Genomic DNA, 113166 nt, shown 5'->3' with positions numbered 1-113166 from the left:
CTGAGCATTCCACTGGGCCAGACCCGCCGGGCACGCACCTGGGTACGTAACGCTGGCGGCGAATACCGCAGCGGCGTGGGCTTGAGTGAACAGGTCAATGATCAACTGGCTTACCGGGTCGGTGTCGAGCACGACACGCAAGACCGCAAGGTGCAATCGAACGCGGGGGTTTCCTTGCTGCCGCGCTACACCCAGCTGGACCTGAACTACACCCGCACCGATGCCGAGCGCGACAGTTATCAGGCCAGCGCCCGGGGCGGAGCCGTGCTGCATGGTGGGGGCCTGACGCTGTCGCCCTATCAAGTGAGCGACACCTTTGCGCTGCTTTCGGTGGGCGACATGGGCGCGATCAAAGTGACGACGCCCAGCGGTCCGGTGTGGACCGACTGGCAAGGTCAGGCGGTCGTGTCGCAAGTGGCGCCTTATGGCCGCAGCCGGGTGGAAGTCGACACCAAGACCCTGCCGCGCAACGCCGATATCCACAACGGGCTGGCGGTGATTTCCGCCGGGCGCGGTGCCGTCGACACCCTAGATTTCGGCGTCACCCTGACCCGTCGGGCCTTGCTCAAAGTCACCACCGTCAACGGCGCCCCCCTGCCGCGCGGCGCCGCCGTGAACACCGAAGATGGCGAGTTCGTCACGCTGGTGCAGGACGGCGGCCTGGTGTTCCTGCCCAACGTCCTCGATACCCGTGCGCTGTGGATCAGCGCGCCGGGAATGGAACGCTGTGACTTGCGTTTCGAACTGCCGGAGGACGCCGATCCCAGTGCCTATTACGAAACCGCGCCCGCCCGGTGCGGCCCCCTTTGAGGATGTCGTCATGAACCTGTCGCGCTATTGGTTGCTGGCCCTCGTCTTTCTGCTACTGAGCGGGTTCATGCCGGTCGCCTGGGCATCCGCTGATGACTGTCAGCTCAACCTGAGCCAACCGGTGCTTGATTACGGGCTGATGAATCGGGCGATACGCCCCGATGCGGTGCCTGAGCGGACGTTGGGCGAGCGTCAGTCGAGCCTGAGCCTGAACTGTTCGCAACCGGTCGACATGAGCGTGTTTTACCGGGCCATGGCAGCGACGGCTGAACGCTTTCATTTTGCCGAACGCGGCAGCTATCAGATCCGGGTTCGCGATGCAGTGCTCGATGGCCGGTCGGTAGAGATCGGGTTGATTGCCGGTGTCGGCCAGGCCCCCTTGATGACAGCGTCGAACCTGATCTGGCGACCGGCGCACGGGATCGTTGCGGTACAGGCGGGAGTGCCGATGCAGGGCCGCAATTTTACGGCGCAGCTCGAGCTGACGGCGTGGGTTCAGGAGCAAGGTCAGCAGGTGCGTGATGCGGTCACCTGGGAAACCACCGGGCTGTTCGACGCGGTTACCACCGGACGTAGCCAACAGGCGACCTTGCGCGCCCGTTTCGCGCCGGCGGCCTGCGAACCGGCGCTGTCCAACGGTGGTGTAGTCGACTTCGGCACGCTGTCCGGAAACGAGCTGAACACCGCCAGAAGCACCCGCTTGCCACCGCGTTCCCTGACGTTAAGCGTGCGCTGCGATGCGCCCACTTCGTTCGCCCTGATCATGCATGACAACCGCTCGGGCACGGCGATGGCCGGCAGTGAAACCGACTACGGCCTGGGGACGGATAGCCGCAACGGCAAGATCGGTTTGTTCTCCCTGAATATCGACCCGGCCGACGCCAGCGCCGACCATTTCGCGCGCCTTTTTCTGACCGCTTCCACCAACGGCGGCACGGCATGGAACACGGCCGGCCCGACCTCGATGGCCATCGGCAAAAACAGCTACCTGGGTTTTACCGACAACCCTGCAAATTCCGGCCCGGCGCTGATTCAGAACCTCAGCACCCGGGTCACCGTCAACGTCGTTATCGCCCCCACCGACAGCCTGGACTTGAGCAGCGCCATCGACCTCGATGGCTCGGGGACGATCGAGATTATTTACCTGTAGCCCCCCACCCTGGTACGCGCCCCGAATGCAATCGAGCATCGCGGCCAGCCGGGAAACATCCGTAGAAGTGAGTGAACCCTGATGAAAAAGTACTTTGCAGCACTCTCAGCCACAGCACTAATCGGCGTCGCGCCTTATGCGCTTGCAGTCTCCAGCACCGATTTGACCGTCACCGGCACCATCACCCCCAATGCGTGCACGCCTACCTTGTCTGACGGCGGGGTCGTCGATCACAAGACGATTTCGTCCAAAGACTTGAACCAGGACAAAGTCACGGATCTGCCTGACAAAACGTTGCAATTACTCGTCAATTGCGAATCGGCAATAGCGTTCAGGTTGAATCCGATCGATAACCGAATGGGTTCGGGCACAGGTGGCAATCTGTTCGGCCTGGGTTTTATCAATGGCAATCAGAAACTCGGCAGTGTCGATGTGAGAATCATGTCTCCACTGGCCGATGGTGTTGCGGTGCAGCCTCTGGAGTCTCAAAACAATGGCGATACTTGGTACAAAAGCAGCTACCTGGCACCTAACGCCCTCACGGCATTTGCGTCTACCGGGGGGCCGAACACGCCGATAGCCATCAAGGACCTGGTCACCGATCTTCGGATATACACCCAAATTGCCCGCGCCGACTCACTGGACTTGAGCAACGACGTCGCCCTCGACGGCTCGATCACCCTCGAAGTCTTGTACCCATGACACCGTAGCCCATCTTGCCCGGGGTCATACCACGGGCAAGAACTCATGCCGTCCTCTCGTCCTGCCCTGGGAAAGTATTCAGACTTTTTCGCTGACCACCTGAACATACAACGAACGCCCGGCACCGAGGCCGGCGACGATGGCGCCAAGACCGATCACGCCGAAGATCCAGCCCAGGGCCGTCCAGCCGCCGGTCCAGTCATGCACCACACCAACCGCGAACGGCCCCATGGACGCCAGCGTGTAGCCGAAACCCTGGGCCATGCTCGACAGGTTGGCGGCGACATGGGCATCCCTCGAGCGCAGCACGATCAGGGTCAATGCCAGGCTGAACGTAGCACCCTGCCCCAACCCCAGCAGGATCGCCCAGCCCCACAGGCCATCGATCGGTGCATAAAGACAGCCGAACAGACCGCCGAGGGTCATCACCATGACGATCACGATGGCCAGCCGCTGGTCCTTGCCACGGGTCGCCAGCCAGGGTGCCGCCAGCGAGCTGATCAATTGGACAATCACCGAACCCGACAACACCAGACCGGCCTGGGTTGGCGTCAGACCGCGACCGATCAGAATCGATGGCAGCCAACCGAAGACGATGTAGGCCAGAGACGATTGCAGGCCCATGTACAAGGTCACTTGCCAGGCCAGCCGATCGCGCAGCAGACCTCGGACCCGGTAGGCAGCATGGTGCGCCCCCTGTTTCTGACCGACTTGCGGCAACCAGAACATCGCCGCGATCACTGCTGGAAGCCCCCAGAAGCCGAGGCCAAGGGGCCAGCTTTTATCGAAGTGTTCGCTCAACGGCACGGTTGCGCCAGCCGCCATGGCCGCGCCCAGACACAACGCCATGGTATAGACGCCGGTCATGGTGCCGGCCTGTTTCGGGAAGTCGCGCTTGACGATACCGGGCAGCAGCACGCCGATCACCCCAATGCTGGCGCCGGCCAGCACGCTACCGGCGAACAGGCCGACCTCGCCGAACGAACTGCGCAAAATGATCCCGCCGGCCAGCATCAGGAGAATTCCCAGTACCACGCGCTCGGCGCCGAAACGTCGCGCCAGAATCGGCGCCAGCGGTGCGAACAAACCGAGGCACAGTACCGGCAATGTCGTCAGCAACCCCGCTTGCGCCGCCGACAAACCGAGGGTTTTCGAAACCTCGCTGAGCATCGGCGCCATGCTCGACAGCGCCGGACGCAGGTTCAGCGCTACCAGAATCAGGCCGAGCAACAACAGCCACGGCCGCCGCAGGATCGGATGATGTTGCTGAACCTCTTCGTCATCGGCCTCGGCATCGATCAACAGCTCATCGAGTTCCGCCGTGCGCTTGAGTTCAGTGATGCTGCGGGTGCTGGCCTGCTGGCTGGACATCGGGCGCTCGGTTTCAAGGTTCATTGATCAACTGCCGCGTCAGGGCTTTGGCCCGTTCCGGATCGCGTTGTTCGACGGCATCGAGCAATTCGATATGCAGGTCGAACACTGCTTGGCGGCGGGGGGTAATGTTCAGGGTCTGACGCAATTGCGCCCCCACGATGCTGGAGAAGTAGCGATACAGCTCGCTGAGGGCCGGGTTGTGCGCCGCGTCCACCAGACGACGGTGAAACACCAGATCACAGGCGATGTAGGTGTCGAGATCGCCGTGGTAGTGACTGCCGCTGACACCCAGCGCTTCACGCAGTGCTATCAGGTCTTCATCGGTACGGCGTAACGCCGCCAGACCAATGGCTTCGACTTCCAGAATGTGCCGGGTTTCCCGGGCCTGCTCCTGAGAACAACGGGACAACGCCTTCAGGGTATCGAGCGGATCGACCACCGCCCGCAGGTAGCTGCCGTCGCCCTGGCGGATCTCGATCAACCCGGAAAACGCCAACACGCGCATGGCTTCGCGCACGGTGTTGCGGCTGATGCCCAGCTCGGCGGCCAATTCCGGCTCGGTGGGCAAGCGCTGGCCGACCGTCCAGACACCTTGATTGATGCGCAGGCGCAGCTGGTCCAGGGCCTGATCGACCAAGGATCGTTTAATTAGTGGAGAAATGTCTGACATAGAATTCGCCCTTTCATCCAATCATAGGATGAATTTTCTGACATGTTAGTCAGCTTCGTCCGACAAGGCAACGGGCTCACGCAAACCCTGTAGATACTCTGTTCACGGTCAGCAGGTGGAGCGTTTCATTGGGCAAAAAAAACCCGGAACAGAGTCCGGGTTTATTTCAATGCCTGAATAGAATCAATGCAGGATCTGGCTCAGGAACAACTTCGTCCGCTCGTTCTGCGGATTATCGAAGAAGTCGTTCGGCGCGGCCTGTTCGACGATTTCACCCTTGTCCATGAAGATCACGCGGTTGGCCACGGTACGGGCGAAGCCCATTTCGTGGGTCACGCAGAGCATGGTCATGCCGTCTTCGGCCAGGCCGATCATGGTGTCCAGAACCTCTTTCACCATCTCCGGGTCGAGCGCCGACGTCGGCTCGTCGAACAGCATGATTTTCGGTTTCATGCACAGGGCACGGGCAATCGCCACACGCTGTTGCTGGCCGCCGGACAGTTGCCCCGGGAATTTATGCGCCTGCTCCGGAATGCGTACGCGCTCCAGGTAGTGCATGGCGATTTCCTCGGCCTTGCGCTTGGGCATCTTGCGCACCCACATCGGTGCCAGGGTGCAGTTCTGCAGAATGGTCAGGTGCGGGAACAGGTTGAAGTGCTGGAACACCATGCCGACTTCACGGCGGATCGCTTCGATCTGCTTGAGGTCGTTGGTCAGTTCCACGCCATCGACCACGATGCGGCCCTGCTGGTGTTCTTCCAGGCGATTGAGGCAACGGATGGTGGTGGACTTACCGGAACCCGACGGGCCGCACAGTACGATACGTTCGCCCTGTTTGACGTTCAGGTTGATGTCTTTCAAGACGTGGAACTGGCCGTACCACTTGTTCACGCCCTGCATCTGAATAATGCCTTCAGGGCTCACAGACTTTTTGATCGCTTCACTCATGGAGATACTCCTAACGCTTGTGGCCAGTGTCCAGCTTGCGTTCCAAATGCATGGAATAGCGGGACATACCAAAACAGAAAATCCAGAACACCAGGGCCGCAAACACATAGCCTTCAGTGGCCATGCCCAGCCATTTCGGGTCGGCGGCGGCTTGCTTGACGCTGTTGAGCAGGTCGAACAGGCCGATGATGATCACCAGGCTCGTGTCCTTGAACAGTGCAATGAAGGTGTTGACGATGCCCGGGATCACCAGCTTCAGGGCTTGCGGCAGAATCACCAGGCCCATGCTGCGCCAGTAACCGAGGCCCATCGCCGCGGCTGCTTCGTACTGACCTTTGGGGATCGCTTGCAGACCGCCACGCACCACTTCGGCGATGTAGGCCGACTGGAACAGGATCACGCCGATCAGCGCCCGCAGCAGTTTGTCGAAGTTCATGCCTTCGGGCAGGAACAACGGCAACATCACCGACGACATGAACAGCACCGTGATCAACGGCACGCCGCGCCAGAATTCGATGAAGGTCACGCAGACCACTCGAATCGCCGGCATGTTCGAACGACGGCCCAGAGCCAGCACTATACCCAGCGGCAATGCGCCGACGATACCGACGGTAGCGATCACCAGGGTCAGCATCAGGCCGCCCCACTGACTGGTCGCCACGTTGGTCAGGCCGAATATGCCGCCGTGCAGCAGGAAGTAGGCAATGATCGGATAGAGCACCAGAAAGCTCAGGCCGTAGATTGCCTTGTGAGGGACCCGCGCGACGAATAACGGCGCCACGCCAATCACCGCCAGCCACACGGTCAGGTCCACGCGCCAGCGCAAGTCCATCGGGTAGTAGCCATACATGAACTGGCCGAAGCGCTGCTCAATGAATACCCAGCAGGCGCCGGCCTTGGTGCAGTCGGCGCGGGTGGTTCCAACCCAATTGGCGTCGAGAATCGCCCAGCTCACGAGGGGCGGAACTATCAGGTAAATCAGGTAGAACGCGAACAGCGTCAGCAGGGTGTTGATCCAACTGGAAAACATGTGCGCCCGCATCCACGCCACGATACCGATGCTGCTGCTCGGTGGTGGCATGTCGGGTTTGAAAGTATGAGTCGTCATGCGCTCTTCCTTACCGCTCGATCAGCGCAATGCGCTTGTTGTACCAGTTCATCAGCAGGGAAATGCTGATACTGATCGCCAGGTACACGCTCATGGTGATGGCAATGACTTCGATCGCCTGTCCGGTCTGGTTCAGCACCGTACCGGCAAACAACGACACCATCTCCGGGTAACCGATACCGGCGGCCAGCGAGGAGTTTTTCGCCAGGTTCAGGTATTGGCTGGTCAGCGGTGGAATGATCACGCGCAGGGCTTGCGGAATGATCACCTTGCGCAGCGTCGGACCGTTACGCAGACCCAGCGAGTGGGCCGCTTCGGTCTGGCCGTGGCTGACCGACTTGATGCCCGAACGCACGATTTCGGCGATGAATGCCGCGGTGTACACCGTCAGGGCCAGGGTCAGCGCCAGCAGTTCCGGGATCAGCACCCAGCCACCGACGAAGTTGAAACCTTGCAGCTTGGGGACTTCCCAGTGCAGCGGCGCACCGAAGATCAATGCGCACAGTGCCGGGATCACCAGGAACATCGCCAGGCCTACCCAGAATTTGTGGAACGGTACGCCGGTCTCTTCGAAACGCTTGTTGGCCCAGCGGCACATCAGCACGATCGCGACGATGGCCACGACGATGCTCGCCACAAACGGCCAGAAGCCGTCCGCTACCAACGCCGCCGGCATGTTCAGGCCGCGGCTGCTGACGAAAAAGGTGTCGCCGAAGTTATGACTGTTGCGCGGCCCTGGCATGGTCAGGAACACCGCGAAGTACCAGAACAGGATTTGCAGCAGCGGCGGAATGTTACGGAAGACCTCGACATAAACCGTCGCCATCTTGGCAATGATCCAGTTCTTCGACAGTCGTGCCACACCGACGATGAACCCGAGGATCGTCGCCAGGATCACGCCGATGAAGGTCACCAGCAACGTGTTGAGCAAGCCGATGACAAACACCCGGGCATAGCTGTCCGATTCGGTGTAGTCGATCAGGTGCTGAGCGATGCCGAACCCGGCGCTGCGCTCCAGAAAGCTGAAGCCGGAGGTAATGCCCCGGTGTTGCAGGTTGGTTTGAGTGTTGTCGAACAGGTACCAACCCATCCCGACCACGGCGATAACCGTAATGATCTGAAACAGCCACGCACGCACTCGCGGATCGCTGAGGCTGAACCTCTGCTTTGGTGCGCCGATTGAATTTTGCATGAAGTGCCCCGGAAATAATGGAACAGAACATCACCCGGTGGTTGGCCCACCGGGTGATAGAACCATCAGCGCACTGGTGGTGCGTATTGAATGCCGCCGTTGGTCCACAGGGCGTTCAAGCCACGGTCGATTTCCAGCGGAGTGCCCTTGCCGAGGTTTTTCTCGAAGACTTCGCCGTAGTTACCGACTTGCTTGACGATTTTCACCACCCAGTCTTTCGGCAGTTTCAGATCCTTGCCGTACTCACCGTCGGCGCCCAGCAGACGAGCAACGTCCGGGTTCTTGGTCGACTTGGCTTCCGCCTCGACGTTCTTCGAAGAGATACCGGCCTCTTCAGAGTTGAGCATCGCGTAGCCGACCCAACGAACGATTGCCAGCCACTCATCGTCGCCGTTACGCACGACCGGCCCCAAAGGCTCTTTGGAGATGGTTTCAGGCAGAACGATGTAATCTTTCGGCGAGGCCAGTTTGCTGCGCTGTGCATACAGCTGGGACTTGTCGGAGGTCAGCACGTCGCAACGACCGGATTCCAGCGACTTGGCGCTTTCATCGGAGGTGTCGAAGGTGATCGGGGTGTACTTCAGGCCATTGGCGCGGAAGTAGTCGGACACGTTCAGCTCGGTGGTGGTACCGGCTTGAATACAGATGGTCGCGCCATCCAGTTCCTTGGCACTTTTCACACCCAGCTTGCTGTTGGCCAGGAAGCCTACGCCGTCGTAATAGGTGATGAAGCCAGGAAACTTCAGACCCATGCCCGCGTCACGGGAACTGGTCATGGTGGAGTTGCGCGACAGCACGTCGATTTCGCCGGATTGCAGAGCAGTGAAACGCTCCTTGGCATTCAACTGGCTGAATTTGACCTTGGTCGCGTCACCGAATACTGCAGCAGCCACAGCGCGGCAGAAGTCAGCATCGATACCAACGATCTTGCCTGTAGAGTCCGGAACCGAGAAACCCGGCAGACCGTCGCTCACGCCACACTGAACGAAACCTTTCTTCTGCACTGCATCCAGGGTTGCACCCGCCTGAGCGAACCCACTGACACCGAGCACTGCGGCTGCAGTCACGACGGCCAGGGTGGATTTCAACATCTTCATTCAAACCTCCAGTTTTGCTCTTGTTGTGTCGGAGCTTGAGCCCTGTCGCACCCTTTTGAGGCGTTGCTGACCCTTATTGGCTTTTTTTAGGGTCAACCGACGTAAGGACCGTCGCTATGAGTCTAGTAGGAGAAAATCCACATCATGGATAACTCACTTCTCACCAATCGGCCGAACGGGCTGTAGCCCTTTCACGTTCGCGAAGCCCGTAGCGGCCACTGGCGAACATCCATCACCGGATTCTTTGCTATCCCATGACCAGCCATACACTGATAGTGTTACCGCCAGGCATGAGATTAGTTGCACAAGTTTTCCCATAGCAAAGCCCGTACCAGACCGCTCGCTAAATCGATTCAGGGACAGGTCAATAGAAAAACTTTCAACCTTGCGACATTTACTTAACTGATCAACCAGGCGCGCACTCAGATCTTGCACTTCATGAGCGCGCACGCACAGATATGGAGCACCCATGACCGAGCCCTTGATTCTTCAACCCATCAAGCCCGCAGATGCCTGCGTCATCTGGCTGCATGGGCTGGGCGCCGACCGCTACGACTTTTTGCCGGTGGCCGAAGCGCTGCAGGAAAGCCTGCTCACTACCCGTTTCGTTTTACCCCAGGCTCCGACTCGCGCGGTCACCATCAATGGTGGCTATGAGATGCCAAGCTGGTACGACATATTGGCCATGAGCCCGGCACGCGCGATCAACCGCGAGCAGCTGAAGCAGTCCGCGCAACGGGTTGTTGATTTGATTGAAGAGCAGAAGGCCAGCGGAATAGACGCTTCGCGGATTTTTCTCGCCGGGTTTTCCCAGGGTGGCGCCGTGGTGTTGCACACCGCCTTCCTGAAATGGCAGGGGCCGCTGGGCGGCGTGCTTGCGCTCTCGACTTATGCCCCGACTTTCAGCGATGAACTGGAGCTTTCCGCCAGCCAGCAGCGCATTCCCGTGTTGTCGTTGCATGGTCAGTATGATGACGTCGTGCAAAACTCCATGGGCCGGACCGCCTATGAGTATTTGAAGCACCATGGTGTCACCGTGACATGGCAGGAATACCCAATGGGTCACGAAGTGTTACCCGAAGAAATCCGCGACATCGGCGTCTGGCTCGCCGAGCGCTTACGCTAAAAGTTACCCTTTGATCCATCGCACTACGCCGCGCCCGATTCTTGCATTACACTGGCCGGCGTACATTCCTTAACCAATTGATGAGATGACCGTGCTCAAAGCACTCAAGAAAATGTTCGGTAAAAGCGAGGCTGAGCAGCTCGCGCCAGGCTCCAGCGCTCCTTCTCATACCCCCAGCCACCGCACCGACGGTAATCAGCCTGGCCGGACCGCCACCGTAGCGGCACCGAAACACGAGCCGGTGACCACCCCAACCGCCTCCTCTGCCCCGGCCATTGCCTCTGAACCGCGTAGCGAAGCGCCGAAACCTGCGAAACCACGCCGCGAACCGAAGCCAAAGGCGCCGGTCATCCCCTGGAAACTCGAAGACTTCGTCGTCGAACCCCAGGAAGGCAAAACCCGCTTCCACGACTTCAAGCTCGCCCCCGAGCTGATGCACGCCATTCAGGACCTGGGCTTCCCTTATTGCACGCCGATCCAGGCGCAGGTGCTTGGCTTCACCCTCGCCGGCAAAGACGCCATCGGTCGCGCCCAGACCGGTACCGGCAAAACCGCCGCGTTCCTGATTTCGATCATCACTCAGCTGCTGCAAACCCCGCCGCCCAAGGAACGCTACATGGGTGAACCGCGGGCACTGATCATCGCCCCGACCCGGGAACTGGTGGTGCAGATTGCCAAGGACGCAGCCGACCTGACCAAGTACACCGGCCTCAACGTCATGACATTTGTCGGCGGCATGGACTTCGACAAGCAGCTCAAGCACCTCGAAGCTCGTCACTGCGACATCCTCGTGGCCACTCCCGGCCGCTTGCTCGACTTCAACCAGCGCGGCGACGTGCATCTGGACATGGTCGAAGTCATGGTGCTGGACGAAGCCGACCGGATGCTCGACATGGGTTTCATCCCGCAAGTGCGTCAGATCATTCGCCAGACCCCGCCGAAGAGCGAGCGTCAGACGCTGCTGTTCTCCGCGACCTTCACCGAAGACGTGATGAACCTGGCCAAGCAATGGACCACCGACCCGTCGATCGTCGAGATCGAAGCGCAGAACGTAGCCAGCGAAAACGTCGAGCAACACATCTACGCGGTGGCCGGCGCCGACAAATACAAACTGCTCTATAACCTGGTCAACGATAACGGCTGGGAACGGGTGATGGTCTTCGCCAACCGCAAGGACGAAGTGCGGCGCATCGAAGAACGCCTGGTGCGCGATGGTGTCAACGCGGCGCAACTGTCTGGCGATGTGCCGCAGCACAAGCGCATCAAGACCCTGGAAGGTTTCCGCGAAGGCAAGATCCGCGTGCTGGTGGCCACCGATGTCGCCGGTCGCGGCATTCACATCGACGGCATCAGCCATGTGATCAACTTCACCCTGCCGGAAGTCCCGGACGACTACGTGCACCGCATCGGTCGTACTGGCCGTGCCGGTGCCGATGGCGTGTCCATCAGCTTTGCCGGTGAAGACGACTCCTACCAGCTACCGTCCATCGAGGCGCTGCTGGGTCGCAAGATCAGCTGTGAAACGCCACCCACGCATCTGCTGCGGGCGGTTGAGCGCAAGCGCCCGTAACGCGGGTCGCAGAATAAGAGGCGCAGCCGGAAACGGACTGCGCTTTTTTTTTCGTCCGGATTTTTCAACAGAAGCTTGCTAGAGACAACTAAAAGTCCATAATGGACAAATTAGTTTACTTTCAGCGCCCGGAGCCGACCATGCCCAGCACGCCTTACGTGATCACCCAACCCCAGGCCCGCGAACTGCTGGCGCAAATCGACGTCCCGCAGATCCTGCGCAAGCTGTTCCGCGACCTGGCCGTCGGGCAAGCCGTGCAACCGGCCCAGCAGTTGGTGGAATTTCCGAAAGGTGCCGGGGACTTCATCAACTACCTGGGGGTGCTGGCCGAAGACGGGGTGTACGGGGTCAAGACGTCGCCGTACATCGTGCGCGAGCAAGGCCCGCTGGTGACCGCCTGGACACTGCTGATGTCGATGCAGACCGGCCAGCCATTGCTGCTCTGCGATGCCGGTGAACTGACCACGGCCCGCACCGCTGCGACGACCGCAGTGGCGGTCAATGCCCTCGCCCCGCTCAAGGCCCGGCGCCTGGCGATCATCGGCAGCGGCAAGGTCGCCCAGGCGCACCTGCACTACGTCAGGAACCTGCGAGACTGGCAAAGCATCAGCCTCTATTCGCCGAGCCTGAACGGCAAGAACGCCGAAGCACTGGCGCAACTCAAGAGCCTCGACCCACGGCTGACCCTCGCCGACAGTTGCGAAGCCGCGATTCAAGACGCCGACGTGATCATGCTTTGCACTTCGTCTGCCGGCCCGGTGATCGACCCGTCGAACTTGAGCAAACCGGCATTGATCACCTCTATCAGCACCAACGCCCCGCGCGCCCATGAAGTGCCGCCGCAGAGCCTCAATGATATGCACGTGTTCTGCGACTATCGTCAGACCACCCCAGGCTCGGCCGGCGAAATGCTGATCGCAGGTGAACGACACGGCTGGGACAGCCGCGCGATAGTCGGCGACCTGCCCGACTTGCTCAGCGAAAAAGTACGGCGCCCGGACTACGATCGGCATGTGTTCTTCCGCTCCATCGGCTTGGGCCTGGAAGACATTGCACTGGCCAATGCCCTTTACCAACTACAGCGCTAACACCACAAACCCTGTGGGAGCGGGCTTGCTCGCGAAAGCGGTGTGTCAGTCGACATCCTTGATGAATGTCAGACCGCATTCGCGAGCAAGCCCGCTCCCACAGGGGGTCTCTAACAATTTCGGCATTTACGCCCCATCAGGAGACGTTCATGAGCCAGGCAGATTTCATCATCATCGGCGGCGGGATTGCCGGCGCTTCCACCGGTTTCTGGCTGTCGCAGCACGGGCGGGTGATTGTGCTCGAACGCGAATCCCATCCGGCCTATCACTCCACCGGACGCTCGGCGGCGCTGTACACCGCCGCCTACGGCACGCCACAAGTTCGGGCATTGACCCAGGCCAGCCGCGATTTCTTCGATGCACCGCCACCCGGTTTCTGCGAACACCCGTTGCTGACCCCGCGCGGTGAGATGACCGTCGACTTCACGGGCGATCCGGCCGAGCTGAACAATCAGTACCTGAGCGCCAAAGCCACCGTGCCGCAGATGCAACTGCTCAGCGCCGACGAAGCCTGTGCGCGTCTGCCGATCCTGCGTCGGGAAAAAGTCCATGGCGCGATCTACGACCCGACGGCCAGCGACATCGATACCGATGCCCTGCACCAAGGCTATCTGCGCGGTATCCGGCGCAATAAGGGCGAGGTGCATACCGATAGTGAAGTGCTGAGCCTGACCCGGGATGCCGAAGGGCGGTGGCAGGTTCAAACCGCCACTCAGACCTTCAGCGCCCCGATCATCATCAATGCCGCTGGCGCCTGGGCCGACAAGGTTGGCGAGCTGGCTGGCGCCCGGCCTCTGGGCCTGCAACCCAAGCGCCGGGCAGCCTTTATCTTCGCCGGCCCCGAGGGCCTGGATAGCCATGACTGGCCCATGCTGGTCAGCCTCGATGAATCGTTCTACATGAAACCCGACGCCGGCATGTTCCTCGGCTCACCGGCCAACGCCGACCCGGTGGAGCCACACGACGTGCAGCCCGAAGAACTGGACATCGCCATGGGCATCTACCAGATCGAAGAGGCCACCACCCTGACCATCCGCCGCCCGACCCGCACCTGGGCCGGCTTGCGCAGTTTCGTGCACGACGGGGATTTGCTGTCCGGTTTCGATCCGCACGTACCGGGCCTGTTCTGGGTGGCGGGACAAGGCGGTTATGGCATCCAGACCTCACCGGCCATGGGCCAGGCCAGCGCTGCACTGGTGCGCGGCGAACCCTTGCCCGAACAGCTCGGCCGTTTCGGCCTGGACGCCGCGATGCTCTCCCCCGCCCGCCTGGGTTGATCCTGATCCTCAGGTGACGTGTCCACACGATTGCGGCAAACTTCCAGTGCCCCTTTTTAAAGGGGCGCTGACGCTGCCTGGAGTTCCACTGTATGAACGCACCTGAAAAACACTCGGCCCTGGACAATGCGTCCATGGACAACTTCCGCGCGATTGCCGACGCCATCGCCACGTTGTTCTTCCCTCACGCCGAGGTGGTGCTGCACGACCTGCGCACGCAAAAGGTCGATTACATCGCCAACAACCTGTCCAAACGGGAAATCGGTGACGACTCGGCACTGGAGGACATGCTCAGCGAGGAGGTCAGCGAACGAAACATCGGGCCGTACGAAAAACTCAACTGGGACGGCCAGAAGATTCGCAGCCTCAGCAGCGTGCTGCGCGACAGCGAAGGGCAGCCGTTGGCTGTGCTGTGCATCAACTTGAATATTTCGTTGTTCGAGAATGCGAAAGCGGCGCTGGATTTGTTCCTGTCGCCAACCAAACTGATTCCGCAGCCGGATTCACTGTTTCGCGATGACTGGCAGGAGCGGATCAACACCTTTTTGCATGCCTGGCTGCGCGAGCGTCAGTTGAGCCTGAATGTGCTGACCCGCGACCACAAACGTGAACTGGTGCTGGCGCTGCACGCCGAAGGCGCCTTCAAAGGCAAAAGCGCCTCCAACTATGTGGCCAATGTGCTGAACATGGGCCGGGCGACGGTGTACAAGCATTTGAAGGAACTGAAGGGCTAAAGATTTGCGGTGACTGTTCCGACCTCATCGTCGGAACGCCGCCCGGGCAAGCCCGCTCCCATAGTGTCCGTGTCGTGTACAAAACATGAGTACACCACTGAACCTGTGGGAGCGGGCTTGCCCGCGATGGCGGTTAATCAATCGCCATAGATGTCGGACTTGAAGTACTTCTCCGAAATCTTCTGGTATTCGCCACTGGCGCGAATGCCGTCGATGGCCGCGTTCAGTTCGCTGACCAACTCGGTGTTGCCCTTGCGCACAGCGATGCCGGCGCCTTCTCCCACGTATTTCGGATCTTTGAGCTCCGGCCCGACGAAGGCATAGCCCTTGCCACGAGGCATCGACAGGAAGTCATTCAGAGGAATGGTGTCGGCAAAAATGGCATCGAGGCGACCGGCTGCCAGATCCATGTAGATTTCTTCGTTGTTGCCATAGCGCTTGACGTTGATGCCCTTGGGTTCGAAAACCTCGGTGGCGTAACGGTCCGTGGTGGTTGCGCGCTGCACGCCGATAGTCTTGCCCTTGAGGCTGGCGTACTGGTCATCGACGACCGCGCCCTCTTTCATCACCAGTCGCGACGAGGTGAAGTAGTACTTGTGGGTGAAATCCACCGACTTCTTGCGGTCTTCGTTGATGGTCATGGACGACAGCGCCATGTCGATTTTCTTCACTTTGAGGGAAGGAATCAGACCGTCGAATTCGCCTTCGACCCACACGCACTTGACCTTCATCTGTGCGCATAGGGCATTGCCGATATCGTAGTCGAAACCGACAATCTCGCCTTTATCGGTTTTGGACGCGAACGGTGGGTAGGCCGCTTCGATACCGATACGCAGGCTTTTCTCGGCTGCGAACACACTACTGCACGCCAACAGGCTCAGGGCCAGACCGGTAATGAGGGGGAATTTCTTCATGTTCGTTCTCTCGCGGGTTGTTGTTGGTTTGGCAAGACAGAAGAAAAAACTGAAACAGGGAGTAAGTTTTTTGTACTTGGAATTCCATACTGGACTTTTATGTATTGATCGTCAATCGAGCACCCGCAGATCTGCCGCGCCTCTGGTCGGGAGGTGAATCAGTGGGGTTTTGTTGATGCAGATGGCCCCTTCGCGGGCAGGCCCGCTCCCACAGGGTTGCGTGTGACCTTGCAGCAGCGAGCGGTGCGGCGGTCCGACTTGCCCGCGAAGGCGTATTCGAAAGCACTAGAGGAATTACTGCTTCCAGCGATCCGCCGCCGCATGATCGCTATCGCGCCCTTCAACCCAGCGCGGGCCATCGCGGGTGTTTTCTTTCTTCCAGAACGGCGCACGGGTTTTCAGGTAATCCATGACAAAGGCACAGGCATCGAACGCTGCCTGACGGTGGGCGCTGGCGGCACCGACGAAAACGATAGGTTCGCCCGGCTCCAGCGCGCCGATGCGGTGCAGCACTTCCAGCTTCAACAGCGGCCAGCGCTGCTCAGCCTCCGCAGCAATCTTGCCCAGGGCTTTTTCGGTCATGCCCGGATAGTGCTCCAGAAACATCCCGGCGACATCGAGACCGTCATTGAAGTCGCGTACATAGCCGACAAAACTCACCACCGCACCGACGCCCACATTGGCCGCGTGCATGGCATTGACTTCGGTGCCGGGGTCGAACGCTGTGGATTGCACGCGAATCGCCATGGCTCAGCCTCCGGTCACAGTCGGAAAAAACGCCACTTCATCGCCATCGCCCACCGGTTCGTCGAGCTGGCAGAGGTCTTCGTTGCGAGCGCACATCAGGTTTTGCTCGCTCAGCACCTCGGCCCCATCACGCTGGGCCAACAGCGCACGCACATCGTCGACCGTGGCGAAATCACCCTCAACTTTCACCGAGTCAACGCCGAGCGCTTCACGGTAACGGGCAAAAAACTTCACAGTAACCTTCATGGCTGATCCGCCTGGTAATGACCGCTCTTGCCGCCGAGTTTCTCCAGCAGGCGCACGCTCTCGATGGTCATGCCACGATCCACGGCCTTGCACATGTCATAAATCGTCAGCGCCGCGACGCTGGCGGCGGTCAGTGCTTCCATTTCGACGCCGGTCTGCCCGGACAACTTGCAGCGTGCCACGATACGCACGGTGTCATCGCCTTCGGCACTGAGTTCGACCTTGACGCCGGTGAGCATCAACGGGTGGCACAGAGGAATCAGATCGCTGGTTTTCTTCGCCGCCTGGATGCCGGCGATCCGCGCCACGGCGAACACGTCGCCTTTGGGATGACCGCCGCTGACGATCATCTGCAGGGTTTCGGGCAGCATGCGTACCAGCGCTTGGGCTGTTGCTTCGCGGAACGTCACGGTTTTTTCGGTGACGTCGACCATATTGGCGTGACCTTGGGAATCGAGATGAGTCAGCACAGCGTTACTCCTGATCAGGAGCGTCGATTGTAAACCTGTGGGTCAATTTTCCGCACGCACGATTATCCGATCACCGTGAACTCATTGTGGGAGCGGGCTTGCCCGCGAAAGCGGTGGGTCAGTCACTGTATTTTTTAACGGACACACCGCATTCGCGAGCAAGCCCGCTCCCACAAGGGATTTGTGTCAGGTGCAAAAAAACCGGGCGGCTTTGGGCCGCCCGGTTTTGCTGAGGGTTACAGATGCGATTCGGCGTATTCGGCCAGAATCGAACGTGGCACCCCTTGCAGGGTGATATGCACGCCGTTGGGGAAGTCTTTGAAACGTTCGGTCAGGTACGTCAGCCCGGAGCTGGTCGCGGACAGGTAGGGGGTGTCGATCTGCGCCAGGTTGCCCAGGCACACCACTTTGGAACCGGCGCCGGCACGGGTGATGATGGTTTTCATCTGGTGCGGCGTAAGGTTCTGGCATTCATCGATCAGAATCAGACTCTGCTGGAAGCTGCGGCCCCGAATGTAGTTGAGGGATTTGAACTGCAACGGCACTTTGCTGAGAATGTAGTCGACGCTGCCATGGGTGTTTTCGTCATCCATGTGCAAGGCTTCGAGGTTGTCGGTGATGGCGCCGAGCCAAGGCTCCATTTTTTCCGCTTCGGTGCCGGGCAGGAAGCCGATTTCCTGGTCCAGCCCCTGCACGCTGCGGGTGGCGATGATGCGCCGGTAGCGTTTGCTGACCATGGTCTGCTCGATGGCCGCCGCCAGGGCCAGGATGGTTTTACCGGAACCGGCCGCGCCGGACAGGTTCACCAGGTGAATATCCGGATCGAGCAAGGCGTACAGCGCCAGGCTTTGATAGATGTCACGCGGCTTCAGGCCCCAGGCTTCCTGGTGCAACAGGGGCTCCTGATGCAGATCGAGGATCAGCAACTTGTCGACCTGGATTTCCTTGATCCAGCCGACAAAGCCCTGTTCGTCGATGATGAACTCGTTGACGTGCACGGCAGGCAGGTTGTCGATCAACTGCACCTGATGCCAGGTGCGGCCATGATCCTGCCGGGTTTCGACTTTGCTCACCCGGTCCCAGAAGGAGCCAGTCATGTTGTGGTAGCCGTTGGGCAGCAGGGACACGTCGTCGACCAGTTGGTCGGTGCTGTAGTCCTCGGCCGCGATCCCGCAGGCCCGCGCCTTGAGGCGCATGTTGATGTCTTTGGTGACCAGCACCACGGGCAATTTCGGATCCCGCGCGTGCAGGTCGATCAGCTGGTTGATGATGATGTTGTCGTTCAGGTGCTCGGGCAGAATGATATTCGGCTCGGCACGCTTGCTCATCAGAATTGACAGCAAGCCTTTCGGCCCGCTCTTGCCACGCTGGATCGGCACCCCTTGTTCAACGTCTTCGGGAGAGGCATCGCCCAGGGTCTTGTCGATCAGCCGAATGGCCTGACGGCATTCGGCGGCCACGCTGTGATGCCCGCCCTTGAGCTTGTCCAGCTCTTCAAGCACGGTCATCGGGATCGCGACGTGGTGTTCTTCGAAATTAAGCAGGGCGTTTGGATCGTGAATCAATACGTTGGTATCGAGTACATAAAGGATTGGCTGGTTGGAAGAAGGGCTACGTCCGTGATCATCCATACTCGGTCACCTTAGTGGGAGCCAGTCGACGCAATACCATGACAGTGCTGCGCCTCGAAGTGGCCACCGAAATCACCTGCTCAGACTCAAGTGATTGCAACCCAAACGGAGTCTTGGAAGACGCCACCTGTGTTGCAGGTTTCGGCGGTCTGTCTTCGTAATACTCCAAAACACATGACAGAAAAAAGCACTTTGACGTTTTTTTGAAATTTATTTTTCAGAATGACCAATAGCACTTGGCGGACTGCCAGCACCCCGCTAAAGTCGGAAGTCCGCCCGCATCAAAATTCCTGCAAAAAACGCCCCAAGACCAATGTTTACGGGCTTTCCCCGTTTCAGCGAAACCCGTCCTGACAGTTTTCCCAACCGATCCCGCTCGGCGCCGTTTGCGTCATCAGCCAGGGTATCGCGGTTTTCAGCGCATCCTGCTTCACGTTGAAGTTGATCACCCCGTGCCGCCACAGCAGCATCAGGGTCAATACCCTTTGCCCGCTCTGGCTGCCCTTGAGCTTGCCGGCGCCGTCCTGGGCATCGATATCCCACAACGCCACCTGCACGCCCTGAGACTTGAAGAAGCCCTCAGCATCGGACCGACGCTGGCCATCGGGCGGGCGAAACAGTGGTACGTAGTTCTCCGGCAGCTTGCCTTTGACCAGTTCGACACTGCGTCGTACCGAGTCCTGCCAGTCTTGCCAGTGGCTGTGGGAGCGGAACTCCCAGCCTTGCACGCCAACGCATTGCTGCGAATAAGTCCCTTGCAGGCTGGTCACCGAACGTTCGGCCAGACGCGCCTGAATGTCCTTGCCAAGGACGAAGAACGTAGCGCTCATGTTCGATTTGCGCAGGTACTCCGTGACCCAGGCGGTGTTATCCGGCGCGGCATTGGCGGCGCTGTCGAAGGTCAGCAGGAACAGGCGATCATGCATGGCGTCGCCATTGCGCTCATAGTCGCCAAAACGATCGACTTCGCTGCTGGTCTGCGGAAACAGCGCAGCCTTGCGCAATTGCTCATCGAGGTACTGGGCGTGGAACAACCGGCTCGGCTCGGCCCACTTGATGTAGTAGCTGTCGTCGCTGATCTGAAACTTGGCCGCTTGCTCACGCAGGGTGTCCATGTCCTCGACCAGGAAACAGAACGAGGCATCCTGATCGCAACTCTGCTGGGCGAAATTGTAGTTGCTCAGCAACCGCTGCCACATGCGCCGGCGCAGTTGGTTGACCGACTCCAGATTGACGGTACGCAGCCCCAGGCGTTGAGCCAGGCTCGCTTCATCGAGCGATTCGCTGGCCAGCAGGACGCGGGCGAACATGAGGATTTCGGCCCGGGAGGCGACGTCGAACAGGGTCGGGTTGCTGAGTTGCTCAGGCCAGGTGCTGCGATCCAGCGTCGCCACATCGCCCGGTGCCGCCTGGGCGCCGAAGCTCAACAGCAAGGCAAAGAATAGAAAAACGATACGCAATGGGATGTCTCCATAACAAAACCCGCGCGGCACTATAGCCGATCCCGCTCACATTCCCGCAGCGGCTCCTACAGCGCATAGCCATCGATCACCTATGGACTTGATAGCTGGAGTCAACAAGGACAACCCCCTAGAATCGCCCCCACGATTAAAGGAGACGACTTCATGCTGATGGTGATTTCCCCCGCCAAGACCCTCGATTACGAAACACCGCCGGCGACCCAGCGCTTCACTCAGCCGCAATACCTCGACCATTCCCAGGAACTGATCCTGCAACTGCGCGACCTGACACCGGCGCAGATCAGCGAGCTGATGCACGTCTCTGACAAGATTGGCGGCCTCAATGCCGCGCGTTTCGGCAGCTGGACCCCGGCCTTCACCCCGGAGAATGCCAAGCAGGCGTTGCTGGCATTCAAGGGCGACGTGTACACCGGCCTGAATGCACAAACCTTCAGCGAAGCCGACTTCGATTACGCCCAGCAGCACTTGCGCATGCTCTCCGGCCTATACGGCTTGCTGCGTCCCCTGGACCTGATGCAGCCCTATCGACTGGAGATGGGCACCAGGTTGGCGAATGCCCGCGGCAAGGACCTGTACGCCTTCTGGGGTACGCGGATCAGCGAATGGCTGAACGAAGCGCTGGCCGATCAAGGCGACGATGTGCTGTTGAATCTGGCCTCCAATGAATACTTCTCGGCGGTCAAACGCAGTGCCTTGAACGCGCGCATCATCAATACCGAATTCAAGGACCTGAAGAACGGCCAGTACAAAATCATCAGCTTCTACGCGAAAAAAGCCCGCGGGATGATGAGTCGCTTCGTCATCGAAGAGCGCATCAATGACCCGGCCGCTCTCAAGCAGTTCGACGTCCAGGGTTATCGCTACAGTAGCGAGCAGTCTAAACCGGACAATCTGGTATTCCTGCGCGATCACGCACCGGAGTAACAAACACCGCACTAAGTCGGCGCACGACATCAATAACTTCGTCGTGCGCCTCCCCTTCGATCCTCGAACAATTCCCCACCTTTTCGTCGACTTATTGGCGCCAAAAAACAATCACCCCATTTCCTAACTTTTGTTTCACTCGACTTTGCTGATTTTTTTCAGTAGTGGCACTGAAAATTTTTATCTGTAGTGGCAAAGAACTACTAAAGACAACAATCACCCTATATATAAAGGGCCAAACGCCAAGTGCTATCAATATGAAAGCAGTGCCATCTTTTTCAATATTTCAAGAAATTTCAGAAATCGCGATGGATGGACAGGAACTATGTCCAAATGCGTCGCTCATACCACCGGTAACGATTCTCTTGGCGAACGTACGAGATAACTTACACAGACAAGCGGTCCCGATAGCGAAGTTGTCACATTAACTTGAACTTATGGATCACTTATTTGGGCAACACATGAAGGACAGGAGATAACGCACCATCAATATCCCCTACAAGGCCACGGCTGCGCCCCTATAAACGTGCTCACCCGAGCACCCAACCGCTTGATTTACGGGCTTCTGGCCTGGCATTGAGCGCGCAAGACCTTTGCACGAATGTCTTCTGAAAAAGAGGATCGGCTGCATAACAGGGCAAGTCATAACAATAAGGCCTGGTTGCGCACACCTTGAGTGCACATATTTAGACACTCAGAACTTAGTATGCCTGCACCCGGCATTGTGACGCCTTTAAGGCCGCACTTGCGAGTGCACTATGACCGCTGAAAACCATTAACTCCGGCCATGTAATGGCTTGTTGAACACAGTCTTGATTAACTGAGAGGTAAATGCGATGCGCATCAGCATATTTGGTTTGGGTTACGTCGGCGCAGTCTGTGCCGGTTGCCTGTCTGCACGGGGCCATGACGTGGTTGGCGTCGATGTTGCCAAAGACAAGATCGATATGATCAACGCCGGTCGCTCGCCGATCGTTGAACCCGGTCTGGGCGAACTTCTGAAACAGGGTATCGAGACTGGCCGTCTGCGCGGTACAACCAACTTCGCCGAGGCGATTCGCGATACCGATCTGTCGATGATCTGCGTCGGCACGCCGAGCAAAAAGAACGGCGACCTGGAACTGAACTACATCGAGGCCGTGTGCCGCGAAATCGGTTTTGTCCTGCGTGACAAGACCACCCGCCACACCATCGTGGTACGCAGCACCGTGCTGCCGGGCACCGTGGCAAACGTGGTGATCCCGATTCTCGAAGACTGCTCCGGCAAGAAAGCAGGCGTCGACTTCGGCGTTGCAGTGAACCCTGAGTTCCTGCGTGAAAGCACCGCGATCGCCGACTACGACCAGCCGCCAATGACCGTTATCGGCGAGTTCGACAAGGCCTCGGGCGACGTTCTGCAATCGCTGTACGAAGAGCTCGACGCACCGATCATCCGCAAGGACATCGCTGTCGCCGAGATGATCAAGTACACCTGCAACGTGTGGCACGCCACCAAGGTGACCTTCGCCAACGAGATCGGCAACATCGCCAAGGCTGTCGGCGTCGATGGTCGTGAAGTGATGGAAGTGGTCTGCCAGGACAAGACGCTGAACCTGTCCCAGTACTACATGCGCCCAGGCTTCGCATTCGGCGGCTCCTGCCTGCCGAAAGACGTCCGCGCCCTGACCTACCGCGCCGGCTCCCTGGACGTGGAAGCACCGCTGCTCAACTCGCTGATGCGCAGTAACGAGTCCCAGGTGCAGAACGCGTTCGACATCGTCTCCAGCCACGACAAACGCAAAGTCGCCCTGCTGGGTCTGAGCTTCAAGGCCGGCACCGACGACCTGCGCGAAAGCCCGCTGGTTGATCTGGCGGAAATGCTGATCGGCAAGGGTTATGACCTGAGCATCTACGACAGCAACGTCGAGTACGCCCGTGTCCACGGTGCGAACAAGGATTACATCGAGTCGAAGATCCCTCACGTCTCGTCCTTGCTCAACTCCAACTTCGACGACGTGATCAACAACTCCGACGTGATCATCCTCGGTAACCGTGACGAGAAATTCCGCGCCCTGGCACTGGAAGCACCGCACGGCAAGCAAGTGGTCGACCTGGTCGGCTTCATGTCTCAAGCCACCAGCGTCAGCAAGCGCACCGAAGGTATCTGCTGGTAACACGCCTGTAGGAGCTGTCGAGTGAAACGAGGCTGCGACCTTTCCCGGGTCACTTGAGTCCTGAGTGAATCCAAAGACAAAGATCAAAAGATCGCAGCCTTCGGCAGCTCCTACATGACCCTCGCCAGTTTTGTAAGCCTGCCTTAACCCCATCGGGCCACCCCACAGGCTCGCCCGAGATCGAGACGGATGCAGATTATGCACAGGCTAAAGCACGGCCTACTTCAGGCCGCCGGTTGGCTGTTTTACCTAAGTTTATTAATGGGCATCGCCCTGGCGTTGCCTCCGTCCACGTTCGACTCCGAGTCGAAGGACTTCATCTTCCTGATCGGTATCGTCGGTATCTGGCGCTACTCGATGGGTGCCACGCACTTTTTGCGCGGCATGCTGTTTCTGTACGTGGTCTACCCGCACCTGCGGCGCAAAGTGCGCAAGCTGGGCAAAGAGGCAGACCCGTCCCACGTGTTCCTGATGGTCACCAGCTTCCGCATCGATGCGCTGACCACCGCGCAGGTCTACAGCTCGGTGATCCGCGAGGCCATCGACTGCGGCCTGCCGACTACCGTGGTGTGCTCCATCGTTGAAATGTCCGATGAGCTGCTGGTCAAGAGCCTCTGGAAGCGCATGAACCCACCGACACGGGTCAAGCTCGACTTCGTGCGCATTCCCGGCACCGGCAAGCGCGATGGCCTGGCTTATGGTTTCCGCGCCATCTCCCGCCACCTGCCGGACGACCGTGCCGTGGTTGCCGTGATCGATGGCGACACCGTGCTGGCCGAAGGCGTCGTGCTCAAGACCGTGCCGTGGTTCCAGCTGTTCGGCAATGTCGGCGGCCTGACCACCAACGAGTTCTGCGAAGTGCGCGGCGGCTACATCATGAGCGAATGGCACAAACTGCGATTCGCCCAGCGCCACATCAACATGTGCTCCATGGCCCTGTCCAAGCGTGTATTGACCATGACCGGCCGGATGTCGGTGTTCCGCGCCACCGTGGTCACCAACCCGGACTTCATCGCCGACGTGGAAAGCGACTCGCTGCAACACTGGCGTCTGGGCCGCTTCAAGTTCCTGACCGGTGACGACAAATCGAGCTGGTTCAGCCTGATGCGCCTGGGTTACGACACGTTCTACGTGCCCGACGCCGCGATCCATACCGTGGAACACCCGCCGGAAAAGAGCTTCATCAAGGCCAGTCGCAAACTGATGTTCCGCTGGTACGGCAACAACCTGCGGCAGAACTCCCGCGCCCTGGGCCTGGGGATGAAACGCCTCGGCCTGTTCACGTCAGTGGTGCTGTTCGATCAGCGCGTGTCGATGTGGACGTCCCTGCTGGGCCTGACCGTGGCGCTCATCGCCACCTTCAAGTACGGCACCGCGTTCATCCTGGTTTACTTGCTGTGGATCGGCATCACCCGCCTGATCCTGACCCTGTTGCTGTCCTGTTCCGGTCACCGGATCGGCCCGGCGTACCCAGTCATTCTCTATTACAACCAGATCGTCGGCGCGCTGGTGAAGATCTACGTGTTCTTCCGCCTCGATCAACAATCCTGGACTCGCCAGCCCACTTCTCTGACCCGTGATCTCGCCAGCTTTCAACGTTGGTTCAACACCTGGTCGTCTCGGACCATGACCTTCTCCGCCGGCAGCATCTTTGTCGCCGTGCTGCTGATGATGGTCTGACCGAACTCGCCTGAATTAACTAGGAAATCGCCCATATGAATACCGCCGTCAACAGCAACGTAGTGCACGAATCCGAAGCCCAGCGCCAACACGCCCGGGTAAAAATCCCGGCCAAGCTGCGTTTCTTCGGCCCTGACCGGACCCCGGTCGAAGCCCGGGTCATCGACCTTTCCGCAGGCGGCCTGGCGTTCAACGCCGGTCAGCTGCCACTGAAGGTCGGCGATGTGCACAAGGCCCGCCTGCAATTCGTCATCGATAACCTTGGCCTGGCCATGGACGTGGAATTGCAGATCCGCTCCGTCGACCGCCAGACAGGCCGCGTCGGTTGCCAGTTCCAGAACCTGGAACCCCGGGACATTTCCACCCTGCGCCACCTGATCACCTCGCACCTGGCCGGTGACATCGTCAGCGTGGGTGAAATGCTCGCAACCCTGCAACGCGACAACTTCACCAAGGCGCGCAAGGTCAAGGACGGCGGTCATGGCATGACCGCGCTCGGCCGACTGAAAGCGGTGACCTTCAGCGCCGGTATCTTCGTGGTCGGGCTGGTGGCGTTCGGTTTCATTTTCAAATCGGTGTACGGCATGTACTTCGTCAGCCACGCCCAGGCTGGCCTGGTCAGCGTGCAAGGCATGAACATCACCATGCCGCGCGACGGCACCGTACAGAGCCTGATCAAGGCTGACGGCGTTGCCGCCAAAGGCGCACCGCTGGCAACCTTCAGCACCAGCATGCTCGACGTGCTCAAGGGCCATCTGGACGAAAACCAACTGCAACCGTCCAAGGTTGAAGAGCTCTTCGGCAAGCAAATGACCGGCACCCTGACCTCCCCGTGCGATTGCACCGTGGCCCAGCAACTGGTGGCTAACGGTCAATACGCCAACAAAGGTGACGTGATCTTCCAACTGGTGCCGCGCAATACCGAAGCCAACGTTGAAGCCCGCTTCTCCTATCGTCAGTTCGGCGATGTGCGCCCGGGCACCACGGTCAGCTTCCAGATCGCCGGCGAAGACCAGACCCGTACCGGCAAGATCGTCAGCAGCACCAGCCTGAAAAGCGAAGACCTGTCATCCGACATCCGTGTGCAGATCAAGCCTGACGAGCCGCTGGACAGCTCCCTCGCCGGCCGCCCTGCAGAAGTGAACAGCACCCGAGGCCCGAACCTGAACTGGCTGATCAACAAAGCCATGGCCGCCGGTCTTTAAGTCGAGGACATGCCTGTGACTATCACAAAAATCCTGAACACACCGCATACCTTGTGGGAGCGGGCTTGCTCGCGAAGGGATCAACACGGTTTGCCTGATGCACCGCATCGCCTGCTTCGCGAGCAAGCCCGCTCCCACATGGGATCACTGTGTGCCGTTGCATTGGCCGTAAGCCTGGCCGGTTGCGCCGGTCTGCCCGACCAGCGTCTGGCCAATGAAGCGCTCAAGCGCGGTGATACGACGCTGGCGGCGCAGAACTATCAGCAACTGGCGGACCTGGGTTACAGCGAAGCACAGGTTGGGCTGGCCGACATACAGGTCGACAGCCGCGACCCGGCGCAGATCAAAAAGGCCGAGGCGACTTACCGCGCCGCGGCCAGCGTCTCGCCGCGGGCTCAGGCTCGCCTGGGTCGCCTGCTGGTGGCCAAACCCGGCGCCACCGAAGCCGAACACCACGAAGCCGAAGCACTGCTGAAGAAAGCCGCGGCCAATGGCGAAGGCAACACCCTGATTCCGCTGGCGATGCTGTACCTGCAATTCCCGCACAGTTTCCCCAACGTCAACGCGCAGCAGCAGATCAGCCAATGGCGCGCCGAAGGCAAACCGGAAGCAGGTCTGGCCCAGGTGCTGCTCTATCGCACCCAGGGCACTTACGACCAGCACCTGGATGACGTGGAAAAAATCTGCAAAGCGGCGCTGAACACCACCGACATCTGCTACGTCGAACTGGCCACGGTCTATCAGAAACGTGGCCAGCCCGAACAACAGGCTGAACTGATCAAGCAGATGCAGGCCGCTCACAGCCGTGGCACCGTCTCTGCGCAACGGGTCGACAGCGTGGCCCGCGTGCTGGGCGATGCGAGCCTGGGCAAGACCGACGAAAAAACCGCGCAGTCGCTGCTCGAAGGCATCGCCCCTGGCTACCCGGCGTCCTGGGTCAGCCTGGCGCAATTGCTTTACGACTTCCCTGAGCTGGGCGACGTCGACACGATGATGAAATACCTGGACAACGGCCGCGCCGCCGACCAGCCGCGCGCCGAATTGTTGCTGGGCAAGCTCTACTACGAAGGCAAGATGGTGCCGGCCGACGCCAAGGTCGCCGAAGAGCACTTCAAGAAAGCCGTCGGCCGGGAAGTCGCCGCCGATTACTACCTCGGCCAGATTTACCGTCGCGGTTACCTGGGCAAGGTCTATCCGCAGAAAGCCCTGGATCACTTGCTGACCGCTGCGCGCAACGGCCAGAACAGCGCCGATTTCGCCATCGCCCAACTGTTTTCCCAAGGCAAGGGCACCCGGCCCGACCCGGTCAACGCTTACGTCTTCAGCCAATTGGCCAAGGCTCAAGACACCCCGCAAGCCACTGAGCTTGCACAAACACTCGAAGCGCAACTGCCGCCTGACCGGCTGGCCGAGGCCCAACGCCTGCTCAAACAAGAGCAAGCCATTCGTAGCACCGTGAGTCCGGACACGCTGGAACTGCACGCCCTGCAAGAAGAAGACGGCGAGGAATCCCTATGAAACTCAATCCATTCGTGCAGGCCGGTATTGGCCTGACATTCGCCCTGCTGTGGTCGTGCCCGACCCTGGCGGCCCTGACCGAAGACAAGAACTTCGGCCTCGAAGTCAAAGTTACCGGCCAGTCCGAAAACGACAGTGACCTGGGCACCGCCGGCGGCGGCGACGTTAACGGCGTCGGCCTCGACCTGCGCCCATGGGTATATGGCGAAAGCGGCGCGTGGAGCGCCTACGCCATGGGCCAGGCCGTGACGTCCACCGACATCATCGAAACCGACACCCTGCAGCAGTCCGACAACAGCGGTACCCAGACCACCGACAGCGGTGATCGCAAGACCAAGAAAAACTACCTGGCGATGCGCGAGTTCTGGGTCGGTTACCAGGGCCTCACGCCTTACCCTGGCGAGATCCTCAAGTTCGGTCGCCAACGCCTGCGAAACGACGACGGCCAATGGCGCGACACCAACATCGAAGCCCTGAACTGGACCTTCGACACCACCCTGTTGCGCGCCAACGTCGGTATCGCCGAACGCTTCAGCGAATACCGTACCGACCTGAAAGAACTGGCGCCCAAAGACAAGGATCGCCTGCACGCTTACGCCGATGCGGCGTATCAGTGGACGCCGGGTAACTGGGTCGGCATTCGCGGTCATCACACCCACGATAACGGCAAGCTCGACTATCCGGAGCCGGGCGTGGCCGCCGATACCCTGGACAAGAAACAGAACGGCGACATCAGCTGGCTCGGCCTCACCGCCGACAGCGACGCCTACAACTGGCGCAACACCAACGCCGTCAACTACTGGGGCAGCATCACCGGCATGAGCGGCGACCGTGACACGGTCAACCCGCTGAATGCCGACGGTACCCGCCCGGCAGAAGCCAAGCGTGGTGAAGACCTGAACGGCTGGGCCACCGACGTCGGCGTACGTCTGCGCCTCGATCCGCAGTGGCAAGTCGGCGCTGCCTATGCCCGCGCCAGCGCCGATTACCAACAGACCGGCCTGGAAAGCAACCGCTCGAACTACACCGGTACCCGCTCGCGGGTTCACCGTTTCGGCGAAGCCTTCCGTGGCGAAATGAACAACATGCAAACCGCCACGCTGTTCGGCTCCTGGATGCTCAACGACGAATACGACGCCAGCGTGATCTACCACAAATTCTGGCGTGTGGACGGCAACAAACCAGTGGGCAGCAACGGCATCAACGCCGTCGAAAACAACACCGACGACGTGACTGGCGCGATCCTCTCCAGCACTTCCCTGCCGCTGGAAGATGGCAACAAGGACCTCGGTCAGGAAATGGACGTGGTCGTCACCAAGTACTTCAAGCAAGGCCTGCTGCCGGCGGCGTTGAGCCAGTCGATCGATGAGCCTTCTGCCCTGGTGCGATTGCGCGGCGGCGTGTTCAAGCCAGGCGATGCCTATGGCAAAGAAGTTGATTCGTACATGCACCGTGCGTTTATCGACGTTATCTGGCGCTTCTGATGCAAACCGCGAAGGGAGTGCCCGACATGAACAGCGCCAAGAAAGGCTCGATCAGCCTGCTGGCCGGCGCGCTGCTGCTGGCCAGCACAGCAGCCTTCGCCACCGTCGAACCGGCCAAGTCTGTGCACCAACCTGAACAGCAGAGCAAATCGACGACCATAGCCAAGGGACTGCAACAGGCCAAGACCTACACCGTCAGCAGCGCGCCAACCGCGCCGCTGGACCTGGCCAAGCCGAAACTGCCGGACACCTCTGGCTATACCGCCCAAGCTATTGCCGCAAAAATCGTGCGCACCAAACCCGGCAAGATCAGCGTGCGCCGGATGATGCAGGAAGACGCCCTGAAGGACTTCATCGGTGGCGACAACAAGATGGCCGAGTGGGTAGTGCGTCAGCATGGCATCCCGCAGGCGATCTTCGTCGACGACGGCTACATGAACCTCAAGGATCTGACCAAGAAGCTGCCCAAGCAGTACTTGAGCGAAACCTCGCCGGGCGTGTTCCTGGCGAAGTTGCCGATTGTGGTGGGTAAACACGGCATTCTGGAAATCGACAAACAGACCCAGGAACTGCGCCTGTCCCAGGAGGCCGGCTCGTTCCTGGTCAACGACGGCCAGCTGTTTGTGCGCGATACCAAAATCACTGGCTGGAGCGAGAAGGCCAACGGTCCGGCGGCCTTCCAGTCGCCCAAGGAGTTCCGTCCGTTCCTGTTGTCCTGGGGTGGCACCGAGACCTACATCGCCAACAGCAAGATCGCCAGTTTCGGTTACGCCAACAGTAAGTCCTACGGCGTGAGTATTTCCCAGTACACGCCAAACATGGCCAAGGTGCTCAAGCGCCCTGAACCGACCGGCTGGATTGTCGACTCCGAGTTCTCGGACATGTGGTACGGCTTCTACTGCTATGAGACCCGCGACTTCGTGGTCAAGGGCAATACCTACAAAGACAACATCGTCTACGGCATCGACCCCCATGACCGTTCCCACGGTCTGATCATCGCCGACAACACGGTGTTCGGGACCAAGAAGAAGCACGGGATCATTATTTCCCGTGAGGTCAACGACAGCTTCATCTTCAACAACCGCAGCTACGACAACCACCTCTCGGGGCTGGTGATCGACCGTAACAGCGTGAACAACCTGATCGCCTACAACGAGATCTACAAGAACCACACCGACGGCATCACCCTCTACGAGAGTGCCGACAACCTGTTGTGGGGCAACAAGGTGATCAGCAATAAGCGTCACGGCATCCGGATTCGTAACAGCGTGAACATTCGCCTCTACGAAAACATCTCAATGGCCAACGGCCTGACCGGTGTCTACGGGCACATCAAAGACCTGAGCGACACCGACCGGGACATCAAGCTCGACCCGTTCGATGCCGAAGTGTCGCTGATCGTGGTCGGTGGTGAACTGGCCGCCAACGGCAGCGGACCGCTGTCGATCGACTCGCCGCTGAGCGTGGAGTTGTATCGCGTGTCGATGCTCGCACCGACCAAAACCAGCGGCATCAGCTTCTCGGGGATTCTCGGCGAGCGCCAGGATGAAATTCTCGACCTGCTGGTGCGCCAGCAGAAAGCCGTGCTGATCGACCCTGTCGAACGCCAGACCGAAATGCGGGACTGAGGATAATTTTATGCACCCACACTTGATCAAATTACTCAGCCTGTCGGCCCTGACCGCGGGTATTCTCGCGGCCAGCACTGGCGCGCGTGCCGAAGACGCCAAAGCACCGAGCTTCAACGCCGAGCCGTGCTGCAACCTGTGCCCGGCAGCCCACGACCCGAAGAACTACACCACGCGCTATCAGCAGAACTTCACCACGCTGGTGCAGGCGCAGGGCGACTGGCTGTTCCGTACGCAAGAAGACTTGCGCACCGAGTTCGACACCACACCCGCCGGCTACAAACGCCTGAAACAACTGCACGATGCGTTCAAGAGCAAAGGCGTGGAGCTGGTCATCGTTTACCAGCCGACCCGTGGCCTGGTGAACCGCAACAAGCTGAACCCGGAAGAAAAAGCCAAATACGATTTCGACAAGGCCCTGACCAACTACAAAACCATGCTCGGGCGTTTCGCGCAGATGGGCTACGTGGTCCCCGACCTCTCGCCGCTGACCAACGAATCGCTGCCCGACACCCTGCCCGCCCACGATTTCTACTTCCGTGGTGACCAGCACTGGACCCCGTATGGCGCCCAGCGCACAGCGAAAATCGTCGCCGAGAAGGTCAAGCAGTTGCCGGTGTTCGCCGACATTCCCAAGCGTGAATTCGAGACCCATAAGTCGGGTCGCATGGGCAAGACCGGAACGTTACACAACATGGCGGGTCAACTCTGTGGCACCAGCTATGCGATCCAGTACATGGATCAGTTCACCACCGAGCCCAAGGGTGAAGCGGCGGATGGCGATCTGTTCAGTGAATCCGGCAACCCGGAGATTACCCTGGTCGGCACCAGCCACAGTGGCAAGAACTACAACTTCGCCGGTTTCCTCGAAGAGGCCATCGGCGCCGACATCCTCAACGTGGCATTCCCCGGCGGTGGCCTGGAAGGTTCGATGCTGCAGTACCTGGGCAGCGAAGAGTTCCAGACCAAGCCGCCGAAAATTCTCATCTGGGAGTTCTCGCCACTTTATCGCCTCGACCAGGAAACCATCTACCGCCAGATGATGGCGCTGCTGGACAACGGTTGCGAAGGCAAGGATGCACAGATGAGCGGCAGCGCCACACTGAAGCCGGGCAAAAACGAATTGATGGTCAACAGCAAGAACCTGGACCTGCGCAACAGCAGCCACCAGGTCGATATCCGCTTCGCCGATACGTCGGTGAAAACCTTGCAAGCCACCCTCTGGTACATGAATGGGCGCCACGAGGACATCAAGATCGACAAACCGGAAACCTCCGATACCGACGGGCGTTTCGCCTTCGAGTTGCGCACGGACGAAGACTGGGCCTCGCAGAATCTGCTGGCCGTTGAAGTCCAGGGGCCTGAAACACCAGGCGCCGCGCCGCAGAAAGTCGAAGCGAAAATCTGCAAACGCAACGTGTTCTCCGGCGCCGAGCAGCGTACCGCTCAAGCCGGGCAATGAGGCTACCTCTTATGAACTGTATGCAAACCCGAACTTTGAAAAAGTTGCTCGCGCCCTCCCTGCTGACGTTGGCAATGTTCGCTGGCGCCACCCAGGCCGCCGCGCCGCTGCGCCCGCCACAGGGTTACTTCGCGCCGATTGAAAAAGTCAAAGCCGGCGACAAGAGCGAAGGCTGCGACGCGATGCCGACGCCCTACACCGGCGCCCTGCAATTTCGCAGCAAATATGAAGGCTCCGACAAGGCCCGTTCGACCCTGAACGAGCAATCGGAAAAAGCCTTCCGCGAGACCACCGCCGACATCACCAAGATTGAGCGCGCCACCAGCAAGCGGGTGATGCAGTTCATGCGGGACGGTCGCCCGGAACAGCTGGAATGCACCCTCAATTGGTTGACCGCCTGGGCCAAGGCCGATGCATTGATGTCCAAGGACTTCAACCACACCGGCAAGTCCATGCGCAAATGGGCATTGGGCAGCATGGCTTCGTCCTATGTTCGCCTGAAGTTCTCTGACTCGCATCCGCTGGCCACCCACCAGCAAGAGGCGCAAGTGATTGAAGCCTGGTTCAGCAAAATGGCCGATCAGGTGGTCAGCGATTGGGACAACCTCCCGCTCGAACAAACCAACAACCACTCGTACTGGGCCGCCTGGTCGGTGATGGCCACGTCGGTCGCCACTAACCGCCGCGACCTGTTCGACTGGGCCGTGAAGGAATACAAGGTCGGCGCCAATCAGGTCGATGCCCAAGGCTTCCTGCCCAACGAACTCAAGCGCCAACAACGCGCCCTCGCCTATCACAACTATGCCCTGCCGCCGCTGGCGATGATCGCCAGTTTCGCTCAGGTCAACGGTGTGGATTTGCGTCAGGAAAACAACGGTGCCTTGAAACGCCTGGGCGATCGCGTGCTTGCGGGAGTGAAAGACCCTGATGAGTTCGAGAAGAAAAACGGCAAGGATCAGGACATGACCGATCTCAAGATCGACTCGAAATTCGCCTGGCTCGAACCGTTCTGCTCGCTCTACACCTGCCCGCCGGATGTGTTGGAACTCAAGCACAAGATGCAACCGTTCAAGACCTTCCGACTGGGAGGGGATTTGACCAAGGTCTACGACCCGGCCAACGAAAAGGGCAAAGGTTCTTAAGACAAACACAAAACCACTGTGGGAGCGGGCTTGCTCGCGAATGCGGTCTGACATTCACCAATGATGTCGACTGATACGTCGCCTTCGCGAGCAAGCCTGCTCCCACAGGGTCAGTGCCGAGTTTGAGTTTTGTGAGTTAACCCTCCGGTTTTCGGTGGGGGGTTTGGGGGGGCCGTTGGCCCTTGACTGTTGGTTAAACATGGAGAGATCGGGATGGTATTTTCATCCAACGTATTCCTGTTTCTGTTCTTGCCGATCTTTCTCGGCTTGTACTACCTGAGCGGAATACGCTATCGCAACCTGCTGCTGCTGATCGCCAGCTACGTGTTCTACGCCTGGTGGCGTGTGGACTTCCTTGCGCTGTTCGCAGCCGTCACGCTGTGGAACTACTGGATCGGCCTGAAAGTTGGCGCCGCCGGTGTCCGGACCAAACCGGCCCAGCGCTGGCTGCTGCTCGGCGTCGCGGTGGACTTGTGCATCCTCGGCTACTTCAAGTACGCCAACTTCGGCGTGGACAGCATCAACGCGATGATGACCTCGGTCGGTCTGTCGCCGTTCATCCTGACCCACGTGCTGTTGCCGATCGGGATCTCGTTCTACATCTTCGAGTCCATCAGCTACATCATCGACGTCTACCGCGGTGATACCCCGGCCACCCGCAACCTGATCGACTTTGCGGCGTTCGTGGCGATCTTCCCGCACCTGATCGCGGGCCCCGTGTTGCGTTTCCGCGACCTGGCCGACCAGTTCAACAACCGTACCCACACCCTCGACAAGTTCTCCGAAGGTGCCACGCGGTTCATGCAGGGTTTCATCAAGAAAGTCTTCATCGCCGACACCCTGGCGGTCGTGGCCGACCATTGCTTCGCCTTGCAGAACCCGACCACGGGCGATGCCTGGCTCGGCGCCCTGGCCTACACCGCACAGCTGTACTTCGACTTCTCCGGCTACAGCGACATGGCCATCGGCCTGGGCTTGATGATGGGTTTCCGCTTCATGGAAAACTTCAAACAGCCGTACATCAGCCAGTCGATCACCGAGTTCTGGCGGCGCTGGCACATCAGCCTCTCCACCTGGCTGCGTGACTACCTGTACATCACCCTCGGCGGTAACCGTAAAGGCACGCTGATGACCTATCGCAACCTGTTCCTGACCATGCTGCTCGGTGGTCTGTGGCACGGCGCGAACATCACCTACATCGTCTGGGGCGCCTGGCACGGTATGTGGCTGGCGATCGAAAAAGCGCTGGGCCTGAACACTTCGCCGCGCAGCATCAACCCGATCCGTTGGGCGCTGACCTTCCTGCTCGTCGTCATGGGCTGGGTGATCTTCCGCTCGGAAAACCTGCACGTCGCCGGTCGCATGTACGGTGCGATGTTCAGCTTCGGCCAATGGTCGCTGTCGGAACTCAATCAGGCCAGCCTCACCGGCCTGCAAGTCGCCACTCTGGTGGTGGCCTACATCACCCTGGCGTTCTTCGGCATCCGTGATTTCTACACCAACCAGCCGCCAGTCAAGACCAAGCCTGCCGTCAACGTCGAGGCCGATGGCCCGGCCGCGGCGACGCCCGGAATGATCAAAGCCGTACCAGGCGACAACCCGGCCAGCATCCACGAACCGGGTTACACCGTCGGTGTTGAAGCGACTGTGCAACCGGCCTACTGGACCGCTGACTGGTCCCGTTACGTGATGCGCGCCCTGGTGCTGCTGCTGTTCATCGCTTCGATTCTCAAACTCTCGGCGCAAAGCTTCTCGCCGTTCCTTTACTTCCAGTTCTGAGGGATCTGACCATGACCCGCTCATTACGCATCTTCTACATCGCGCTGTTCCTGGTGACCTTGCTGGTCCTGGGCGTGTGGTCGGTACGCAGCTTCTTCGGCTTCAGTACCAACGCCGATGCCACCGTGCTCAACGGGCGCTGGACCAAAGCCGTCGAGACGCACTATGACGACGAGTTCCCGATCAAGCGCCTGGGCACCAACCTTTGGGCCGCGCTGGATTTCAAACTGTTCAACGAAGGTCGTCCGGGCGTGGTGCTCGGTCGCGATCAGTGGCTCTACAGCGATGAAGAGTTCCACCCGATCGTCAACGAAGAGTTGAACCTGCAAGGCAACTACGCGCTGGTCGAAGGCGTGCGCCAGGAACTGAAAAAGCGAGGCGTGCAACTGGTGATGGCGATCGTGCCGGCCAAGACGCGGCTGTACCCGGAACACCTGGGTGAAGTGAAGCCGGCGAGTATCCACGCCAATCTGTACAAGGACTTCCACGCTCGCGTGGCGGCCGACAAGATCCTCGCCCCTGACCTGCTCGGCCCGCTGCAACAAGCCAAGCAGAACGGTCAGCAAGTGTTCCTGCGCACCGACACCCACTGGACTCCGGAAGGCGCGCAAATCGCTGCCCAGACCCTGGCCAAAACCATCGCCGACAAGGCTCCGCTCAGCGGCGAACCGCAAAACTTCGTCACCGAACCTGCAGAGAAGGTGACCCACAAGGGCGACCTGCGGTTGTTCCTGCCGCTGGACCCGCTGTTCGAAAACCTGATGCCGGCGCCAGAACCTTTGCAGAAGCGCAACACCGTGGCGGCCCAGGATCAACCGGCCGGTGATGACGCACTGTTCGCCAACACGGAAGTGCCGGTGGCCCTGATCGGCACCAGCTACAGCGCCAACCCGAACTGGAACTTCGTCGGCGCGCTGAAAGAAGCGCTGCACAGCGACGTGGTCAATTACGCCGAAGACGGCCACGGCCCGATTCTGCCGATGCTCAGCTACCTGAAAAGCGATGCCTTCAAGAACAGCCCGCCACAAGTGCTGATCTGGGAGTTCCCTGAACGATATCTGCCTGTGAACAACGAAATCGGTGACGCCGACCCACAGTGGGTCGCAGAGCTTAAACAAGCCGGCGCGCGCCAACAAAACGTAGCTGTAAACACCAAATCCGAGACGCCCGACCGGGCGCAAAACTGAAAGAGAGGTACACCCATGACTTTCACTACTACTCCTCGCCGTCTCGCCAAGACCTTTGCTCTCGTTGCCGGCATGAGCGTGCTGTCAATGCAGGCCTTCGCCGGTGGCGACGCCGCCCTCTACGGCCCGACCGCACCGAAAGGCTCCAGCTTCGTGCGTGTCTATAACGCCGGCAACGCCGAAGTCAGCGCCACCGTCGGCACCACCAACCTGAACGAAGTCGCGCCGCTGTCCAGCACAGACTTCAGCTTCATGCCGGGCGGCGACTACAGCGCCAAGATCGGCAGCCAGACCCTGCCGGTTAAACTGGCCGGTGATCACTATTACACTCTGGTCAACAACGCCAGCGGCGCGCCGCAACTGATCGAAGAACCGCCGTTCAAGAACAAGCAGAAATCCCTGGTGCGCGTGCAGAACCTCAGCGACAAGGCCCTGACCCTGAAAACCGCCGATGGCAAGACCGAAGTCATTCCGTCCGTGGCGGCCAAGGGCCGTGGCGAGCGTGAAATCAACCCGGTGAAAGTCAGCCTGGCACTGTACGACGGCGCCACCAAAGTCGGCGACGTGAAACCGGTTGCCCTGGAGCGTGGTGAGGCCGCGGTGCTGTACGTCACCGGCAATGGCAGCAGCCTGTCGCCAGTTTGGGTAAAGCGCCCGGTTTCGACGCGCTAAACATTTTGCCTGACTGACGCAGTTCCCCATGTGGGAGCGGGCTTGCTCGCGAAAGCGGTCTGACATTCAACATCAATGTCGACTGATACAACGCCTTCGCGAGCAAGCCCGCTCCCACACTGGATCGCAGCGTCATCAGGACACGGAATAAGAACAAGAGTGAAACGACAGAACGCAGTAGCTCTGACCCATACGATTTTCAAGGAGTAAGAACATGATTCCAGTAATCTTGTCAGGTGGTAGCGGCTCACGTCTTTGGCCGCTTTCCCGTAAGCAGTTCCCCAAGCAATTCCTCGCCCTGACCGGCGAGCAAACGCTGTTCCAGCAAACCCTCGAACGCCTGGTGTTCGAAGGCATGGACACTCCGATCGTGGTCTGCAACAAGGAACACCGTTTCATCGTCAACGAGCAGTTGGGCGCCCGCAACCTGGACGTGCAGCGCGTGTTGATGGAACCCTTCGGCCGCAACACCTCGCCAGCAGTGGCCTTGACCGCGATGATGCTGGTCAATGAAGGTCGCGACGAGTTGATGCTGGTGCTGCCGGCCGACCACGTCCTGGAAGACCAGAAAGCCCTGCAACGCGCCCTGGCCCTGGCCACCGTGGCGGCCGAGCGTGGCGAGATGGTGCTGTTCGGCGTGCCGGCGACCAAACCGGAAACCGGTTACGGCTACATCAAATCCACCAACGATGCCCTGTTGCCGGAAGGTGTCAGTCGTGTCTCGCACTTCGTCGAAAAACCCGACGTGAAACGCGCCACCGAGTTCGTCCAGTCCGGTGGTTACTTCTGGAACAGCGGCATGTTCCTGTTCCGCGCCAGCCGCTTCCTCGAAGAACTGAAAAAACACGATCCGGATATCTACGACACCTGCGTACTGACGCTGGAACGTAGCGCGCAGGATGCCGACACCGTCGACATCGACCCCGCCACTTTCGCCTGCTGCCCGGACAACTCCATCGACTATTCGGTGATGGAAAAAACCCAGCGCGCCTGCGTCGTGCCGCTGACCGCGGGCTGGAGCGATGTCGGTTGCTGGTCGTCGCTGTGGGAAGTCAATGAAAAGGACGCCAACGGTAACGTCACCAAAGGCGACGTGGTCATCCAGGACAGCAAGAACTGCATGATCCACGGCAACGGCAAACTGGTGTCGGTGATCGGCCTGGAAAACATCGTGGTGGTCGAAACCAAGGACGCCATGATGATCGTCCACAAGGACAAGGTCCAAGGCGTCAAACAGATGGTCAACACCCTCAACGAGCAGGGTCGCAGCGAAACCCAGAACCACTGCGAAGTCTATCGCCCGTGGGGCTCCTACGACTCGGTGGACATGGGCGGCCGCTTCCAGGTCAAGCGCATTTCAGTCAAGCCGGGGGCCTGCCTGTCGCTGCAGATGCACCACCACCGCGCCGAACACTGGATCGTGGTCAGCGGCACTGCTGAAGTGACCTGTGACGAAAACGTGTTCCTGCTCACTGAAAACCAATCGACCTACATCCCGATCGCCTCGGTTCACCGTCTGCGCAACCCGGGCAAGATTCCACTCGAGATCATCGAAGTGCAATCGGGCAGCTACCTGGGCGAAGACGACATCGAGCGCTTCGAAGATATCTACGGTCGCTCCACCCCGATCGAACGCGGCGTGTCGGTGAAAACCATCGCGCAGTAAGCGTTCAGTAAAACAAGAAGCCCCCGTCCAGCCCGCTGCGTTCCCTATCCGCAGTGGGTTGGGCGGGGGCTTTTTCGTATCAGCCGAGTGACGTTCGCCGAGCTGAAGCTGACCTGGACGGCCCACTGAGAGATTGTTGCCTTCCTGCGTGAGGCTTGGGCGCGAGAAGTTCAATGAAACCCTGGTTTTGGTTCAGCGCCTGAACCACTTCCTGCGTCTGCATCGAGAGTTCAGGAATACTTTCGAAGGTTTTCGGATCTGCACTACCGGAGTCCACGAATTCATCTTTGATCGCCTGCATCCTGAACTCCAGCATGTCGATCACTGCCTGCGTCTGCTCATGAATCTCACTCGAAGGTGCCGCATTCAACCCTTTTCACCGACCATTTCGACAATCTTGTCTGTCACCGCGGTGCGAATCTTTTTCCCCAGTTTGACTGCACGTCCTGCGCCATTGTGAGCAGTGCGATTGGTGCGGACCTCAGCGGGCAGGTTTTCGATGGCGCGCCAGTAATCTACCAAGCGGATCGATGACCTTCAGTGTGGGTGTCTTGTGGTGCATTTCCATTGCCACCGTCCATCGAATAACAGCCCTGTCGGCCAATGTCTTCTAACGTTTCAAGAGCATGGCTGGCTACTGTCAGAAATTACAGTAACGACCAGCGGTACAATCCCTTGCTCACCGAATGTCCATTCCCGCATCCCTTCGGTAGGATGGTGGTTATCCGTTCAAGGAGCGTTCAAACATGTTCATCGGCGTCCTGCTGGTCATCACCTGGCTGATCCTGCTGCTGCGCTACCCGGCCAAGGCCTTTCCGGTATCCATGGCGGCCGCCGTCGGATTAGGCCTGGTGGCGATGTGGGTGATCTGGCTGGACAACCGCGAGGTCAAGCAACTGGCGCGCCTTGAACTGCGTATCGTCTATGCCCCGGAACACTGCCCGGCGGACCGGCCGTTGCAGCTGACAATGAACAACGGCAACGACGTGCCGCTGACCGAACTGCGCTGGCGCATCGCCGCTTATGCACCGGGCGATACGGTCAATCTGGCCGACAATCAATACGCCGCACCACGCTATCGTGGCCCCGGCGAATTGCAGGCCGGCGCCAATTGGCAAGACTGTTTACCGTTGCCGCCGCTACGCCCTGGCTATCGCCCGCAAACCCTGGAGTTTCGCGCCGAGCATCTACAGGGTAGTTTTTCTGACTGATCCTCTTCTTTTTTGCACAAGGACCGCGCCATGCCCGTTGCGTTGATTACCGGTTGTTCCAGCGGCATCGGCCGCGCACTTGCCGACACCTTCAAAAGTGCCGGTTACGAAGTCTGGGCCAGCGCCCGCAAGGCTGAAGATGTGGCGGCCCTCACCGCCGCCGGTTTCACCGCCGTGCAGCTGGACGTTAACGATGGCCCAGCCCTTGAACAGCTGAGCGAGCGGATCAACCAGCAACGCGGCGGTCTCGATGTGCTGATCAACAATGCCGGTTATGGCGCCATGGGGCCGCTGCTCGATGGCGGCGTGCCGGCCATGCAGCGCCAGTTCGAAACCAACGTGTTTGCTATCGTCGGCGTGACTCGGGCGATGTTCCCGGTGCTGCGTCGCGCCAGAGGCCTGGTGGTGAACATCGGCAGCGTGTCCGGGGTTCTGGTCACGCCGTTTGCCGGTGCTTACTGTGCTTCGAAAGCCGCCGTGCATGCCTTGAGCGATGCATTGCGCATGGAACTGGCCCCCTTCGGTGTGCGGGTCATGGAAGTTCAGCCGGGGGCCATCGCCTCCAGCTTCGCCAAGAATGCCGGCCACGAAGCCGAGCAACTGATCACCGAACAATCACCGTGGTTTCCACTGCGTGAAGGTATTCGTGCACGGGCCAAGGCGTCTCAGGACAAGCCCACACCAGCCAGTGAGTTTGCCGCCGGTTTATTGAAGGCCGTGCAGCAGAATAAACCGCCGCGCCTGGTGCGTTTGGGTAACGGCAGCCGGGCGTTGCCGTTGATGGCGGGGTTGTTGCCCAAGGGACTGTTGGAGTCAGGGCTGATGAAGCGGTTCGGGTTGAAGGGGCAACTTTAAGACCGAGGCGCCCCCTTCGCGAGCAAGCCCGCTCCCACATTGGATCTCCTTCGTACATACATATTTGGGGTTCACTGAAGATCTAATGTGGGAGCGGGCTTGCTCGCGAAGGCGTCTGAACTATCTCTGCAAAAATTTCTGGAAGCAGCAACATGACCGACTTCACCGAATACTTTGACGAAGTGATCCAGGCCCACATAGCCATCGAACAATGGTTGGCCGAGGAGCGAAACCAGGCCGAACTCGAGCAATTGCTGACGCGCTTTTCGCCGCAGTTTTCCATGGTCTCGCCGTTGGGCCGGGTGCTGGATTTCGAGGCGTTGAATGAGTTGTTCCTGCTGGCGGGCGGCAAGAAGCTCGGCTTCAGGATCGAGCTCAGCGAGTTGCGAGGTATCGCGCTGTATGACGGTGGCGCAGTGGTGAGTTATCGCGAGCAGCAGACCGATGCGACAGGGCTGCATTCTGATCGCCGGTCCTCGGTGGTGTTTGAGAAACAGGCCGATGGCAAGGTGGTTTGGCGGCATTTGCATGAGACGTTTTGCAAGGAGTGAGAGCGAGTCGCCTGCTTCGCGAGCAAGCCCGCTCCCACACTTGATCTGCTTTGTGCACATAGTTTGTGTTCACTGAAGATCGAATGTGGGAGCGGGCTTGCTCGCGAAGCAGGCCACTCGGTCTGTCAGTTACTCCTCAACCACCTGCTTCACCACAACGGTACAGGTGATCCCCGCCGCCAACAGCACCCCCTCCGGCACTTCATCAATGTGAATCCTTACCGGCACCCGCTGCGCCAGGCGCACCCAGTTAAAGGTCGGGTTCACATCGGCAATCAGCTCGCGACTCTCCGGGTTATCGCGGTCGTAGATACCGCGAGAAATACTTTCCACATGCCCCTTGAGCACTTCGCCGCTCATCAATTGCATGTCGGCCTTATCCCCTACGCGCACATGGGGCAGTTTGGTTTCTTCGAAGAAGCCATACACCCAGAACGAGTTCATATCGACCACGGCCATTTTCGCTTCGCCGATACGCGCATAGTCGCCGCGATGGACGTTGAGGTTGGTGACGTAGCCGTCCACCGCCGCCCGCACTTCCGTGCGTTGCAGGTTCAGTTCCGCGGCGTCCAGTTGCGCCTGGGCGTGCTGGTAATCGGCCAGGGCCGAGTCAGCGATGTTGGTGGCGTCATCGCGGTTTTCCCTGGAGATCACCAGATTGTCGAGGTCGGCGCGGCGATGGGCGTTGACCTTGCGCATCTCCCACGTCGCCTTGCGCGACGCCACCAGGCTCTGCGCCTGCTTCACCGCGATGCGGTAGTGCTCGGGGTCGATGCGCATCAGCAGATCGCCCTTCTTCACAAGCTGGTTGTCGCGTACCGGCACGTCCACGACTTCGCCGGTGACGTCGGCGGCGACATTGATGATGTCGGCGCGCACCCGGCCGTCACGGGTCCACGGCGTGTTCATGTAGTGCACCCACAAGGTCCGGCCGATCCACAGGGCAAGGGCCAGCACCAGCAGGGTCGCGAGCAGGCTGAAAAGCTTTTTCATCAGGGCCTTCTTCAGTGATAGAGAGTCAACGGTAGACAGTCAGCGCCAGCGCGCCGAACAGACAGGTAAACAGGCTCAGGCGCAGCAGCGCCGGGTGCCAGAAGAAGCGGTACAGATCGAACCCGGACAGGAACCGGTCAAGCGCCCAGGCCAGCGCCGCCGCAATGAAAAACATCAGGGTCATGGTCGGCATATACACGCCGTGGAAGGCGATTTCACGAGGCATGTTCAAGTCCTTGGGGCTTGCCAGTGGCGATCGATGCCAGCGGCGATTGCGGGTCGAGCAACGAGGTGCGGATGAAATGCAGGTAACTCTTCACCCGGCGTAATGCGGAGGTATCAAAGTGCGGCGCAAAGGGTTCGTCGGTGGCCTGCACGCGAGCGATCGCGTGGTCGACGGCAACCAGCGCCCGCTCCAGATTGCTCTGGCCCGGTTGCAGAAACAGCCGCACCAATGAACGCCCCATCACCCGGATGGACTGACGCCACGGCTGGGATTCGGCGTACGCCGGGTGCACCGGCAAAATCGCTTGTTCCTTGCGCAGTTCGATAATCGCGTGGCCGACTTCCAGCACCACCAACATCCAGCGCAACAAGTCCCGTTGCACCTGCGGCTGCCCCACTGCGAGGCCGTAGGCCTGATGCAGCAAGTCCCGCGTGCGGCTTTCGAAACTCGACGCCAGCCCTTTGAGCTTGCCGCTGATGGCGTACACCACTTGCCCGCGCAGATCCTGCTCCAGCCGCCGCCACAGCCAGCGGCTGTTGGGCGGCAGAATGATCGCCCCGGCCGCCGCGCACACCAACATGCCCATGATCATGGCGATGTAATCGTTGATGAAGGCGTAAGGGTTGTAGACCGTGAGGTTGTCCGGCACCGAACCGGTGCTGAAGAAGATCAGCAACCCCAGGCCAACCCCGGCGTATTGCGGACGCGACGTCAGGAACGACCCGAGCACGATCACCGGCGCGAGCATCACGCAGAGCAACGGAAAACCATCGATCCAGGGGAAGATGAAAAACATCTCGACGAAGCCGACCAGCGCCCCGAGCAATGTCCCGCAGGCCATCTGAAATGCCATGCGCTTGGGGTTCGGTGTCGCCGCTGACAGGCCGACGGTGGCGGCAGCGATCAGGGTCATGGTCGCCCCGCTCGGCCATGCCGTGGCCACCCAATAACTGCCAAGTACCACAAGGATGAACGAGGCGCGAATCCCTGACGCAGCCGAGGCCAGCCAGTTGGTTTGCGGGGTGAAGGGCTCGTCCCAACGCTCCCGTTCGTGACGGTGATCGGCGAGTGACGCGTGGGTCTGTGCATAACTGTGCAGGTCGTCAACGAAGCGATAGAGCAGCTCATACGCGGTATGAAAATCCAGTTGCTCGGCGTCGCTCGGACCACTCTCCTGAAAGGTCGCCCGCAGGCTGCGGACTCGCGCGGGCAAACCTTCTTTGTAATGGGCGAGCGCGGCGGCCAGGCGCGCAGCGTCAGGGCTGGTCAGGGCACGGCCGCTGAAACCGTCGAGCACTTCGGCCAGGTCCTGCAAGCCCGGTTTGATCGCCGCGACAACCTGATCGGCGCCGCTGCTGCGCAGGCGCTCGAGCAACTGATGCAGGGCATTGAAGCGCGTGGTGATGCCCATGAATTCGCTGTTCAAGCGACTGAGCCGCCCGTTACGCCGACGCATGTGCGGGTCTTCGAACACCGTGATACTGCGCAGCCCTTCCAGGCCCACCGCCTCGGCAATGAAGCGCACGTTGCTGGCTTCGAATGCCTCTCGTTTGCTCCGGCCGCGCAAGCCGTCGGTGACGAATAACGCGAACACACCGAAGCGCTGATACAACGCATTGCGCATCGCGGCGCTGGCGGTTTGCGGCAGGATCGCGGCGCTGACCAGCGTCGAGCAGAGAATCCCCAGGGATATTTCCAGCACCCGCCAGACCGCCGCCATGAATGCGCCGTCCGGATGCGCCAGAGCAGGCAACCCGACCATCGCCGCGGTGTAACCGGCGAGCACAAATCCGTAGGCACGAAAGTTGCGACAACGCGCCGCGCCAGCCGTGCAGAGGCCGACCCAGATCGCCAGCGAGCCGAGGAACAGCTCCGTGTTCTGCGCGAACCAGGCAATCAGCGCGACCATCACCGCCGACCCGGCCAACGTGCCGAGGAAACGATAGAAACTCTTGGCGAACACCTGGCCGCTTTGCGGTTGCATGACAATGAACACGGTGATCATCGCCGTGCGCGGCTGCGGCAGCTCCAGGCGCATGGCCAGCCACAGGGTCAGGAACGCCGCGAACAGCACCTTGAAAATGTAGACCCAGGTCACGCCGTCGCTACGTGCCCAGTCGAATAAAACCCGGCGCCATTCAAGGGAGTACAGCCAGCGCAAAGGTGCGGGCAAGGGAGTCATGAAATCGTGCTCATTGGTCGAGGGGTATGCGGCGAGTACTCGGATCCTGTGGGAGCGGGCTTGCTCGCGAAGACGGAGTGTCAGTCAATGCGAATGCCGCCTGACACACCGCTTTCGCGAGCAAGCCCGCTCCCACAGGTTTTGTGATCAATTCGAGAAGCTCTTAAGAAGAGCCGGGGTTTTCGGTACGGCGGTCTGGCTGTCTTTCGGTACGTCGTCGCCCGCACCGAGGCCGCCGCCGAGCGCGGTCACCAGCTCGGCATGCGCACTCAACCGCGCAGCCTGAACCTGCTGCTGCACTTGCTGTTGCTTGAACAGCAAGGTCTGCGCATTGAGTACGTTGAGGTAATCGGTGAGCCCACGTTGATAGGCGATCATCGCGATGTCGTAAGTCTTCTGCGCCGTGGCCACCGATTCGGCGGCGAACGTTTGCTGCTTGTCCATCGACTCGCGGCGGATCAACTGGTCGGAGATGTTCTTCAGCGCGTTGACCAGCGTCTGGTTGTATTTGGCCACGGCAATGTCATAACCGGCCGAGGCTTCACCCAGCTGCGCACGCAAGCGGCCGCCGTCGAAAATCGGCAGCGAGATGGCCGGGCCGACGCTGTAATTGAGTTTCTTGCCGGTCAAGAACTCCAGTGCACCACCGCCGGTGGCCATGTAGCCGAGGCTGCCGACCAGATCGACGTTGGGGTAGAAACCGGCGTGCGCGACATCGATGCCCCGCGCCTGGGCTGCCACTTGCCAGCGACTGGCAACCACGTCCGGGCGTTGACCGAGCAATTGCGCCGGCAGCGACGACGGTAACTTCAGCGCCGCCCCCAACGACAGTGTCGGCCGTTGCAACTGCGCGCCCTCCCCCGGCCCCTTACCCGCCAAGGCCGCAAGCTGGTTACGGCTGAGGGCGATTTCTTCGTCCAGCGCATCGAGTTGGCGATGGGTCTCCGGTAGCGGCGTTTCGGCCTGGCTGACTTCGAAATGGGTGCCGATGCCACCGTCCAGGCGTTTTTGCGCCAGGTCGAGGATTTGCTGTTGCTGCTTCAAGGTCGCCGCGACGATGTCCCGTTGCGCGTAATGCAACGACAGTTCGATGTAGGTGCGCACGATGTTGTTCTGCAATTCGAGCTGGGCCTGCCGCGCTTCGGCGACACTCATATGCGCCATGTCCACGGCGCGCTCGGTGGCATTGCTTTCGCGGCCCCAGAGGTCGAGGGCATAGCTGAAGCCCAGCGCGGCATTGTTGTCCCAGGTGGTGGTGTTGGCCAACTCACCGGGGCCGTAGAACTGATCGGTCGGCCAGTTATGGCGCTTGAGGGTCGATTGGCCGTTGATTTGCAACGACTCGGCTGACTCGGCAATACCCGCCATGGACCGGGCCTGACGCACTCGGGCGGCGGCCATGGCCATGTTCGGGCTGTCTTGCAGGGCGAGAGCGATCCAGCGGTTCAGTTGCGGATCGCCGTAGGCTTGCCACCATTGGGCGGTGGGCCAGTGAGCATCCTGAACGGCGCTCTGGATGGCTTCGTCGGTGGCCAATGAATTGGCCTCCAGCGCCTTGCCCTGTGGGGCAATACCTCCGGTTCCGATGCAGCCGCTGATGGTCACGGTTAAAGCCAAAACACTGAGCGTTCTGAGCGCTCTGTTGATGCGACGCGGCACTGCTGCGATTTCCTGAAAATAGGGAGGTGTAGAACGGGGCAATTCTAAGGATGGGCTTTGTTGGCGATAAGCCGGGATTCTTGTGAATCTTTGTTACCGTTAACGAGATAATCCCTTGGTCGGGGTCTCAGTCTCTGAAACTTCGTGTCACAATTTGCCATTCGTCAAGAGAGCACCCCATGGACACTTTGCAAAACATGCGCGCCTTCAGTTACGTGGCCGAGGCCGGCAGCTTCACCGCCGCCGCCGTACAACTGGACACCACCACGGCCAACGTCTCGCGCGCGGTCTCCAACCTGGAAGCCCACCTGCAAACCCGCCTGCTCAACCGCACCACTCGCCGCATCGCCCTGACTGAGGCCGGCAAGCGCTATCTGTTGCGCTGCGAGCAGATCCTGGCCTATGTCGAAGAAGCCGAAGCCGAAGCCAGCGATGCTCACGCGCGCCCGGCCGGGCAACTCAAAGTGCACACCATGACCGGCATCGGTCAGCACTTCGTGATCGACGCCATCGCCCGCTACCGCAAGACCCACCCCGACGTGACCTTCGACCTGACCATGGCCAACCGCGTGCCGGATTTACTCGATGAGGGCTACGACGTGTCCATCGTGCTCGCCAGCGAACTGCCCGACTCGGGCTTCGTCTCCCAGCGTTTGGGCATCACCTACAGCATCGTTTGCGCATCGCCCGCCTATGTAAAAGCCAACGGCTGCGCGCAGAAGCCCAGCGATTTGCTCAACCACATGTGCCTGCGCCTGGTGAGCCCGGTAATCCCACTGGAAAAGTGGGCTTTCGATGGCCCCGAAGGCCAGGAAATGGTCACCATCAACAGCTCGCCGTTTTTGGTGAACTCCGCTGATGCGATGAAGACGGCGATCACCAGCGGCATGGGTGTTGGCGTATTGCCGGTGTATGCGGCAATTGAAGGGCTGCGCAACGGTACGCTGGTGCGGGTGATGCCGAAGTATCGGTCGCAGGAATTGAATCTGTATGCGATTTACCCGTCGCGGCAGTACCTGGATGCGAAGATCAAGACCTGGGTCGAGTACTTGCGCGGGTCGTTGCCGGAGATTCTGGCGGCGCATCAGGCGGAATTGGCGGCGTATGAGTTGAGTGGGAGTTTGGGTGGGGCTCGGCTGGCGAACTGATTTCACGGTCCTACAGACGCGATGTTTTTTGGGGATGTTTCCGACAAGTTTTGACGGTTGTCCGTCGGAAGTGGGGTGGATAGGCTTTAACCGTCGCTGGCCATTCAGCGATCGGGCCTGGAAAACCCGAAGTATAGGATCAAAGCAAATGACATAATGCGGCGCTTTTGTAGCGCCACAGTTATGGCGGCTGTACGTGGGAGACCTTCGGGTCTGCCGGGTTTGATCCTTAACCGGTTTTTCCAGTCCGCGTACAGCTGCCACCCTTTTGTCTGGAAAACGAAAAAGTGGCAGCTCCTCAACTTTAAGGATCTTTGCCATGTTTAAAGTAACACCGAATCCGCCTCAGGCGGACGACACTTCCCCCTACGAATCCCCCGATTCGAAAAAGCTCCACGACGCCGCCGAACGGGCGCTCGACCACTACCTCAAGCCACCGCCCAAAAAAACCGAAGGCCGCAAACCCAGCAGGATGTTCATGGTCGCGCCGGACATGGATAACGAAAGCCTGCTGGCCCATGTCTGCGAATCACTGGCCTCGGCCAGCGTCATGACCAGCGACATCGCAGCCTATGTCGACGCCCCGCAGCGGCACACGATCCTGGCGATTCAGCAAGTCATCATGCTGGCCGAGCTGGCGGTGAACCGGGTGCTGGATAACGTCGACGTGCCGAAGCCCGCGCCACACAGCTGATCCATTGTGGGAGCGGGCTTGCTCGCGAAAGCGGTGGGTCAGGCAACATTGATGTTGAATGTGAAATCGCTTTCGCGAGCAAGCCCGCTCCCACAGTTAGACGGCGTACATCCGCAGGCACTCGCACCTAACCCGCGAAGAATGTTAGCTTGCTTGGCAATCTCCACGCCCGACGAGCCCCTCTCCAATGAAAAAAACCGTCCTCGCCTTCAGCCGCATCACCCCGCCCATGATCGAACGCCTGCAACAGGATTTCGATGTGATTGTGCCGAACCCGAAAAACGGCGACATCGCCGCCCAGTTCAACGAAGCCCTGCCCCACGCCCACGGCCTGATCGGCGTTGGCCGCAAGCTCGGTCGCGCGCAGCTGGAAAACGCCAGCAAACTGGAAGTGGTCTCCAGCGTCTCGGTGGGCTACGACAACTATGACCTCGCCTACTTCAACGAACGTGGGATCATGCTCACCAACACCCCCGACGTCCTCACCGAAAGCACCGCCGACCTGGCCTTCGCCTTGCTCATGAGCAGCGCCCGCCGCGTCGCCGAGCTGGACGCCTGGACCAAGGCCGGCCAATGGCAAGCCACCGTCGGCGCACCGTTGTTCGGCAGCGATGTGCATGGCAAAACCTTAGGGATAGTCGGCATGGGCAACATCGGCGCGGCCATCGCCCGTCGTGGTCGGCTGGGCTTCAACATGCCAATCATCTACAGCGGCAACAGCCGCAAGACTGCACTGGAGCAGGAGCTCGGTGCGCAGTTCCGTAGCCTGGATCAACTGCTGGCCGAAGCCGATTTCGTCTGCCTGGTGGTGCCGCTCAGCGAAAAAACCAGGCACTTGATCAGCCACCGCGAACTGGCGCTGATGAAGCCGAGCGCCATTCTGGTGAACATCGCCCGTGGCCCGGTGGTGGACGAACCGGCGCTGATCGAAGCACTGCAAAACAACCGCATTCGTGGCGCCGGGCTGGACGTTTACGAAAAAGAACCGCTGGCCGAATCGCCGCTGTTCCAGCTGAAAAACGCGGTGACGTTGCCGCACATCGGGTCAGCCACCCATGAAACCCGCGAGGCCATGGCCAACCGCGCATTGACCAATTTGCGCAGCGCCTTGTTGGGTGAGCGGCCGCAGGATCTGGTGAACCCACAGGTCTGGCGAAAGTAATTAAACCGGGCAAGCGTCGCACAACGCTTGCCCGTTAATGGCGGGTCAATACATACCTTGCAAATGAACCTGACGCCCAATTAAAAACCCTCGCTATATACTCTCCAAACTTATCGAAGCCACGATAAACGATTTGGAGAATAATAAACTTGAACAGCCTGACCACCGACAAGCTTATCCGCTACAGCAAAGTCATTCTTATGGCTTACATCAGTTTCTTCGGATTGCTTGTGATGTACAGCAACTTCACCGACTACGCATCAAACTATGAATATGTCGGCCACATTCTGAGCATGGACACGACGCAGGTAAACGCCAACATTCGCTACCGAGCGATCGATTCGCCCATGCTGCACCACCGGATTTACTGGTTCATCATTACGATGGAAGTTATTTATACCGTGTGCTGCCTGGTTGGAACTTATCATCTGTACCGAAAAATAAACGAATCGGCTGACGTATTTCACGAAGCCAAGAAGCTCTCGATCATCGGATTATTGACCGCCATATTTATCTATTACGTTTGCCTGCAAGTCATCGGCGTTGAATGGTTCGACATGGACACATCGCTGACCTGGAACGCCAAGGACTGGGCTCGGCATATTGTCGACTTCATATTGCCGCTAATGATTTATATCGCGCTAAAAATCGAGCGCTGATGTTCAGCGCCCGATTTTTCAACCTGCTTAAACCAACTTGCCGTGGCTGGGCAATACCACTGCACGCGGCTTACGAAATACCAATATGTTGCCCAGCATGACCAGCACCAGCCCGGCCAGTGCCGGTGCGGTCCATTGATAACCCTCGGCGAACGCGGACACATTCAGCGCCACCACCGGGAACAACACGGTGCAATACGCCGCCCGCTCCGGCCCCATGCGGCCGACCAGGGTCAGGTAGGCGGTGAAGCCGATCACCGAGCCCGGAATCACCAGATACAACAACGAGCCGATGTAGCGGGCGTTCCACTCCATGTCGAACGGGATGCCTTTGACCAGGCACCACACCGATAACATCGCCGCGCCGTAAGCCATGCCCCAGGCATTGGTGGTCAGGGGTTTCAGGCCAGCCTTCTGTTGCAGACTCGACAGCATGTTGCCCGCCGAAAAGCACAAGGTTCCGAGCAACGCCAGGGCCAACCCGAGCAAGGTTTGCGGGCTGGCGGTATGACCGGCCAGCTCGGGCCAGAACAGCATGCCAAGGCCGAGCAAACCCAACGCGCCCCCCATCAGCACGTTGCGGGCGATTTTCTGACCAAAGAATACCCGCGCATTGAAGGCGTTCCACAACGTAGCGGTGGAAAACACCACGGCGACCAGACCGCTGGGGATCCATTGGCTGGCGGTAAGGAAGCACATGAAATTGATGCAGAACAGGCACAGCCCCTGCGCCAGGCAAATCAGATGCCCACGGCGATTCATTACTTGCAGACGCCGGCTGAGCAGCAACATCACGAACAGCACCAGCGCGGCGAGACCGAAGCGATAGACGATCGACACCGGAATCGCCACCACGCCCAATTGCCATTTCAAGGCGATCCAGGTGGTGCCCCAGATCAGCACGGTCAGCAGGTATAACGAGAGGTTCATGGTGAAGACTCCTGAATAGGCCTTCAGTGTCCGGCGCAAAACCCTATTGCGCTTGCATAAACTTGCGCTTTTATCGGCCGGCGGGCTGGCAGGCCAATGTCTACGGAGTAGGATGCAAGGCGTTGGAGAGAACCGATCATGGCCGCACTGGAAACGTTGCAAGTCTTTCAAGCCCTCAACCGCTCGCCCAATGCTCGCCTGGAGCACAGCGCCGAGCTCGGTGACGGCATGGCTGCGGCCTTGTGGAACAACCACCACGATGCCCAGGATTACGAGGCACCGAGCCATCACACCCTGTCGTGCTACATCGCCGGAGGCACCGGTACCTTTCGCCGCGATCAGCCCGACACCAAGGGTGGCCCGGACAAGCTGTGCATTCTGCCGGCCGACCATCAGTCAGGCTGGGTGATCAACGGCGACATTCGCCTGGCCCACCTGTATTTCAGCCCCGAACAATTTGCCCTCGGCTGTGTCACGCTGCTGGATCGCGAACCGCGTGAATTGCAGTTGCGCGAGCGCACGTTCCTCGAAGATGCCCGGCAGGCCCGGTGTTTTCGGCAGTTGATCGCGCTCAATTGGGACGAACCGGGCGAACGCCTGCTCACCAGCAGCCTGGCCCACGAAATGCTCAGCCATGTGCTGCTCAGCCAGGTCGGCGTGCGTCAGGGCTTGCGCCTCAAGGGTGGATTGGCGGCACATCAGCGACGGCAGTTGGTGGAGTTCATCGACAGTCAGTTGGCCGAAGCGATCAGTCTCGGGCAGTTGGCGGCGTTATGCGCACTCTCGGAGTACCACTTTGCACGAATGTTTCGTGTGAGCTTCGGCTTGCCGCCGCATCAGTATGTGTTGGCGCGGCGATTGAGCCGGGCTCGGGAGTTATTGCGCGCAACATCGCAGCCATTGGGGGAAATTGCGCTGGCGTGCGGTTTTGCCAGTGCCAGTCACTTTACCAATCGGTTTCGCCAGGCTTTGGGTGGGACGCCTGGCGAGTATCGTCAGGCATTTCGTTAGAACCCATTGCGCAATAAACGCGCTCTCTTATTGCGAGACATTATTAAAATCACTAAATACCTGTCAGATTTGACAGTAGCCATATAAATACTGAAAGCGGATCATTTTTAACTCAATCTATGGAGAGATAAAAATGTCCGCAGGCACACTTATTGAATTGGACTCCGAAATTCTGAAAAAAGGCCCCTTCGCATCCGGCACTGTGAAATCAACAATTGAAAGCCGCCCCGACTTTGAAAGCACCCGAGTTATTTTCAGGCGCATTTCAGACAGTGCAATCCAGATCATAGGAATAATGAACGACAGACACTGGGAGTTTATTTTCAAGGACAATCTCACACTCGGGAAATATAATATTGGGGCTCCCGAAATCAACAATTTCATATATGTGCAAACAGTCCAACACGATCCTGATTATGATCACGTTTTTATCGCCGACCCTGGAAGTGGAGGAATAACAGTCATCAAGGTTGACTTTGTTAAGGGAGAGCTCGAGTTTGACTTTAAATGTACCGTAACACGGGAAGGTTTTCCCGGCACCACGACCAAAACAGAGGGCAAAGTCGCTGTTTCGGGCATGCAACAAACCCGTCAGCACCCCGTCCATAAGTAGTGATCGGCGCGCCTGTCACCAAAGGGACAGGGTTCCTCAAGCATTTAAATTCTGGCGATGGGACGTGCCCCCTCACCACAGCAAGCTCCTTTGCCACAGGGGACCGGTGGACACTGAAACAAGAAGGGGCCTGCAACGCAGGCCCCTTTTTTAGTTGGAAAGCAGTGGGAATATAATGCCGCCTTAGACCTCAGCCATTGAGCGCAGCCTGTTCGTTCTCGAGAAACTCTTCTTCCAGCAGCACATCAGCGTGTGCGCCCCTCTCGAACGGCACCACAGCGGCACGTGGTTTGCCGCGTAATTTGCCAAACATATGCTCCAGCGCATGTTCAAGTTTTTCGGCCGCCCCGTCGATCGCCAGTTCCAGGGAGTCAGCTTTATGGGTAACGGAAATTGGTTGGTGGCCTTTTGGCCGCGCTTCCAGCTGGCAGCGCATGTCATGGGGACCAGGCTTGTCGCCGTTCTCGTCCCGCAGATGGACCTCGACGCGGGTCAGGTCCTCCTCATAACGTTCGAGCGTGCTCTCAATGGTAGTACGTACCCACTCCTCCAGTCGTTTACTGCTTTGAATATGGTTATCGCTATTGACTTGGATTTGCATAGTTCTTCCCTTATTTCAGCTAGCTCGCAAGAGGCGCATCGGCTGGCCCTTGGGCGTCATCACCGCAACCTCTTGGTTACACAATCGGTGTGTGCGCGGAACATTTCAACCCCTAAAAAAAGATAAATATTCATACGCAAAAAAAGCCGGACAACGAGCAAAAGCGCTGTTAATGTCGGGAGTTGGGTCGGCCCTGTCTTCAGTCACAAATGGTCACATCCGCCGTTCCCCCCAGCGGATGCAGGTCACGAAAAATCCCCGCCTCTTCCACCAGCCAGTCATGCACCGCGCGTACGCCCGGATGGCTCAGCGCACCCGGCGCGTAGAGCAGTACGTAGCGCTTGTGATTAGGCACCGCCAGGCCAAACGGCACGATCAGCGTGCCCCGTTCCAGCTCATCGTTAAGCAGCGTTCGCCGCGCAATCGCCACGCCCATCCCGGCAATCGCCGCTTCGATGGTCAGGTGATTGCGGTTGAAGGTGTGCCCGCGCCGCACGTCCGCGCCTTCGAAACCGATGGCATTGAGGTAAAACTCCCATTCCGCGTACTCGTAACTGCCCCGCCAGGCGGTGATGTCGTGCAACAACGGAAAGTGCATCAAGTCCGCCGGACCGTGCAGCGGCGGACGCCCTCGCAACAGGCTCGGGGCGCACACCGGGAATATCTGCTCGTCGAGCAAGGTTGTGGATAACAATCCGGGATAGCTGCCGTCGTTCAGATCGATCGCCAGGTCGAAGTCACCTTCGTGCAACGGCACGCTGCTGTCCTCCGCCACCAGGCGCAATTGAATGTCCGGGAAGCGCTGCTGCAAACGCGGTAAACGCGGGGTCAGCCATTTGCTCAGGAACGAGGGAATCGAACGCACCCGCAAAATCCCGCTGATCATTCCCGCATCCAGGCGTCGCAATTCTGCGTCGATGCTGCCGTAAGCCTCGTTGACCGTAATGGCCAGACGCTGGCCTTGGGCGCTCAATTCCACACCACGGGCGCGACGGTGAAACAGGCGAAAACCCAGCCGCTCCTCCAGTAGCCGAATTTGCTGACTGACCGCACCCGGCGTGATGTGCAGTTCTTCGGCGCAACGGGTGAACGACAGGTGCCGCGCAGCACAGGAAAACACGTGCAGCCAGACGTAAGTCTGGGCGTGCAATTGACGACTCATCGTTTAGTCCTGCTAAAGGCTGTCTTAGGAAGTTTCGTTGGTCACGTAGGACCGAGGTAGGCAGTATCGCCGACATTGCGCTTGGCCTACAAAAATGGCGGCGATTTCTCTTCCATTGCTTGTATAGGCTTTAGCATGGCTATCAGTGTTTTCGATCTCTTTAAAGTCGGCATCGGTCCGTCCAGTTCCCACACCGTCGGCCCGATGCGTGCTGCAGCGACCTTTGCCCAAGCATTGATTGACCAGAATTTACTGGCCGCCGTCCGTCGGGTCGAAGTCCAGCTTTACGGTTCGCTTTCAGCCACCGGCGTCGGCCATGCCACCGACCGCGCCTGTGTCATGGGCCTGATGGGCGAATGGCCGGATAGCATCGACCCGACCACCATCGATTCGCGCATCCAGCACCTGCGGGAAACCGGCAAGCTGTCCCTGGCCGGCAAAGCGACCATCGCCTTCAACTGGCAGCACGATCTCCTGCTGCTCGACGAGAGCCTGCCCTACCATCCTAACGCCATGTCCCTGACAGCCTTCGGCGAAACCGGTGAGCTGTTCGAGCAGACGTACTACTCGGTGGGCGGCGGTTTCATCATCGAAGCGGCCGAAGCCGAGTCCGGCATTGCACCGGCCAGCGACGTCGTGCTGCCGTACGATTTTTCCAGCGCCGCCGAATTGCTCAAGCTCTGCAAACAGCACGGTCTGCGGGTGTCCGAATTGATGATGGCCAATGAACTGGCCTGGCGCAGCGAAGCCGAAATCCGTCAGGGCCTGCTGCACATCTGGTCGGTGATGCGCGAGTGCGTCGAGCAGGGCTTGCGTCACGAAGGCATCCTGCCCGGCGGCCTGAATGTTCCGCGCCGCGCGGCGAAATTGCACCGCAGCCTGTTGGAAATCGGCAAACCGAATGTCATCAGCTCCACCCTGTCGGCCATGGAGTGGGTGAACCTGTTCGCCCTCGCCGTGAACGAAGAAAACGCCGCCGGCGGACGGATGGTCACCGCCCCTACAAACGGGGCGGCGGGGATCATTCCGGCCGTGCTGCACTACTACATGAAATTCAACCCGGACGCGTCGGACGATGATGTCGTGGCGTTCTTTTTGGGGGCCGCCGCCGTAGGCATTCTCTGTAAGAAAAACGCCTCGATCTCCGGCGCTGAAGTCGGCTGCCAGGGTGAGGTCGGCTCGGCCTGCGCCATGGCCGCCGCCGGTTTGGCCGACGTGCTCGGCGCCACCCCGGAGCAACTGGAAAACGCCGCCGAAATCGGCCTGGAACACAACCTCGGCCTGACCTGCGACCCGGTCGGCGGTCTGGTGCAAGTGCCGTGCATCGAGCGCAACGCGATTGCCGCGGTGAAAGCGATCAACGCCACGCAAATGGCCCTGCGCGGTGACGGCAAACACTTCATTTCCCTGGACCGGGTGATCCGCACCATGCGCGATACCGGCGCCGATATGCACGACAAATACAAAGAAACTTCACGGGGCGGCCTGGCGGTTAGCTGGGTGGAGTGCTGAGGAGCATTTCCTGACCGTTCGCAACACGTGAGCCCGAGTAAAAATAATAACGAGGCGAAAACAATGACCGATGTACGTACACCTGCTGCCGATAATCCCGCTGTAGACCTCACACGCAATAGCGAAACAACCCACAAAGGCTGGAGTAAACACGACACCACCTGGATGCTTGGCCTCTACGGCACGGCAATTGGCGCCGGCACGCTGTTCCTGCCGATCAACGCCGGCGTGGGTGGTTTCTGGCCGCTGCTGATTCTGGCCGTGCTGGCATTTCCGATGACATTTTTCGCCCACCGCGGCCTGACTCGTTTCGTGTTGTCCGGCCGTTCCGGGGACATCACCGAGGTGGTGGAAGAACACTTCGGCATCGGTGCCGGCAAACTGATCACGCTGCTGTATTTCTTTGCGATCTTCCCGATCCTGCTGGTGTACAGCGTGGCGCTGACCAACACCTTGAGCAGCCTGATGGAGCACCAGTTGCACATGACGCCGCCGCCTCGGGCGATCCTGTCGCTGGGGCTGATCCTCGGCCTGATGACCATCGTCCGTTGTGGTCAGGGCGTCATCGTCAAATGCATGAGCGTGCTGGTCTACCCGTTCGTCGCGGCCTTGCTGCTGCTGGGCATCAGCCTGATCCCGAACTGGAACGGCGCATTCTTCGCCACCGCCAGCGAAGGCATGCCGCTGCCGCTGTTCTTCAAGACCTTGTGGCTGGCGATCCCGGTGATGGTGTTCTCGTTCAACCATTCGCCGATCATTTCCGCCTTCGCCGTCGATCAGAAGCAGCGTTACGGCAAGCAAGCCGAACGCAAAAGCAGCGGCATTCTGGCGATCGCTCACGCCATGATGGTCGTCACGGTGATGTTCTTTTGCTTCAGCTGCGTGCTGGCGTTGTCCCCGTCTGATTTGGCCGCAGCGAAGGCGCAGAACATTTCGATCCTGTCGTACCTGGCCAACCACTTCCAGACACCGGTCATCGCTTACGCCGCGCCGCTGATTGCACTGGTGGCGATCACCAAATCTTTCCTGGGCCATTACATCGGCGCCAGCGAAGGCTTTCAGGGCCTGATCGTGAAAAGCCTGCGCGGTCGTGGTCGAGTCATCTCTGCCCGCTGGCTGAACCGCCTCACTGCGCTGTTCATGATCCTCAGTTGCTGGGCCGTGGCGACTTTCAATCCGAGCATCCTGGGCATGATCGAAACCCTCGGCGGGCCGATCATCGCCTGCCTGTTGTTCCTGATGCCGATGTACGCCATCCGCCGCGTGCCAGCCTTGCGCCAGTACTCGGGCCAGGCCTCGAACGTGTTTGTGGTGTTGGTCGGTCTGATTGCACTGTCTGCGATCATCTATTCATTTATGCCCTGAAACGGGCAGGCAAAAAGAAGGCGGGCCAAGGTGCCCGCCGTTTTTTTGCCGTAAACATTGTCCGACAGTTTTTCCGGCATGCCCCTTGCTATCTCCCTTGTGCGGCACGGAAGAAAGCGCATGAACATGGAAGGCCAGTGGTCTGGTATTGCGAACTAATCCCGATCATGGCCGTCAACAACTGCACGTTCAATCAGGCGGTGACGCATTATGGACAACCCTTTTCAGCTCATTACCGATGCTTTTGCAGCGGATTATCAAATCAACCTGAGCATCCAGGGTCTGGACGGCAGCATCATGCTGACCCTCTCCAACGCTGGCCGTGTGGTGGCCAAACGGATGATCAGCGCCGAACAACGCAATGACCCCAAGCGCCTCAAACGCCTGGTGCAAAGCATTCAATTCGGCATCGCCATCGAACAGGGTCAATGCGCCGTGGCCATCCTCGAAGCCATGACCGACGGCGACAACCGTAAGCTGCCGCCGCCACAGGCCAAAGCCCGGACCCGACCTGAAATCGGGCTTTAAAGCTCGCCCTTCTCCACTTCAGGATGCTCACCGGAACCCGCACCGATCTTGCGCTGCGGGTGTTCGATCTTCACCGAAGGAAATTGCGACGAGGCGTAACGCACCACCAGAATCGAAAACGCCAGCAGCAGGATCCCGCCGCACAGGTAGATGATCCCCAGGTCCGGCGGATTGTGGTGCGAGACGTTGGAGATCAGTAGCCGTGTCAGCGCGGTGATCGCCACGTAGATCAGGAAACGCACCGGCATGTGGTTGGTCTTGAAATAAATCCCGACCATCGCCCCCAGTTCCAGGTAGATGAACAGCAACAGGATGTCATCGATCTTGATGTGCCCCGCCTCGATCATCTGCAAGAATTCCATCACCGCCGCCCATGCGGTGACTGCACCGATGGCGAACAGCGCCAAGTAGTGGAAGGTCTCGACGAACAGGTTGCCCAGGGACTCGGCCAGTTGGTGCACGTTCTGCCGCAGGTTCTCGGCCCAGTTGATTTTCACGATGGTTATTCCTTAGCTCGGTTCGAGCGGATGATGCGGGTTGGACGTGACGGTTGTTCTGCATGCAGAAAAAAGGCCAGAGGCTGTTGGGTGAGATGGCGATGGGCTGCTACTGGACACTTTCGTGGTGTTTTTGCCGGCCTGTTCGCGAGCAAGCCCGCTCCCACAAGGAACAGCGCACATCCTGTGGGAGCGGGCTTGCTCGCGAATAGGGACGACACGGTTAACCTGACAAACCCCGAATCCGGTCTACATTAAAAAGCCACTACCCAAAGCGCAGGGATTCGCTTATCCTTGTCGCTGTATATAGATACAGTAGTCGCAAAGACAACTAAATGTGAAGGCATGTGAGGTGGTGAATGGCCGTCGAAGTGGTATACCGCAGCAGCCGAGATCTGGAGCGCTTGTTCATGGATAAAGCCGAAGCTGACCGTCATGACAAAATGCTCGAACTGGCCGAATTGCTGGCTGAAGTGTTGCAAAAAGCCGTTCCGTCCCTGACCGAACAGCAAGTGGAAGAAGCCGGAATCTACATGGCGAAGAACCGTGACGTGTTCGCCAAGGCGTTCAAGAGCCAGCCGGACGCGCTGTCCGAATTGCTCAACGTGCCGACTGAAGTCGCTAAACCTGTTGTAGTGGCTGCACCTGTTGAAGTGGAGCAAGCTGAGCCGATCAAGCCAGCCAAAGCCGCCAAGACGCCGAAGTAAACAATGCCCGAATTGAATAGGCCCTGAGTCCAATGGCTCAGGGCCTTTTTCATGCCCGCAAAAATCAGGCGTCAGGTTGCTCCAGCGCTTCGACCAACGCCTTGAAGAACCGCGCCGCCTCGCCGCCGGTGACCACGCGGTGGTCGAAGGTCAGGGACAGCGGCAGGATCGGATGCACCACCACCGCCCCCTCGAGCGCCACCGGTTCATCGCGGATCGCCCCGGCGGCGAGGATCGCCACTTGCGGCGGCACCACCACCGGGTTGGCATAGCGACCGAACAAGGTGCCGAAATTCGACAGGGTCAGGGTCGCGCCCATCATCTCCCTGGGCGGAATCGAGCGCGCCTGCACATCGGCGCGCAGGCGCATCACACCCTCTTTCAAATCCGCCGACGTGCGATTGCCGACATCGCGCAGCACCGGCACGAACAAACCGTCCGGTGTATCCACGGCAATGCCCAGGTCGAGCCGATCGTGTTGTTTGAGCGCCAGGGTTTTGCCATCGAAAGCGCTATTGAGCACCGGCTCCACGCCACAGGCGGCCGCCATGGCCTTGGCCAGACGAATCAGCGGCTCCCGTGCCTGCCCCCAACGATGCAGGTCGGCGTCACCGAAAATCGTCACCGGCACCACTTCGGCATGGGACCTGGCCATGTTCAGTGCCATGCTGCGTCGTACACCGCGCAGCTTTTCACCACCGAAGCGTTCACGTTCCGACTGGGCCGCGTTTTCTACATCGCTGCGGGTGATCAAGCCGTCCTGGCCGGAGCCGACCAAGGCGCTCAGCTCAACGCCAAGCTGCCGAGCCAATTGCCGCACCGCCGGTGTGGCACGGTTCGCCAGGTGTTCGCGGGTCGAAGGCGCGGCGCCGATGAAAAAGGCATCCTCCTGATTCGTGCCGCCGCCCTCAAGCCGTCCGACCACAGTGCCGGCATCCGCTTCGCCCTCGTAACCGAGCAGCGGTTCTCCGACGTGCAGAATGTCGCCCTCGCCGCCGAAGGTTTTCGCCACCACGCCATCGTAAGGCGCGGGAATGTCCACCAGCGCTTTGGCGGTTTCCACCGACACCAGCAGTTGATCGGCCTTGACGGAATCGCCGACCTTGACGTGCCAGCGGACGATTTCCGCCTCCTGCAAGCCTTCGCCCAGATCCGGCAGTTTGAAATATTTCATCGCAACCTCCTCGGCCTCTGGTGTCTGTTCAGGGGCTTCTTCAGGCGTGGCGCAGCACGGTGTCGCAGGCGTGCAGAATGTCTTCGACGCCGGGCATGTACAGCGATTCCAGTCGATACAGTGGCGGCGGGATGTCCGGCGCGGTGACTCGCTGGATCGGTGCCTGCAACTCCAGCAACACCCGTTCGTAGAGACTGGCGGCGATTTCCGCGCCGACCCCGCAGGAGCGCGGCGCCTCATGCACGATCACGCAGCGACCGGTCTTGCGCACCGAGGCCTCCATCGTGTCCAGGTCCAACGGTTTGATGCTGGCGACATCGATCACTTCCGCCGAGATGCCCTGTTCAGCCAATGCCGTGGCGGCTTGCAGGGTTTCCATCACACTGGCGCCCCAACTGATCAAGGTAATATCGCTGCCTTCACGCAGGGTGAAACAGCTGTCCAGCGGCAGGCGTTTACCGTCGTCCAACAACGGTTGAGGGTTCATGCGATAGAGTCGGGTCGGTTCGAGAAAGATCACCGGGTCCGGGTCGTCGATGGCCGCGAGCAACAAACCATAGGCCCGGGCTGGCGAGGACGGGATCACCACCCGCAACCCCGGAATGTGCGCGAACAGTGCTTCGGTGCTTTCGCTGTGATGTTCCGGGGCGCGAATCCCTGCGCCCATTGGCGAGCGCAGCACCATCGGGCAAGTGAGCCGCCCGCGCGTGCGGTTGCGCATGCGGCTGGCGTGGGACACCAGGTGTTCCATGGTGGCGTAGATAAACCCCATGAACTGGATTTCCACCACCGGTTTCAGGCCTTGGGCCGCCATGCCCACTGCCAGCCCGCTGATCATGGTTTCGGCCAGCGGCGAATCGATGACCCGCTTGAAACCAAAGCTGTCGCGCAGGCCCAGCGTGGCGCGAAACACGCCACCGTTCACCCCGACGTCTTCACCCAGGACGATAACGTTCTCGTCTTCGCGCATGGCTCGATGCAACGCCAGATTCACCGCCTCCAGCAGCGTCACCTTACCGTTACTCATGGCTCGAACCTCCCGTCCGGCGGGCCACCCGTTCGAGGAACTCTTCGCGCTGTTCGGCCAGAGCCTGCGGCCACTGCGCGTAAACATGATCGATCACCGATTCCGGCGCCTGCAGACCCGCCGCGTCGAAGTTATCCACAGCACTTTGCACCAGGGCCTGGCATTCGCCGATCAGCGCCTGTTCGCGGCCTTCGTCCCATACGCCTTGCCCGGCCATGAACCGTTGCAAGCGTTTGATCGGCTCTTCGAGCCAGGCCTGCTTGACCTCGTCCGCCGAGCGGTAGCGCGTGGCATCGTCGGCTGTGGTGTGATCGCCGAGGCGATAGCTCAGGCATTCGAGCAACACCGGGCCTTTACCATGACGCGCCCGTTCGAGAGCCACTTGCACGCGGTCGTACATGGCGAGTATGTCGTTGCCGTCGACCTGCTCGCCGTGGAACCCCGCGCCAATGGCTTTCTGCGCCAACGTCGGGGCGCCACACTGAATTCGCCGCGGTACCGAGATCGCCCATTGGTTGTTGTTGACGATGAACACCACCGGCAACTGCCAGGCGCCAGCGACATTGAGGGCCTCAAGGAAGTCCCCTTTGCTGGTGCCACCATCGCCGCAGGTGGTGACGGCAACCCGATGCTCACCACGGATTTTGAATGCGCTGGCGACGCCACAGGCATGCAGGGCCTGGGTGGCAATCGGCACACAGATCGGAAAATCCTGGGCGACCGCCGGGTCGGCAAAGTCGCTGCCACGCTCATCGCCCCCCCAATACAGCAGGATTTCTTCCATGCGCACACCGCGCATCAACTGCACAGCGGTGTCGCGGTAATAGGGGATCAGCACATCTTCGGCATGCATCAGGCTGCCGACCGCCACGCCAATGGCTTCCTGGCCCAGGGTCGGCGCGTAGGTGCCGATGCGCCCGGTGCGTTGCAGGGCGACCGCTTTCTGGTCGAAAAGGCGGGTCAGGACCATCTGCCGATACAGGCGCGTCAGCAGATTGAAATCGTCGGCCCAGGCGGGAAGATCGCCAAGCAACTGGCCATCGGGGGACAAAAAACGGGTGTACGGCAGCTCAACCTTGTGAAGCATCACAGGGCTCCTGGCACGCGGGGTCGGCGTGCAATGGTCAGGCCCGACACTTGTGGCGCAGGGCTTGGGGAGCAAGTTGGCCGGATAGGCGCTCACTCCCTTATCGATTCAAACTTTTCACTCGTCTTGCATCACCGGTACAGCACTTTCTCCGCCAACTCATCCGCCACCCGGGCCGGGGAACGTTTTTCCGCCTGGGCATGGGCGAAGACTTCGGTCAGTCGTGAACTGATTTTCGACAGGTGCGCGGTGATGGTCGTCAGTTCTTCCCCACGGTGCTTGAGCGACACGTAGATCAGCCCACCGGCATTGATCACGTAATCGGGCGCATACAAAATGCCTCGGCGTTCCAGCTGATCGGCGATTTCCAGATGGATCAACTGATTGTTGGCCGAACCTGCGACCGCCGCGCAGCGCAATTGCGACACACTATTGCTGTTGAGCACACCACCCAGACCGCAGGGCGCGAGTATGTCGCACGGCGTGCTGAGCAGCGCATCGTTGGCAATTGGATGAGCGCCCAACTGCTCCATGGCCAGTTGCACTTTGCCCTGATCGATGTCGCTGACCAGCAGCTCGGCACCGGCAGCGTGCAACTGTTCGGCCAAGGCATAACCGACATTGCCCAGGCCTTGAATGGCGATGCGCAGTCCTTCGAGATTATCGCTACCCAAGCGGGCCATCGCGGTGCTGCGGATGCCGGCAAACACGCCCATGGCCGCGTGGGGTGCAGGGTCGCCCGCAGCGGTGGTACTGGTGACGAATTGCGTCTGTTGGGCAATGCAGTCCATGTCCGCCACCGAGGTGCCGGCGTCGATGGCGGTGATGTAGCGACCGTCGAGCTGATTGATCCAGCGCCCGAACGCTTCGAACAGCGCGGCGCGGTTTTCCACATGGGCCGGGCGAATAATCACCGCGACGCCACCGCCCTGGGCCAGGCCGGCCAATGCCGCCTTGTAACTCATGCCTTGGGCGAGGCGCGCAGCATCCTCGATTGCGGATTCATCGCTGGGGTAGGCAAGGTAACGACACCCGCCCAGGGCAGGTCCCAGGCGGCTGTTATGGATGGCAATCACCGCCTTCAACCCGGTGACCGGATCAACGCTCAGGTGCAGCGATTCAAGGCGAGTGCTTTGCATGAGAGCGAACATCGTAAGGCTCCCGAATCACTTCTTGTAGTCGCCAGTATAGGCTTGCGCACAAAAATTGCAGAAGCGCGCCGGAATAAGCGAGACCGCTTTAGAGGCTTTCGGACATAACCTGCCATGACATGTGTACAGCACTGGACGAAAACGTGCGACGGGGCTAAAACGAGGCATTCCCCGGAGATTTTGATGACCCCGCGCCAACGCTTTTTCGACTGTCTGCAACGATCACCGCCCGCGCTGTTCGAGGCGGCGCTGTGGATTGCGGCCGAACACGATAAAGAGCTCAATCCCGAGACCGTGCTGGCGGACTTCAAGGACCTGCAACAGCGAGTCAGCTACGGGTTGCCGATGCTGCCGGTGAGTGAATTGGCGCAACCGTTGTTGCGGCGGATGAATGACCTGGGGTTTGCCCAGGACGACTTCACGCCCTTGCGCCCGCAAGTGGCGTTGCTCCATAAAGTACTGGAACGCCGAAGAGGCCAGCCGCTGGCGCTGGGCCTGATTGCACTGGAGCTGGCCAGAAGACTGGAAATTCCTCTGGTTGGGGTCAACTTCCCCGGGCATTTCCTGCTGCGGGTGCAAGGCGCCGATCACCTACTCGACCCATGCGGCGGGCGCCGGCTGTACCCCAACGATTGCCGTGAACTGCTGCAACGCCAATACGGCCCGAACATGCAACTCAACGCCGAGCATTTGCAGACCGCCGAACCTGCGCAGATGCTGCAACGGCTGTCACGCAACCTGCGCCAGTTGCACCTCACCAACGATGACTACATCGACGCCCTGGTCGACGCCGAACGCGTGCTGGAACTGGGCAACGCCAGCGCCTCCGATTACCTGGCCCGGGCCAGCCTCTATCAACGGCTGGACTGCCCGAATGCCGAACGCTTTGACCTGGAACACGCGCTGCTGCTCTGTGACGACCCGATTCAGCAGATTCGCCTGACCGAGCGGCTGGGGCACCTTCCGCCCAACGCCATCATCCATTGATCGCCCCCACATTGGGTCGATGAGAAGCCATTAAGGGGTGTCTGGCTGGTTCGCCGGATGGGCCAGGAAGAAGGCTGGATGTGTCGCCGCAAGCGCCGCCACTCGCCGAATACGCGGGTAGGCCTCAAGGGAAATATTGAAGCGCTCGGCCGCATACAACTGCGGGATCAAATAGACGTCCGCCAGCCCCGGTTGCTCGCCAAAGCAGTAACCGCTATCACCGATCAACTGCTCCACCGTCGCCAACCCTTGGCTGATCCAGTGACCGATCCACTCCACCACCTGCGGCTCATCGTGCCCCAACTCCCGCAGTTTATTCAGCACACTGACGTTGTGCAGCGGATGAACGTCGCAGCCGATCACCGCCGCCACGCCACGCTCATGGGCGCGGGCGGCGAGGTCTTTGGACAGCAGCGGCACCTGTGGATAACGTTCCTCCAGGTACTCGATGATCGCCGGAGACTGAATCAGCAATTCGCCTTCGTCGGTGCGCAAGGCCGGCACCCGGCCTTGCGGGTTGATGCCCAGGTACGCCGGCTGCCGATGTTCGCCACCTTGCGGCGCGATCAGGTTGATCGGCAGCGCCTGGTAATCCAGCCCCTTCAACGCCAGTGCAATGCGCACCCGGAAAGACGAGGTCGAACGGTAGTAGGTATAGAGTTCCATGACCCGATCCTCTTAACGCGCCGGCAGCACTTTGCCACGGCATTCGCCGAAACCGATGGAAGCAAAACCCTCACGACTGCAACGTCCCCGCAGGATGATTTCGTCGCCATCCTCGAGGAATTTACGCACCTCGCCCGAGGCCAGTTCGATCGGCTTCTTACCGCCCTCGGTGATTTCCAGCAGGCTGCCGAACTGGCCGCTTTCAGGCCCGGACAGCGTGCCCGAACCGAACAGATCGCCGGCCTGCAATTGGCAACCGTTGACGCTGTGGTGCGCCACCATCTGCGCAACAGTCCAGTACATGTGTTTTGTGTTGCTGAGGGTCAGGCGATGGGCCGGCAGATTTTGTTCGCGCATCGACTCGGTCAACAGCAGCACTTCGAGTTCGATGTCGAAGGCACCGGTCGCCTGATCACGTTTGTCGAACAGGTAAGGTAGCGGCTGCGGGTCGCCTTCCGGGCGCGCCGGCTGCGCACGACGGAACGGCTCCAGCGCTTCGGCCGTCACCACCCACGGCGAAATGCTGGTGATGAAACTCTTGGACAGGAACGGCCCCAGCGGCTGGTACTCCCAGGCCTGGATGTCGCGCGCCGACCAATCGTTGAGCAGGCAGAAACCGGCGATGTGATCGGAGGCGTCACCGATGGCGATCGAGTCACCCATGGCATTGCCCGGACCGATCCAGATACCCAGTTCCAGTTCGTAATCCAGGCGTGCGCACGGGCCAAACGTCGGCTCGGTCTGGCCGGCCGGCAGGGTCTGGCCTTTCGGCCGCCGCACGTCGGTGCCGGACGGGCGAATGGTCGAGGCGCGGCCGTGATAACCAATCGGCACATACTTGTAATTCGGCAGCAACGGGTTATCCGGGCGGAACAGTTTGCCGACATTCTGCGCGTGCTCGATGCCGACGTAGAAGTCGGTGTAGTCGTTGATCTTCGCCGGCAGGTGCATCTGGCAATCCGCCGCCAGCGGCAGCAGTTTTGCGCCTTGGGCTTCGATCTTGTCGTGCAGGGTGCTGCCTTCCTTGAACAGCTCGATCAAGCGTTCACGCAGGGCGACGCGCGCCTCGCGACCCAGCTCAAAAAATGCATTCAACTGGCCGCCACGGGTGGCTTCGACGGCGGCGCGCGCGGCGCCATCGAACAGCCCGGCATCGAGTGCCGCTTCCAGATCAAAGATATGGTCGCCGATCGCCACGCCACTGCGCGGCGCACCGCCCTTCACGCTGAACACGCCCAAAGGCAGGTTTTGCAACGGGAAATCCGCGTGACCGTTGGCGGAGGCAACCCAGCTACGAGTGATGGAAGTCTGAGTCATGGGTTATCTCCGGGTCGGGTCGAAAGTGGCGGGCAGCGTGGCCCAGCAGGCGTCGTAATCGGTTTGCAGTTGCGGGCAATCCAGGGCGAACCGGCTCGGGCGCAGCACCTGGCTGGTCTCGAACATGAAAGCCATGGTGTTGTCGATTTTAGCCGGCGCCAGTTCAGCGTTGATCGCCTTGGTGCAGGTCTCGCCATCGGGGCCGTGGGCGCTCATGCAGCTGTGCAACGAGGCGCCGCCGGGCACGAAACCTTCGGCCTTGGCGTCGTACTCGCCCTTGATCAGGCCCATGTATTCGTTCATCAGGTTGCGGTGGAACCACGGCGGACGGAAGGTTTTCTCCGCCACCATCCAGCGTGGCGGGAAGATCACGAAATCGAGGTTGGCCAGACCGTGCACGCTGGTCGGCGAAGTCAGGACGGTGAAAATCGACGGATCCGGGTGATCGAAACTCACCGTGCCAATGGTGTTGAAACGGCGCAGGTCATATTTGTACGGCACGTTATTACCGTGCCAGGCGACCACGTTCAGCGGTGAATGATCGAGCTCGCAGCCCCACAACTGGCCGAGGAATTTCTGCACCAGGGTGGTCGGTTGCTTGAGGTTTTCGTAATGCGCCACCGGGGTCAGAAAGTCCCGGGGGTTGGCCAGGCCGTTGCTGCCGATCGGCCCCAGGTCCGGCAGGCGCAATGGCGCGCCGTGGTTTTCGGCCACGTAGCCGCGGGCTTGCGGGTCGAGCAGTTCAACGCGGAATTTCAGCCCGCGAGGCAGCACGGCGATTTCCAGCGGTTCCAGCTCCAGCACGCCCAGTTCAGTGGCGATGCGCAGGCGGCCCAGTTCCGGTACCAGCAGCAGTTCGCCGTCGGCGTTGAAGAACACCCGCTCCATGGAACGGTTGGCGCGGTAGTTATAGATGCTGATCCCGGCCGGTTTATCCGCGCCCGAATTGGCGGCCATGCTCACCAGCCCGTCGATGAAATCGGTGGGTTCGGTCGGAATATCCAAGGGGTTCCAGCGCAGGCGGTTGGGGGTGACTTCACCCAACGGGCCACCGGCCAGTTGCCGATCCAGTTTGACGAATGCCGGGTGATTGGCCGACGGCTGAATGCGGTACATCCAGGTGCGGCGTGCTTCGCTGCGGGACATGGTGAACGCAGTGCCGGAGAACAACTCGGTGTACAGGCCGTAAGGAGCTTTTTGCGGGGAGTTCTGGCCGACGGGCAGTGCGCCGGGCAACGCTTCGCTGCTGAATTCGTTGCCAAAGCCTGACTGATAAGCCAGCGCTGGCGCCGTTGAATCGAGGTTCATGGAGCCTCCTGAACGGGAAGTTATTTTTATCGTAATTCAATTACGCATAACGTAATTTGATTGGTATTGACCGTCAAGCTATAAAGACGCCCATTCGTCCCGGGATCAGACCGCCTTCATGGAAACGCCGCGCAATAACGATAAACAGAAAGTCCGCTCGGCCGAGGTCGGTACTGACATCCTCAAGGCACTGGCCGAGCTATCGCCCTCGACCTCGCTGTCGCGTCTGGCCGAACACGTTCAGATGCCGGCGAGCAAGGTTCACCGTTATCTACAGGCGTTGATCGCCAGCGGTTTTGCCGAACAGAACCCCGCCACCAACCACTACGGCCTGGGCCGTGAAGCGTTGCGCGTGGGCCTGGCAGCTCTGAACAGTATGGACGTGCTGAAAGTTGCCGCCCTGCCCCTGGCCGAGTTGCGTGATGATTTGAATGAAACCTGTTTTTTGGCGGTGTGGGGTAATCGGGGCGCGACGGTCGTGCACATCGAACCGGCAGTGCGGGCGGTGACGGTGGTCACGCAATTGGGCTCGGTATTGCCGTTACTCAGTTCATCCACTGGCCTGGTATTTGGCGCTTACCTGCCAAAGCGGGAAACCGTGGACTTGCGCGATCAGGAACTTCACAACGCCACTGACCACATCTTGGCGGACGATCAGACCTATGCGGCCTTATGCGAACAGATCCGCGAACGCGGCCTGCATCATGTGCATGGGTTGCTGATGCCGGGAGTGGATGCGTTGTCGGCACCGGTATTCAACGCAGTAGGGAATGTAGCGGCAGTCATGACCATCGTCGGTCCGACCTCACTGTTCCACGCTGACGAAAACGGCCCGGCGGCACAGCGATTGCTGGCAGCGACGCGGGCCGTGAGTTGGCGGATGGGGTATCAACCACCTGCCCTGGCTGATTGATTGTCAGACACTGAGCGCAATACTTACCCCAGGATCGTGTGCTCGCTGGAATCCGGTTCCGCGAGCGCCTCCTTCATATACAACAAACAGCAACATCAGAAACCGAACCCAAAGAAACCCAACACTAACCGAGCATCCCCAACAACTTTGCCTGAGCAACCGCCTGAGTTCTTCGCTCCACCCCCAACTTCACATTAATTCTCCGCGCATGGGTTTTAACGGTGTGCAATGAAATAAATAGAAGATCGGCAATCTGTTGATTGGAATTACCCTGCGCCACTAACTTCAATACTTCTATTTCACGCAGACTCAATTGACTTTGTGGGAAGGTCTCCCCATGCAAAGGGGTTCCCGTTGTGGCAAGACGGATTGTGCCAAGTAATTCAGGCTGGCGTAGTTGCAAATCGCACAAGACTTGTTGGAGGTTGCAGCGCTCGACCAGGGCCAATCCGTCCTGCAACGACTGCTGAGCAGACGGGTCGTCGGTCAACCAGGCCACTTCGGCCATGACCAAATGCAACTGTGCTTGTAGTCGCGACATGCCTCGCTGTCGCGCCCATTGCAACTGGGCCTCGAGCCGGGCTAGCGGCGCTTGGGCCAGTCCTAGATGAACCTCGGCCAGTATCAACAGGTATTCCAGAACCGGTATCAGCTCTAGTGTCGCTGGCGGTGCCTGCCGCACGGGGGAGCCATGATAATGACGGAGCACCCGACTCAAGGCTTCGCAGGCCAACTCGGGGCGCCCCTGCTGCAACCAGATATGGCTGCTGATTTGCAGCAGTACACCCCGATAAACCGTTTCGGGAATCTGCCGCTGCTGCATCAATCGTTCGGCGTCGCGCAGATGAACAAACGCCGCAGCATAATTTCGATGATTGGCCGCCAGTTGCGCCAGACCGAGAAACCCATACAGCACGCGCTTGTCATGGTTGTGCAAGCAATCGTCCAGCCCCGTCTGAAAGAGTTCGGCAGCGTGTTCGTCTGCCCCCAGACTCATGGCCAGCCGCCCACGACGCAACGCAATTCGCCCCAGCAAGGGTGCAGGTCGGTCCGAACGCTGACTGAGCAGTTCATTGATGTCACAGAGCAGGCTTTCGGCCCGTAACGCCGCGCCTCGTTGCTCCAGCAACTGCGCATGATCGAGCTCCATCAAGCCCTCGAACACCAGTGAACCTTGCGCCCGCGCCAGGCACAAGGCCTCACGGTTATGAGCATGTGCGACGTCGAGTTCGCCCCTTAACAACGCCTGTTGCGTCAGCCCCGACAAACACATCAACCGCGCCGTCCAACAGTCGGGATCGAGTGCGCTCAACGCGTCAAGAAAGTGCGCGCGAGAAGGCTCCATGCGCCCCTGCAAATGCAGTAGCCAACCCTGCAGGGACTGCCAGCGGGCAATCAATCGACGCTGAAGCACGGCCGAGGGTTGCGGCGTGAAATGCGCCAAACGAGCGATGCAGGTGGTCGCCTGTTCGAAACGTCCGGCGAACAACAAGGCGGCGGTAATCAATCCGACCAACTGCGGACTGCCCAGTGTCAGTTCCTCGCCTTGCTGCTCGTGCAAACGCAACAACAGCACCACCGTCTGCTCCTCGAACAGATGCTCGAAACTGAAGTGCTGCAACAGGCTGACCGCCACTTCGTACTCCTCGGCGAGCAATGCCTGTTCGAAGGCCGATTTCCAGTCCTGTTCGGCGCAGAACCACTGACAGGCGCGCCGATGCCAGGAGCGCCCGGCCGGCCATTGCTCATCGCGCAGCAATTGGGTGAACGGGGTGAACACCTGCAGCCAGTCGGTAGAGTCGCGCCAGGGTTCAATAAAACAACCCAGTGCTTGCAAGGTCCTCAGGTACTGCGCGCCCTCCCCGGCCCCGAACAGGTGATCGCACAGTCGGGCATTGAAACGTGGCAAGTGAGCCAGCACGCGCCAGGCCTCGCTCAACTCAGGCGTCAGCGAACTGAACAACTCATGCTCCAGATAATCGAGCAAGGTGTCCGCCCGTCCCAGGGGTTTGTCCTGACGCGACCAGTCGCACTTGTGCAGCAACGCAATCCGCACACCGGCACACCAGCCGCCGGTGCGCTGGATGATCCGACTGGCCACCTTGCTGGCCTGCTCCGGTACCCAGGGCTGCAATATCTGCTCGACTTCACCTGCCGTGAACGCCAGCGAAATACTCTCGCACTCGTACAACTCATCATCGAGCAACAACCGCGGCCAGTTGCATTGTGGCCGGCGACGAGCGCCCAGCCACCAGGTCAGCATCGGGCTGCCGATCGCCAACATGCGATCCAGCAACGAGTCCAGCTCGGGGTTCGGCAGACGGCAGTAGTCATCTAGAAACAGCCAGGTTGGCGTCTGCAATCGCGCCAGATAGCTGAGTAGTTCGGTTTCGCCCGACGAGGCCAGCTCCAGCGCCTCAGCCAGACGATGACGAAAATCGGCCACGCTCGACGCTGCGCCAGACAAGGGCAACCAATGCACCCGGCACTGATTCGGCGCCTGCAACAGACACTCGGCGAGCAGCGCACTCTTGCCACTGCCGGCGGGGGCGCAGAGCAATTTCACCCGTGCCGTGGAGGCCAGTAATGGCTCGCTCAAGCGAGCCCGCGACAAGTGATGAGCAGACAGGCGGGGCAGGAATCCAGAACGGTCCAGACACGGGGTCATGGCGGTCATTGCAGCGTGCCTTTTTATAATTGTCCGACAACCCTAACCCTCTCCCACCCGCTTGTTGAGAGGTATTCAGCGCGCTGATTGGCGCCCATAAAAAAGGCGACCCACAGGTCGCCTTTCGTGATGCCAATGTATCAAAACCCTTACCGGACGCCCTCGGCGCGCAGGGCCGATGGCGTGTAGTCGGCAGCCTTGGCCTCGAAGCCGAATTCGAAACTGTGCTTCTCTTCGTTCTTCATGCCCAGGGCAATGTATCGGCCGGCAATGATGTCGTAGAGCGCTTCGAGAGTGTAGGCCGGGGTCTGGTGATCGTAATAATACTGAGCGTGACCTTCGGCCACTCGCCACAGTTGGCCGCGACCGTCGTAGTGATCCACCAGCGCCACTTGCCAACTGTCTTCGTCGAGGTACATGTGGCGTTTGGCGTAGATATGCCGCTCACTCGGCTTGACCGTGCCGACCACTTCCCAAACCCGGTGCAACTCGTAGCGGGTCAGGTCCTGGTTGATGTGCCCGGCTTTCACCACGTCGTCGTACTTGAGGCTCGGCGAGTCGAGTTTGTAACTGTTGTAGGGAATGTACATTTCCTTTTTGCCGATCAGTTTCCAGTCGTAGCGATCCGGCGCGCCGGAGAACATGTCGAAGTTGTCCGAGGTGCGCAGGCCGTCGGCGGCGGTGCCCGGTCCGTCGTAGGCCACTTGCGGCGCACGACGTACACGGCGTTGACCGGCGTTGTAGATCCACGCCAGGCGCGGCTCTTTCACCTGGTCGAGGGTTTCGTGCACCAGCAATACGTTACCCGCCAGCCGCGCCGGCGCGGTCACCGACTGCTTGAAGAAGGTCAGCACGTTGGCGGCTTTGTCCGGGTCCAGGTCCTTCATCAGTTGCGGTACGGCGATCTCTTCCTCGAAGCGGATCGGCGTGTAGCTGCCGTTGGTCTGCGGGGTCACCTGGGTGATGATGCGTCGCAGGTTGCCGCCGTGGTAACGGGTGATGTGGTTCCACAGCACCTCGACGCCATTCTTCGGAATCGGGAACGCGTAGTAGCGGTTGCCAGTGAAGTTGGCCAGGCCGTTACCGTCGTTGATGCTGGTCACGTTCAGCGCGCTGCGTTTGGCCGACTCGTAGATTTCCGGCGGCACGGCCACGGTCCGGTGGGTCGGGTAGACCGGAATTTTGTAGGTCTCCGGGTAGCGCTTGAACATCGCCACCTGGCCGTCCGAGAGCTTGTCCTTGTATTTATCCACCGTCGCGGCGGTGATGGTGAACAGCGGTTTTTCACTGGCGAACGGGTCGGCCAGAAAGCCTTTGCTGTCGACCGCACCGGCGTTTTTCGGGATGCCACCGGTCCAGGCCGGGATCGAGCCATCGGCGTTGCCGGCCTTCTCGGCGCCCAGCGGCGTGAGTGTGGTGCCGAGCTTTTCAGCTTCTTGCGGCGAGACCGCCGCCATCACGTTGGCGGCCAACAGGCTCAGGGCCAGGGCGCCGCATTGCAGAATCATCTTGCGCATTTAAATCATCCTTCTCAGCCAGATCAGAAGTTCACGCCGAAGCTCAAGGCCACGAAGTCGCGGTCGGTCAGGGTGTTGTAATCCCCGCCGAAAAAGTCGGTGTAACTCAAGCTCGCGGTGTAGGTGTTGCGGTAGTCGGCATCGACGCCGACGCTGATGGCCTTGGCGCCTTCGTTGAACAGCCCGTTGGGACCGTAGCCGGCGACGTCATGGGACCAGGACAGATTGGGCTTGAGGTTGATCCCGCCGATCACGTTGGCGTAATCGAGGATCGCCCGGGCGCGGTAGCCCCAGGAGGTGGAGGTAACGAAGCCGTCGGTATCGCCACCGAAGCCGTACTGGCCGTAGACCGAATCACGGCCGTAACGCAGTTTGCTCCGCGACTCCAGACCACCGACCCGTACCACCGCCGCTTCACCGACCAGGGTCAGGCGTTGGGCGCCCAGCACTTGATCGAAAAAGTGCGTCAGGGTGCTTTGCACCTGGGTGATTTCCTTGCGGCGGTAACCGGTGTTGTCGGCACCTGGCCGGGTCGCGACGGGCGAAGCCGCGCCGCCGGCGATCGGGTTGAGCAATGCCAGGGTCAGGTCGTTGGTGTTGACCTGCACGGGCGCGTTGGGCCGGTAGCTGATTTCGCCGGTCCAGGCAGTGCCGGTGGGCAAGGTGGTGGAGAAGCTTGCGCCGTACAGACGAATGTCTTCCGGGTATTCGAGGTAATACTGACCACGCCCGAGCATCACGCTTTGCGCCAGGCCCGCACCGCTGCCCGGGGCCAGACGGTTGGCGGCGCTGACCATACCCGGCAGTCTGGCCAATGTGGACAGCCCGGCGGTGGTGGTGCCGACGGTCGGTGTGCGACTGTGATAGTTCATGAAGTAGAGGCCGTATTCAGTGTCGTCACCGAGCCAGCGCAAGGCTGCGCCCCACTGCCCCGAATCCCGGGCATCGCGGTCGCCGCCACGGGGCACGATCACACCCTCACGGGTGACCTGGATAGGTTGCCCAAAGGCCGACGCCAGCGGTGCCAACGGGGCAATCGCCGGGCTGCCGACGGTGTAACCGGTGTTGCAACCATCCGCTGCCACATCGACGCCGAAGAAGGTGCCGCAGTTGTCGAGGACAGTCTGGTCCCACTCCAGTTGGTAGAACCCTTCCACCGTGAGTTGATCGGTCAGGCCCTGGGAGGCGAACAGCATATTCACCGGTATCAGGCCTTCCTTGATCTCCGCGCCGGGACGCCGGAACGCAGAGACGTCGACCGGGTTGATGCTGTTGATCGAGTTGCCGATGAAGGTACTTTCACCCCAACTGACCACTTGCTTGCCGGCACGCACGGTGCCCGGCAGATCGGCAATGGAATAGTTGTGGTAGACGAACGCATCGAGAATCTGTGCGCCCGAAGACTTGGCGCCTTCCTTGCGGCCGCTGTCGCTGATCTGCTTGAACTCGCGGTCTTCGTCCTTCAACTCGAAGTCGTACCAGTACTTGCCACGGACGAATACACCGGTGTCGCCGTACTTCAATTCGAGGTCGTGGATGCCCTTGAAGATCTTGGAGAAGGTCTCGCCTTTCTTGAAGTTCAGGCGTCCGTCATCACCGGTCGAAGACTGGCCGGTGCCGCCGTTGACGGTGCCCACCAGCGACTTGTCGGCGTCGCGCATGCCCCAGCTTGCGCCGACGGAAAGCGAGGAATCGAACTGCCCCTCGATTTCGCCGATGTTGAATGAAACCGCCTGCGCCTGGGCACAGCAGCCCAAGGCCACCGCAGCGGCCAGCGCCTGCGGTTTGAAGATGGCGCGCATTGTTGTTTTTGTCATGCGTCTTCCCCGGTGAGTGACAGAAGGCCCCACCCTACTGCCGCTCGCCGGGAGCGATAAGCGCACCAAGGAGGTATTCGCGCTGTACCTCCAAAGGATGAATGCCCGCATGGGGCGGTGGTTTGCGCAGGGTATGGATGGGCTGGATGAAGGGTTATCAGCGCAACGCATGGGGCAGGGCCGAAGTTGGACGGGTAGCAGCTGCCGAAGGCTGCGTTCGGCTGCGAAGCAGTCGCAAAATCAGGCATTGCGTTCCGTCAGGCACAGTGTGGACGCAGGGTTTACGACTGCTGCGCAGCCGAACGCAGCCTCGCGAGCTCGGCAGCTGCTACAAGGGATCAGCCGGAACTGTTACTCGAATTGCAACACTGCATGTCTGGAATCGCTATTTTTCCTTTGCGCTCAAGCCCTTATTCTTACCGGGCTTTCACGGCAAACGGCCGAAAGCATGAAGCGATGGGGATGATAGACCACCCCCATCGGCAACAGAATCCAGATGATTTGAAGCGTATTTTTCGACTCATCGCCCTGTGTTCACTGACGTTGATTTGTAGCTCCTGGATCCACGTCTTACTTTGGCCGCTGCGTTTGCAGCGGCCTTTTTTATGGGCGAACGGTTTTCAGGCAGGGAGTCATCGGGGGGAGATGACGGGACTCAGACAAGCCCCGCCAGATGTCGCGCACTCATAGGGAGTACTTCTGCAAGTTCTCCATCATTTCCTTCAGCGCTTCAATGTTGTCCTTCGGATGCGCCGCGCCTTCGAAATCGCAGATCTGCTGCCAATGCGCCGCGACATCTTCCGGTGAGAAACCGACCCGCGGATCGAACCCGGCGCCCAGGCTGCGCTCCCAGCGCACCTTGCCCATCCAGCCGCCACCGACCTCGAACAGCCCGGAGGTTTCCTGGCACTGCTCGCTGGCCAGATACACCACCAATGGGCTGACCAGTTCCGGTTTGAGTTGTTCGAACACTTGCGGCGGGATCAAGCCTTCAGTCATGCGGGTACCGCCGGTGGGGGCGATGGCGTTGACCAGGATGTTGTTCTTGCGGCCTTCGATGGCCAGTGTACGGGTCAGGCCATAGAGGCCAAGCTTGGCCATGCCGTAGTTGGATTGACCGAAGTTGCCATAGATACCCGAAGTCGACGCGGTGAAGATCACGCGACCATAGTTTTGCTCGCGCATGTGTGGCCAGGCGGCGCGGGTAACCTTGTAGGCGCCCTCGACGTGAACGCGGTAAACCAGGTCCCAGTCGCTGTCGTCCATTTTGTGAAAGGTCTTGTCCCGCAGGATGCCGGCGTTATTCACCACGACATCCACACGGCCGAACGTATCGAGGGCGTGCTGCACAAGTTTGTCACCGTCGGTGACGGAGTCGTGGTTGGCCTCGGCGGTGCCGCCCGCTTCGCGAATCTCCATCACCACTCGATCGGCTGCCGACGCATTGGCGCCTTCACCTTGGGCCGAGCCGCCGAGATCATTGACCAGCACCCTGGCGCCCTGCTTTGCGAACAGCAATGCATGCGCTCGCCCCAAGCCGCCGCCCGCACCGGTGACGATCACGACTTTATCTTCGAAGCGCACAGACTCATTCATGGGGAACTCCAGCAGGCCAGGGACAATGAGTGCGAGTGTCAGGCACAGGGCTGCCGGTCACAATGAACACGGGGGCGGCTGAATGGTGCGCGATAAGGCAGCGGGATAATCAGGAACACGCCACTTTGAGCGGCGGTAAAACCAGCCGGTCGCGAAACTCCAGATAGTGCTCAAGTACCTGTGCCGGCGCTTCGATCTGTGGGTAATGGCCGATCCCGGGCAGCAGGATGGTATCCGGGGCGGGAATCAGCTGCCGATACCGCGCCACCATGTGCGCGCCGGAAACCGGATCGACCTCACCATCGATAACGCGCAGCGGCACCTCGCCGCGCTGCATGGCGCTGACCCAACGCTCACGCTGGAGCCGTCGCTGCGGTATGTAACCGATCAGTTTGTGCATGATCCGTTGCCCGTGATTACTGTCGACCAGGCTCCAGAAATCATCCAGTTCACTTTCGCTGGGCCGGGTCTGCGGACCGAAGATCTGCTTGAAACTCTTCACCAGAGCGTCACGGCTAAAAGCCAGCCCGATCATCCAGCCCAAGGGGCTGAGCAGGAGTTTTTGCATCAACACCGGGCGATGGGTTTCGGGAAACAGTCCACCATTGAGGAACACGCAACTGGCGATATGAGCGCGCGCTTCATAGTGCCGGGCCAAGAGCTCCTGGGCCACGCTGTCGCCATAATCGTGTGCCAACAGGTGAACGGGTTGCTCGACGTTCAAGTGCGCCAGTAACGCCTGTTGCAGATCGGCCTGTTCCAGCAGGCTGTAGTCGTGATTCAGCGGCTTGGCCGAATCGCCGAAGCCGAGCATGTCGCAGGCGATCACCCGGTAGCGCTGCGCCAGCGGTTGCCACAGGTAATGCCAGTCCCAACTGGCGGTCGGGAAGCCATGGATCAGCAACAGCGGCTCGCCCTGCCCCGCAGCCCAATAGCGGATGGTCTGACCGCGGAATACGAACGTCTGACTGCGTTTACGCCAGACACACAGCGGGATCTCGGCGAGTGCCATTTAGAGTTTATAACCCGGGTCTTGTTTATCGATTTTGCGCAGCAGCGCCGGCCAGGCCAGCGCGCCACCCATCCCTTGAGCACTTTTGGTAACACCGGCGATCATCGCCTTGGCACCCGCCAGAATCTGCGGTTCGATGGCAATCAGCTCCGCGCCACCGTTCTGCGCCAGCACCTGAATCTCGCAGGCGCGCTGAAAGGTAAACATCATCAGGAACGTATCGGCGATGGTGCCGCCACAGGTCAGCAGACCGTGGTTGTGCAGCATCAGGAAACTATTTTCACCAAGGTCGGTTTGCAGCCGAGCCTTCTCTTCATGGTTCAGCGCAACACCTTCGTAGGCGTGATACGCCAGGCTGGACAGGACGAACAATGACTGCTGACTGATCGGCAAGATGCCCTGTTTCTGCGCCGACACCGCCACCCCCGCCGCCGTATGGGTGTGCAGTACACACACGACGTCATGCCGGACTTCATGCACGGCGCTGTGGATGGTGTAGCCCGCCGGGTTGATCTCGTAGGGGCTGTCCATCAACTTGTTGCCGGCCTGATCGACCTTGACCAGGCTCGACGCAGTGATTTCATGGAACATCAACCCGAACGGATTGATCAGGAAGTCTTCAGTGCCCGGCACCTTGGCTGAGATATGCGTGAAGATCAGATCGTCCCAACCGTACAGGGCGACCAGACGATAACAGGCCGCCAGGTCGACGCGGGTTTGCCATTCGGCGGCGCTGACGTGGTCTTTGACACTGTGTGGCGATTGGACGGGGGCTACGCTCACGGCAAGGATCTCTTTTTATTTTTCTTGGGTTCTTATTGTTTGGCTGGCGTTACAGCAGTCTAGTCAGCCCCCGGACATCGGGTAGTTGCATTAACAGCCAGCTTGATGGCCGAGCGAGTCATTACGGCGATGAGTCTGGATCCATGGCAAAGCACTGAACACCGCCGCTCCCACCAGTTGCGCACCTTGTCTGACGGGCATTATGGCTCGCCCTGTCACGCGGCCGACCGGTCAGCCCCGCAGAGCGCTGACGAGGTCCGCCAGCCAAGGCTCGGCGTCGGTTTCCGGGGTCACGGTTTCACTGGCGTCCAGACGCAGCATCGGCAGGACTTCGCGCACACCCAGCTCGCCGAACAGTTCGCGCATTTGCTCACCGCCGCCGCAGAACGTATCGCCATAACTCGAGTCGCCCAACCCGATCACCGCTCCCGGCAAACCACGCCAGGCGGCGGGCAATAGATCGCGGATCGTCGAATACAGCGGTTGCAGATTGTCCGGCAACTCGCCCATGCCGGTGGTCGAGGTCACGGCCAGAAATGCTTCGGGGCCAAAGGCCTGAACATCGGCGAGTGTTGCGCGCGGGTTGTGCCAGGTTTCAAAACCGGCGGCGTTTAAAATGCTTGCAGCGTGGCGGGCAACTTCTTCAGCCGTGCCGTACACCGAGCCGCTAAGGATGGCAACTTTCATCAATTTGATCCTGAAGCTGAGTAAAAGGCCGAGATATTAGCAGCACGGCCCTCATTGATCTTTTAGAATGCAGCGTATGAATCAATACGCAAAGGACACTGCGATGATCAATGCCTCACTGCTGCAGATGGTGATCAACGCCTCCAACGACGGCATCGTGATTGCCGAAAAGGAAGGCGAGCAGGACAATATCCTGATTTACGTAAACCCCGCATTCGAACGCTTGACGGGTTATACCAGCGAAGAAATCCTCTACCAGGACTGCCGTTTTCTTCAATCCGGAGACCGCGATCAGGCAGCTCTCGAATTGATTCGCCAGGCGTTGGGCAGCGGCGATTCCTGCCGGGAAATTCTCAGGAATTACCGTAAGGACGGCACCCCGTTCTGGAACGAACTGTCGCTTTCCACGGTAAGAAACCCGCACGACGGACAGACCTATATCGTCGGTGTGCAAAAAGACGTCACAGTACAGGTCAAGGCGCAGCAGCGAGTCGCGCAGCTGGAAGCGCAATTGGCCGAGGTACGAGCAGAACTGGCCGCACTCAAATCGACGAACGGCTCAAACCAATCTGCGAATTAATGGTCACTTACTACAATCACCAACGACTTTGTAATTATTTCTTTCGAGCAAACCATGCAGCGCGACGCACTCCTGACCCAGGATGAGCTGGATTTTATCCAGACCATGCAACACAACCCACAGCTCAATGTGCGGGATGCGACGTCGAGTCTGCTCGTCAACGGCGGTTCACAGATTCGTGACTTGCTCACACGCCTGGCCGCTCATGAGCAAGTCACCATCCAGGCCCACTTCGAAAATCAGCAAATGACCTTCCCCCTGCACTTGGTGGAAGATGAATTTCACGCAATGCATCTGCGCCTCGGTGTCCCCAGCATCTATGAAGACGGGCCGATGATTCGGCCATGGCGCCTGGCGCTCGAAGAGCCGGTGGCGCTGGAAAATGCCAAGGGACAACCCGGCACGATGTGGGTGCACGAAATATCGTTCAAAGGGGTTTTGCTGGAAGTTCGCAACAAGACCAAAGCGCCAAAGCACTTCGCGTTGTGGTTCAGCCCTTCAGGCTATGAGCGGATTGCATTGCGCGGCACCTTCGAGCGTGAAACCGAACAAGGTTTCTACGCCTACGAGTTGAGCCAGAGTGACAAGGACGAAACCGAACGTCTGCGTCAGTACATCCTTCAGCAACATCGCCTGACCCATCCTGCTTTGCATATTTGAATCTCAGGTATCCAGGTTTCCCGCCAGGAACTGTTTCAGACGCTGGCGCATCAACACTCCCTCGTTTCCAAGGCACCCCACCGACGACCCGGCCAGGCTCTCTTGCGCCAGGTCCGACGCATCCCCGGCCAGAAACAGCTGACAATCCAGCCCCATGGCCAGACGGTTCAAACGTCGAGGCAGTTCGGCGGCCGGCGCATGATTGGAAATCAGCACCAGTGCCCTGGGCTTGATCTTCTCACAGACCAGGATCAACTCGTCGAAGGGCTGACCGATCGCCAACAACTGAATAGCCGAATCGACGCTGCTCAGATACAGCGCCGTGACCAGCACTTCGAGTTCACGGCATTGATCGGCCAGGGCGCAGACAATCACTCGTCGCGGTTGCATGACACGCACCAGCAGCAGCCGTTGCAATACTCGAGACCGTAGAAAGCCATCCAGAAAAAGCCACTCGCTGGTCTGACCGAACGCATCATGGCGTTGCAGCAATAGCTTCCAGATCGGAATCAGGATGTCCTGGAACACAACCGTCAGCGGATAACTGGAAAAAATCTGACCGTAGACGTGCTCCAGTTGAACTTCGTCAAAAACACTCACTGCCGCCTTGACCTGCTGCTGCCATTGGCCGTAGTCGGCTTGAACGAGTTCGTCGGGAATGATCCGCTCCGGCACCTGGAGCGGTTCGGTCTTGGCCAGTATCTTGCCAATCTTGCTGACCGCGACACCGCGCTCGATCCAGCCGAGGATGCTGCGGACACGCTCGATATCGATCAGCGAATACAAACGGTGCCCGCTTTCGGTGCGTGTGGGCTGTATCAGCCCGTAGCGTCGCTCCCAGGCTCTGAGCGTGACCGGATTGACCCCTGTCAGGCGCGCGACCTCACGAATCGGGAACAGCTCTTCTCGATTCAGGGAGATGCTGGAGGGCAAATCAGGTGCAAGGTCGGTGAGCACAGGCATCTTCAGATCTACGTCCCTGTATATATTTGGATCCATTCTAACTCCCCTGCCCCGGTAGAGTTCAACACGAAGTTGAACGAATTTGGTACTGACGTCCACGATACAATCAGGAATAATTCTTGCTTGTCCCGAGGCGCAGCCCACTACCCGGCGCTGCGTCTGGCGAAACTCCTATCCGGAGCGACGCGCTTGTCGTATGGAGATACACAATGTCTACCTCACCCGTCACACTGATGGTTGCACGTCGCGTCGCCGATGGGCGTTATCAAGACCTGATGGCCTGGTTGCGCGAAGGCGAACAACTGGCCACCGACTTCCCCGGTTATCTAGGCTCTGGCGTGCTTGCTCCGCCACCCGACGATGACGAATTCCAGATTATCTTCCGCTTCGCCGACGAGCAGACCCTGCACGCCTGGGAGCATTCCGCATCACGTACCGCCTGGCTGGGACGTGGCAGCGATCTGTTTGCCCATCCTTCGGAGCATCGGGTCAGTGGCATCGATGGCTGGTTCGGTGCGGTCGGTCAACGCCCGCCACGCTGGAAACAGGCTGTTGCGATCTGGCTGGCGTTTTTTCCAGTGTCCCTGCTGTTCAACTTCGTCCTCGGGCCGCTATTGGCTGACACGGGACTGCTGACCCGGGTGTTCGTCAGCACGCTATGCCTGACACCGCTGATGGTCTATTTCTTTATTCCGCTGTCGACCCATCTGTTGGCCGGCTGGCTGCACACCGCACCGCAACAACCGTTGCCCGCAACACCTACCCCCCAAAATCAGTAACCCCCGCAGGACATAGGTGAACAGCTCCCGTCGCTGGTATAGTTTTGCTCTAACCGCGACGCGAGCCGTTCATGACCTCTTCCGCAGCCCCCATCCTCATCACCGGTGCCGGCCAGCGTGTCGGCCTGCACTGTGCGCAGCGTTTGCTCGAAGACGGCCATCCGGTCATTTTCAGCTACCGCAGCGAACGCCCCGGCGTAAAGATACTGCGCGACCTGGGAGCGACAGCGTTGTTCGCGGATTTTTCCAGTGAGGCCGGAATTCTCGCGTTCATCGGCGAACTGAAGAACCACACCGACAACTTGCGGGCGATTGTCCATAATGCCTCCGAATGGCTGGCCGAAACCCCAGGTGCCGAAGCCGAAGCCTTCACCCGCATGTTCAGCGTGCACATGCTGGCGCCCTATCTGATCAACCTGCACTGTGCCGACTTGCTCAAACGCTCAAGCCCCGCCGATATCATCCACATCAGCGATGACGTGACTCGCAAGGGCAGCAGCAAGCACATCGGCTACTGCGCCAGCAAAGCCGGGCTCGACAGCCTGACCCTGTCCTTTGCCGCCAAGTACGCGCCAGACATCAAGGTCAACGGTATCGCGCCAGCCCTGCTACTGTTCAATCCCGACGACGACGCGGCGTACCGCGCCAGGGTCCTGGCCAAATCCGCACTGGGCATCGAGCCCGGCAGCGAAGTGATCTACCAGAGCCTGCGCTATTTGCTCGACAACCCTTATGTCACCGGCACGACCCTGACCGTCAATGGCGGACGGCACGTCAAATAAGCCGCCCCCGCGAGGATGTCCCATGACGTTATCCCTGCCCCAGAACGCCCTTTCCCGGAGCTATCGCGAGATACTGATCGGGCTCGGTGAAAACCCCGACCGCGAAGGACTGCAAGACACTCCGTTGCGCGCCGCCAAGGCCATGCAATACCTGTGTCATGGTTACGAACAAAGTGTGGAAGAGATCGTCAACGGCGCACTGTTTGCCTCCGACAACGATGAAATGATCATTGTCGACAACATCGAGCTGTACTCACTGTGTGAACATCACATGCTGCCCTTCATCGGCAAGGCGCATGTGGCTTATATTCCAACGGGCAAGGTGTTGGGCCTGTCGAAGATTGCACGGCTTGTGGATATGTTCGCCCGCCGCCTGCAAATCCAGGAAAACCTCACCCGGCAAATCGCCGAGGCCGTGCAGCAAGTGACCGACGCCGCCGGTGTCGCGGTGGTCATCGAAGCCCAGCACATGTGCATGATGATGCGCGGCGTCGAGAAACAGAATTCGACCATGAACACCTCGGTGATGCTCGGCGCCTTCCGCGAGTCGAGCAACACCCGCCAGGAGTTCCTGCAATTGATTGGACGGAGCAAGTAGTAATGCCACAACTTCAACCAGGAATGGCACGCATCCGGGTCAAGGACCTGTGTTTGCGCACTTTCATCGGGATCAACGAGGACGAAATCCTCAACAAGCAGGATGTGCTGATCAACCTGACCATCCTGTACGCCGCCCAGGACGCCGTGCGTGACAACGACATCGATCACGCGTTGAACTACCGCACCATCACCAAGGCGATCATCGCCCACGTGGAAGGCAATCGCTTTGCCCTGCTCGAGCGCCTGACCCAGGAGTTGCTGGACCTGGTCATGGCCAACGAGTCGGTGCTGTACGCCGAAGTCGAAGTCGACAAGCCCCACGCCCTGCGCTTCGCCGAGTCGGTGTCGATTACCCTGGCCGCGAGCCGCTGACCGCGTCTGGCGCATCGCTCGCCAGGCTTTTATCATCCGCGCCACGATTAGATTGCACAGAGCCCATCATGAACGATCAACAACGCCTGGAACTTGAAGCCGCCGCCTTTCGCCGGCTGGTTGCCCACCTGGACAGCCGCAAGGACGTGCAGAACATCGACCTGATGAACCTCTCGGGTTTCTGCCGCAACTGCCTGTCCAAGTGGTACAAGGCCGCTGCCGACGAACGCCAGATCGACGTCAGCCTCGACGAAGCCCGCGAAGTGGTTTACGGCATGCCGTACGCCGAGTGGAAAGCCCAATACCAGAAAGAAGCCAGCGCCGACCAACAAGCGGCGTTCGCCAAAGGAAAACCCAATGAGTGATCTGAACACCCTGCGCGCCAGTCTCAAGAGCGGCGAACACGCATTCGCCGATACCCTGGCATTCATCGCAGCCGGCTACGACTATCAGCCTCAGGCCTTCAATAACGGTGGCGTGGAAAGCGCGGCCGGACAGAACGAAGGTTCATGCAAGACTCTGGGGCTGGCGCTGCTGGAAGGCTTGAGCGATGAAGAAGCGTTGTTGGCGTTTGGCGAACATTATCGTTCGGTGCTGGCCACGCCCGAAGGCAGCGACCACGGCAATATCCGCGCGTTGATCGCCCATGGCTTGGCGGGTGTGAAATTCGCTCAACAGCCGCTGACTCGTCGCTGATTGAAGCCCGCAAAACACATCATGTGAGTGACACTGAATCTGTGGCGCCATCGATCGGTATCAGGGCACATCCCGACTTTTAAGATTGACCCGGCAACTTTATTTCGTTTGCCGGGCACCTCTGCTCGCGGCTTAGATAAAAAGAAGCATCCCTTCTTCAGAGTCAGCCATCCATGCGCAGCGAAACCATCAGTCAGTCGATTTCCATTGTTCACCCCATCAGTCTCAGCCACGGTAAAAATGCCGAAGTCTGGGACACCGATGGCAAGCGCTACATCGATTTTGTCGGAGGTATCGGCGTACTGAACCTCGGTCATTGCCATCCGCGCATTGTCGAGGCCATTCGCGAACAAGCCACCCGGCTGACCCACTATGCGTTCAACGCGGCTCCCCATGTGCCTTACATCGAACTCATGGAACGCCTGACTGCGTTCATTCCGGTGGATTACCCGGTCAGCGGCATGCTCACCAACAGCGGCGCGGAAGCGGCGGAAAACGCGCTGAAGATCGTCCGTGGCGCCACCGGTCGTACCGCGATCATTGCCTTTGACGGCGCGTTCCATGGTCGTACGCTCGCCACTCTCAACCTCAACGGCAAAGTCGCCCCTTACAAACAGAAAGTCGGCGTGCTGCCGGGTCCGGTCTATCACCTGCCCTTCCCCAGCAAAGACAACGGCGTGACCTGCGCCGAAGCCCTGAAGGCCATGGAGCGGCTGTTCAGCGTCGAGATCGATGTTGAAGAGGTGGCCTGTTTTATCGTCGAACCGGTGCAGGGTGAAGGTGGTTTTCTGGCGATGGATGTGGAATTCGCCCAGACGCTGCGACGTTTCTGTGATGACAAAGGCATCTTGCTGATCGCCGATGAAATCCAGTCCGGCTTCGGCCGCACCGGCCAGCGTTTTGCGTTCTCGCGACTGGGCATTGAACCGGACCTGATCCTGCTGGGTAAAAGCATTGCCGGCGGCGTGCCGCTGGGTGCGGTTGTCGGGCGCAAGTCGCTGCTCGATAACTTGCCCAAGGGCGGATTGGGCGGCACCTACTCGGGCAACCCCATCGCCTGCGCCGCCGCGTTGGCGACCCTGGACGAAATGAGTGATGCACACCTGCACGCCTGGGGCACGCAACAGGAAGAGGCGATTGTCAGCCGCTACGAATCCTGGCGAGCCCGTGAACTCACACCGTACCTGGGCCGTTTGACCGGCGTCGGTGCAATGCGCGGCATCGAGCTGAGCAATGCCGATGGCACACCGGCCTCGGCGCAACTGACACAGCTGCTGGCCCTGGCGCGCGATTCGGGCTTGCTGCTGATGCCCAGCGGCAAGTCGCGGCACATCATCCGGCTGCTGGCGCCGTTGACCACTGAGGCCGCCGTGCTGGAGGAAGGGCTGGATATCCTTGAGACGTGCCTGGCAAAGCTTTCCTGAACAGCAAACTGCAATCCGGAAGTAACCATCGTCCCCTGTGGGAGCGGGCTTGCTCGCGAAAGCGTAGTGACAGTCGACATCAATGTTGAATTGATAAATGGCTATCGCGGGCAAGCCAGCTCCCACAGTTTTTTTGATCGGCCTCTAAATCGTGGGCATAAAAAAACCGGCCGAAGCCGGTTTTTTGCCTTCTACGGAATCAGAACGAAGCGTTCTGCAGGCCGTCGAGGTAACGCTCGGTGTCCAGAGCCGCCATGCAACCAGCGCCGGCCGAGGTGATGGCTTGACGGTAAACGTGGTCGGCCACGTCACCGGCAGCAAAGATACCTTCGACGCTGGTGGCAGTGGCGTTGCCATCACGGCCGCCCTGCACCACCAGGTAGCCGTCCTTCAACGTCAGCTGGCCTTCGAACAACGATGTGTTCGGGGTGTGGCCGATGGCGATGAACACGCCGTCGACTTTGATTTCGTCGAAGCTGCCGTCGTTGTTCTTCAGGCGAGCACCGGTCACGCCCATGTTGTCGCCCAGTACTTCGTCCAGGGTCGCATTCAGCTTCAGGATGATCTTGCCTTCGGCAACCCGGGCATTGAGCTTGTCGATCAGGATCTTCTCGGCGCGGAACGTTTCGCGACGGTGAATCAGGGTCACGGTGCTGGCGATGTTGGCCAGGTACAGCGCTTCTTCGACAGCGGTATTACCGCCACCGACCACAGCCACTGGCTTGTTGCGATAGAAGAAACCGTCGCAGGTTGCGCAGGCCGAAACGCCTTTGCCCATGAACGTTTCTTCCGACGGCAGGCCCAGGTAACGCGCGCTGGCACCGGTGGCGATGATCAGGGCGTCGCAGGTATAAGTCGCGCTGTCGCCGATCAGGGTGTACGGCTTGGCAGCGAAATCCACGGCATTGATGTGATCGAACACGATCTCGGTTTCAAAGCGCTCGGCGTGCTCTTTCATCCGCTCCATCAGCGCCGGGCCGGTCAGGCCGTGAACGTCGCCGGGCCAGTTGTCGACTTCGGTGGTGGTGGTCAGTTGACCGCCAGCCTGCATGCCGGTGATCAACAGTGGCTTGAGGTTGGCACGGGCGGCGTAGACCGCGGCGCTGTAACCGGCAGGGCCGGAACCGAGAATAATCACTCGCGAATGACGAACTTCAGACATGACCTGCTCCTGTTGACCGGCCCGAAGTACTGGGCGCGGAACGCCGGATTGCCGGCGGGAATAAAAAAGGACCGTTGAAAGCACTTGGGGAAGGCTTGGGCTCGACAGTCCTGTAAAAGAATGGGTGCAGCGTATCGAGGGGGCGAAGATTAAGGAAATACGGTTTAACAATCCAGCTCATAGGCGGTCTCTATCCCATCGAGGTGAATATATAGACGCCTTTGTTACAGTTAATGTCGATGCCGCAACCGCACTTTCGCCTGCCAGGCAAAGCCGGTAAGGTCGGCGCGTTTACCCTTTGCTCGGAGCACGTTATGCCCGCCCCCGTTCTGTCTGGCCCGCAATACCTGCGCGAGGGCCTCAAGCTGGTCCTGAGCCCAGGCCTGCGCTTGTTCGTGTTGTTGCCGCTGGCGATCAACCTGGTGCTGTTCGTCGGATTGATCTATCTGGCTGGCCATCAGTTCAGTATGTGGGTCGATACGCTGATGCCGTCCCTGCCCGACTGGCTGAGTTTTCTCAGTTACATCCTCTGGCCGATATTCGTCGTGTTAGTGGTGTTGATGGTGTTCTTCACCTTCACCATGCTCGCCAACGTCATCGCTGCGCCATTCAACGGCTTCCTCGCGGAGAAAGTCGAAGTGGTGGTGCGTGGCACCGACGATTTCCCGACCTTCAGTTGGGGTGAACTGATTGCCATGATCCCCCGCACCCTGTCGCGGGAAATGCGCAAACTCGGCTACTTCCTGCCCAGGGCCATCGGGCTGTTCATTCTCTCCTTCATCCCGGTGGTCAACATCATCGCCGCGCCGCTGTGGCTTTTGTTCGGGGTATGGATGATGGCGATCCAGTACATCGACTACCCGGCGGACAACCACAAGCTTGGCTGGAACGAGATGCTCGCCTGGTTGCGCAAGAAGCGCTGGCAGAGCATGAGTTTTGGCGGGATCGTATATCTGGTGTTGCTGATTCCGGTGGTGAACATCCTGATGATGCCGGCCGCAGTGGCCGGGGCGACGCTGTTCTGGGTGCGTGAGCGTGGCGCGGAGAGTCTGGTGGCGGCACGCCGCTAGGCTCGTCACAAATCCATCACCCAGCCGTCACAATGACGACATGGCCTCAGCCGACACTGAGGTCATGACGACAGCTCTGCATATCACCTTGATCACCGAAACCTTCCCACCGGAAATCAACGGCGTGGCCAATACCCTTGGCCGCTTGTGCGACGGTTTGCGCGCGCGCGGGCATCAGGTCGAGTTGGTGCGTCCACGTCAGGGTGGCGACCTGCTCATGGGTAGCAACGATGAATTGCTGTTGTGTCGGGGCTGGCCGCTACCGGGCTATCCCGGCCTGCAATGGGGTCAGTCGTCGATGCACAAGCTGTTGCGACGCTGGAAACGTCATCGCCCGGATGTGTTGTACATCGCCACCGAAGGACCGCTGGGATTGTCGGCGTTACGCGCGGCTCGTCGCTTGGGGATTTCGGTGGTCAGCGGCTTTCACACCAATTTTCAGCAGTATTCCAACCAATATGGGCTCGGATTGCTGACGCGCTTGCTGACCCACTACCTGCGCTGGTTTCACAATCGCTCGACCCTGACCCTGGTGCCCAGCGCCAGCCAGCAACTGGAGCTGCAGCGCCGCAGTTTCGAGCGCCTGGCGTTGCTCTCTCGAGGTGTCGACAGCCAGCTGTTTCATCCCGCCAAACGACTGAAATCGCTGCGTGAGCAATGGGGACTGGCCGAGGGTGACATCGCCTTCATCCATGTAGGACGCCTGGCCTCGGAGAAGAATCTTGGCTTGCTCAAACGCAGTTTCGACACGCTGAAAACTACTTATCCACAACAGAAAATGAAATTGATTGTGGTCGGCGACGGGCCGCAGAGATCAGTACTGGAAAAGGAGTTGCCCGAGGCTGTTTTCTGCGGCTCACAACGGGGCGAAGCGCTGGCCAGTCACTATGCGTCGGGGGATGTGTTTCTGTTTCCGAGCCTGACCGAAACCTTCGGCAATGTAGTGCTTGAGGCATTGGCTTCGGGGCTGGGGGTGGTGGCGTACGATCAGGCTGCGGCGGCTCAGCATATTCGCCATGGCTACAACGGCGTACTGGCCATGCCCGGAGATGAACAGGCGTTCTGCGATGCGGCACGTTGGCTGCTGGAGGAGCGCGAAACCTTGCGCAGCGTGCGGCTTAATGCGCGCCAGCATGCGAGTCGTCAGGGCTGGGCGGCGATTATCGAGCAGTTCGAGGGACAGTTGCGCGGGGCTTGTGTTGGGGAGCAGGTGGTTCCTGATGCACAGACATTACCCTGAATCCTTGATGACATTGAGTCAGCCTTCGCGAGCAAGCCCGCTCCCACATTTGATCTGTGTCGTTCACAAATCCAAAGTGGGGCTTGCTCGCAAAGGCGTCAGTCCTGTCGCCGCTTAAACCAGCGTCATCAACGCCTCGCGGCTGAACGGCAGGATGTCCTGCTCACGCCCGTCACGCACTTTCTGCGCCCAGTCCGGGTCCACCAGCAGAGCACGACCCACGGCCACCAGATCGAACTCGTCGTTATTCAAACGCTCCAGCAGTTTTTCCAGACTGGCCGGTTGGGCGATCTTGTCGGTGTTGACCATGAACTGCAGGAACTCGCCATCCAGGCCGACGCTACCCACAGTGATGGTCGGCTTGCCGGTGAGCTTGCGGGTCCAGCCGGCCAGGTTCAGCTGGGAACCGTCGAACTCCGGCTCCCAGAAACGCCGCGTCGAGCAGTGGAAAATGTCCACGCCGGCGTCGGCCAACGGTTTGAGGAATTCGCCCAACGCCTCAGGTGTCTGCACCAGACGCGCGGTGTAGTCCTGCTGCTTCCACTGGGAGAAACGGAAGATGATCGGGAAACCCTCGCCAACCGCGGCGCGCACCGCCTGAATCAGTTCGATGGCGAAGCGCGAACGGTTGGCCAGGCTGCCACCGTATTCGTCGGTGCGCTGGTTGCTGCCTTCCCAGAAGAACTGGTCTACCAGATAGCCGTGGGCACCGTGAATTTCCACGCCGTCCATGCCGATGCTCTGGGCGTCTTTGGCGGCCTGGGCGAACGCGGCGATCACGTCCTGGATATCCTGCCGGGTCATGCCGTGAACCACGACCTGTCCGTCTTTCAGTTTTTCCGACGGACCGTAACCCGGCACACTGACATCCGGCTCGGTGCCGATGCGCCGCACGCTGCCCACATGCCACAGTTGCGGAACGATCTTGCCGCCTTCGGCATGCACCGCGTCGACGACTTTTTTCCAGCCAGCCAACGCAGCTTCACCGTAGAAGTGCGGCACGTTCGGATAGCCATTGGAGGCCTTGTGGCCGACGGTGGTGCCTTCGGTGATGATCAACCCCACTCCGGCAGCGGCGCGACGACGGTAGTATTCGATCACTTTGGAATTGGGCACGCCGCCTGGCGAAAACGAGCGGGTCATCGGCGCCATGACGACGCGGGTCGGCAGTTCGAGAGCGCCGAGGTGAAAAGGCTTGAACAGGGCTTTGACAGGCATGGGACGCTCCACGGGACATAGACTTTATGACGGCGATAATATGGAGAGCATCCAGCCTTGAACAGCACTATTGATTTAAGTGATTAAGGATTAGAAACGAAAAGATCGCAGGCTCGGTTAGCTCCTACAGGGGAATGTGTACACCCATAGGAGCTGCCCGAGCCTGCGATCTTTTGATCTTTCTTTTTTAGCCCAGCGCTTTTTCGATCGCCTGGATGACAGCGGGATCATCCGGCGCCGTGCGCGGCGAGAACCGCGCCAATACGCGACCGTCCTTGCCCAACAGGAATTTTTCGAAGTTCCAGGTGATGTCGCCCGGAAATTCCGCGCCCTCGCCCGCCAGCAGGCGGTACAACTGATGGCGTTCGTGACCGTTGACTTCCAGCTTGCTGGACAACGGAAAGGTCACGCCATAGTTGAGACTGCAGAACGCCTGGATCTCCTGCTCGGTGCCCGGTTCCTGCCCGGCAAACTGGTTGCACGGCAGGCCCAGCACACTGAACCCCTTGTCCTTGTATTGCTGGTAAAGGTTTTCCAGCGCCGCATATTGTGGGGTCAAGCCACATTTGGAGGCGACGTTGACCACCAGCACGACACGCCCCTTGAAGGGCGCCAAAGGTAGCTCCTGACCATCCAGGGCTGTCAGTTTAAGGTCGTGAAAAGCACTCATGACGGACTCCAAATTTCCTGTGTTCTTCTCGAAACAGCCACTTGGCGGTGCCACCGGGGACAGCCGCGGACTAAAAAGGCGCCCTCGGGCGCCTCTCCAGTTCTCGAAAGCTTAGCGCAGAAAATCAGTGGTGATGGCCACCTTCGCCATGGACGTGACCATGAGCGATTTCTTCCTGGCTGGCGTCACGGATGGCAATGATCTTGACCTGGAAATTCAGGCGCTGACCGGCCAACGGGTGGTTGCCGTCGACGGTGACATCGTCGCCGTCCAGATCGCGAATGGTGACGATCTGCATCTGGCCGTCCGGAGCGGAAGCGTGGAACTGCATGCCCACTTCCAGTTCGTCGACGCCTTCGAACATGCTGCGGCTCAGGGTGCTGACCAGTTCGGCAGCGTATTCGCCGTAGGCATCTTCAGGTTCTACGGCGACTTTCAGTTCGTCACCGACGGCCTTGCCTTCCAACGCCTTTTCCAGGCCTGGAATGATGTTACCCGCGCCTTGCAGGTAGACCAGCGGCGCGCCGCCGGCGGAGCTGTCGATGACCTCACCAGCGTCGTTGGTCAGGGTATAGTCGATGGAGACAGCCTTATTGGCGGCGATCAGCATGGGGCGAGACCTTTTGCATAAGAATGATGAATGTCCAAGTTTAGCGAAGCAATCGCCCGAAAGCGAACACAACCCGGACAGACGGACCGCGGTTTCCACCGTGACAGGCTTTCATCAGGACGAAGATGGCCACTGGGTTGCCGAGCTTTCCTGCGGCCATACCCAACACTTGCGGCACCAGCCGCCCTGGCAATCCAGGGCCTGGGTGCTGGACTCTTCGCTGCGCAATGAAAAAATAGGTCAGCCCTTTGATTGCGGTTGGTGCGCACAAGGCTCGGTTAGCGATAATCTTGGCGACTGATTTGGGCAGATTGTCAGTTATAGATGATCGCCACTGCCATGCACCTCCAGAGAATCCGCATGCAAACTTTTTTTATCGCACCCACCGATTTTGGTGTGGGTCTGACCTCCATCAGCCTCGGGCTGGTGCGTACCCTTGAACGGGCGGGCCTCAAAGTCGGCTTTTTCAAACCGATTGCCCAGCCTCACCCCGGCGACACGGGGCCTGAGCGCTCCACCGAACTGGTAGCCCGCACCCACGGCTTGAAACCGCCTCAGCCGTTGGGCCTGGCCCATGTCGAGCGGATGCTCGGCGACGGTCAGCTGGACGAACTGCTCGAAGAAATCATCACCCTTTATCAGCAAGCCGCTGTGGGCAAGGACGTGCTGATCGTTGAAGGCATGGTCCCGACCCGCAGCGCCAGTTACGCGGCGCGGGTCAACCTGCATTTGGCCAAGAGCCTCGACGCCGACGTGATTCTGGTCTCGGCACCGGAAAACGAAGTGCTGACCGAATTGTCCGGCCGGGTGGAATTGCAGGCGCAATTGTTCGGCGGGCCGAAAGATCCGAAAGTGCTGGGCGTGATCCTCAACAAGGTCAAGACCGACGAGAGCATGGACGCCTTCGCCTCGCGCCTGAAGGAACACTCACCGTTGCTGCGCAGCGGCGATTTCCGTCTGCTCGGTTGCATCCCGTTTCAACCGGAACTGAACGCACCGCGCACCCGCGACGTGGCCGAGCTGATGGGGGCTCAGGTACTCAACGCCGGCGACTACGAAACCCGGCGCATGACCAAAATCATCATCTGCGCCCGCACCGTGCGCAACACCGTGGAACTGCTCAAGCCCGGCGTGCTGGTGGTGACCCCCGGTGATCGCGACGACATCATCCTCGCGGTCAGCCTCGCGGCGATGAACGGCGTCCCCTTGGCCGGCCTGTTGCTGACCAGCGATACCCTGCCCGATCCGCGCATCATGGATCTGTGCCGTGGCGCCTTGCAGGCCGGCCTGCCGGTGTTGTCGGTGAGCACCGGCTCCTATGACACCGCCAACCAGTTGAACGGTTTGAACAAGGAAATCCCGATCGACGACCGCGAACGTGCGGAGATCATCACCGATTTCGTCGCCAGCCACCTGGACGCCAACTGGCTGCACCAACGCTGCGGCACGCCACGGGAAATGCGCCTGTCACCGGCAGTGTTCCGCTATCAATTGATCCAGCGCGCCCAGATCGCCAACAAGCGCATAGTATTGCCCGAAGGCAGCGAACCGTTGACCGTGCAGGCTGCCGCGATCTGCCAGGCACGGGGCATCGCCCGTTGTGTGTTGCTGGCCAAACCGGCTGATGTCGAAGCCGTCGCCCGCGCCCAAGGTATCGAGTTGCCACCAGGGCTGGAGATTCTCGACCCGGACTTGATCCGCGAGCGTTACGTCGAGCCGATGGTTGCGCTGCGCAAGACCAAAAGCCTCAATGCACCGATGGCCGAGCAACAACTGGAAGACACCGTGGTGATCGGCACCATGATGCTGGCGCTGGATGAGGTCGACGGACTGGTGTCCGGGGTCATTCACTCCACCGCCAACACCATTCGCCCGGCCCTGCAGCTTATTAAAACGGCGCCGGGCTGCACGTTGGTGTCGTCGGTGTTCTTCATGCTGTTCCCCGAAGAAGTGCTGGTTTACGGCGACTGCGTGATGAACCCGCACCCAAGCGCCAGCGAACTGGCCGAGATCGCCTTGCAAAGCGCCGATTCGGCAGCGGCGTTCGGTATCACTCCACGGGTGGCGATGATCAGCTACTCCAGCGGTGAATCGGCCAGCGGCGAAGAAGTCGAGAAGGTTCGCGAGGCCACCTTGCTCGCCCACGAACAGCAAAACTCACTGTTGATCGACGGCCCGTTGCAATACGACGCCGCCGCCAACGAAATGGTTGCCCGGCAATTGGCGCCCAACAGTCAGGTGGCCGGTCGTGCCACGGTGTTCGTGTTCCCCGACCTGAATACCGGCAACACCACCCACAAAGCCGTACAGCGCAGTGCCGACTGCGTCAGCCTCGGGCCGATGCTGCAAGGCCTGCGCAAACCGGTGAATGACCTGCCGCGTGGCGCGCAGGTCGATGACATCGTGTACACCATCGCGTTGACCGCGATTCAAGCGGCCAACCGACCTATGGATGTTTAAATGCTGGATTTTCTACCTGCCCCCGTGCGTGGCGTGATCGCCTCGCTATTGTTGGCGCTGAACACAATCGTCTGCTGCACCCCGCTGTTCATCGTGGCGATTTTCAAACTGCTGCTGCCCTTCCCCGCCGCCCAGCGCTTCACCGACTGGCTGATGGGCCACATCCACGAAGCCTGGATCAGCAATAACAAGGCCTGGATGGACTTGCTCGGGCACACACGCTGGCAGCTCGACGGGCTGGAAGGCCTGGACTATCGGCACTCGTACCTGATCACCAGCAACCACCAGAGCTGGGTCGACATCATGGTGTTGCAGTACGTGCTCAACCGTCGCATCCGCCCGCTGAAGTTCTTCCTCAAACAGGAACTGATCTGGGTACCGGTGATTGGCCTGGCGTGGTGGGCGCTGGGTTTTCCGTTCATGAAGCGTTACTCCAAGGCCTATCTGGAAAAGCATCCCGAGAAGAAAGGCAAAGACCTGGAGACCACCCGCAAGACTTGCGACAAGTTCCGCAATAACCCGGTGGGGATTTTCAACTTCGTCGAAGGCACGCGCTTCACCGAGAGCAAACACGCCCAGCAGAGTTCACCGTTCCGCTACCTGCTCAAGCCGAAAGCGGGCGGCATTGCCTTTGTGCTGGATGCCATGGGCGACCAGCTGGAAGCCATCGTCAACGTCACCATCCACTACCCGGCCGGGCGTCCGGGTTATTGGGACTTGCTCTGCGGCAAGGTGAAAGATGTAGTGGTGCACTTTCAGGAACTGAAGATTCCGCCGCAGTTCGTCGGCAAGAACTACGACCAGGATGGGGTGTATCGCCTGGAGTTTCAGGGCTGGATCAATCAGTTGTGGAATGACAAGGATGCGTTGTTGGGGCAGATGCACCGCGAATTCCCAAACCGATGCTGATCCCCTGGGGGAGCGGGCTTGCTCGCGAATGCTGACTGACATTCACAATTGATGTCGACTGACACACCGCTTTCGCGAGCAAGCCCGCTCTCACATTTGAATATCACCAGACATGAAAAAGCCCGCCGCTGATCACTCAACGGCGGGCTTTTTGTTTTCAGCTAATGCTTAGATCGCGCCACGCTTGCGCAGCAGATCCAGCACTTGCTTGACGCTTTCTTCCAGCGACAGCGACTGGGTGTCGATCACCAGATCGGCATTGAGCGGCACGTCGTACGGGAAGGATTCGCCCGGGATGTTGTCGCCGCCCGCCGCGTACAGACCTTGCGGATCACGCTCGGCGCAGACCGTCGGCGAGGCCTGGACGTAGACCGTCAGCAGACGCTCCTTGCCGATCAGCTCTTTGGCCTGCTCACGACCTTCGGCACTCGGGGCAACAAACGCCGCCAGTGTCAGCAGGCCGGCTTCGTTGAACTGACGCGCAACGTGCGCCGCACGACGCCAATTCTCAGTACGCCCGGCGCGATCATGTGGCAGGCCTTTGTTCAGGTCGTGGCGCAGGTTCTGGCCATCGAGCACAAACACCGCGCGGCCCATGTCGAACAACTTACGTTCAACCGCATACGCCAGGGTGCTTTTGCCAGCGCCCGACAGGCCGCTGAACAACACGGTGGCCGGTTGCTGACCGAAGCGCTGGGCGCGCTCTTCGGTGGCTACATGGGCCAGTTTGCCGTGGTGGGAGCTGCTGCCATGCGCCAGCGGCTGAGCGATGATCATACCCGCCGCGACCGTGCCGTTGGTCAAACGATCGATGACGATGAATGAACCGGTGGTGCGGTTGCTGTCGTAACCGTCCAGCGCGATGGCCGCGTCGAGGCTGATCTTGACCCGACCGATCTCGTTCAGCTGCAACGAGCTGGCAGGGCCTTCGGCCAAGGTGTTCACGTCCACGCGATTGACGATGCTGGTGATCGAGCCCGGCACGTAAGTCGTGGCGCGCTTGATGTCGTATTTCTTGCCCGGCAGCATCGGCTCTTCGGCCATCCACACCAGCATGGCGTCGAAGGCGTCGGTCACTTGCGGCTGGTTGTCGGCATGCACCAACAGGTCGCCACGGGAGATGTCGATTTCGTCTTCCATGGTCAGCGTCACCGCTTGACCTGGGCCGGCGTGCTCCAGCTCACCTTCGAAGGTGACAATGGATTTCACCCGGCTGCTCTTGCCCGACGGCAACACAACGACTTCGTCGCCCTTGTGCACGATGCCGCTGGCCAGGGTGCCGGCGAAACCACGGAAGTTCAGGTTAGGACGGTTGACGTACTGCACCGGGAAACGCAGGTCGGTGTAGTTGCGATCGCTGGCGATTTCGACGGTTTCGAGGATTTCCATCAACGACTGGCCGGTGTACCACGGCGAGCGCTCGGACTTGTTCACCACGTTGTCGCCCTTGAGCGCGGACATCGGCACGAACGCCATGGTGCTCGGCTTGAACGCGATGCCTTCGGCGAACTTCAGGTAATCAGCCTTGATCGACTCGAATACGCTTTCGTCGAAGCCGTTGAGGTCCATCTTGTTGATGGCGACCACGATGTGCTTGATGCCCAGCAACGAGGCGATGAAGCTGTGACGACGGGTCTGGGTCTGCACGCCGTAACGGGCGTCGACCAGGATGATCGCCAGGTCACAGGTGGACGCACCGGTGGCCATGTTGCGGGTGTACTGCTCATGGCCGGGGGTATCGGCGATGATGAATTTGCGCTTGGCGGTAGAGAAATAGCGGTAGGCGACATCAATGGTGATGCCCTGCTCACGCTCGGCCTGCAAGCCGTCGACCAGCAACGCCAGGTCGATGTCTTCGCCAGTGGTGCCGACTTTTTTCGAGTCGCGGGTAATGGCTTCCAGGTGATCTTCGTAGATCATTTTGGAGTCGTGCAGCAGGCGCCCGATCAGGGTGCTCTTGCCGTCGTCGACGTTGCCACAAGTCAGAAAGCGCAGCATTTCCTTGCGTTCATGCTGGCCCAGGTAGGCGAGGATGTCCTCGCTGATCAAATCAGATGCGTGCGACATGACAACCCCTTAGAAATAACCCTGACGTTTCTTTTCTTCCATGGAACCGGCGCCATCGTGATCGATGACCCGGCCCTGGCGTTCGGAAGTTCGCGTCAGGAGCATTTCCTGAATGATGTCGGTCAGGCTGGTGGCCTCGGACTCGACAGCACCGGTCAACGGGTAGTCGCCCAGTGTACGGAAACGGACCTTCTTCTTGACGATGCGCGCCTTGTCTTCGTCGCTCAGGTGATTGAGCAGGCGTTCGTCGTCGATCATGATCCAGGTGCCGTTCATCTCGATGACATCACGTTCGGCTGCGAAATACAGCGGCACGATCGGGATGCCTTCCAGGTAGATGTACTGCCAGATGTCCAGTTCGGTCCAGTTCGACAACGGGAATACGCGGATCGATTCGCCCTTGTTGACCTTGCCGTTGTAGACGTTCCACAGCTCCGGGCGCTGGTTCTTCGGGTCCCAGCGGTGCTTGCTGTCACGGAAGGAATACACGCGCTCTTTGGCACGGGACTTCTCTTCATCGCGACGGGCGCCACCGAATGCGGCGTCGAAGCCGTACTTGTCGAGGGCCTGCTTGAGGCCTTCGGTCTTCATGATATCGGTGTGCTTGGCACTGCCGTGGGTCAGCGGGTTGATACCCTGCGCTACGCCATCGGGGTTGACGTGTACCAGCAGGTCCAGGCCGAGTTCTTCAACCATGCGGTCGCGGAACGCGTACATTTCCTTGAACTTCCACCGAGTGTCGACGTGCATCACCGGAAACGGAAGTTTGCCCGGGAAGAATGCCTTGCGCGCAAGGTGCAGCATCACGGCGGAGTCTTTACCGACGGAGTACAGCATCACCGGGTTATCGAACTCGGCGGCGACCTCGCGGATGATGTGGATGCTTTCGGCCTCCAGCTGTTTCAGATGCGTCAGTTTGTCGACCATGGCTACTCACGAAAACGATCTTATGGACGGCCTGCGGGCCGTGTTCGAGCGGGGAATCCTAGCACAGCGCCCTCTTCTAATCAGGACGGCTGCTAGATCGAAAGGGTATATGAATATACCCCCCCGTTCGGGTGTTTGAGGACTTGTGTGGGAGCGGGCTTGCTCGCGAAGACGGATTCACATTCAACAGAGATGTTGACTGATACACCGCTTTCGCGAGCAAGCCCGCTCCCCCATTTGATCCTGGGGCGTTCATCAACAATCCGCCCGTCAAATAGGGTTCGGGCAATCGATGAAGATGTGCTCGAGGGCGAAACGTCGTGCCAGGTAATCGCCCAAAGCCTGCACACCGTAACGCTCAGTGGCATGGTGGCCGGCAGCGATGAAACTGATGTCGTTTTCCCGGGCGCTGTGGAACGTCTGCTCGGAGGCCTCGCCACTGAGGTACAGATCGACGCCGGCCAACACCGCCTGGTCAATGTAACCCTGGCCACCACCGGTGCACCACCCGACCCGACGAATCATCTCGCTGCCTTCGATCAGCAATGGCTCGCGCCCCATGACTTCCTGCACGCGGCGGGCGAAATCGCGGGGGGTCATCGGTTCGCTCAACGAGCCGACCAGGCCGACGATTTTCAGATTGTCCGGATCCAGCGGGCCTTCGACGGTAATGTCCAGCTGCCGGGCGAGCTGCACGTTGTTGCCGACTTCCGGGTGCAGGTCCAGCGGCAAGTGATAGGACAGCAGGCTGATGTCGTGCTTGAGCAGGGTTTTCAACCGGCGCTGCTTCATACCGGTGATGCACGGGTTCTCGCCTTTCCAGAAATAGCCGTGATGCACCAGCACCAGATCGGCCTGGGCCTCCACCGCGGCGTCCAGCAACGCCTGGCTGGCGGTGACGCCGCTGACGATGCGCATCACTTGCGGCCGGCCTTCGACCTGCAAACCGTTGGGGCAGTAATCGGCGATCTTCGCACTGGCAAGATAGCGGTCGGCTTCTTCGACCAGGGTGCTCAAGGCGACGGCCATAAAAGACTCCTAAATATCCCGTTCAGAGGCGCGCGCGGCCTCGTATAATGCGCGACATTATGGGCGGTCTCACACCGCCTGCAACCTCTGTAGGACGTGCTTAATGCTCAAGGCGCTGCGTTTTTCCGGCTGGCCGCTGTTGGCCGGCGTGCTTATCGCTCTATTGATTATTCAGCGTTACCCGCAATGGGTCGGGTTACCGAGCCAGGACGTCAATCTGCAGCAGGCCCCGCAGACCCTTGGTGTGCAACAGGGCCCGGTGTCCTATGCCGACGCGGTGACCACGGCCGCGCCGTCAGTGGTCAACCTGTACACCACCAAAGTGGTCAACAAACCCAGCCATCCGCTGTTCGAGGATCCGCAGTTCCGTCGCTTCTTCGGCGACAACTCGCCCAAGCAGAAGCGCATGGAGTCGAGCCTCGGTTCGGGCGTGATCATGAGCCCGGAAGGTTACCTGCTGACCAACAACCACGTGACCAGCGGTGCCGACCAGATTGTGGTGGCGCTCAAGGATGGCCGTGAAACCCTGGCCCGGGTCATCGGCAGCGACCCGGAAACCGACCTCGCGGTGTTGAAGATCGATCTGAAAAACCTGCCGTCGATCACCGTCGGCCGCTCCGACAATCTGCGCATCGGCGACGTGGCCCTGGCCATCGGCAACCCGTTCGGCGTCGGCCAGACCGTGACCATGGGCATCATCAGCGCCACCGGGCGCAATCAGTTGGGCCTGAACAACTACGAAGACTTCATCCAGACCGACGCCGCGATCAACCCCGGCAACTCCGGCGGTGCGCTGGTGGACGCCAACGGCAACCTGACCGGCATCAACACGGCGATTTTCTCCAAGTCCGGTGGCTCGCAAGGCATCGGCTTCGCGATCCCGGTCAAACTGGCGATGGAAGTGATGAAGTCGATCATCGAACACGGCCAGGTGATTCGCGGCTGGCTCGGCATCGAAGTGCAACCGTTGAGTCAGGAACTGGCGGAGTCGTTTGGCCTGTCGGGACGTCCGGGGATTGTGGTCGCGGGGATTTTCCGTGACGGCCCGGCGCAGAAGGCCGGCCTGCAACTGGGCGACGTGATCCTCAGCATTGATGGTGAACCGGCTGGCGATGGTCGCAAGTCAATGAACCAGGTGGCGCGCATCAAACCGACCGACAAGGTCACGATCCAGGTCATGCGCAATGGCAAAGAGCTCAAGCTCACCGCAGAAATCGGCCTGCGTCCGCCGCCTGCACCGATCCAGGAAAAAGAAGAATAGGCCAAGGAGCTGCTGAAGGTTCGGGCCGTGTTCGGACGACTTTTTTTGCACAATCAGCAGCCCCTTAACTCCGAAGCTGTTACAGCAGATACTCACACCAGGCACGTTATGTTGTTTCAATATGACTATTGAACGACATAACAAGTCGTCTAGAAGCATGGCTTCCCTCGCAGGCCCGGTCCTTTGTCTGCAGGGGGATCCAGTCATCTCCGAAGCATCCCAAGCCCTGAACTGGACGCCATCAGCGTCATCTCCGACTACGAATCCCCCGGCTCGATCAAGGGTCACTGCGCAACGCGTTCTTCCAGCGCTACCAAAACCGACACGGCCCTTCACGACTGCTTGAGTACCACCCTCGCCGCCTTCCATATCGAAAAGGAAAACGTCTTCGCACTCGACCCGGGCACCGACGCCTGGCGATTTACCAGCCAGGAGCAAAACTGCCGAAACTTGATCAGATGAAATTGCTGACTCTGCCAGAGGTCGATCCGCTGATGGAGATTGTGCTGAAGGACAATCCGGATGTGGCGACGCGCGGGGTTTTCAATTAGTCCGCGAAAAACGGCAACACCTGTTGCACCACGTAATCGCTTTTTGCAGGCAAGCCTCGCTCCAAGGTCCGTATTGAAGGCAGCCAAACGTGGAGCACAAAAACTTTAAAACAACGATTTATTATTCAAAACAATGCTAAAAAACTGTCATTTATGTCAGTAGCCTCACCCAGACATCAAAGTTAATTTAGATCTTAAGAAGCCACATTATCCTTGCCTTCTGCAACTTATAATTAACCAAGGGAGCTTGACTCATGGATCAACACAAACCTACAAGTAAAGGTACATTTACGGTAAAAGTTAATGATGGAGCTGAAGTCGAAACCACAGATGTGGATTATCATCTCTTTTCCGGGAACTCGCCGGAGCGTTCCGGATATATCATCGGAGGCTGGGAAAACCCACGGGTGAGTATCGGTTTTCCGCCCGGAATCAAGAATAACGAAAAAGTAACAAAAGAATATCCAAAAGACTTCCCGCTCCCCTATCTTACATGGGCGCATAACGGTAATAACGCTGTGGAAGGCTCGATAGAGATCATCTTCACAGATTCACAACGCTATGCTAAAGGAAAATATACTTTCAAACTGAAAGACAATGAACAGATCAGCGGAGAATTTGACGTAGATATCGTTTCAAACTAACAGAACTGCACTGATCAAATGGCTCATTAAGTCTGATCAGTGCAATTGTTAGTTTAAAACCCTATAGGTCACCCAAACCATCAATTAACGCCTGATTCTGCTCTGGCGCGCCAATGGAGATCCGCAGGAACTGGGCAATCCGCTCTTGCTTGAAGTGCCGAACAATCACGCCCTGTTCGCGCAACTTCGCCGCCAGCCCCGCCGCATCGTGCTTCGGGTGACGGGCGAAAATGAAGTTCGCCGCCGACGGCAACACTTCAAACCCCTTCGCCTCCAGTTGCGCGACCACCTTCTCGCGACTCTCGATGACCAACCGGCAGGTCTTGTCGAAATACTCGCGATCTTCGAACGCCGCCGCAGCCCCTACAATCGCCAGGCGATCAAGCGGGTAGGAGTTGAAGCTGTTCTTGATCCGCTCCAGCGCCTCGATCAGGTCCGGGTGCCCCACAGCCAGGCCAACCCGCAGGCCGGCCAGGGAACGGGACTTGGACAGGGTCTGCGTCACCAACAGGTTCGGATAACGGTCCACCAGCGTGATCGCCGTTTCACCGCCGAAGTCGATGTAAGCCTCATCCACCACGACCACCGAATCCGGGCTGGCCTTGAGGATTTGCTCAACAGCGTCCAGTGCCAACAGGCAACCGGTCGGCGCATTCGGGTTCGGAAAGATGATCCCGCCGTTCGGCTTGGCATAGTCCGCCGGGTTGATCTGGAACTGTTCGTCCAGCGCAACCGCATCGAACTTGATGCCATACAACCCGCAGTAAACCGGGTAAAAGCTGTAGCTGATGTCCGGGAACAGCAGCGGTTTATCGTGCTGCAGCAAACCGTGAAAGATGTGCGCCAGGACTTCATCGGAACCGTTACCGAGGAACACCTGATTGCCCTGCACGCCGTAGTACTTGGCAACGGCTTGCTTGAGCAGGTCGCTGTTCGGGTCCGGGTACAGACGCAGGTTGTCGTTCAGTTCGGTTTGCATCGCCGCCAGGGCTTTAGGCGATGGACCGTACGGGTTTTCGTTGGTGTTGAGCTTCACCAGTTTTGCCAGTTTCGGCTGCTCGCCCGGCACATAAGGCACCAGATTCTTGACGAACGGGCTCCAGAATTTACTCATGTTCAGTTCCCCTGCTTGTCATCAAGAATGCGGTATTCAGCACTGCGGGCGTGAGCGCTCAGCGATTCGCCACGGGCCAGTACGGAGGCGGTCTTGCCCAGTTCGGAGGCACCCTGCTCGGAGCAGAAGATGATCGACGAACGTTTCTGGAAGTCGTAAACACCCAGGGGCGAGGAGAAGCGCGCAGTGCCGGAGGTCGGCAATACGTGGTTCGGACCTGCGCAGTAGTCGCCCAGGGCTTCGGAAGTGTGGCGGCCCATGAAGATCGCGCCGGCGTGGCGGATCTGCGGCAGCCAGGCCTGTGGATCGGCGACCGACAGCTCCAGGTGCTCTGGGGCAATGCGGTTGGCCACTTCGATGGCCTGTTCCATGTCGCGAACCTTGATCAGCGCGCCACGGCCATTGATCGAGGTTTCGATGATCTCGGCGCGCTCCATGGTCGGCAGCAATTTGGCGATGCTCGCCGCCACTTTGTCGAGGAACTCGGCGTCCGGGCTGACCAGAATCGCCTGGGCGTCTTCGTCGTGCTCGGCCTGGGAGAACAGGTCCATGGCGATCCAGTCCGGATCGGTCTGGCCGTCACACACCACCAGAATTTCCGAAGGGCCGGCGATCATGTCGATGCCGACCTGGCCGAACACGTGGCGCTTGGCGGTGGCGACATAGATGTTTCCCGGGCCAACCACTTTGTCGACCTTCGGCACGCTTTCGGTGCCGTAGGCCAGCGCCGCAACTGCCTGGGCGCCGCCGATGGTGAACACCCGGTCGACTCCGGCGATGCAGGCCGCGGCCAGCACCAGCTCGTTGACTTCACCGCGCGGGGTCGGCACGACCATGACCACTTCGGTCACGCCTGCCACCTTGGCCGGAATCGCGTTCATCAGTACCGATGACGGGTAGGACGCCTTGCCGCCCGGCACATACAGACCGGCGCGATCCAGTGGCGTGACCTTCTGGCCCAGCACCGTGCCATCGGCTTCGGTGTAGCTCCAGGAGTCCTGTTTCTGTTTTTCGTGGTAGCTGCGCACACGGGTCGCGGCTTTTTCCAGGGCTTCGCGCTGAGGCACGGTGATGCGGGTCAATGCCAGTTCCAGGCGTTCGCGCGGCAGGATCAGGTCCGCCATGGACGCCACTTGCAGGCCGTCGAACTTCTGGGTGAACTCGACCACCGCCGCATCGCCACGCTCGCGCACGGCCTTGATGATGTCCAGCACCCGCTGATTGACCGAGTCGTCAGACACACTTTCCCAGCTCAGCAGATGATCCAGATGATGTGCGAAATCCGGGTCAGCAGCGTTGAGTCGGCGAATTGCAGTCGGTGCGGTCATAGCGAGAGCCTCATAGGATTGGCAAAAACTCAGGCGCCCTAACTTAGCAGTCGTTTCCGCTTGGGCACCTGAGAATTCTGGCTATGAGGCGGATAGACGGGCGCGGTTTATGGCCGCGCAGGTGAATCAGCCGCGGTGTCGAGACTCCACTGCCTTGCGCAGGGTGTCGATCAACGCCTGGATACGGGCATGCTGCATTTTCATCGACGCCTTGTTGACGATCAGACGGGAGCTGATGGCAGCGATGAAATCCTGTGGCTCCAGGCCGTTGGCCCGCAGCGTGTTACCGGTGTCGACCACGTCGATGATCTTGTCCGCCAGACCGATCAGCGGCGCCAGTTCCATCGAGCCGTAGAGCTTGATGATGTCGACCTGACGACCCTGTTCGGCGTAGTAGCGCTTGGCGACGTTGACGAACTTGGTGGCGATGCGCAGGCGGCCCTTGGGCTCGACTGCGCCGACTTTGCCGGCCGTCATCAGTTTGCACTGGGCGATTTGCAGGTCCAGTGGTTCGTACAGCCCCTGGCCGCCGTATTCCATCAGCACGTCTTTACCGGCGACGCCCAGGTCGGCGGCACCATGCTCGACATAGGTCGGCACATCGGTGGCACGCACGATCAGCAAGCGCACATCGGCCTGGGTCGTGGGGATGATCAGCTTGCGGCTCTTGTCCGGATTCTCGGTCGGCACGATGCCCGCTTCAGCCAGAAGCGGCAGGGTGTCGTCAAGGATGCGGCCCTTGGACAGTGCGATAGTCAACATGGGAAACGTCAGTCCTTATCAAGGTACTCATGCCCGGTCGCAAACGGCGCCGGACACACATCGAGCCTGAAACAGACTCGACTTCAACAAATCAACGGGCACGTCCCTGCGCCCATGCAGCGGAAACTAGCCCGGTACGCGGCGGATCTTGGCGCCGAGCATCTGCAGTTTCTCTTCGATGCACTCATAACCACGGTCGATGTGGTAGATGCGATCGATCAGGGTATCGCCTTCGGCGATCAGCGCCGAGATCACCAGGCTCGCCGAAGCACGCAGGTCGGTGGCCATGACTGGCGCGCCCTTGAGCTTTTCGATGCCGGTGACGATGGCGGTGTTGCCTTCGACCTGGATGTGAGCGCCCATGCGGTGCAGTTCGTAAACGTGCATGAAGCGGTTTTCGAAGATCGTCTCGATCACAGCGCCGGTGCCTTCAGCAATGGCGTTGAGGGAGATGAACTGCGCTTGCATGTCGGTCGGGAACGCCGGGTAAGGAGCGGTCCGCACATTGACGGCTTTGGGCCGCTTGCCGTGCATGTTCAGCTCGATCCAGTCTTCACCGCAGGTGATTTCAGCACCCGACTCGCGGAGCTTTTCCAGAACGGCTTCAAGGATGGTCGGATCGGTGTCCTTGACCTTCACACGCCCGCCGGTGACCGCTGCCGCCACCAGATAGGTGCCGGTCTCGATACGGTCAGGCATCACTTTGTAAGTGGTGGTGTGCAGACGCTCGACGCCATCAATGGTGATGGTGTCGGTGCCGGCGCCGGAAACCTTCGCGCCCATGGCGTTCAGGAAGTTTGCCAGGTCGACGACTTCAGGCTCGCGAGCGGCGTTTGCCAGAACGCTGCGGCCCTTGGCCAGAGCGGCTGCCATCATGATGTTTTCGGTACCGGTCACGCTGACGGTATCGAAGAAGAAGTGCGCACCGCGCAGGCCGCCTTCAGGGGCCTTGGCCTTGATGTAGCCGCCTTCGACGTCGATGACCGCGCCCATGGCTTCAAGACCACGGATGTGCAGGTCGACCGGACGCGAACCGATGGCGCAACCGCCAGGCAGTGCAACTTCGGCTTCGCCGAAACGGGCAACCATAGGGCCCAGTACCAGGATCGAGGCGCGCATGGTTTTAACCAGTTCGTACGGCGCGATCAGGGTCTTGATGGTGCGCGGGTCGATTTCGACGCTGAGCTTCTCGTCGATCACCGGCTCAATGCCCATTCGACCGAACAGCTCGATCATGGTGGTGATGTCGTGCAGGTGCGGCAGGTTGGCCACGGTCACCGGGCCATCGCACAGCAAGGTGGCAGCCAGGATCGGCAGGGCAGAGTTCTTTGCCCCGGAGATGCGGATCTCGCCATCTAGACGAGCGCCACCGGTAATAATCAATTTATCCATAAGAATCTCGACGCCCTTGGGCTCAGGTGCGCTCGGCCCAGGCCGCGCTGCTGAAAAATTTCATAGTAACCGCGTGGATGCTGCCATCGGCGATCCATGGGTTCAAATGGGCATAAATGCTCTGCTGACGCTTCACCGGGCTCAACGCCGCCAGTTCATCGCTAATCACGTTCAGCTGAAAGTTGCAGCCTTCGCCCTCAACTTCAATTTGAGTTCCTGGCAGCTTTCCTTCAAGGAAGCTCTTCACTTCTACGGCCTGCATGCTCAACCTCAATCGGCGCCCTGTGCGCGCGGGTCGGACATCATACAAAAAAGCCCCGCGCCTGCGAACCCCGCGAAGCAGGACTCTGACGGGGGGCTTCTTTATAGATGCCGGTTAGGGGTGCGCCAACAGCTCGGTCAATTCGCTGACCTGAGCGATTTCGCGCATGTCTTCGGGCATTGCGCGAATGCTCAGGGCCTTGCCAGCCGCCTGGGCATCGCGCATGAAGCACAGCAGCAGCGACAAGCCGACGCTGCTGGACTTTTCCACTGCGGAGCAATCGACCACCAGCGCCGCCGCGTTACTGGACTTGATCAGCGCCTGCCCCTGCTTGCGCAGGTTCGGGCCCGTCCGGTAATCCAGCACACCGCTGAGCAGCAGCTCGCCGGTTTCGCTCATGCGAATGGCCGACTCACTCATTGGGCTTTCTTCTCGACAGCTTTTTCGGTGTTTTCCTTGGCTTTGGCGACTTCCCCGGCCCAACCATTGATGGTTTTGTCCAGGTCGTTACCATTGCGCTGCATTGCATCAGCGAACTGATCGCGGAACAGCTTGCCAATGTTGATGCCATTGATAATGACGTTGCGCAGCTTCCACTCGCCGTTGATCTTCTCGAGTGTGTAAGACACAGGATAGATCGCGCCGCTGCTGCCCTTGACCGTCATGCCTACGCTGGTACGGTCTCCCGACTCATCCTTGGCAGGCTCAACGGTGATGCCCTGGTTGTTGTATTCGAGCAAGGCGTTGCCATAAAACTGGAACAGGCCCTTTTTGAAGTTTTCTTCAAACGTCTTCATTTGCTCGGGCGTTGCTTTGCGCGAGTATTTGACCGTCATGATGCTTTTGGAAATGCCCTCGGCATCCACCACAGGTCCGACGATGGTATTCAACGCCGTATAAAAGTCTTGTGGATCCTGCTTGTACTTCTCTTTATTGGCCGATAGGTCGGCAAGCATCCGGGTCGTGGTGTCCTGAACCAGATCGTGCGCCGACTGCGCCGCCACGGCGTTAGCCATCAACGGCAGGGCCGCGAGCAATATAAACAGGCCACGTCGTAAGATAGAGATCATTTAAAAGCTCCTCATTTAGCGTCTTTGCTAACGGTATTGAGCAGGAATTTACCGATCAGGTCCTCAAGCACCAGCGACGACTGCGTGTCGTGGATGGTCCCGCCATCCTTGAGCAGGGCTTGTTCCCCGCCCACACTGATGCCGATGTATTTCTCACCCAGCAGGCCAGCAGTCAGGATGGATGCGGTGGAGTCAGTCGGCAGGTTATCTACGCGCTTCTCCAGTTGCATGGTCACCCGACCAGTGAAGCTGTCGCGGTCCAGATCGATCGCCGTGACCTTGCCGATGGTCACACCGGCCATGGTCACTTTAGCTCTGACCGTCAAACCGGCGATATTATCGAAGTACGCATAAAGTTTATAAGTATCGGTGGCTGCGCTCGGGGACAGACCACTGACCCGCAACGCAAGCAACAGCAAAGCCAGTATGCCAGCCAGCAAGAAAAGGCCGACACCGATTTCCAGGGTGCGGTTTTGCATCAGAAATCTCCAAACATCAAGGCGGTCAGAATAAAGTCCAGGCCGAGTACAGCCAAAGAGGCGTACACCACGGTCTTGGTAGTGGCACGACTGATCCCCTCGGAAGTGGGCTCGCAGTCATAGCCTTGGAATACGGCGATCCAGGTCACGACGAAGGCAAACACGATGCTTTTGATAATGCCGTTGAGCACATCGTCGACAAACGTCACGCTGTTTTGCATGTTCGACCAGTAGGAGCCTTCATAGACCCCCAGCCAGTCGACAGCTACCCACGAACCGCCCCAGATACCCACCACGCTGAAAATCATTGCCAGCACTGGCAGGGAAATGAAGCCGGCCCACAGGCGCGGGGCAATGATGTACTTGAGCGGGTCGACCCCGATCATTTCCAGGCTGGACAGCTGCTCGGTGGATTTCATGTTGCCGATTTCGGCGGTCAGCGCCGAACCCGCGCGCCCGGCGAACAGCAAGGCCGTGACCACCGGCCCCAGCTCACGCAGCAGCGTCAGTGCAACCATCTGCCCGACCGCCTGCTCCGACCCATAGCTGGACAGAATGTTGAAGCCCTGCAGCGCCAGCACCATGCCGATAAACACCCCGGAGACCACGATGATCACCAGGGACATCACGCCCACCGAATGCAGTTGCTTGACCAGCAGGCCAAAACCGCCGCCGATGCCGCCACGACCGAGCAAGGCATGAAACAGGAACAGCGCCGAACGACCGAATACCGCCAGCACATCGATGCCGGCGTAGCCGAAGCGGCGCACTCTTTCTATCAGTGAAATCTTGCGCATCAACGCTTCCCCAGAAGATCTGCGCGGTAATCCGGCGCTGGAAAGTGGTATGCGACCGGGCCGTCGGGTTCACCTGTCAAGAATTGACGAATACGTGGCTCGTCCGATTTCATCAAATCCTCGGGCGTGCCCTGGCCCAACACTTGTCCATCGCCCACCACGATGAGGTAGTCGGCGATGCTCGCGGTCTCGGCCAGATCGTGGGAGACCACGATGCTGGTGATGCCCAGCGCATCGTTGAGCAGGCGGATCAGGCGTACCAGCACGCCCATGGCGATCGGGTCCTGACCAACAAAGGGCTCGTCGTACATGAGGATTTGCGGATCAAGAGCAATAGCCCGGGCCAGCGCGACGCGACGCTTCATGCCGCCGGACAATTCGTCAGGCATCAGGTCGATGGCGCCACGCAAGCCCACGGCCTGCAATTTGAGCAGGACAATGTCGCGGATCATTTCTTCCGGCAGCCCGGTATGAACACGCAGCGGAAAGGCGACGTTCTCGAACACATCAAGATCGGTAAACAGTGCGCCACTCTGAAACAGCACACCCATTTGCTTGCGCGCATCGAACAGATCGCTACGCGACAACGCCGGCAGGTTCTGTCCATTGACCCAGACTTCGCCGCTGGTGGGGCGCAATTGCGCGCCTATCAGCCGCAACAGCGTGGTCTTGCCACACCCGGAAGGCCCCATGATACCGGTGACCTTGCCGCGCGGTATGCGGATATCGACGTTATTGAAAATGCTGCGCGCACCGCGCTTGAAGGTCAGTCCCTTCAGCTCGACCGCGTAGGCGTTATCGGCACTCATCTAAACTCCTTGCGATGCAGCCTCTCACTCGGACGCCTGGCTTTCTGGCGAAAGCACATACCTCCCCGGGCAGGCCGAACTGGCGGCGAACTATATCACTGCAAAGGCCAAGCGCCCAAGGCCCAAGCTGGGCACGTTCAGCAACATGACCACCTGAAATCATCTATTTAGAGGGATTCGGTAACAAGGAATGACAAACCGCGACGAACTTGCGTGAGGGTTTTGATCATTACCGCTATAATCGCCGCCTTTTCATCAGGCTATACGATTTCTGACATGAACCAATCCAGCGACCTGATTCAATCTGCACAACGCACCATCCGCCTCGAACTGGAAGCCGTACAAGGCTTGCTGCCCCATATCGACGCAGATTTCGTACGCGCTTGCGAGATGATTCTGGCCAGCAAAGGCCGCGTGGTCGTGGTCGGCATGGGCAAGTCGGGGCATATCGGCAACAAGATTGCCGCCACCCTTGCCAGCACCGGCACCACGGCTTTCTTTGTACATCCGGCCGAAGCCAGCCACGGCGACATGGGCATGATCACTCGCGATGACATCATCCTGGCGCTGTCGAACTCCGGCTCCACCAATGAAATCGTCACCCTGTTGCCACTGATCAAGCGCCTGGGCATCAAATTGATCAGCGTCACCGGCAATCCCGACTCAGCGCTGGCCAAGGCCGCCGAAGTCAACCTCAACGTTCACGTCGAGCACGAAGCCTGCCCGCTGAACCTGGCACCGACCTCGTCGACCACCGCCGCCCTGGTGATGGGCGATGCCCTGGCGGTTGCGCTGCTGGAAGCCCGCGGCTTTACCGCTGAAGATTTCGCCTTTTCCCACCCTGGCGGCGCGCTGGGCCGACGCCTGCTGCTGAAAGTGGAAAACGTCATGCACGCCGGGCAAGAGCTGCCGCAGGTTCAGCGCGGCACCCTGCTCAAGGACGCTCTGATGGAAATGACCCGCAAGGGCTTGGGCATGACCGTGGTTCTGGAAGCCGACGGCAAACTCGCCGGGATCTTCACCGACGGCGACCTGCGCCGCACCCTGGACCGCAGCATCGACATCCACAGCGCCACCATCGACCAGGTCATGACCGCCCATGGCAAGACCGCACGTGCCGAGATGCTTGCCGCCGAGGCGCTTAAAATCATGGAAGACCACAAGATCAATGCGCTGGTCGTGGTCGACAGCGAAGACCGCCCGGTCGGCGCCTTGAACATGCACGACTTGCTGCGCGCGGGAGTAATGTAATGAGCACGGACCTGCTGCTACGCGGCAAACAGATCAAACTGGCGGTATTCGACGTCGACGGCGTGCTGACCGACGGGCGCCTGTACTTCCTCGAAGACGGCAGCGAATTCAAGACCTTCAATACCCTCGACGGCCAGGGCATCAAGATGTTGATGGCAGCCGGCGTACAGACGGCTATCATCAGCGGCCGCAAGACCCCGGTAGTCGAACGCCGCGCGAAAAACCTCGGCATTCCACACCTGTTCCAGGGTCGCGAAGATAAACTGGTGGTGCTCGACGGGCTTCTTGCCCAACTGAACCTGAGCTATGAACAAGTGGCCTACCTTGGCGACGACCTGCCAGACCTGCCGGTGATTCGCCGGGTTGGCCTGGGCATGGCGGTGGCCAACGCTGCCAGCTTCGTGCGCGAACATGCCCACGGCATCACCCAGGCCCGTGGTGGCGAGGGTGCCGCTCGCGAATTCTGCGAATTGATCCTGCGCGCCCAGGGCCGCCTCGATGCGGCCAACGCCGCGTACCTGTGAGCCCATCATGCTGAGCAAAAAGATTCGCAACATCCTGATATTCGGTTGCATCGCGGCGCTGTTCGCCGCGGTCGGCTACTGGAACATCAGCCCGGAACGCTTCCTCGACAAGCCAGTGGCCAAGGTCGATGAAAGCGCGATCGACTATTACGCCATCAACGCCCATAGCGTGCAGTACCTGCCGGACGGCAAATTGCAGTACGAAATGACGTCCGACAAGGTCGAACACCTGAAAGCGACCGAAGTGACGTTACTGTCCAATCCTGACCTGAACATGTTTCGCGGTACCGAGTTCCCCTGGCATGTCCAGAGCGAACGCGGCGAAGTCAACCCGGACGGCACCCAGGTCGAGCTGATTGACTCGGTACGTATCACCCGTTTCGACGAAAAAAACCGTAAAACCCTGATTACCACCACCCGTATGACAGTGTTCCCGCAGCAGCAATATGCGCAGACCGATCAACCCGTTAGAATCGACGGCGCTGGCGGCGTATCGACAGGCAACGGAATGAAAGCGTACTTGAAAGAAAGCAGGATACACCTGCTATCTAACGTAAGAGGACAGTATGAGGCTCGTTAAAACTCTCCCTATTTTGCTCAGTCTGAGCGCAGCACTGGGAAGCGTGAGCGCCTGGGCTCTGCCGACCGATCAAGCGCAGCCTATCCGCATCCAGGCCGACGACGCCCAGCTGGACGACAAGAATGGTATTGCCACCTATAAAGGTGACGTGATCATCACTCAGGGCTCGATGATCGTTAAGGGCAACACCGTGACCATCACCCGCACGCCTGCGGGCGACATCGACGTGGTGACTTCGGTGGGCAACCTCGCCTACTTCGAGCAACTGCAGACCGCCGGCGACACCAAGCCTGTTCAGGGCTGGGGTGTAACCATCCAGTACCACGCGGCGCAAAACCGCGTCGTGCTGATCGACAAGGCTAAAGTTGTCGACAAGGACAACAACACCACCCAGGGCGAGAAAATCGTCTACGACACGGTCAAGAAGCTTGCGAGCGCCGGTCGCGCCACGGGCAACAAAGTCACCGAGGCGCGTCCGCGCATCGACATGGTGATCCAGCCGAAAAAGAAAACCGACGAGCAAAAGGCCCAGTAATGGCAACTCTGAAAGCTCAGCATCTGGCCAAGAGCTACAAGAGCCGCCAGGTCGTGCGTGACGTCAGCCTGTCCATCGACAGCGGTCAGATCGTCGGCCTGCTTGGCCCCAACGGTGCCGGCAAGACCACCTGCTTCTACATGATCGTCGGCCTGGTGCAGGCCGACCAGGGCCGCGTACTGATCGACGACCTGGACGTCAGCCACCAGCCCATGCACGGTCGCGCCAAAGCCGGCATCGGCTATCTGCCGCAAGAGGCGTCGATCTTCCGCAAGCTTTCGGTGGCCGACAACATCATGGCCATCCTCGAGACCCGCAAGGAACTCGACAAGGCCGGTCGCCGCAAAGAGCTGGAAAGCCTGCTGCAGGAATTTCACATCCACCACATCCGGGACAACCTTGGGATGAGCCTGTCCGGTGGCGAACGCCGCCGCGTGGAAATCGCCCGAGCACTGGCCACCAACCCGAAATTCATCCTCCTCGACGAACCTTTCGCCGGCGTGGACCCGATCTCGGTGGGCGACATCAAGCAGATCATCCATCACCTCAAGGCCAAAGGCATTGGCGTGCTGATCACAGACCACAACGTCCGTGAAACCCTGGACATCTGCGAAACGGCCTACATCGTCAACGATGGCCAACTGATCGCTGAAGGTGACTCCGCCACTATCCTGGCCAACGAATTGGTCAAGGAAGTGTATCTGGGCCACGAGTTCCGCCTGTAAGCGCTGAGGTGCCTGGCCAATCGCCCGGGCGCTTGTTTCAATAAAAAATCAAT

The 113166-nt window shown here is 59.6% G+C and carries 109 protein-coding genes and 2 pseudogenes (1 of these 111 only partly in view); 58 read left to right on the top strand and 53 right to left on the bottom strand.

What is annotated here, in order from left to right; genetic code table 11:
* From PSH64_RS05005 to PSH64_RS04995, 3 genes are all read left to right on the top strand, one after another.
* A protein-coding gene (locus tag PSH64_RS05005) for a fimbria/pilus outer membrane usher protein (protein WP_305480136.1) crosses the window boundary here: on the top strand, positions 1 to 810 show its end. Its footprint begins 1674 nt before the window's first position; 810 of the gene's 2484 nt are visible here — the last part of the coding sequence; its start codon lies off the left edge, out of view; its stop codon occupies positions 808 to 810.
* Positions 811 to 820: 10 nt separating this feature from the next.
* Positions 821 to 1960: a DUF1120 domain-containing protein gene (locus PSH64_RS05000; RefSeq protein WP_305480135.1), complete on the top strand. Its 1140-nt coding sequence runs from the start codon at positions 821 to 823 to the stop codon at positions 1958 to 1960.
* A gap of 81 nt (positions 1961 to 2041) precedes the next feature.
* Positions 2042 to 2662 carry a DUF1120 domain-containing protein gene (locus tag PSH64_RS04995; RefSeq protein WP_342353302.1) on the top strand — a complete coding sequence of 207 codons (621 nt, stop codon included), beginning with the start codon at positions 2042 to 2044 and terminating at the stop codon, positions 2660 to 2662.
* A 78-nt stretch (positions 2663 to 2740) separates the two neighbouring features.
* Here the strand turns inward: PSH64_RS04995 and PSH64_RS04990 are convergent, their stop codons facing one another.
* The 6 genes from PSH64_RS04990 to PSH64_RS04965 form a co-directional block, all read right to left on the bottom strand.
* The gene (locus PSH64_RS04990; protein ID WP_105340173.1) at positions 2741 to 4057 is read right to left on the bottom strand and encodes a CynX/NimT family MFS transporter; all 1317 of its coding nucleotides are present in this window, start codon (positions 4055 to 4057) and stop codon (positions 2741 to 2743) included.
* Positions 4047 to 4706: a FadR/GntR family transcriptional regulator gene (locus PSH64_RS04985; RefSeq protein ID WP_105340172.1), complete on the bottom strand. Its 660-nt coding sequence runs from the start codon at positions 4704 to 4706 to the stop codon at positions 4047 to 4049. Before PSH64_RS04985 ends, PSH64_RS04990 begins: the two co-directional genes overlap by 11 nt.
* A gap of 183 nt (positions 4707 to 4889) precedes the next feature.
* Positions 4890 to 5654, bottom strand: a complete 765-nt coding sequence (locus PSH64_RS04980) for an amino acid ABC transporter ATP-binding protein (protein WP_105340171.1) — start codon at positions 5652 to 5654, stop codon at positions 4890 to 4892.
* Positions 5655 to 5664: 10 nt separating this feature from the next.
* Positions 5665 to 6762 carry an amino acid ABC transporter permease gene (locus PSH64_RS04975; RefSeq protein ID WP_105340170.1) on the bottom strand — a complete coding sequence of 366 codons (1098 nt, stop codon included), beginning with the start codon at positions 6760 to 6762 and terminating at the stop codon, positions 5665 to 5667.
* Between the two features lie 10 nt (positions 6763 to 6772).
* Positions 6773 to 7954 (bottom strand): amino acid ABC transporter permease, encoded by a 1182-nt coding sequence (locus tag PSH64_RS04970; protein WP_305480134.1) that lies wholly within the window; start codon positions 7952 to 7954, stop codon positions 6773 to 6775.
* 65 nt (positions 7955 to 8019) lie between these two features.
* Positions 8020 to 9051 (bottom strand): amino acid ABC transporter substrate-binding protein, encoded by a 1032-nt coding sequence (locus PSH64_RS04965; RefSeq protein ID WP_105340168.1) that lies wholly within the window; start codon positions 9049 to 9051, stop codon positions 8020 to 8022.
* Between the two features lie 469 nt (positions 9052 to 9520).
* On the opposite strand from PSH64_RS04965, the gene PSH64_RS04960 reads away from it, so the two are divergent.
* The 5 genes from PSH64_RS04960 to PSH64_RS04940 all read left to right on the top strand — a co-directional run bounded on the left by PSH64_RS04960 (position 9521) and on the right by PSH64_RS04940 (position 14846).
* Positions 9521 to 10177, top strand: coding sequence for an alpha/beta hydrolase (locus PSH64_RS04960; protein ID WP_105340167.1), 657 nt, complete (start codon positions 9521 to 9523; stop codon positions 10175 to 10177).
* An 85-nt stretch (positions 10178 to 10262) separates the two neighbouring features.
* A complete protein-coding gene (gene rhlB, locus PSH64_RS04955) occupies positions 10263 to 11747 on the top strand; it encodes an ATP-dependent RNA helicase RhlB (protein WP_105340166.1) in 1485 nt (494 codons plus the stop codon).
* Positions 11748 to 11887: 140 nt separating this feature from the next.
* Positions 11888 to 12835 (top strand): ornithine cyclodeaminase family protein, encoded by a 948-nt coding sequence (locus PSH64_RS04950; RefSeq protein WP_305480133.1) that lies wholly within the window; start codon positions 11888 to 11890, stop codon positions 12833 to 12835.
* A gap of 149 nt (positions 12836 to 12984) precedes the next feature.
* The gene (locus tag PSH64_RS04945) at positions 12985 to 14112 is read left to right on the top strand and encodes an FAD-binding oxidoreductase (protein ID WP_105340164.1); all 1128 of its coding nucleotides are present in this window, start codon (positions 12985 to 12987) and stop codon (positions 14110 to 14112) included.
* Between the two features lie 92 nt (positions 14113 to 14204).
* A complete protein-coding gene (locus tag PSH64_RS04940; protein ID WP_305480132.1) occupies positions 14205 to 14846 on the top strand; it encodes a transcriptional regulator in 642 nt (213 codons plus the stop codon).
* A 137-nt stretch (positions 14847 to 14983) separates the two neighbouring features.
* On the opposite strand, the gene PSH64_RS04935 is transcribed toward PSH64_RS04940, so the two are convergent.
* The 6 genes from PSH64_RS04935 to PSH64_RS04910 all read right to left on the bottom strand — a co-directional run bounded on the left by PSH64_RS04935 (position 14984) and on the right by PSH64_RS04910 (position 20314).
* Entirely contained in the window at positions 14984 to 15760 is a 777-nt protein-coding gene (locus tag PSH64_RS04935) for an ABC transporter substrate-binding protein (RefSeq protein WP_105340162.1), read from the bottom strand.
* Positions 15761 to 16054: 294 nt separating this feature from the next.
* Positions 16055 to 16507 carry a molybdopterin synthase catalytic subunit MoaE gene (gene moaE / locus PSH64_RS04930; protein ID WP_105340161.1) on the bottom strand — a complete coding sequence of 151 codons (453 nt, stop codon included), beginning with the start codon at positions 16505 to 16507 and terminating at the stop codon, positions 16055 to 16057.
* Positions 16508 to 16510: 3 nt separating this feature from the next.
* Complete coding sequence (moaD, locus tag PSH64_RS04925) at positions 16511 to 16753, bottom strand: molybdopterin converting factor subunit 1 (protein ID WP_105340160.1); 243 nt, start codon at positions 16751 to 16753, stop codon at positions 16511 to 16513.
* The gene (moaC, locus tag PSH64_RS04920; RefSeq protein WP_105340159.1) at positions 16750 to 17223 is read right to left on the bottom strand and encodes a cyclic pyranopterin monophosphate synthase MoaC; all 474 of its coding nucleotides are present in this window, start codon (positions 17221 to 17223) and stop codon (positions 16750 to 16752) included. Before moaC ends, moaD begins: the two co-directional genes overlap by 4 nt.
* Positions 17224 to 17459: 236 nt before the next feature.
* Positions 17460 to 18854: a PhoH family protein gene (locus PSH64_RS04915; protein ID WP_105340158.1), complete on the bottom strand. Its 1395-nt coding sequence runs from the start codon at positions 18852 to 18854 to the stop codon at positions 17460 to 17462.
* A gap of 335 nt (positions 18855 to 19189) precedes the next feature.
* Positions 19190 to 20314: a polysaccharide deacetylase family protein gene (locus PSH64_RS04910; protein WP_305480131.1), complete on the bottom strand. Its 1125-nt coding sequence runs from the start codon at positions 20312 to 20314 to the stop codon at positions 19190 to 19192.
* Positions 20315 to 20479: 165 nt separating this feature from the next.
* On the opposite strand from PSH64_RS04910, the gene yaaA reads away from it, so the two are divergent.
* The 13 genes from yaaA to PSH64_RS04845 all read left to right on the top strand — a co-directional run bounded on the left by yaaA (position 20480) and on the right by PSH64_RS04845 (position 38835).
* A complete protein-coding gene (gene yaaA / locus PSH64_RS04905) occupies positions 20480 to 21259 on the top strand; it encodes a peroxide stress protein YaaA (protein ID WP_105340156.1) in 780 nt (259 codons plus the stop codon).
* A gap of 836 nt (positions 21260 to 22095) precedes the next feature.
* A complete protein-coding gene (locus tag PSH64_RS04900; RefSeq protein WP_305480130.1) occupies positions 22096 to 23412 on the top strand; it encodes a nucleotide sugar dehydrogenase in 1317 nt (438 codons plus the stop codon).
* Positions 23413 to 23610: 198 nt separating this feature from the next.
* The gene (gene alg8 / locus PSH64_RS04895) at positions 23611 to 25092 is read left to right on the top strand and encodes a mannuronan synthase (RefSeq protein WP_370694460.1); all 1482 of its coding nucleotides are present in this window, start codon (positions 23611 to 23613) and stop codon (positions 25090 to 25092) included.
* Between the two features lie 35 nt (positions 25093 to 25127).
* Entirely contained in the window at positions 25128 to 26297 is a 1170-nt protein-coding gene (locus PSH64_RS04890) for an alginate biosynthesis protein Alg44 (protein WP_105340154.1), read from the top strand.
* Between the two features lie 15 nt (positions 26298 to 26312).
* A complete protein-coding gene (gene algK, locus PSH64_RS04885; protein WP_305480129.1) occupies positions 26313 to 27815 on the top strand; it encodes an alginate biosynthesis TPR repeat lipoprotein AlgK in 1503 nt (500 codons plus the stop codon).
* Positions 27812 to 29299 carry an alginate export family protein gene (locus PSH64_RS04880; RefSeq protein WP_105340152.1) on the top strand — a complete coding sequence of 496 codons (1488 nt, stop codon included), beginning with the start codon at positions 27812 to 27814 and terminating at the stop codon, positions 29297 to 29299. Before algK ends, PSH64_RS04880 begins: the two co-directional genes overlap by 4 nt.
* A gap of 26 nt (positions 29300 to 29325) precedes the next feature.
* Positions 29326 to 30927, top strand: a complete 1602-nt coding sequence (gene algG / locus PSH64_RS04875; RefSeq protein WP_105340151.1) for a mannuronan 5-epimerase AlgG — start codon at positions 29326 to 29328, stop codon at positions 30925 to 30927.
* A 10-nt stretch (positions 30928 to 30937) separates the two neighbouring features.
* Entirely contained in the window at positions 30938 to 32389 is a 1452-nt protein-coding gene (locus tag PSH64_RS04870; RefSeq protein ID WP_105340150.1) for an alginate O-acetyltransferase, read from the top strand.
* 11 nt (positions 32390 to 32400) lie between these two features.
* Positions 32401 to 33531, top strand: a complete 1131-nt coding sequence (locus PSH64_RS04865; protein ID WP_105340149.1) for a mannuronate-specific alginate lyase — start codon at positions 32401 to 32403, stop codon at positions 33529 to 33531.
* 213 nt (positions 33532 to 33744) lie between these two features.
* Positions 33745 to 35310 (top strand): MBOAT family protein, encoded by a 1566-nt coding sequence (locus tag PSH64_RS04860; protein WP_105340147.1) that lies wholly within the window; start codon positions 33745 to 33747, stop codon positions 35308 to 35310.
* 11 nt (positions 35311 to 35321) lie between these two features.
* Positions 35322 to 36497: an alginate O-acetyltransferase gene (locus PSH64_RS04855; RefSeq protein WP_105340146.1), complete on the top strand. Its 1176-nt coding sequence runs from the start codon at positions 35322 to 35324 to the stop codon at positions 36495 to 36497.
* A gap of 15 nt (positions 36498 to 36512) precedes the next feature.
* A complete protein-coding gene (locus PSH64_RS04850; RefSeq protein ID WP_105340145.1) occupies positions 36513 to 37169 on the top strand; it encodes an alginate O-acetyltransferase AlgF in 657 nt (218 codons plus the stop codon).
* Between the two features lie 214 nt (positions 37170 to 37383).
* The gene (locus PSH64_RS04845; RefSeq protein WP_305480128.1) at positions 37384 to 38835 is read left to right on the top strand and encodes a mannose-1-phosphate guanylyltransferase/mannose-6-phosphate isomerase; all 1452 of its coding nucleotides are present in this window, start codon (positions 37384 to 37386) and stop codon (positions 38833 to 38835) included.
* Between the two features lie 79 nt (positions 38836 to 38914).
* Here PSH64_RS04845 and PSH64_RS04840 read toward each other — a convergent pair whose 3' ends face one another.
* Entirely contained in the window at positions 38915 to 39205 is a 291-nt protein-coding gene (locus PSH64_RS04840; protein WP_305480127.1) for a hypothetical protein, read from the bottom strand.
* A 376-nt stretch (positions 39206 to 39581) separates the two neighbouring features.
* Here PSH64_RS04840 and PSH64_RS04835 point away from each other — a divergent pair, with 376 nt between their 5' ends.
* The 3 genes from PSH64_RS04835 to PSH64_RS04825 all read left to right on the top strand — a co-directional run bounded on the left by PSH64_RS04835 (position 39582) and on the right by PSH64_RS04825 (position 41452).
* Positions 39582 to 40046 (top strand): multidrug transporter, encoded by a 465-nt coding sequence (locus tag PSH64_RS04835; RefSeq protein WP_105340143.1) that lies wholly within the window; start codon positions 39582 to 39584, stop codon positions 40044 to 40046.
* Between the two features lie 30 nt (positions 40047 to 40076).
* The gene (locus PSH64_RS04830) at positions 40077 to 40901 is read left to right on the top strand and encodes an SDR family oxidoreductase (RefSeq protein WP_305480126.1); all 825 of its coding nucleotides are present in this window, start codon (positions 40077 to 40079) and stop codon (positions 40899 to 40901) included.
* A 152-nt stretch (positions 40902 to 41053) separates the two neighbouring features.
* Complete coding sequence (locus PSH64_RS04825; RefSeq protein WP_105340141.1) at positions 41054 to 41452, top strand: DUF4440 domain-containing protein; 399 nt, start codon at positions 41054 to 41056, stop codon at positions 41450 to 41452.
* A 129-nt stretch (positions 41453 to 41581) separates the two neighbouring features.
* Here PSH64_RS04825 and PSH64_RS04820 read toward each other — a convergent pair whose 3' ends face one another.
* The 4 genes from PSH64_RS04820 to PSH64_RS04805 form a co-directional block, all read right to left on the bottom strand.
* Positions 41582 to 42445 carry an HlyD family secretion protein gene (locus PSH64_RS04820; protein WP_105340140.1) on the bottom strand — a complete coding sequence of 288 codons (864 nt, stop codon included), beginning with the start codon at positions 42443 to 42445 and terminating at the stop codon, positions 41582 to 41584.
* A gap of 25 nt (positions 42446 to 42470) precedes the next feature.
* Entirely contained in the window at positions 42471 to 42671 is a 201-nt protein-coding gene (locus PSH64_RS04815) for a DUF1656 domain-containing protein (protein WP_007896379.1), read from the bottom strand.
* Entirely contained in the window at positions 42661 to 44853 is a 2193-nt protein-coding gene (locus PSH64_RS04810) for an FUSC family protein (protein ID WP_305480125.1), read from the bottom strand. The genes PSH64_RS04815 and PSH64_RS04810 overlap by 11 nt, the downstream gene beginning before the upstream one ends.
* A 147-nt stretch (positions 44854 to 45000) precedes the next feature.
* A complete protein-coding gene (locus PSH64_RS04805) occupies positions 45001 to 46512 on the bottom strand; it encodes an efflux transporter outer membrane subunit (RefSeq protein WP_305480124.1) in 1512 nt (503 codons plus the stop codon).
* Between the two features lie 179 nt (positions 46513 to 46691).
* On the opposite strand from PSH64_RS04805, the gene PSH64_RS04800 reads away from it, so the two are divergent.
* The 4 genes from PSH64_RS04800 (at position 46692) to PSH64_RS04785 (ending at position 50175) form a co-directional block, all read left to right on the top strand.
* Positions 46692 to 47660 carry a LysR family transcriptional regulator gene (locus PSH64_RS04800; protein ID WP_018927142.1) on the top strand — a complete coding sequence of 323 codons (969 nt, stop codon included), beginning with the start codon at positions 46692 to 46694 and terminating at the stop codon, positions 47658 to 47660.
* Between the two features lie 319 nt (positions 47661 to 47979).
* A complete protein-coding gene (locus PSH64_RS04795; protein WP_305480123.1) occupies positions 47980 to 48354 on the top strand; it encodes a DUF6124 family protein in 375 nt (124 codons plus the stop codon).
* A 187-nt stretch (positions 48355 to 48541) separates the two neighbouring features.
* Positions 48542 to 49516 (top strand): D-glycerate dehydrogenase, encoded by a 975-nt coding sequence (locus PSH64_RS04790; RefSeq protein WP_105340136.1) that lies wholly within the window; start codon positions 48542 to 48544, stop codon positions 49514 to 49516.
* A gap of 149 nt (positions 49517 to 49665) precedes the next feature.
* On the top strand, positions 49666 to 50175 hold the full coding sequence (locus PSH64_RS04785; protein ID WP_105340135.1) for a DUF2165 domain-containing protein: 510 nt from the start codon (positions 49666 to 49668) through the stop codon (positions 50173 to 50175).
* A gap of 27 nt (positions 50176 to 50202) precedes the next feature.
* On the opposite strand, the gene PSH64_RS04780 is transcribed toward PSH64_RS04785, so the two are convergent.
* Positions 50203 to 51105 carry a DMT family transporter gene (locus PSH64_RS04780; RefSeq protein ID WP_105340134.1) on the bottom strand — a complete coding sequence of 301 codons (903 nt, stop codon included), beginning with the start codon at positions 51103 to 51105 and terminating at the stop codon, positions 50203 to 50205.
* A gap of 138 nt (positions 51106 to 51243) precedes the next feature.
* Between PSH64_RS04780 and PSH64_RS04775 the strand changes: the two genes are divergently transcribed.
* Together PSH64_RS04775 and PSH64_RS04770 are read left to right on the top strand one after the other, a co-directional pair.
* Positions 51244 to 52116: an AraC family transcriptional regulator gene (locus tag PSH64_RS04775; protein WP_305480122.1), complete on the top strand. Its 873-nt coding sequence runs from the start codon at positions 51244 to 51246 to the stop codon at positions 52114 to 52116.
* 133 nt (positions 52117 to 52249) lie between these two features.
* The gene (locus tag PSH64_RS04770) at positions 52250 to 52729 is read left to right on the top strand and encodes a hypothetical protein (protein ID WP_105340132.1); all 480 of its coding nucleotides are present in this window, start codon (positions 52250 to 52252) and stop codon (positions 52727 to 52729) included.
* 190 nt (positions 52730 to 52919) lie between these two features.
* Here PSH64_RS04770 and PSH64_RS04765 read toward each other — a convergent pair whose 3' ends face one another.
* Positions 52920 to 53330 carry an HPF/RaiA family ribosome-associated protein gene (locus PSH64_RS04765; RefSeq protein ID WP_305480121.1) on the bottom strand — a complete coding sequence of 137 codons (411 nt, stop codon included), beginning with the start codon at positions 53328 to 53330 and terminating at the stop codon, positions 52920 to 52922.
* 199 nt (positions 53331 to 53529) lie between these two features.
* Positions 53530 to 54492: a LysR substrate-binding domain-containing protein gene (locus tag PSH64_RS04760; RefSeq protein WP_105340130.1), complete on the bottom strand. Its 963-nt coding sequence runs from the start codon at positions 54490 to 54492 to the stop codon at positions 53530 to 53532.
* Positions 54493 to 54627: 135 nt separating this feature from the next.
* On the opposite strand from PSH64_RS04760, the gene PSH64_RS04755 reads away from it, so the two are divergent.
* The 3 genes from PSH64_RS04755 (at position 54628) to PSH64_RS04745 (ending at position 57897) form a co-directional block, all read left to right on the top strand.
* Complete coding sequence (locus tag PSH64_RS04755) at positions 54628 to 56004, top strand: L-serine ammonia-lyase (protein ID WP_105340129.1); 1377 nt, start codon at positions 54628 to 54630, stop codon at positions 56002 to 56004.
* A 63-nt stretch (positions 56005 to 56067) separates the two neighbouring features.
* Positions 56068 to 57369, top strand: a complete 1302-nt coding sequence (locus PSH64_RS04750) for a serine/threonine transporter (RefSeq protein WP_105340128.1) — start codon at positions 56068 to 56070, stop codon at positions 57367 to 57369.
* Between the two features lie 210 nt (positions 57370 to 57579).
* The gene (locus PSH64_RS04745; RefSeq protein ID WP_105340127.1) at positions 57580 to 57897 is read left to right on the top strand and encodes a DUF3509 domain-containing protein; all 318 of its coding nucleotides are present in this window, start codon (positions 57580 to 57582) and stop codon (positions 57895 to 57897) included.
* Here PSH64_RS04745 and PSH64_RS04740 read toward each other — a convergent pair.
* Entirely contained in the window at positions 57894 to 58394 is a 501-nt protein-coding gene (locus PSH64_RS04740) for a phosphate-starvation-inducible protein PsiE (protein ID WP_105340126.1), read from the bottom strand. The two genes, PSH64_RS04745 and PSH64_RS04740, sit on opposite strands and share 4 nt — an antisense overlap.
* A gap of 359 nt (positions 58395 to 58753) precedes the next feature.
* Here PSH64_RS04740 and PSH64_RS04735 point away from each other — a divergent pair.
* Positions 58754 to 58993 (top strand): annotated as a pseudogene (locus tag PSH64_RS04735) (YebG family protein); the annotation flags it as partial.
* A gap of 172 nt (positions 58994 to 59165) precedes the next feature.
* On the opposite strand, the gene PSH64_RS04730 reads toward PSH64_RS04735, so the two are convergent.
* The 4 genes from PSH64_RS04730 to PSH64_RS04715 all read right to left on the bottom strand — a co-directional run bounded on the left by PSH64_RS04730 (position 59166) and on the right by PSH64_RS04715 (position 63540).
* Complete coding sequence (locus PSH64_RS04730) at positions 59166 to 60275, bottom strand: dihydrolipoamide acetyltransferase family protein (RefSeq protein ID WP_305480120.1); 1110 nt, start codon at positions 60273 to 60275, stop codon at positions 59166 to 59168.
* 40 nt (positions 60276 to 60315) lie between these two features.
* A complete protein-coding gene (locus PSH64_RS04725; protein WP_105340124.1) occupies positions 60316 to 61302 on the bottom strand; it encodes an alpha-ketoacid dehydrogenase subunit beta in 987 nt (328 codons plus the stop codon).
* On the bottom strand, positions 61295 to 62389 hold the full coding sequence (gene pdhA, locus PSH64_RS04720) for a pyruvate dehydrogenase (acetyl-transferring) E1 component subunit alpha (protein WP_305480119.1): 1095 nt from the start codon (positions 62387 to 62389) through the stop codon (positions 61295 to 61297). The genes PSH64_RS04725 and pdhA overlap by 8 nt, the downstream gene beginning before the upstream one ends.
* A 131-nt stretch (positions 62390 to 62520) precedes the next feature.
* Complete coding sequence (locus tag PSH64_RS04715) at positions 62521 to 63540, bottom strand: Glu/Leu/Phe/Val dehydrogenase dimerization domain-containing protein (protein WP_305480118.1); 1020 nt, start codon at positions 63538 to 63540, stop codon at positions 62521 to 62523.
* A gap of 183 nt (positions 63541 to 63723) precedes the next feature.
* Between PSH64_RS04715 and PSH64_RS04710 the strand changes: the two genes are divergently transcribed.
* Positions 63724 to 64527, top strand: a complete 804-nt coding sequence (locus PSH64_RS04710) for a SirB1 family protein (RefSeq protein WP_105340121.1) — start codon at positions 63724 to 63726, stop codon at positions 64525 to 64527.
* Between the two features lie 30 nt (positions 64528 to 64557).
* On the opposite strand, the gene maiA is transcribed toward PSH64_RS04710, so the two are convergent.
* Genes maiA through hmgA form a run of 3 tightly spaced genes read right to left on the bottom strand, consistent with a single transcriptional unit; the run spans position 64558 to position 67818 of the window.
* A complete protein-coding gene (gene maiA / locus PSH64_RS04705) occupies positions 64558 to 65193 on the bottom strand; it encodes a maleylacetoacetate isomerase (RefSeq protein ID WP_305410121.1) in 636 nt (211 codons plus the stop codon).
* Between the two features lie 12 nt (positions 65194 to 65205).
* Entirely contained in the window at positions 65206 to 66510 is a 1305-nt protein-coding gene (gene fahA, locus PSH64_RS04700; protein ID WP_305480117.1) for a fumarylacetoacetase, read from the bottom strand.
* Positions 66511 to 66513: 3 nt separating this feature from the next.
* Positions 66514 to 67818 (bottom strand): homogentisate 1,2-dioxygenase, encoded by a 1305-nt coding sequence (hmgA, locus tag PSH64_RS04695; protein ID WP_105340118.1) that lies wholly within the window; start codon positions 67816 to 67818, stop codon positions 66514 to 66516.
* 118 nt (positions 67819 to 67936) lie between these two features.
* Here hmgA and PSH64_RS04690 point away from each other — a divergent pair, with 118 nt between their 5' ends.
* Positions 67937 to 68731 (top strand): IclR family transcriptional regulator, encoded by a 795-nt coding sequence (locus PSH64_RS04690; protein ID WP_305480115.1) that lies wholly within the window; start codon positions 67937 to 67939, stop codon positions 68729 to 68731.
* A gap of 124 nt (positions 68732 to 68855) precedes the next feature.
* On the opposite strand, the gene PSH64_RS04685 is transcribed toward PSH64_RS04690, so the two are convergent.
* From PSH64_RS04685 to PSH64_RS04655, 7 genes are all read right to left on the bottom strand, one after another.
* Positions 68856 to 71408, bottom strand: a complete 2553-nt coding sequence (locus tag PSH64_RS04685; protein WP_105340116.1) for a LuxR C-terminal-related transcriptional regulator — start codon at positions 71406 to 71408, stop codon at positions 68856 to 68858.
* A 140-nt stretch (positions 71409 to 71548) separates the two neighbouring features.
* On the bottom strand, positions 71549 to 72916 hold the full coding sequence (locus PSH64_RS04680) for a DUF1329 domain-containing protein (RefSeq protein WP_105340115.1): 1368 nt from the start codon (positions 72914 to 72916) through the stop codon (positions 71549 to 71551).
* Between the two features lie 23 nt (positions 72917 to 72939).
* Entirely contained in the window at positions 72940 to 74733 is a 1794-nt protein-coding gene (locus tag PSH64_RS04675; RefSeq protein ID WP_305480112.1) for a DUF1302 domain-containing protein, read from the bottom strand.
* Between the two features lie 684 nt (positions 74734 to 75417).
* Positions 75418 to 76329 carry an SDR family oxidoreductase gene (locus PSH64_RS04670; protein ID WP_305480110.1) on the bottom strand — a complete coding sequence of 304 codons (912 nt, stop codon included), beginning with the start codon at positions 76327 to 76329 and terminating at the stop codon, positions 75418 to 75420.
* Positions 76330 to 76438: 109 nt separating this feature from the next.
* Positions 76439 to 77341: an alpha/beta fold hydrolase gene (locus tag PSH64_RS04665; RefSeq protein WP_305480108.1), complete on the bottom strand. Its 903-nt coding sequence runs from the start codon at positions 77339 to 77341 to the stop codon at positions 76439 to 76441.
* Positions 77342 to 78124, bottom strand: coding sequence for a class II aldolase/adducin family protein (locus PSH64_RS04660; RefSeq protein ID WP_105340110.1), 783 nt, complete (start codon positions 78122 to 78124; stop codon positions 77342 to 77344).
* Positions 78125 to 78355: 231 nt separating this feature from the next.
* Positions 78356 to 78811, bottom strand: coding sequence for a flavodoxin (locus PSH64_RS04655; RefSeq protein WP_105340109.1), 456 nt, complete (start codon positions 78809 to 78811; stop codon positions 78356 to 78358).
* 103 nt (positions 78812 to 78914) lie between these two features.
* Between PSH64_RS04655 and PSH64_RS04650 the strand changes: the two genes are divergently transcribed.
* Complete coding sequence (locus tag PSH64_RS04650; protein ID WP_105340108.1) at positions 78915 to 79391, top strand: PAS domain-containing protein; 477 nt, start codon at positions 78915 to 78917, stop codon at positions 79389 to 79391.
* 54 nt (positions 79392 to 79445) lie between these two features.
* The gene (locus PSH64_RS04645) at positions 79446 to 80051 is read left to right on the top strand and encodes a hypothetical protein (RefSeq protein ID WP_105340107.1); all 606 of its coding nucleotides are present in this window, start codon (positions 79446 to 79448) and stop codon (positions 80049 to 80051) included.
* Between the two features lie 3 nt (positions 80052 to 80054).
* Here PSH64_RS04645 and PSH64_RS04640 read toward each other — a convergent pair whose 3' ends face one another.
* Positions 80055 to 81014: a MerR family transcriptional regulator gene (locus PSH64_RS04640; RefSeq protein ID WP_244914190.1), complete on the bottom strand. Its 960-nt coding sequence runs from the start codon at positions 81012 to 81014 to the stop codon at positions 80055 to 80057.
* 209 nt (positions 81015 to 81223) lie between these two features.
* Here PSH64_RS04640 and PSH64_RS04635 point away from each other — a divergent pair, with 209 nt between their 5' ends.
* The 7 genes from PSH64_RS04635 to PSH64_RS04605 all read left to right on the top strand — a co-directional run bounded on the left by PSH64_RS04635 (position 81224) and on the right by PSH64_RS04605 (position 85667).
* On the top strand, positions 81224 to 81793 hold the full coding sequence (locus tag PSH64_RS04635) for an antibiotic biosynthesis monooxygenase (protein ID WP_105340105.1): 570 nt from the start codon (positions 81224 to 81226) through the stop codon (positions 81791 to 81793).
* Between the two features lie 71 nt (positions 81794 to 81864).
* Positions 81865 to 82575, top strand: a complete 711-nt coding sequence (gene folM / locus PSH64_RS04630) for a dihydromonapterin reductase (protein ID WP_305480104.1) — start codon at positions 81865 to 81867, stop codon at positions 82573 to 82575.
* A gap of 22 nt (positions 82576 to 82597) precedes the next feature.
* Positions 82598 to 83173 (top strand): GTP cyclohydrolase I FolE, encoded by a 576-nt coding sequence (gene folE / locus PSH64_RS04625; protein WP_305480102.1) that lies wholly within the window; start codon positions 82598 to 82600, stop codon positions 83171 to 83173.
* A gap of 2 nt (positions 83174 to 83175) precedes the next feature.
* Complete coding sequence (gene folX / locus PSH64_RS04620) at positions 83176 to 83547, top strand: dihydroneopterin triphosphate 2'-epimerase (RefSeq protein WP_105340102.1); 372 nt, start codon at positions 83176 to 83178, stop codon at positions 83545 to 83547.
* A gap of 68 nt (positions 83548 to 83615) precedes the next feature.
* Positions 83616 to 83912: a DUF1244 domain-containing protein gene (locus PSH64_RS04615; RefSeq protein ID WP_018927179.1), complete on the top strand. Its 297-nt coding sequence runs from the start codon at positions 83616 to 83618 to the stop codon at positions 83910 to 83912.
* Complete coding sequence (locus PSH64_RS04610; protein ID WP_105340101.1) at positions 83905 to 84243, top strand: HopJ type III effector protein; 339 nt, start codon at positions 83905 to 83907, stop codon at positions 84241 to 84243. The genes PSH64_RS04615 and PSH64_RS04610 overlap by 8 nt, the downstream gene beginning before the upstream one ends.
* 173 nt (positions 84244 to 84416) lie before the next feature.
* Entirely contained in the window at positions 84417 to 85667 is a 1251-nt protein-coding gene (locus tag PSH64_RS04605) for an aspartate aminotransferase family protein (protein ID WP_105340100.1), read from the top strand.
* 199 nt (positions 85668 to 85866) lie between these two features.
* On the opposite strand, the gene trxB is transcribed toward PSH64_RS04605, so the two are convergent.
* Entirely contained in the window at positions 85867 to 86829 is a 963-nt protein-coding gene (gene trxB, locus PSH64_RS04600) for a thioredoxin-disulfide reductase (RefSeq protein WP_007942183.1), read from the bottom strand.
* 314 nt (positions 86830 to 87143) lie between these two features.
* Between trxB and cysZ the strand changes: the two genes are divergently transcribed.
* Both cysZ and PSH64_RS04590 read left to right on the top strand, forming a co-directional pair.
* On the top strand, positions 87144 to 87899 hold the full coding sequence (gene cysZ, locus PSH64_RS04595) for a sulfate transporter CysZ (protein WP_105340347.1): 756 nt from the start codon (positions 87144 to 87146) through the stop codon (positions 87897 to 87899).
* 40 nt (positions 87900 to 87939) lie between these two features.
* Positions 87940 to 89139, top strand: coding sequence for a glycosyltransferase family 1 protein (locus tag PSH64_RS04590; RefSeq protein WP_105340099.1), 1200 nt, complete (start codon positions 87940 to 87942; stop codon positions 89137 to 89139).
* A 114-nt stretch (positions 89140 to 89253) separates the two neighbouring features.
* Here PSH64_RS04590 and PSH64_RS04585 read toward each other — a convergent pair whose 3' ends face one another.
* The 3 genes from PSH64_RS04585 to PSH64_RS04575 all read right to left on the bottom strand — a co-directional run bounded on the left by PSH64_RS04585 (position 89254) and on the right by PSH64_RS04575 (position 91637).
* Positions 89254 to 90357 (bottom strand): NADH:flavin oxidoreductase, encoded by a 1104-nt coding sequence (locus PSH64_RS04585; RefSeq protein ID WP_305480096.1) that lies wholly within the window; start codon positions 90355 to 90357, stop codon positions 89254 to 89256.
* Positions 90358 to 90544: 187 nt separating this feature from the next.
* Entirely contained in the window at positions 90545 to 91027 is a 483-nt protein-coding gene (locus PSH64_RS04580) for a glutathione peroxidase (protein WP_105340097.1), read from the bottom strand.
* A 124-nt stretch (positions 91028 to 91151) separates the two neighbouring features.
* Entirely contained in the window at positions 91152 to 91637 is a 486-nt protein-coding gene (locus tag PSH64_RS04575) for a peptidylprolyl isomerase (protein ID WP_105340096.1), read from the bottom strand.
* Between PSH64_RS04575 and PSH64_RS04570 the strand changes: the two genes are divergently transcribed.
* The 3 genes from PSH64_RS04570 to PSH64_RS04560 are packed head-to-tail and all read left to right on the top strand — an operon-like array spanning position 91606 to position 95006.
* Positions 91606 to 91938 (top strand): DUF3565 domain-containing protein, encoded by a 333-nt coding sequence (locus PSH64_RS04570; protein ID WP_305480094.1) that lies wholly within the window; start codon positions 91606 to 91608, stop codon positions 91936 to 91938. The genes PSH64_RS04575 and PSH64_RS04570 overlap by 32 nt on opposite strands.
* Before the next feature lie 59 nt (positions 91939 to 91997).
* The gene (pta, locus tag PSH64_RS04565; RefSeq protein WP_105340095.1) at positions 91998 to 94097 is read left to right on the top strand and encodes a phosphate acetyltransferase; all 2100 of its coding nucleotides are present in this window, start codon (positions 91998 to 92000) and stop codon (positions 94095 to 94097) included.
* The gene (locus PSH64_RS04560) at positions 94098 to 95006 is read left to right on the top strand and encodes an acyltransferase (protein ID WP_105340094.1); all 909 of its coding nucleotides are present in this window, start codon (positions 94098 to 94100) and stop codon (positions 95004 to 95006) included.
* Positions 95007 to 95174: 168 nt separating this feature from the next.
* On the opposite strand, the gene cysN is transcribed toward PSH64_RS04560, so the two are convergent.
* The 3 genes from cysN to PSH64_RS04545 all read right to left on the bottom strand — a co-directional run bounded on the left by cysN (position 95175) and on the right by PSH64_RS04545 (position 99029).
* Positions 95175 to 97073 (bottom strand): sulfate adenylyltransferase subunit CysN, encoded by a 1899-nt coding sequence (cysN, locus tag PSH64_RS04555; protein WP_305480091.1) that lies wholly within the window; start codon positions 97071 to 97073, stop codon positions 95175 to 95177.
* 9 nt (positions 97074 to 97082) lie between these two features.
* On the bottom strand, positions 97083 to 98000 hold the full coding sequence (gene cysD / locus PSH64_RS04550) for a sulfate adenylyltransferase subunit CysD (protein WP_105340092.1): 918 nt from the start codon (positions 97998 to 98000) through the stop codon (positions 97083 to 97085).
* A gap of 270 nt (positions 98001 to 98270) precedes the next feature.
* Positions 98271 to 99029 (bottom strand): Nif3-like dinuclear metal center hexameric protein, encoded by a 759-nt coding sequence (locus PSH64_RS04545; RefSeq protein ID WP_018927191.1) that lies wholly within the window; start codon positions 99027 to 99029, stop codon positions 98271 to 98273.
* 103 nt (positions 99030 to 99132) lie between these two features.
* Between PSH64_RS04545 and algW the strand changes: the two genes are divergently transcribed.
* From algW to PSH64_RS04530, 3 genes and pseudogenes are all read left to right on the top strand, one after another.
* A complete protein-coding gene (gene algW, locus PSH64_RS04540) occupies positions 99133 to 100290 on the top strand; it encodes a Do family serine endopeptidase AlgW (protein ID WP_105340091.1) in 1158 nt (385 codons plus the stop codon).
* A gap of 121 nt (positions 100291 to 100411) precedes the next feature.
* Positions 100412 to 100710: pseudogene (locus PSH64_RS04535) on the top strand (hypothetical protein); the annotation flags it as partial.
* Between the two features lie 385 nt (positions 100711 to 101095).
* On the top strand, positions 101096 to 101485 hold the full coding sequence (locus PSH64_RS04530; protein WP_305480088.1) for a hypothetical protein: 390 nt from the start codon (positions 101096 to 101098) through the stop codon (positions 101483 to 101485).
* Between the two features lie 61 nt (positions 101486 to 101546).
* On the opposite strand, the gene hisC is transcribed toward PSH64_RS04530, so the two are convergent.
* From hisC to PSH64_RS04480, 10 genes are all read right to left on the bottom strand, one after another.
* The gene (gene hisC, locus PSH64_RS04525) at positions 101547 to 102599 is read right to left on the bottom strand and encodes a histidinol-phosphate transaminase (RefSeq protein WP_105340089.1); all 1053 of its coding nucleotides are present in this window, start codon (positions 102597 to 102599) and stop codon (positions 101547 to 101549) included.
* A gap of 2 nt (positions 102600 to 102601) precedes the next feature.
* Complete coding sequence (gene hisD / locus PSH64_RS04520; protein ID WP_018927194.1) at positions 102602 to 103927, bottom strand: histidinol dehydrogenase; 1326 nt, start codon at positions 103925 to 103927, stop codon at positions 102602 to 102604.
* A gap of 126 nt (positions 103928 to 104053) precedes the next feature.
* Positions 104054 to 104689, bottom strand: coding sequence for an ATP phosphoribosyltransferase (hisG, locus tag PSH64_RS04515; protein WP_007941260.1), 636 nt, complete (start codon positions 104687 to 104689; stop codon positions 104054 to 104056).
* Positions 104690 to 104815: 126 nt separating this feature from the next.
* Positions 104816 to 106081 (bottom strand): UDP-N-acetylglucosamine 1-carboxyvinyltransferase, encoded by a 1266-nt coding sequence (murA, locus tag PSH64_RS04510; protein ID WP_008070575.1) that lies wholly within the window; start codon positions 106079 to 106081, stop codon positions 104816 to 104818.
* Positions 106082 to 106103: 22 nt separating this feature from the next.
* A complete protein-coding gene (locus tag PSH64_RS04505; protein WP_105340088.1) occupies positions 106104 to 106343 on the bottom strand; it encodes a BolA family protein in 240 nt (79 codons plus the stop codon).
* A gap of 114 nt (positions 106344 to 106457) precedes the next feature.
* The gene (locus tag PSH64_RS04500; protein WP_105340087.1) at positions 106458 to 106763 is read right to left on the bottom strand and encodes a lipid asymmetry maintenance protein MlaB; all 306 of its coding nucleotides are present in this window, start codon (positions 106761 to 106763) and stop codon (positions 106458 to 106460) included.
* Complete coding sequence (locus PSH64_RS04495) at positions 106760 to 107413, bottom strand: phospholipid-binding protein MlaC (protein ID WP_105340086.1); 654 nt, start codon at positions 107411 to 107413, stop codon at positions 106760 to 106762. Before PSH64_RS04495 ends, PSH64_RS04500 begins: the two co-directional genes overlap by 4 nt.
* 11 nt (positions 107414 to 107424) lie before the next feature.
* Entirely contained in the window at positions 107425 to 107892 is a 468-nt protein-coding gene (gene mlaD / locus PSH64_RS04490; protein ID WP_105340085.1) for an outer membrane lipid asymmetry maintenance protein MlaD, read from the bottom strand.
* A complete protein-coding gene (mlaE, locus tag PSH64_RS04485; protein ID WP_008008628.1) occupies positions 107892 to 108689 on the bottom strand; it encodes a lipid asymmetry maintenance ABC transporter permease subunit MlaE in 798 nt (265 codons plus the stop codon). The genes mlaD and mlaE overlap by 1 nt, the downstream gene beginning before the upstream one ends.
* A complete protein-coding gene (locus tag PSH64_RS04480) occupies positions 108689 to 109498 on the bottom strand; it encodes an ABC transporter ATP-binding protein (RefSeq protein WP_105340084.1) in 810 nt (269 codons plus the stop codon). The genes mlaE and PSH64_RS04480 overlap by 1 nt, the downstream gene beginning before the upstream one ends.
* A 276-nt stretch (positions 109499 to 109774) precedes the next feature.
* Between PSH64_RS04480 and PSH64_RS04475 the strand changes: the two genes are divergently transcribed.
* From PSH64_RS04475 to lptB, 5 genes are read left to right on the top strand one after another with little or no spacing between them, the layout of a single operon-like run.
* Entirely contained in the window at positions 109775 to 110749 is a 975-nt protein-coding gene (locus PSH64_RS04475; protein ID WP_305480080.1) for a KpsF/GutQ family sugar-phosphate isomerase, read from the top strand.
* Complete coding sequence (locus PSH64_RS04470) at positions 110749 to 111273, top strand: HAD family hydrolase (RefSeq protein ID WP_105340082.1); 525 nt, start codon at positions 110749 to 110751, stop codon at positions 111271 to 111273. Before PSH64_RS04475 ends, PSH64_RS04470 begins: the two co-directional genes overlap by 1 nt.
* 7 nt (positions 111274 to 111280) lie before the next feature.
* A complete protein-coding gene (lptC, locus tag PSH64_RS04465; protein ID WP_105340081.1) occupies positions 111281 to 111853 on the top strand; it encodes an LPS export ABC transporter periplasmic protein LptC in 573 nt (190 codons plus the stop codon).
* Positions 111840 to 112388: a lipopolysaccharide transport periplasmic protein LptA gene (gene lptA, locus PSH64_RS04460; protein ID WP_105340080.1), complete on the top strand. Its 549-nt coding sequence runs from the start codon at positions 111840 to 111842 to the stop codon at positions 112386 to 112388. The genes lptC and lptA overlap by 14 nt, the downstream gene beginning before the upstream one ends.
* The gene (gene lptB / locus PSH64_RS04455; protein WP_007901537.1) at positions 112388 to 113113 is read left to right on the top strand and encodes an LPS export ABC transporter ATP-binding protein; all 726 of its coding nucleotides are present in this window, start codon (positions 112388 to 112390) and stop codon (positions 113111 to 113113) included. The genes lptA and lptB overlap by 1 nt, the downstream gene beginning before the upstream one ends.
* Positions 113114 to 113166: the final 53 nt, after the last annotated feature.

The organism is Pseudomonas sp. FP1742, assembly GCF_030687145.1.
In the GTDB taxonomy this organism is placed as follows: Bacteria; Pseudomonadota; Gammaproteobacteria; order Pseudomonadales; family Pseudomonadaceae; genus Aquipseudomonas; species Aquipseudomonas frederiksbergensis_D.
Note: the sequence above shows the minus strand (reverse complement) of the source record. Positions and strands in the feature narration are given on the sequence as shown.

What these genes read in the sequence shown, in the direction of transcription:
- PSH64_RS05000 (WP_305480135.1), top strand. Translation starts at nt 821, where the DNA reads ATGAACCTGTCGCGCTATTGGTTGCTGGCCCTCGTCTTTCTGCTACTG.
- PSH64_RS04995 (WP_342353302.1), top strand. Translation starts at nt 2,042, where the DNA reads ATGAAAAAGTACTTTGCAGCACTCTCAGCCACAGCACTAATCGGCGTC.
- PSH64_RS04990 (WP_105340173.1), bottom strand. Translation starts at nt 4,057, where the DNA reads ATGAACCTTGAAACCGAGCGCCCGATGTCCAGCCAGCAGGCCAGCACC.
- PSH64_RS04985 (WP_105340172.1), bottom strand. Translation starts at nt 4,706, where the DNA reads ATGTCAGACATTTCTCCACTAATTAAACGATCCTTGGTCGATCAGGCC.
- PSH64_RS04980 (WP_105340171.1), bottom strand. Translation starts at nt 5,654, where the DNA reads ATGAGTGAAGCGATCAAAAAGTCTGTGAGCCCTGAAGGCATTATTCAG.
- PSH64_RS04975 (WP_105340170.1), bottom strand. Translation starts at nt 6,762, where the DNA reads ATGACGACTCATACTTTCAAACCCGACATGCCACCACCGAGCAGCAGC.
- PSH64_RS04970 (WP_305480134.1), bottom strand. Translation starts at nt 7,954, where the DNA reads ATGCAAAATTCAATCGGCGCACCAAAGCAGAGGTTCAGCCTCAGCGAT.
- PSH64_RS04965 (WP_105340168.1), bottom strand. Translation starts at nt 9,051, where the DNA reads ATGAAGATGTTGAAATCCACCCTGGCCGTCGTGACTGCAGCCGCAGTG.
- PSH64_RS04960 (WP_105340167.1), top strand. Translation starts at nt 9,521, where the DNA reads ATGACCGAGCCCTTGATTCTTCAACCCATCAAGCCCGCAGATGCCTGC.
- rhlB (WP_105340166.1), top strand. Translation starts at nt 10,263, where the DNA reads ATGACCGTGCTCAAAGCACTCAAGAAAATGTTCGGTAAAAGCGAGGCT.
- PSH64_RS04950 (WP_305480133.1), top strand. Translation starts at nt 11,888, where the DNA reads ATGCCCAGCACGCCTTACGTGATCACCCAACCCCAGGCCCGCGAACTG.
- PSH64_RS04945 (WP_105340164.1), top strand. Translation starts at nt 12,985, where the DNA reads ATGAGCCAGGCAGATTTCATCATCATCGGCGGCGGGATTGCCGGCGCT.
- PSH64_RS04940 (WP_305480132.1), top strand. Translation starts at nt 14,205, where the DNA reads ATGAACGCACCTGAAAAACACTCGGCCCTGGACAATGCGTCCATGGAC.
- PSH64_RS04935 (WP_105340162.1), bottom strand. Translation starts at nt 15,760, where the DNA reads ATGAAGAAATTCCCCCTCATTACCGGTCTGGCCCTGAGCCTGTTGGCG.
- moaE (WP_105340161.1), bottom strand. Translation starts at nt 16,507, where the DNA reads ATGGCGATTCGCGTGCAATCCACAGCGTTCGACCCCGGCACCGAAGTC.
- moaD (WP_105340160.1), bottom strand. Translation starts at nt 16,753, where the DNA reads ATGAAGGTTACTGTGAAGTTTTTTGCCCGTTACCGTGAAGCGCTCGGC.
- PSH64_RS04915 (WP_105340158.1), bottom strand. Translation starts at nt 18,854, where the DNA reads ATGGATGATCACGGACGTAGCCCTTCTTCCAACCAGCCAATCCTTTAT.
- yaaA (WP_105340156.1), top strand. Translation starts at nt 20,480, where the DNA reads ATGCTGATGGTGATTTCCCCCGCCAAGACCCTCGATTACGAAACACCG.
- PSH64_RS04900 (WP_305480130.1), top strand. Translation starts at nt 22,096, where the DNA reads ATGCGCATCAGCATATTTGGTTTGGGTTACGTCGGCGCAGTCTGTGCC.
- alg8 (WP_370694460.1), top strand. Translation starts at nt 23,611, where the DNA reads ATGCACAGGCTAAAGCACGGCCTACTTCAGGCCGCCGGTTGGCTGTTT.
- PSH64_RS04890 (WP_105340154.1), top strand. Translation starts at nt 25,128, where the DNA reads ATGAATACCGCCGTCAACAGCAACGTAGTGCACGAATCCGAAGCCCAG.
- PSH64_RS04880 (WP_105340152.1), top strand. Translation starts at nt 27,812, where the DNA reads ATGAAACTCAATCCATTCGTGCAGGCCGGTATTGGCCTGACATTCGCC.
- algG (WP_105340151.1), top strand. Translation starts at nt 29,326, where the DNA reads ATGAACAGCGCCAAGAAAGGCTCGATCAGCCTGCTGGCCGGCGCGCTG.
- PSH64_RS04870 (WP_105340150.1), top strand. Translation starts at nt 30,938, where the DNA reads ATGCACCCACACTTGATCAAATTACTCAGCCTGTCGGCCCTGACCGCG.
- PSH64_RS04865 (WP_105340149.1), top strand. Translation starts at nt 32,401, where the DNA reads ATGAACTGTATGCAAACCCGAACTTTGAAAAAGTTGCTCGCGCCCTCC.
- PSH64_RS04860 (WP_105340147.1), top strand. Translation starts at nt 33,745, where the DNA reads ATGGTATTTTCATCCAACGTATTCCTGTTTCTGTTCTTGCCGATCTTT.
- PSH64_RS04855 (WP_105340146.1), top strand. Translation starts at nt 35,322, where the DNA reads ATGACCCGCTCATTACGCATCTTCTACATCGCGCTGTTCCTGGTGACC.
- PSH64_RS04850 (WP_105340145.1), top strand. Translation starts at nt 36,513, where the DNA reads ATGACTTTCACTACTACTCCTCGCCGTCTCGCCAAGACCTTTGCTCTC.
- PSH64_RS04845 (WP_305480128.1), top strand. Translation starts at nt 37,384, where the DNA reads ATGATTCCAGTAATCTTGTCAGGTGGTAGCGGCTCACGTCTTTGGCCG.
- PSH64_RS04835 (WP_105340143.1), top strand. Translation starts at nt 39,582, where the DNA reads ATGTTCATCGGCGTCCTGCTGGTCATCACCTGGCTGATCCTGCTGCTG.
- PSH64_RS04830 (WP_305480126.1), top strand. Translation starts at nt 40,077, where the DNA reads ATGCCCGTTGCGTTGATTACCGGTTGTTCCAGCGGCATCGGCCGCGCA.
- PSH64_RS04825 (WP_105340141.1), top strand. Translation starts at nt 41,054, where the DNA reads ATGACCGACTTCACCGAATACTTTGACGAAGTGATCCAGGCCCACATA.
- PSH64_RS04820 (WP_105340140.1), bottom strand. Translation starts at nt 42,445, where the DNA reads ATGAAAAAGCTTTTCAGCCTGCTCGCGACCCTGCTGGTGCTGGCCCTT.
- PSH64_RS04815 (WP_007896379.1), bottom strand. Translation starts at nt 42,671, where the DNA reads ATGCCTCGTGAAATCGCCTTCCACGGCGTGTATATGCCGACCATGACC.
- PSH64_RS04810 (WP_305480125.1), bottom strand. Translation starts at nt 44,853, where the DNA reads ATGACTCCCTTGCCCGCACCTTTGCGCTGGCTGTACTCCCTTGAATGG.
- PSH64_RS04800 (WP_018927142.1), top strand. Translation starts at nt 46,692, where the DNA reads ATGGACACTTTGCAAAACATGCGCGCCTTCAGTTACGTGGCCGAGGCC.
- PSH64_RS04795 (WP_305480123.1), top strand. Translation starts at nt 47,980, where the DNA reads ATGTTTAAAGTAACACCGAATCCGCCTCAGGCGGACGACACTTCCCCC.
- PSH64_RS04790 (WP_105340136.1), top strand. Translation starts at nt 48,542, where the DNA reads ATGAAAAAAACCGTCCTCGCCTTCAGCCGCATCACCCCGCCCATGATC.
- PSH64_RS04780 (WP_105340134.1), bottom strand. Translation starts at nt 51,105, where the DNA reads ATGAACCTCTCGTTATACCTGCTGACCGTGCTGATCTGGGGCACCACC.
- PSH64_RS04775 (WP_305480122.1), top strand. Translation starts at nt 51,244, where the DNA reads ATGGCCGCACTGGAAACGTTGCAAGTCTTTCAAGCCCTCAACCGCTCG.
- PSH64_RS04770 (WP_105340132.1), top strand. Translation starts at nt 52,250, where the DNA reads ATGTCCGCAGGCACACTTATTGAATTGGACTCCGAAATTCTGAAAAAA.
- PSH64_RS04765 (WP_305480121.1), bottom strand. Translation starts at nt 53,330, where the DNA reads ATGCAAATCCAAGTCAATAGCGATAACCATATTCAAAGCAGTAAACGA.
- PSH64_RS04760 (WP_105340130.1), bottom strand. Translation starts at nt 54,492, where the DNA reads ATGAGTCGTCAATTGCACGCCCAGACTTACGTCTGGCTGCACGTGTTT.
- PSH64_RS04755 (WP_105340129.1), top strand. Translation starts at nt 54,628, where the DNA reads ATGGCTATCAGTGTTTTCGATCTCTTTAAAGTCGGCATCGGTCCGTCC.
- PSH64_RS04750 (WP_105340128.1), top strand. Translation starts at nt 56,068, where the DNA reads ATGACCGATGTACGTACACCTGCTGCCGATAATCCCGCTGTAGACCTC.
- PSH64_RS04745 (WP_105340127.1), top strand. Translation starts at nt 57,580, where the DNA reads ATGGACAACCCTTTTCAGCTCATTACCGATGCTTTTGCAGCGGATTAT.
- PSH64_RS04730 (WP_305480120.1), bottom strand. Translation starts at nt 60,275, where the DNA reads ATGAAATATTTCAAACTGCCGGATCTGGGCGAAGGCTTGCAGGAGGCG.
- PSH64_RS04725 (WP_105340124.1), bottom strand. Translation starts at nt 61,302, where the DNA reads ATGAGTAACGGTAAGGTGACGCTGCTGGAGGCGGTGAATCTGGCGTTG.
- pdhA (WP_305480119.1), bottom strand. Translation starts at nt 62,389, where the DNA reads ATGCTTCACAAGGTTGAGCTGCCGTACACCCGTTTTTTGTCCCCCGAT.
- PSH64_RS04715 (WP_305480118.1), bottom strand. Translation starts at nt 63,540, where the DNA reads ATGTTCGCTCTCATGCAAAGCACTCGCCTTGAATCGCTGCACCTGAGC.
- PSH64_RS04710 (WP_105340121.1), top strand. Translation starts at nt 63,724, where the DNA reads ATGACCCCGCGCCAACGCTTTTTCGACTGTCTGCAACGATCACCGCCC.
- maiA (WP_305410121.1), bottom strand. Translation starts at nt 65,193, where the DNA reads ATGGAACTCTATACCTACTACCGTTCGACCTCGTCTTTCCGGGTGCGC.
- fahA (WP_305480117.1), bottom strand. Translation starts at nt 66,510, where the DNA reads ATGACTCAGACTTCCATCACTCGTAGCTGGGTTGCCTCCGCCAACGGT.
- hmgA (WP_105340118.1), bottom strand. Translation starts at nt 67,818, where the DNA reads ATGAACCTCGATTCAACGGCGCCAGCGCTGGCTTATCAGTCAGGCTTT.
- PSH64_RS04690 (WP_305480115.1), top strand. Translation starts at nt 67,937, where the DNA reads ATGGAAACGCCGCGCAATAACGATAAACAGAAAGTCCGCTCGGCCGAG.
- PSH64_RS04685 (WP_105340116.1), bottom strand. Translation starts at nt 71,408, where the DNA reads ATGACCGCCATGACCCCGTGTCTGGACCGTTCTGGATTCCTGCCCCGC.
- PSH64_RS04680 (WP_105340115.1), bottom strand. Translation starts at nt 72,916, where the DNA reads ATGCGCAAGATGATTCTGCAATGCGGCGCCCTGGCCCTGAGCCTGTTG.
- PSH64_RS04675 (WP_305480112.1), bottom strand. Translation starts at nt 74,733, where the DNA reads ATGACAAAAACAACAATGCGCGCCATCTTCAAACCGCAGGCGCTGGCC.
- PSH64_RS04670 (WP_305480110.1), bottom strand. Translation starts at nt 76,329, where the DNA reads ATGAATGAGTCTGTGCGCTTCGAAGATAAAGTCGTGATCGTCACCGGT.
- PSH64_RS04665 (WP_305480108.1), bottom strand. Translation starts at nt 77,341, where the DNA reads ATGGCACTCGCCGAGATCCCGCTGTGTGTCTGGCGTAAACGCAGTCAG.
- PSH64_RS04655 (WP_105340109.1), bottom strand. Translation starts at nt 78,811, where the DNA reads ATGAAAGTTGCCATCCTTAGCGGCTCGGTGTACGGCACGGCTGAAGAA.
- PSH64_RS04650 (WP_105340108.1), top strand. Translation starts at nt 78,915, where the DNA reads ATGATCAATGCCTCACTGCTGCAGATGGTGATCAACGCCTCCAACGAC.
- PSH64_RS04645 (WP_105340107.1), top strand. Translation starts at nt 79,446, where the DNA reads ATGCAGCGCGACGCACTCCTGACCCAGGATGAGCTGGATTTTATCCAG.
- PSH64_RS04640 (WP_244914190.1), bottom strand. Translation starts at nt 81,014, where the DNA reads ATGCCTGTGCTCACCGACCTTGCACCTGATTTGCCCTCCAGCATCTCC.
- PSH64_RS04635 (WP_105340105.1), top strand. Translation starts at nt 81,224, where the DNA reads ATGTCTACCTCACCCGTCACACTGATGGTTGCACGTCGCGTCGCCGAT.
- folM (WP_305480104.1), top strand. Translation starts at nt 81,865, where the DNA reads ATGACCTCTTCCGCAGCCCCCATCCTCATCACCGGTGCCGGCCAGCGT.
- folE (WP_305480102.1), top strand. Translation starts at nt 82,598, where the DNA reads ATGACGTTATCCCTGCCCCAGAACGCCCTTTCCCGGAGCTATCGCGAG.
- folX (WP_105340102.1), top strand. Translation starts at nt 83,176, where the DNA reads ATGCCACAACTTCAACCAGGAATGGCACGCATCCGGGTCAAGGACCTG.
- PSH64_RS04615 (WP_018927179.1), top strand. Translation starts at nt 83,616, where the DNA reads ATGAACGATCAACAACGCCTGGAACTTGAAGCCGCCGCCTTTCGCCGG.
- PSH64_RS04610 (WP_105340101.1), top strand. Translation starts at nt 83,905, where the DNA reads ATGAGTGATCTGAACACCCTGCGCGCCAGTCTCAAGAGCGGCGAACAC.
- PSH64_RS04605 (WP_105340100.1), top strand. Translation starts at nt 84,417, where the DNA reads ATGCGCAGCGAAACCATCAGTCAGTCGATTTCCATTGTTCACCCCATC.
- trxB (WP_007942183.1), bottom strand. Translation starts at nt 86,829, where the DNA reads ATGTCTGAAGTTCGTCATTCGCGAGTGATTATTCTCGGTTCCGGCCCT.
- cysZ (WP_105340347.1), top strand. Translation starts at nt 87,144, where the DNA reads ATGCCCGCCCCCGTTCTGTCTGGCCCGCAATACCTGCGCGAGGGCCTC.
- PSH64_RS04590 (WP_105340099.1), top strand. Translation starts at nt 87,940, where the DNA reads ATGGCCTCAGCCGACACTGAGGTCATGACGACAGCTCTGCATATCACC.
- PSH64_RS04585 (WP_305480096.1), bottom strand. Translation starts at nt 90,357, where the DNA reads ATGCCTGTCAAAGCCCTGTTCAAGCCTTTTCACCTCGGCGCTCTCGAA.
- PSH64_RS04580 (WP_105340097.1), bottom strand. Translation starts at nt 91,027, where the DNA reads ATGAGTGCTTTTCACGACCTTAAACTGACAGCCCTGGATGGTCAGGAG.
- PSH64_RS04570 (WP_305480094.1), top strand. Translation starts at nt 91,606, where the DNA reads ATGGAGACAGCCTTATTGGCGGCGATCAGCATGGGGCGAGACCTTTTG.
- PSH64_RS04575 (WP_105340096.1), bottom strand. Translation starts at nt 91,637, where the DNA reads ATGCTGATCGCCGCCAATAAGGCTGTCTCCATCGACTATACCCTGACC.
- pta (WP_105340095.1), top strand. Translation starts at nt 91,998, where the DNA reads ATGCAAACTTTTTTTATCGCACCCACCGATTTTGGTGTGGGTCTGACC.
- PSH64_RS04560 (WP_105340094.1), top strand. Translation starts at nt 94,098, where the DNA reads ATGCTGGATTTTCTACCTGCCCCCGTGCGTGGCGTGATCGCCTCGCTA.
- cysN (WP_305480091.1), bottom strand. Translation starts at nt 97,073, where the DNA reads ATGTCGCACGCATCTGATTTGATCAGCGAGGACATCCTCGCCTACCTG.
- cysD (WP_105340092.1), bottom strand. Translation starts at nt 98,000, where the DNA reads ATGGTCGACAAACTGACGCATCTGAAACAGCTGGAGGCCGAAAGCATC.
- PSH64_RS04545 (WP_018927191.1), bottom strand. Translation starts at nt 99,029, where the DNA reads ATGGCCGTCGCCTTGAGCACCCTGGTCGAAGAAGCCGACCGCTATCTT.
- algW (WP_105340091.1), top strand. Translation starts at nt 99,133, where the DNA reads ATGCTCAAGGCGCTGCGTTTTTCCGGCTGGCCGCTGTTGGCCGGCGTG.
- PSH64_RS04530 (WP_305480088.1), top strand. Translation starts at nt 101,096, where the DNA reads ATGGATCAACACAAACCTACAAGTAAAGGTACATTTACGGTAAAAGTT.
- hisC (WP_105340089.1), bottom strand. Translation starts at nt 102,599, where the DNA reads ATGAGTAAATTCTGGAGCCCGTTCGTCAAGAATCTGGTGCCTTATGTG.
- hisD (WP_018927194.1), bottom strand. Translation starts at nt 103,927, where the DNA reads ATGACCGCACCGACTGCAATTCGCCGACTCAACGCTGCTGACCCGGAT.
- hisG (WP_007941260.1), bottom strand. Translation starts at nt 104,689, where the DNA reads ATGTTGACTATCGCACTGTCCAAGGGCCGCATCCTTGACGACACCCTG.
- murA (WP_008070575.1), bottom strand. Translation starts at nt 106,081, where the DNA reads ATGGATAAATTGATTATTACCGGTGGCGCTCGTCTAGATGGCGAGATC.
- PSH64_RS04505 (WP_105340088.1), bottom strand. Translation starts at nt 106,343, where the DNA reads ATGCAGGCCGTAGAAGTGAAGAGCTTCCTTGAAGGAAAGCTGCCAGGA.
- PSH64_RS04500 (WP_105340087.1), bottom strand. Translation starts at nt 106,763, where the DNA reads ATGAGTGAGTCGGCCATTCGCATGAGCGAAACCGGCGAGCTGCTGCTC.
- PSH64_RS04495 (WP_105340086.1), bottom strand. Translation starts at nt 107,413, where the DNA reads ATGATCTCTATCTTACGACGTGGCCTGTTTATATTGCTCGCGGCCCTG.
- mlaD (WP_105340085.1), bottom strand. Translation starts at nt 107,892, where the DNA reads ATGCAAAACCGCACCCTGGAAATCGGTGTCGGCCTTTTCTTGCTGGCT.
- mlaE (WP_008008628.1), bottom strand. Translation starts at nt 108,689, where the DNA reads ATGCGCAAGATTTCACTGATAGAAAGAGTGCGCCGCTTCGGCTACGCC.
- PSH64_RS04480 (WP_105340084.1), bottom strand. Translation starts at nt 109,498, where the DNA reads ATGAGTGCCGATAACGCCTACGCGGTCGAGCTGAAGGGACTGACCTTC.
- PSH64_RS04475 (WP_305480080.1), top strand. Translation starts at nt 109,775, where the DNA reads ATGAACCAATCCAGCGACCTGATTCAATCTGCACAACGCACCATCCGC.
- PSH64_RS04470 (WP_105340082.1), top strand. Translation starts at nt 110,749, where the DNA reads ATGAGCACGGACCTGCTGCTACGCGGCAAACAGATCAAACTGGCGGTA.
- lptC (WP_105340081.1), top strand. Translation starts at nt 111,281, where the DNA reads ATGCTGAGCAAAAAGATTCGCAACATCCTGATATTCGGTTGCATCGCG.
- lptA (WP_105340080.1), top strand. Translation starts at nt 111,840, where the DNA reads ATGAGGCTCGTTAAAACTCTCCCTATTTTGCTCAGTCTGAGCGCAGCA.
- lptB (WP_007901537.1), top strand. Translation starts at nt 112,388, where the DNA reads ATGGCAACTCTGAAAGCTCAGCATCTGGCCAAGAGCTACAAGAGCCGC.